The sequence below is a fragment of the Bacillus cereus group sp. N8 genome (genome assembly GCF_016483685.1).
Classification (GTDB): domain Bacteria; phylum Bacillota; class Bacilli; order Bacillales; family Bacillaceae_G; genus Bacillus_A; species Bacillus_A proteolyticus.
Window position 1 is genome coordinate 173,014 of record NZ_JAEHBK010000001.1, and the last position, 114,081, is coordinate 287,094.

Here is a 114,081-nt window from a genome sequence, read left to right on the forward strand (position 1 = left end):
TGTAAATGATATCGCTCCATCAAAAGATGTAACAAAGATTGATAATGCAATTGAAGATATCTTCAATAAGCGTTCGGTTACAGGCTGGACAACGGGTGGACATACAGGTGAAGATGTAAACGTATATGCATTCGGACCAGGTAAATACTTATTCTCTGGGGTTCAAGAGAATACAAACATAGCGAAACGTGTCTTTGACATCGTTGGCGGCGGCGATCCAAATAAAGGAAGACGCTAATTAAAAAGAAAAGTGAGGCGAAATGCCTCACTTTTCTTTTTAGGAGGAAATAACAGTAAGTGAAAACATAGATAAACGTTGGCATGTGTAGTGGAATATAAACCAAAAGAGTTTTCAGAGATGATCAATGTGTCTATTAATACATTGCAAATATGGGATAAGCAAGGTGTTTTAATTACTTATCGAAACCCAAAGGAGAGAAGATACTATACAGAAAGACAATATAGAGAATATATGGGTATTCAAGAAGAAAATAAAGTAGGTAAAACAGTTATTTACACAAGAGTATCAAACCAAGGACAAAAAGATGATTTAGAGAGTCAGATTGAGTTTTTGAAAACATTTGTAAATGCACGAGGGATGATTGTAGATGAAGTTATCATTGTAAATAATGAAAAGTTGTCTCCACAAGAAGAACTTCTTCAGGATTTGATATCTATCGTTCATGTATGCAGTTGTAGAATTTACGGGTTAAGGAAATACAAAAAGAAAATAACGGAGGATGAAGATTTATGAAAAGAGCATATCTAATAGAAATCCATCCGATAAAAGAACAAGTAACCCAAATAAATCAGACGATTGGTGTGTGTAGGTATGTTTACAACCTGTATATCTCTAAAAACAAAGAGTTGTATGAAGCAGAAGGAAAGTTTCTAAGTGGGTATGACTTTTCAAAATGGTTGAACAATGTCTATACAAAAGAATGTGATCAGTGGATAAAAGAAGTATCAAGTAAAGCTGTAAAACAAGCGATTATGAACGGGGATAAAGCTTTTAAGCGATTTTTTAAGGGTTTATCTAAATTTCCGCGATATAAGAAAAAGAAGAAGCAAGATGTGAAGTGTTATTTTCCTAAAAACAACAAAACAGATTGGACAGTAGAAAGGCATAGAATAAAAATCCCCACAATTGGTTGGATAAGATTAAAAGAATATGGATATATCCTTACAAATGCAACTGTAAAAAGTGGCACAGTATATCAAAGAGCAGGAAGATACTTTGTATCTGTGCTTTGCGAATTGGAAGAAACAAAAGCGAAGCCAACACTCCATTCAACAGGTTTAGGGATTGATTTAGGGGTGAAGGATTTCGCTGTACGTAGCGATGGAAAAATTCACGAAAATATAAATAAAACAGTACAAGTAAAAAAGATAGAAAAACGGTTAAAACGTGAACAACGCTCTTTAGCGCGTAAATTTGAAAATCTAAAAAAGAGAGGTGAAAAATCTGTTACTAATAAAAGAGCGAATATAGATAAAACTGTTCTTAGGGTGCAAAAGTTGCACGCTCGATTAGCGAATATTCGACTAGAGTATGTAAAGTCTATAGTAACGAATGTGGTGAAAACCAAGTCAACGTTTATTACAGTGGAAGATTTGAATGTGAAAGATATGCTGAAGAATAAACATCTATCTAAAACGATTGTCAAGCAGTCTTTTTATGCTTTTAAAACGTGGCTTTTGACGAAGTGTGAGGAATATGGAATTGAATTACGTCAAGTAGACCGGTTTTATCCATCGTCAAAGTTGTGCTCATGTTGCGGTCAAAAGAAAGCGGATTTAAAGCTGTCTGACCGGGTATATACATGTGAATGTGGCAATGTAATGGATAGAGATTTGAACGCAGCGATCAATCTTTTACAAGCAAAAGAATATACAATACTAACGTAAATAGATTGTATATATGTACGGTGGGCTACATCGGAATTTACGCCTGTGGAGTGTTACAGCAAACTGTAGTAGCGAGTGATTGGCGAGACAGGACACGTAGAAGCAGGAATACTCTAAGAATATACATTTGTCTATATTTTTAGTAGCAGATGGAAAGATGAGGATTTTTTTAGGGAAAGTAAGATTCCTTTTAGTATTTGTATTATTGCTAGTTGGATGTCAATCTCAAGAGAATAATATAGAACAAAAATCTGCTAAAAAAACTGAGGAAAAGGTACAGATAACGAAAGAAGAAGAGAAATCCATTCAAGATGTTATTGAGGCATTTGTACGGACGACGAATGAAAAAAATCTTGCTGAACATATGGAGTTGTTTTCAAAGAAGATGCCTAGTGCTGAAGACTTAAAAACACAAAAGGAAGCGGCATTTCAAAAGGGAAATAAGAAAATTGAATTAGAGCATATGAATATGAAAGCTCTTAAAGAGGGACTTGTTATCGTTGAAACGGCGGAAAAAGAAGTAGATGGAGGAGTTACTCTTCAGAAGAAAATGCAGTATGCACTTGGAAAAGAAGACGAAGGGTGGAAGATTGAAGAGGTTCGTACGGTAGGGAAGAAATAAAGTGAAACTTTAATCAGTGGGGGGTGTCCATCCCCCACTGATTATTAGCCTTCACCAATCGGGCTTTTACGGCATAAAAAAAGGTTCTCATAGGAGAGAACCTTTTTATAGTGGTAATAAAATTTGATTTGAACATGCTTCAATGTCATCAATATCTTGACGGATTGTTGCCATCTTATTATCAAGATCTTCAGCTTTCATAGCAGCGTCATGTAGTTCATCTTTCAAATAGTCAGGTATATTTCCTTCATATTTGTAGTAAAGTTTATGTTCTAAACTTGCCCAAAAGTCCATGGCAAGTGTACGTAATTGAATTTCTGCAAAGACATCTTTCGTACCAGAATTTAGTGACAATGGATACTTTATTATCATGTGTAAACTTTTATAGCCATTTCCTTTTGGATTAGCAATATAATCTTTTACTTCTACAATTTCCATGTCTCCACGATTTTCAATAACCTCTTTTAAATGGTAAATATCTTCTACAAAGCAACATGTAATACGGATGCCAATAATATCTTGTAATTGTGTTTGAGCATTTTCAACTGTTGGTGATAAGTTTTTACGCTCAAGCTTCCTAATGATACTTTCGGGTTGTTTAAGTCTTGTTTTTATATGTTCAAACGGGTTGTAGTCTTCTAAAAATTGAGCTTCCCGGTTCATAATTTCAAATTTAGTTTTTAACTCTTCTAAAGCGAATGTATAAGGTAATACAAAAGCTTTCCAGTAGTTAACTGTTGATTGGTTATATTCCATTTATATACACACCTTTTCTTATTTACAAGTGAAGTTGTTATTATACTAAACACCAAATCATGTAGGCGCAAGCAGCAAATGATGAAATCATAAAGCGATATTTAGTTTTCATATTTTCAACTCCTTTCAAATGAAATTTTATATATTAATAAACGCAGTTGTTAGTAAGTTCACTATGTACAATTCCAATAGTAATAGATTCATGTGAAATTCGTATGAACTAATTGTTTCAGTTTTTTGTCTTTTTGTTAATGAGTTTTGGTTTTGTTTGTTATAATTACCTTAAATTGTAATAAGGAGAAGGTATAATGAATCAAAAAGATAAAGAAAGAAAAGAGCAAGTGGCTCATATTATTAACATTCCAGATGATTATAGGCTTGTTGTAGATGATCAAGAAGGAGTGGATGATCCTCATCATTTATTATGGTGGGGGCATAAAGAGGATGAGGAGAAACAGATACAAATTTCATTAAATAGGCATACTGGTAATCTATTTGAATTCAGGATAGATGATGAAAATTATTTTTCGAGTGATAAAGAAGTGATGGAGGAGAATAAGGCAAGAGAGGTTGCAAATGTATTTATAAAAAAATATGTGGAAGACGGATTAGAATTTTATACATATGTGTCAATTAAGGACGACAGGCGTGGCTGGAAAGAAATAAATTATATGCAAGAAGTGAATGGGTATCCATTGCCGAATACGGGGTGTGTTGTGCGTGTTCATCCTTCAGGTAATGTTGTGAATTTCCATTATAATGGACAAAAAGCGATAGAGAAAAAAACGTTATGGCCAAGTGAAATTGTTGAGGAGAATATCGTTTTAGAAACTTTGAAAGCTAGACAAGATATGAGACTTGTATTTGTAGATTTAACATACTCCTCATGTAAATATGAAAATGGGGAAGAAGTAAAAGGGTACCATCTTGTATATGAACCAGAGCCTAGTCATGCGTTTATTGATGCAAGTACAGGTAAAGATTTGTTTGGCCCAGATCATTATAAATTGCCTCCAACTGTAGCTGTTGAAAAATCGAAAAAAGGTAGTCAACAAGATGATATATTCGATTTATTTGACTGGGATAAAGAAAGTTTTACAAAAGTAGCTGAGACAGAAAATGAAGATGGAATAAGGATGAAATTTGTTCCGAAAGAGGAATTACAAAAACAGAAAGAAGAAAAGAATCCATATTTAATGAATGAATTCTTTAAAAAGCATTTACCGATGTTAAAATATAATAATTTAATTGGCATTACGGTTGATAAATTAACCAATGAATTAATTGGCTTTATAAAACTGACAGAAGATAAAGAAGCAAAACAAATACTGTCTAGAGAGGAATGTTTACAAAAAGCAATTCAATTTTTAGAGCGAGTTATTCCGGATATCACACAATATCTTCGTCTTTGGGAGGAACGTGAAGAAGCAGAAGATGGGATTGAAAGGTTTATCTTTTCCGTATATGTGAATGGGATTCCAATAGACTATATGCAATTTATGATCAACATCAATACAGAAAATGGTGCTGTGATGCACTACTCCGGAGAGTCTAGCAAATTTATAAAAGAATTACTTACATATGAAACAACACCAAAAGTAACAAAAGAAGAAGCGTTAGAAATATACAGAGAGGCTATCCGAGTAAAATTAGAATGGTCTATAGATCATGACGTAGAGGAAACGGTATATCAATTGCTGTATAAACAAACAACGGATGAAAATTATAAAGAATTCTTCGACGGTAGTCGAGAAATTCGTTATATTAATGCGCATACTGGAGAAAAAATTTGGAGCAAATAAGTCTTTAAATAGGGAAAAAGGTCTTCGAGAGAAGACCTTTTTTAGAAAGAACGATTATTCTTCGCATGTATCAATTTTGTATAACCATTTCTGTACACTAGCAGGTGGTCCTTCTGTTCTCCACTTTGTTGTACACATTCCACAGGAGCAGTGAATTTTTCCTTTTGCAAAAATACCAGCTGTTTCAGGTGTATGTCCCCATGCGTGTTTTGCGATAATCATCTTTCGGCGCATCGTACGCTGACGTTGGTGTCTTGTATAAGCACGTGTTCTTTCAAATTTCATATTTGTTATCCCTCCTTGTAGTATAAGTAGCTTGCAAGAGCGTACAAGGAGTTCATCTCTTACAAGCTACTTATGAACAAGAGGGTGATGAAATGTTTCATATTCCACTCCCCAATCTTTTGTTTAAGTATACGTAGCAAAGCTTTTTGAGACAAATATTATGCGTAAAAACATATTGGAATGATATCGTACAGACACAAACAACCTCATGCCCACATACACATAATAAAGACCACTATTTTGGCGGAGGTGAAAGGTTTGAGTCTATTCGCCGCAATTGGATATATGGTTCGAGAGGTGTTTGTCTTTGTTTCTTATGTGAAGAATAATGCGTTCCCGCAGCCGTTATCATCAGATGATGAGAGAAAGTACTTAGAGTTAATGGAGCAAGGTGATGCTCAAGCGAGAAATCTTTTAATTGAACATAATTTACGGCTTGTAGCTCATATCGTTAAGAAATTTGAAAACACCGGTGAAGATGCAGAAGATTTAATTTCAATTGGTACAATTGGGCTCATTAAAGCGATCGAGAGTTATTCTGCAGGGAAAGGAACTAAGCTTGCGACGTATGCAGCACGCTGTATCGAAAATGAAATTTTGATGCATTTACGTGTGCTAAAGAAGACGAAAAAAGATGTTTCACTTCATGATCCAATCGGGCAAGATAAAGAAGGGAATGAAATATCGCTTATTGATATATTAAAATCAGAGTCTGAAGATGTAATTGATATGATTCAGCTTAGTATGGAGTTAGAAAAGATTAAAGAGTATATAGATATTTTAGACGAACGAGAAAAGGAAGTTATCGTGAAGCGTTTTGGACTTGGGCTTGATAAGGAAAAAACGCAGCGGGAGATTGCTAAGGCACTTGGTATTTCCAGAAGCTACGTATCAAGAATTGAAAAGCGCGCTTTAATGAAAATGTTCCATGAATTTGTAAGGGCAGAGAAAGAGAAGAAAGCGAAAGAATAGAGTATAGGAAAGGCAACCGTATTTCAAAAGCGGCTGCCTTTTCTTCTGTAAAAAGGAAAGAAAACGAGCTGCTCTAAGAAGAAATACATGTTCACTGTTGAAAATGGCGGGTTCTATCTGTAATATTAGAAGGTGCTAAACAATTTAAGAATAAAAATTATACTTAGCTTTCTTCATGTATAACGAGACGGCTCCATGCTATATGTGGGAATAAGAACCAATTCTACATATGATATAGAGAGAAAAGAAGGAGAAACTAAAGTTATAGACTGGTTAGGAGGTTTCGTAATTTGCGACGTACATTATATCGACTTATGATCGAACTTACAAATGGTCGTTTTACTTCTTATATATTACGTAAATTTGCACAATCGCGTTTGAGCTCTATCATTATTCCATCGTATGCGAAAGTTTTTCAAATTAATCAAGATGAGATGGAAAAGGGTTTGAAGGAATATCAAACATTGCATGATTTATTTACGCGTAGGCTAAAAGAAGGAAAGCGTAGTATTGATGCAGATGCATCGAGTATCGTTAGTCCTGTTGATGGTGTTTTTGCTGATCAAGGTCCTATTGAGGATACAAAAACATTCGATATAAAAGGAAAGCGTTATTCAATTGTGGATATGCTAGGTAATGAAGAGCGTGCAAAGCGATATGCAGGCGGTACATACATGGTAATTTATTTGAGTCCAAGTCATTATCATCGTATTCATAGTCCGCTCTCTGGATCTGTCACTGAAAGATTTGTACTTGGCAGAAAATCATATCCGGTAAATGCAGCGGGTATGGAGTATGGAAAAGAACCATTGTCAAAAAATTATCGCTCTGTTACAGAAGTAAATAGTGAAGGTGAACATATGGCGCTTGTAAAAGTAGGTGCCATGTTTGTTAATAGTATTGAGCTCCTTCATGAAAGAAGTACTGTTCAAAAAGGTGAAGAGATGGCATACTTTACATTTGGTTCAACAGTTGTTTTATTATTTGAAAAAGATATGATTGAAGCAGTGCAGGAATTGACAAGTGGACAAGAGCTGCGTCTGGGTGAAAAAATTGCAACACGATTATCTCATAAGTAAAGAAAAGATTTTATAATATACTTATGAAGCTCTAATTAAGAAATATGGACAAAGATGCTTAATGAAGAAATCCCCTAGATGGGAGTACTTGTTTATTCGAGAGCCATCGCAGGATGGCTCTTTTTACAGGTCAACCAGCAATCTATATGTACTCAAGAAGATTTGACGAGCTTGTCCTCTAACGAGCGTCGAATAATTTCTTGTTTTATAAGTAAAATGAAGTCGGGATTTAATTTTAGTTCTTTTGCTTTATAATAAGACTCAGTGAGTAACTCAGTAGATAACTGTTCCATATGTTTTGTTTTCAAGGTGAGTCACCTCCTAATAATATAAGGATTGATTCGTTGTTGCATTTAATGTACCAAAAAAATATGACAGTCACAAACAAGAGGTTATCCACATACCTCAGTGGATAAAATGTGTATAGATTGTTAGTAAATTCCAAATTAACTGAAAAATTAATGTGGAAAGTGTGTACAAGTTTATCCACAGGTTATCTATCGAAAAATGTTGTCGAAAAATTTTATGAAAAATCCTCAAAGAGGTGAAAGAAATTGAAGTTATTTTTACCAAATGAATATGTGAAAAATGTATATCATGTTCAACCAGAAGATTTGAAAAAGCGTGGAATTAAAGGAGTTATCACTGATTTAGATAACACTTTAATTGAATGGGATCGTCCAAACGCAACACCGCAGCTTGAAGAGTGGTTTTTGAAAATGAAAGAAAATGATATTCAAGTAACGGTCGTTTCAAATAATAACGAGCAACGCGTTAAAGACTTCGCTGACCCATTAGGTATTCCGTTTATTCATAGCGCGCGTAAACCGTTTGTTCGTGCCTTTAAGCGCGCAATAAACGAGATGCACCTGCAACCAGATGAAGTTGTAGTAATTGGAGATCAGTTACTAACGGATGTGCTCGGTGGGAATCGTGTGGGACTTCATACAATTTTAGTTGTACCAGTAGCGCAAACAGACGGATTGGTAACACGCTTTAATCGAAAAATTGAACGAAGAATTATGAGAAACATGAAGAAAAAAGGCTTAATTAATTGGGAGGAATAAAGTTTGACTGAAACAATTAAATGTATTGGTTGCGGTGTAGAAATTCAAACAGAAAATAAAAATGAAGTAGGATATGCTCCTGCATCATCTTTAGAAAAAGAACAAGTAATTTGCCAACGCTGTTTTCGTTTGAAACATTATAACGAAATTCAAGACGTATCTTTAACAGATGATGATTTCCTTCGTATTTTGAACGGAATTGGACAATCAGACGCACTAGTGGTTAAAATCGTAGATATTTTCGATTTCAATGGTAGCTGGTTACCGGGTTTACATCGTTTTGTAGGGAATAATAAAGTGTTACTTGTTGGGAATAAGGCTGACTTAATTCCAAAGTCAGTTAAGCATGATAAAGTAAAACATTGGATGCGCTATAGTGCAAAGCAACTTGGTTTAAAACCAGAAGATGTCTTTTTAATCAGTGCAGCTAAAGGGCAAGGAATCACTGAACTTGCGGATGCAATTGAGTATTACCGCGAAGGTAAAGATGTTTATGTTGTTGGATGTACGAATGTTGGTAAATCAACATTTATTAATCGTATGATTAAAGAGTTTAGTGATGAGACTGAGAATGTAATTACAACATCACATTTCCCAGGAACAACACTTGATTTAATTGATATTCCATTAGACGAAGAATCTTCTTTATTTGATACGCCAGGGATTATTAACCATCATCAAATGGCACATTATGTTGGGAAACAAAGCTTAAAGCTTATTACACCGACTACAGAAGTTAAGCCAATGGTATTCCAATTAAATGAAGAACAAACATTATTCTTTGGTGGATTAGCACGATTTGATTATGTAAGTGGAGGCCGCCGTGCATTCACTTGTCATTTCTCAAACCGTTTAACAATCCATCGTACAAAGCTTGAAAAGGCTGATGAATTGTACGAAAGACACGCTGGAGAATTATTGAATCCACCGACACCAGAAGAATTAGAAAATATGCCTGAGTTTGTGAAATATGAATTTAATATTCGTGAGCCAAAAACAGACGTTGTATTCTCTGGATTAGGATGGGTTACTGTGAATGAATCAGGAGCAAAAATTGTTGCTCATGTACCAAAAGGAGTAAGTGTTTCATTGCGTAAATCTTTAATTTAATATGGAGAGGGATTTATGAAACAATTATATGGTGTAATCGGAAATCCAATTGGACATTCATTATCACCCATTATGCATAACGATGCATTTGAACACTTGAATATGGATGCCCATTATCATGCGTTTCTTGTAGAAGAAGAAGCGCTAGGGGAAGCAGTAAAAGGTTTGAAAGCATTAGGTATTTCCGGATTTAATGTCACGACTCCGCATAAAGTTGCGATTATGGAGTACTTGGATGAGATTGCCCCGCTTGCAAGGCAAATCGGTGCGGTAAATACAGTAGTTCATCGAGATGGAAAATTGATTGGGTATAATACGGATGGAATTGGTTTTGTTCGTGCCTTACAGTCAATTAGTAAAGAGCCGCTTCAAGAGAAACGTATTTTATTGCTCGGTGCAGGCGGTGCTAGTCGAGCTATTTATTTCTCACTTGCAGATGTAGGTGTGACAGCAATTGATATTGCTAATCGTACGAGAGATAAGGCGGAGAATCTTGTCGCTGGATGTTTGGAAAATGTTAATTCACATGCCCTATCGCTAGAACACGCAGCAAAAGCTCAAGGGGAATATGATATTATCATTCAAACAACAACGATAGGTATGCATCCGCATGTTGAGCATACGCCGTTCGAAATTCGTTCATTGAAAAAAGGAGCGATTGTTTCTGATATTATTTATAATCCATTTGAAACGAAAATTTTAGGCGATGCGAAAGAACAAGGTGCAATAATTCAAAATGGAATCGATATGTTCGTTTATCAAGGTGCACTTGCATTTGAAATGTGGACAGGTTGTGTGCCGAATATTGATAGAATGAAACAATTAGTAATGAGAGAGCTTGGAGGCTAATTATATGTTAACAGGAAAACAAAAAAGATTTTTACGTGCAAAGGCACATCATTTAACACCGATTTTTCAAGTTGGAAAAGGTGGCGTAAATGAAAATATGGTGAAACAAATTGGAGAAGCATTAGAAGTTCGTGAACTATTTAAAGTGAGTGTACTACAAAACTGTGAATTTGATCGTCGTGAAGTTGCAGAAGAACTTGCACAAGGTGCGCGAGCTGAAATCGTTCAAGTAATCGGAAGCACAATTGTTTTATACAAAGAATCTAGAGAAAATAAGCAAATTAAGCTTCCACGATAAAAGGTATACGTGAGTTATTTCGTAATAGGCGCTTGATATGTAGAAAGTGAAACCAATTGAACTTTTATTAACAGTAGACTCTCTTCGAATATTTATGAGGAGAGTTGCTGTATGTAAAAGGAAGGAGCGTTTCTTTTGAGAAAAATTGGTATTATTGGTGGCACGTTTGATCCACCTCATAATGGGCATTTGTTAATTGCAAATGAAGTGTATCATGCTTTAGGGTTGGAAGAGGTATGGTTTTTACCGAATCAAATTCCACCGCACAAGCAAGGACGTAACATTACGAGTGTGAAAAGTCGATTAAACATGTTGCAAATAGCGACTGAGGAAGAAGCATACTTTTCAATTTGTTTAGAAGAGCTAGACAGAGAAGGCCCATCTTATACGTACGATACTATGGTACAATTAACGGAGAAGTATCCGGATGTGCAGTTTCACTTTATTATTGGCGGAGACATGGTTGAGTATTTGCCGAAGTGGTATAACATTGAAAAGTTACTTAAACTTGTGACTTTCGTTGGAGTTGCAAGACCAGGTTATACATTACATACGCCTTATGATATCGTAAAAGTGGAAATTCCGGAGTTTGCAGTTTCTTCTTCTTTGTTACGTGAGAGATATATGACGAAGAAAACGTGCAAATATTTACTCCCCGAAAAAGTACAGGTATATATCGAGAGGAATGGGTTGTATGAATCGTGAGGAAGCACTTAGCATTGTCAAACAACAAATGCATGAAAAACGTTATATACACACGGTTGGTGTAATGGAAACAGCGATTGAACTTGCTCGGTCATATGGTGTAGATGAGAAGAAGGCAGAGACGGCTGCTATATTTCACGATTATGCAAAATGTAGAGCGATTCCAGAAATGGAAGAGATTATTAAGAGAGAAGCTTTGCCGAAGGATCTACTGCACTATAACAAAGAGTTATGGCATGCACCTGTTGGGGCATACTTAGTAGAAAAAGAAGTAGGTATTACTGATCCTGAAATTCTACAAGCCATTACATATCATACAAGTGGTCATGAAAAAATGACAATGTTAGATAAAGTTATTTATGTAGCGGATTACATTGAACCAGGACGTAAGTTTCCTGGTGTGGAAGAAGCGAGGGAACTCGCATATAAAGATATAAATCAAGCTTTACTGTTTGCTTTAAAGCGAACAATTCAATTTTTAATGGAAAAAGATCAAACGATTTATCCATTAACATTCCAAACATACAATGCAGTTATCAAGGAGGAAATTAATAAATGAAAGATAAAGAGTTATTAGTATTAGCGGCAAAAGCAGCTGATGATAAGAGAGCAGAAGATATGGTTGTACTAAATATGCAAGGTATTTCACCGATTGCAGACTATTTTATTATTTGTCACGGAAATTCAGACAAGCAAGTGCAAGCAATTGCACGTGAAATTAAAGCGAAGGCACATGAGTTCGAAATTAACGTGCAACGTATGGAAGGCTTTGATGAAGCGCGTTGGGTTTTAGTAGATCTTGGTGATGTGGTTGCTCATGTATTCCATAAAGACGAGCGTAATCACTATAATTTAGAGCGTCTATGGGGCGATGTGCCGCGTGAAGATATTGCAGATGAGCTAGATCAATGAAATACGAACAATTTGCTTTGCTGTATGACGAACTGATGAATGATGTCCCTTATGATAAATGGGTGGAATTCACAGAGGAAAGTTTGCAACAGGCATCTATGAAAGAGGCAAAAATTCTTGACGTAGCATGTGGAACGGGTAACGTAACACTTCCGCTTGTGCGAAAAGGTTATGATTTAATTGGTGTAGATCTATCTGAAGAAATGTTAACTGTTGCACAGCAGAAACTAGGAGGGGAAGGTTACTTTATTCCTTTTTACCAACAGGACATGAGAGAGCTTGATGTTCCCGGTGAATTTGATTGTGTGACAATCTTTTGTGACTCATTAAATTATGTATTGCAAGAAGATGGAGTACAAGAAACATTTAGAAGAGTTTTCCACCATTTACGTCAAGATGGCTTGTTTTTATTCGATGTACACTCTTTATATAAAATACATCATGTATTTCAAAATGAAACGTACACAGTGAATGGCGAAGAAATATCACTTATTTGGAACTGCTTCCCTGGAGAAGAATCAGATAGTGTGGAACATGATTTAACATTCTTTGTTCAAGATCCAGAAGAAGATGTGTATCATCGTTTTGACGAATGTCACGTGCAACGTGCATATCAGGTTGAAGAGCTAACGAAATGGCTTGAAGAAGCTGGTTTTACGGTGCTTCGCGTGACTGGTGACTTTGAGCGACTTGAAGTTACAGAACAAACAGAGCGTATTTTCTTCATGGCGAAGAAAAATAGATAAAACAAAAGCAACCGCTAAGGTTGCTTTTGTTTTATAGAAAAGATGTAGTTTTAGTTCTAGAAAAATAAAGAGATGATATGTGTAAAGTGTAAAAATACTAGTTTTAGTGAAAATGTAGCATGAAAAAGATAAGTATTAATTAAAGGATTTGGAATTACGATGGAGTATTTATTATGTGTGTTTATTGAATTGCTGCTCAACGCATTTTAAATCTTCATCAAATTTCTCATGTGTCCGTTCGATTAATTTATGAAACATATCCCCAACATGTTCTTCTAAAACACGAATACCTTCTCCTGTAACGCCGCCTTTGACACATACCTTTTCTTGTAAAGTAGGTAATGTGAAAATTTCTTTTTCAAGTAATTTCCCCATTCCAATGACCATTTCACTTACTAAAGTAGTGGCTTCTTCATGTGTAATGTTTGTTTTATCTACAGCAGCGTTAATAAAACATTGTAATAAATAACTAAAAAAAGCAGGGCCACAGCTTGCTATATCAGATGAAACGCGCGTTATATCTTCTTCTATAACAAGGGGAGTAGAAATGTTTTTGAATAGATGAAGTAGTTTTTGTTTCCATTCTTCAGAGCAGTTATTTCCAAATGTAAATAGTGATGCGCCAGATAAAGCACGGTTTGTAATACTTGGAATGATTCGTGCGATATGGCAAGGTATAAGCGTTTCTAATTGTGATGGAGATATTGGGCTTGTAATAGAAACTAAGCACTTTTCATCTGAAAAATGTTCAGCGTATTTTTGTAGGATAGGGTATATATCTATCGGTTTTACGCAAATGAAAATAAGCTGGGAGTGTTCGATTACCTCTTGGATTGTTTTGGCTATATGAACAGAAGGGTATTTTTCCTTTATATGATATGCTTTGGCAGGCGTCCGATTAATAATAGTAAGGCACGAAGGTTTGACAGCACGGGTTTCTAAAAATGCATCGATTAGTATATTCCCCATGTTCCCTGTCCCTATAATTCCTATGTTCAATGTTTCATCCCTCCTTCGTAACGGCTTTCTCCTAAACAATATGAATGATGTTATGAATTTATGATTAGAGGTGTAAAATGATGTGGGATTTTCCAAAGAAATGGTTGGGGTTAGTGGTTATTATTGGAACTGTAATTTTTCTTCTTTTCTGGAAAACGAACCAGCATGCAGAGCAAACAATTATGACAACAGATGTCAAAATGAAAGAGGTGGAGAAAAAAGGGAAGCCGAAAGAGTTGGGCACAAAGGAGCAGAAAAAAACCATTGTAATTGATGTAAAAGGAGCTGTTTTTAAAGAGGGTGTGTATGAAATGAAGGAAGGAGAGCGGGTGAAGGATGCGGTTGAAAAAGCAGGTGGTTTTTTACCGGATGCAGAGGTAAAGAAAGTGAATTTGGCACAAGTTATACAAGATCAAATGCTTCTTTATATTCCGAGCAAAAATGAACCAGTGCAAGAGGGAGCTGCTTCTTCAAAAAAAGAGGGGAAAGTACAAATAAATACAGCTTCTAAAGAACAACTTGAAAAAATAACAGGTATTGGTTCCCGGAAAGCGGAAAGTATTTTGAAATATCGAGAAGAACACGGACCGTTTCAGAAAATAGAAGATTTATTGGAGATTGACGGGATTGGAACGAAGTCACTTGAGAAAATAAAAGATCAAATAATTATTCCGTAAAAGATTGACGAAGTTTTTCTTTTTTCGCTACACTACAAGTAGACAAAAAAGTAGGTGAAGATATGGAACGAATTTCATGGGATCAATATTTTATGACGCAAAGCCATTTATTATCTTTGCGTAGTACATGCACAAGGCTTGCGGTAGGAGCGACAATCGTTCGTGATAAACGAATTATTGCTGGCGGATATAACGGTTCAATTAAAGGTGGTGTGCATTGTATAGACGATGGTTGCTATGTCATTGATAATCATTGTGTTCGTACAATTCATGCTGAAATGAATGCTTTATTGCAATGTGCGAAGTTTGGTGTGAAAACAGAGGAATCGGAAATATATGTTACGCATTTCCCTTGTTTGCAATGTTGCAAAGCGATTATTCAAAGTGGTATTACAGCAGTTTATTATGCACAGGATTATAAAAACCATCCGTATGCCATAGAGTTGTTTGAACAAGCAAATGTGACAGTGAAACACGTTCCGCTAGAATATGATATTGCTTCGCTAGAGGAGCAAGAGCGTCATTTGCAGTTAAAAGAACTATTCTCATCTTTCGAAAAAGATAGTTTGTCAATGGAAGAATTACAGCATGTATTCACTAAAGTAAAAATGATGCTATAAGGAGTGGATATGAGTTGCAGGGACAATGGGGCTATGTTGCAATCTCGTTTATAATGGGGATTGCAATTGCCTTTTCCTCGTCGTATTTGTTGACTGCTTGTTGTTTCGTTGGTTATGTTTTATTTTATTTGTATCGTACTTCTCATATAACCTTCACCATTTGTATGTTAGCGTGTTTTAGTGGCGCTATGTATACCGCATATGTTCAAAGTCAAAATAAGCCTCTAGGAGAGTCCTACGAAGTTACACGAGGTGTTATACAAAATACACCTTTTATTAATGGGAATCGCCTTTCTTTTCAAATTAAAGATCAAAATGAGAATATAGTGCAGTTGAACTATAAAATTCAATCTGCATCAGAAAAGGAGCAATTGCGCCAATTATTTGCAGGAATAGCATGTACATTTAAAGGGGAGAAGCAAGAACCGCAAACTGCCAGAAATTTTCATGCTTTTGATTATCGTGATTATTTATACCAGCAAAAAATACATTTTATATTCAATGTGATAGATATTTCTGAATGTCATAAAACATCGTTGTCTCTCGTGCAGTGGATTTTCTTTTTTAGGCAACAAGTAATCTCGAAAGTTACAGAAATATTTCCGGAACAGTCAGGTGCTTTTATGAACGCATTATTATTTGGAGATCGACAACAAATGTCGTTTGAAGTAGAAGAACAATATCAACAATTTGGTCTTATACATCTGTTGGCAATTTCAGGTTCGCATATCGTACTGCTGATAGTTATAATGTATTTTGTTTTACTAAGAAGTGGTGTAACGAAGGAGAGAGCAACAGTATGTCTTATAGTTTGTATTCCTCTGTATATGATTATAGCAGGTGCATCACCGTCTGTCGTAAGGGCTTCTATAACAGGAGTATTGTTACTAGTAGCTTTCATATGTTCTGTTCGCTTATCTAGCTTAGATGCATTAAGTATAACTGCTATATGTATGCTTATATACGATCCGTATCTTATTTTCAATATTGGATTCCAGTTTTCATTTGTAGGTAGCTTTGCCTTACTGTTATCTGCCCCGATATTACTAGCACGTAGTAACGGAGCAATCCGAAATGCGATTTATATTTCTGTTGTTTCACAGCTCGTTAGCACCCCGATTTTGCTATATCATTTTGGTTATTTTTCTCCTTATAGTATTTTCCTCAATCTTTTGTATGTTCCGTTTCTATCTATTCTTGTATTACCCTGTAGCATTGTTATCCTTCTATGTATGCCAATCATTCCATTTCTTGCGAAAGGAATTGCATATGTATTATCGATATGTTTAACCGTTTCTAATAATTTTTTAAGCTACTGTGAAAATTTCCCGTTTATCCGCCTTACTTTCGGCCAAACCCCCTTAATTCTTGTGATTATATATTGTTTTAGCATTATTAGCATATTGGTGTTTTGGGAAAAGAGAATATCCCAAAGGATTTTTTTCATGGTTGTAGGCGTATTTCTTTTTATTTGTACGTGTCATTATGTATCACCATATTTTCGCGAAAGTGGAAGTGTTACATTTCTTGATGTTGGACAGGGAGATGCGATATTAATTCGTCTCCCGTACGATAAAGGGGTTTATCTTATTGATACAGGTGGAGCGCTTCATATCAAGAAGGAGGCGTGGCAAGAAAAAAAGCATGAATTTTCTGTTGGACATGATATTCTTATTCCTTTTTTACAAAAGGAAGGTATTAAAACAATTGATAAATTAATTGTAACGCATGGAGATGCGGATCATATAGGTGCTGCACAGGATTTATTATCATCTATTACTATAAAAGAAGTTGTATTTGGGAGAAAGGACCAAGATGCTGTATTAGAAAAAGCGTTAAAGAAACAAGCTTTAGCAAAGAGAGTGAAGGTAAGTGTAGTAGGAGAGGGTGAGAGCTGGAGAGTAAATGAAGCAGAATTTTTTGTGTTAGCTCCAAAAGGAAAAGAAAAAGGAGAAAATGATTCTTCGGTTGTAATATGGGCGAAATTAGGAGGGTTAACATGGTTATTCACGGGTGACTTAGAAGAAGAAGGTGAACGGCTTGTAGTATCAACATATCCGGAGTTGCGGGCTGACATTTTGAAGGTTGCGCATCATGGGAGTAAAACGTCATCTACCGAACCTTTTTTGAGCCTTGTGCAGCCGAGTGTAGCGATTATTTCAGCTGGAGAGCGCAATAGGTATGGGCACCCGCATAAGGAAGTTATAGAGGGTTTTAAGAAGGATGGTATTGAAATATGGCGCACAGATAAGCAAGGTGCCATTTCTTATGTTTTTAAAGGGGGAAAAGGAACCTTTCGCAGTAAAATCACATATGATGAAACACATAATAGATAAAAAAGAAGACTGCCATTAAGCGGCAGCCTTTAAGAACCGATAAATTTAATAACAGTTGCAATGATGAAAAGTGTTGCGAAAAAACCAAATGAGACGATAAATCCTACCCCTGAATCAATAGCGTCATTGCGTTTACTTTGAACGTTTTGTTCAAAATTATTCATTTAGAATCCCTCCCCAACATTCCACTTTAGTATAAAATATTGTCAGAAAAAAATCTACAATTTATAAATGGAGAAAAAAAGAGCATATATACTCTTTTTTGTTAGCTAAGTAACAAGAGTTTTTTGTTTCCAAGCATGTTAACAGTTGGCACTTATACTTGGATTACTATTGTAAATAATAAAGGGAAGGTGATTACCGCACACCAATAAGAAATCCGGGGCTTATTGCGTGGCGTTTTATATAAATAAAGGGACGGGTTATAAAGCCTGTTCCTTTGTACTTGTAAAACAAAAGCTAGGGCATTAGTATAAATATATATTGCCAAGTTAGGGAGTAGGAAAAAGTATGAGTGATATACATAAGAAAATTAAAAAGAAACAGTTTGCTCCGTTGTATTTACTGTATGGAACGGAAGCGTATTTTATAAATGAAACGATAAAACTGATTACAACGGAAGCACTCGAAGAGGAAGATCGAGAGTTTAATGTTGTGACATATGATTTGGAAGAAGCGTATTTAGAAGACGTGGTTGAGGATGCACGTACCCTTCCATTCTTTGGAGATCGTAAAGTTATATTAATAAAATCACCATTATTTTTAACGGCACAAAAAGAAAAATTAGAACAAAATATAAAAATTTTAGAAGAATATATCGGAGAACCTTCTCCTTTTTCTATTCTTGTTTTCGTTGCGCCTTATGAAAAATTAGATGAACGAAAAAAAATTACGAAACTATTAAAGAAAACAGCGGATATAGTAGAAGCGAATGCGATGCAAGTGCAAGATGTCCAGAAGTGGGTTGTTTCTCGTGCGGAAGAGGCGCATGTATATATTGATAACACGGCTGTTAGTTTGTTATTAGAGCTTGTGGGAAGTAATGTCACAATGTTAGCGAAGGAAATGGACAAGCTAACGTTATATGTCGGTATGGGCGGGGAAATTACATCGAAACTTGTGGCGGAACTTGTACCAAAATCCGTTGAGCAAAATGTGTTTGCTTTGACAGAAAAAGTAGTAAAAAAAGATATCGCAGGTGCGATGCAAATTTTGGATGGATTATTCACACAACAGGAAGAACCAATTAAGTTACTCGCATTGTTAGTAAGTCAATTCCGTTTGCTGAATCAAGTAAAGGAGTTACAACAGCGCGGTTATGGACAAAATCAAATTGCTTCCCATATTGGTGTACATCCGTATCGTGTAAAGTTGGCGATGAATCAAACGAAATTTTTCTCTTTTGAAGAATTAAAAAGAGTTATTTTAGAATTAGCGGAAGCTGATTACAGTATGAAGACTGGAAAAATGGATAAGAAACTTGTGCTCGAGTTTTTCTTAATGCGGTTAAATCATCTGTAATGATACAAAAAAGTTCATGTACTTGTTACATGAACTTTTTTGTATATAAAAAAACGATCCGAATGGATCGTTTTTTAAACGCCTTACGCGTTTACTTGTTTCGCTAAGCGAGATTTTTGACGAGCTGCAGCGTTTTGGTGGATAAGACCTTTACGAGCTGCTTTGTCAAGTTTTTTAGAAGCAGTTTTGAAAGCTTCTTTAGCATTTTCAAGATCGTTATTAGTAACTAAAGCTTCTACAGTTTTAACAGCAGAACGCATGTCAGACTTGATAGAAGCGTTATGTGCACGACGCTCTTCGCTAAGTTTAGCGCGTTTGATAGCAGATTTGATGTTTGCCATACTTTTCACCTCCCTGGTGCAATCGAATGACTCGATTCTTACATAGAACAAGTGATATTCTATCAAACGGTGAAGAGAATTGCAATAGTATATCAATGAAATTTCACGTAAAGGAAAGAATGACCTTATATAACTTTGGGAAATCTAACGATATTTACTATGAATTACGGAGGAGATACGATGAAAGAACCATTAGATTTAAGTAAATATAATGTTAGAACTGACCTTGCTGTAGAGGCACACCAAATGCTGCAAGAGCGCCAAGAAGAACAAAAAGGGATACAAGGAGTTATTGTAAAAGAGAGGGAAGAAGAGGGAGTTACAATTACAAAAGTAACTATTGATGAAATTGCATCTGAATCGATGGGGAAAAAACCTGGAAATTATTTAACTCTTGAAGTGCAAGGTATACGTCAACAAGATACAGAACTTCAACAAAAAGTAGAGCGTATTTTTGCGAAGGAATTTTCTTATTTCCTAGAGGATGTTGGAGTTTCAAAAGAAGCAAGTTGTTTAATTGTTGGTCTTGGGAATTGGAATGTAACGCCAGATGCGCTCGGACCGATAGTTGTAGAAAACGTACTGGTAACGAGACATTTATTTCAATTACAGCCTGAAAGTGTAGAAGAAGGATTTAGACCTGTTAGTGCAATCCGTCCAGGAGTAATGGGAATTACAGGAATTGAAACGAGCGATGTGATTTATGGAATCATTGAGAAAACAAAGCCAGACTTTGTAATTGCAATTGATGCATTAGCTGCCCGTTCTATTGAACGAGTAAATAGCACGATACAAATTTCTGATACGGGGATTCATCCTGGATCAGGTGTTGGGAATAAACGTAAGGAACTAAGTAAAGAAACATTAGGAATTCCTGTTATTGCGATTGGTGTTCCAACTGTAGTAGACGCAGTTTCTATTACGAGTGATACAATCGATTTTATTTTGAAGCACTTTGGAAGAGAGATGAAAGAGGGACATAAGCCGTCACGATCTTTATTACCAGCGGGATTTTCATTTGGAGAAAAGAAAAAGTTAACAGAAGAAGATATGCCGGATGAAAAGAGCCGAAATATGTTTTTAGGTGCTGTCGGTACGTTGGAGGATGAAGAGAAGCGGAAATTAATTTATGAAGTGTTATCTCCTCTTGGTCATAATTTAATGGTGACCCCAAAAGAAGTAGATGCTTTTATAGAGGATATGGCAAATGTAATAGCAAGTGGTTTAAATGCAGCGCTGCATCATCAAATTGATCAGGATAATACAGGGGCATATACACATTGATGGGAAGAGATGACAATAGTTGGAGTCGATTTGCGCTCTTGTGTATGTGTGGTACAGTCGTATGCTTACTTATGATGATAGCTGGAGTAGGGCTCGCTAATCATGGCTTGAAAAGCATGAAGGGCTATCGTCAGCTGTCATATGAACAAATTGCTCATATGACAGGAACAGAAGGTGCAGGAGCTGAATCGGAAATTTTGAGCGAGGCATTTTCAGCTGCTGAAAAACAAAAACAGTTAGAAAATTTAAGGAGTTTCAATGTCGTAGAAGGTATTGGTATGGCGATAGCAAGTGTTGCTTATGAAATAATAAAGTTTGGAACGGATATAGTTGTTGGGAAAGTCAAAGAGATTTTTAGCTAAGAGTAGCGAGAAGCACGGTTGTCTTATCGTTTTGTACGACAGCCGTTTTTTTATTTGAAAAAGGTTTGTCTCTTATGGTTTGTTCGCATAAGATATAGATAGAATGATTTGTCTTGTAAGCAGCACGAGTTTTCATTGAATCTTTGCTGCTCTATTGATATAATCAGTGCTAGTGTATATTGGCGAGACTATTAGGAGTTGAGAACATAGATGAATAAAGAAGAAAGAGCAAAAAGACAGTCCAAAATTCGTAACTTCTCCATCATTGCTCACATTGACCACGGGAAATCAACGTTGGCAGACCGTATTTTGGAGAAAACAAACGCGTTAACACAGCGCGAAATGAAGGCGCAATTACTTGACTCTATGGAGTTAGAGCGTGAGCGCGGTATTACAATTAAATTAAATGCAGTACAATTAACGTATAAAGCGAAAGACGGTGAAGAGTATATTCTTCACTTGATCGATACACCAGGACATGTCGACTTTACGTACGAAGTATCTCGTAGTTTAGCGGCTTGTGAAGGTGCAATTCTTGTTGTGGATGCAGCGCAAGGGATTGAGGCACAAACATTAGCGAATGTATATTTAGCTCTTGATAATAATTTAGAAATTTTACCAGTTATTAATAAAATCGACTTACCAAGTGCGGACCCAGAACGCGTACGTCAAGAGGTAGAAGATGTAATTGGTTTAGATGCATCGGAAGCTGTACTTGCTTCGGCGAAAGCTGGCATTGGTATTGAGGACATTTTAGAACAAATAGTTGAAAAAGTACCAGCTCCAACAGGTGATTCAGAAGAGCCGTTACAATGTATGATTTTCGACTCTTTATATGATCCGTATCGTGGTGTAATTGCATATATCCGTGTTGTAAATGGAACGGTAAAAGTTGGCGATAAAGTACGTATGATGGCAACTGGAAAAGAATTTGAAGTAACAGAAGTAGGTGTGTTTACACCGAAAACAACGCAACGTGACGAGTTAACAGTAGGTGATGTAGGTTTCTTAGCAGCGTCTATTAAAAATGTTGGTGATACACGCGTTGGTGATACGATTACACATGCGAAACGTCCAGCTGCAGAGGCGTTAGCAGGATATCGTAAGTTAAACCCAATGGTATTCTGTGGTTTATATCCGATTGATTCTGCTCGTTATAACGACTTACGTGATGCATTAGAAAAACTAGAATTGAATGATTCTGCTCTTGAATTTGAGCCTGAAACATCTCAAGCGCTAGGGTTTGGTTTCCGTTGTGGTTTCTTAGGACTTCTTCACATGGAAATTATTCAAGAACGTATTGAACGTGAATTTAAGATTGACTTAATTACAACAGCGCCAAGCGTTATTTATAAAGTTTATTTAACAAACGGTGAAGATGTTATTGTTGATAATCCATCTAATATGCCAGATCCACAGTCTATCGATCGTGTAGAAGAGCCGTTTGTGAAAGCAGCAATTATGGTTCCGAATGACTATGTTGGAGCTGTAATGGAAATTTGCCAAGGTAAACGTGGAACGTTTATTGATATGCAATATTTAGATGAAACACGTGTTACATTGACATATGACATCCCGTTATCAGAAATCGTATATGATTTCTTCGATCAATTGAAATCAAATACGAAAGGATATGCATCATTTGACTACGAGTTAATTGGTTATAAACCATCTAAACTTGTGAAAATGGATATTCTTTTAAATAATGAACAAGTGGATGCTTTATCATTTATTGTGCACCGTGATTCAGCGTATGACCGTGGTAAAGTAATCGTAGAGAAATTAAAAGAATTGATTCCAAGACAACAGTTCGAAGTGCCAATTCAGGCTACTATCGGAAACAAGGTTGTAGCGCGTTCTACAATTAAGGCGATGCGTAAAAACGTACTTGCAAAATGTTACGGTGGTGACATTTCTCGTAAGCGTAAACTTCTTGATAAGCAAAAAGAAGGTAAAAAACGTATGAAGTCTGTTGGTTCTGTAGAAGTACCACAAGAGGCATTCATGGCTGTACTGAAAATGGATGACAACTAATAATTAAAATAAAAAAGGAGTCGTTTATGCGGCTTCTTTTTTTCTGTATAATTACTTTTTAGACATCTTAGCCTCTCTCATTTACAATGATGAGAGAGCTTTTTAGTGATTGATCTAGAGTTAGGAGACTATTAATGTCCGAAAATATTCGTAAAGATATTCAAGATAAAATAGAAAAAGGGAATTTTAATTGTGAAAAGGAATTGACGCTTTCTATTATTAGTGGGAAGTGGAAAGTTGTGATATTGTGGCACTTAGGTGTGGAAGGTCCGCATCGTTTTAGTGAATTGCAACGACTGTTCCCGAGTATTTCTCATAAAGTGTTGTCGAATCAATTAAAAGAATTAACAGAGGACGGGATTGTTAATCGAACAGTATATCCGGAAATTCCTCCTCGTGTTGAGTATTATATGACGGAGCTAGGCATGTCGCTTTTACCGATTGTTGAAATGATGTATGATTGGGGAAAAATGCGAATGGAACAAATCCGTAATACGTTAGAGAAGTAGAGAATCCTCCGGAGTGCGGAGGTTTTCTTTTTAGAAAGGTAGGAGTTATATTTGGTACAAGCTGCATATATTCATATTCCATTTTGTCAGCATATTTGTCACTATTGTGATTTTAATAAAGTGTTTATTGAACGCCAACCGGTAGATCAATATTTAGAGTATTTAGAGAAAGAAATAATAAACACGGTTCAAAAAGTACCGTTTGATAGTATGAAAACGATTTTTGTTGGTGGAGGAACGCCGACAGCATTAAATATGGAACAGACAAAAAAACTACTCGATATCATTAACCGCCGTTTGCGTCCGTTTGCGCCGAATTGTGAATTAACGTTTGAAGCGAATCCAGGCGACTTACCGAAAGAGAAGTTAAACTTATTGTTAGAAGGTGGAGTAAACCGGATTAGTTTTGGTGTACAAACGTTTCGTGATGAATTGCTTGAGAAGATTGGGCGTAAGCATACGAGGGAAGATGCCTTTTTAGCAATTAGAGAAGCGCAGGAAGTGGGCTTTAAAAATATAAATATAGATATTATCTATGCTTTGCCGGGACAGACGATAGAAGATGTAAAAGAAACATTAGATATTGCCTTCACGCTTGGGGTACAACATTTCTCAGCATATTCATTAATTGTGGAACCGAAGACTGTATTTTATAACTTAATGAATAAAGGGAAGTTGAGACTTCCGGGTGAAGACCATGAAGCGAAAATGTATGAAATGGTAATGGATGAAATGGAGAAACATGGTTATAGTCAGTATGAAATTAGCAACTTCTCAAAAGGTGATAATGAAAGTAGACATAACCTCACATACTGGAATAATGAAGAGTATTATGGATTTGGAGCTGGCGCGCATAGTTATGTAAATGGGGAACGTATTCAAAATGTAGGGCCGCTCAAGCAATATTTCACGAAAATTGATGAAACAGGCTTTCCTTATTTAGATGTTCATGAAGTGACTGAGAAAGAAAAAATGGAAGAAGAGTTGTTTTTAGGACTTCGAAAAACAAAAGGTGTTTCCAAGGTAGAGTTCCAAAAGAAATTCAATATGGAGATGGATCAAGTTTTCGCGAAGCAGTTACAAAGCAATCAAGAACAAGGATTGCTTGAAGAGAGAGATGGATATGTGCGTTTAACGCGAAAAGGAAAATTATTGGGGAATGAAGTGTTCCAGTCATTTTTGATTGACTAATTAAATGTTCCATAAACGTGAAAAAGTTTCATTATTTCGTGACGTTTCCGTTGACAATTGAATGTCAATTTTGGTAAGTTATTAATAGATTTAGCACTCGAAGACAAAGAGTGCTAACAGAGGTGATGATGAGATGCTTACGGAACGTCAGCTCTTAATTTTACAAACAATTATTGATGACTTTATTGGATCAGCACAGCCCGTTGGGTCTAGAACTTTGGCTAAAAAAGAGGAAATTACATTTAGTTCAGCTACTATTCGAAATGAAATGGCGGACTTAGAAGAATTAGGTTTTATTGAAAAAACGCACAGTTCTTCTGGACGTGTTCCTTCTGAGAAAGGATACCGATTTTATGTAGACCATCTTTTAGCCCCGCAAAACTTACCGAACGCTGAGATTGTACAAATTAAAGATTTGTTTGCTGAAAGAATTTTTGAAGCAGAAAAGGTTGCACAGCAATCTGCTCAAATTTTATCAGAGCTTACGAACTATACGGCCATTGTTCTTGGGCCTAAGTTAAGCACAAATAAACTTAAAAACGTACAAATTGTACCGCTTGATCGTCAAACAGCAGTCGCTATTATTGTAACGGATACAGGGCATGTACAAAGTAAAACGATTACCGTTCCGGAATCTGTTGATTTATCAGATTTAGAAAAAATGGTTAATATTTTAAATGAAAAGCTATCGGGTGTACCTATGTCGGAACTTCATAATAAGATCTTTAAAGAGATTGTTACGGTCTTGCGTGGGTATGTTCATAATTACGATAGTGCAATAAAAATGTTAGATGGTACATTTCAAGTTCCTTTATCGGAAAAGATATACTTTGGAGGAAAAGCAAATATGCTTTCGCAACCAGAGTTCCATGACATTCAAAAAGTAAGGTCCTTGCTGACGATGATTGATAACGAAGCTGAGTTTTATGATATTTTGCGTCATAAACAAGTTGGTATTCAAGTGAAAATTGGTAGGGAAAATTCTTCAATAGCTATGGAAGATTGTAGTTTGATTTCTGCAACATATTCGATTGGAGAAGAGCAACTAGGAACAATTGCGATTTTAGGTCCGACGAGAATGCAATACTCTCGTGTAATTAGTTTGTTGCAGTTATTTACAAGACAATTTACAGACGGACTTAAAAAGTAAATGAGAGTAATACATTCGCTCAAGTGATGAGATTCTCATTGCTGTGTGTAATATATAATGCTTAGGTAATCATGCTATACATGATACCTAATACCTTTTAAGGAGGTGAAAATTGTGGAAGAGCGTAACGAACAAGTGGTAGAAGAAGTGAAAGAAGCGCAAGTTGAAGAAGCTGTCACGCCAGAAAACAGTGAAAAAGCTGTAGAAGAAAAAAGTGAGGCTGCTCTTTTACAAGAAAAAGTAGATGAGTTACAAGCGAAACTAACGGAAACGGAAGGTCGCACATTACGTCTACAAGCTGATTTTGAAAATCATAAGCGCCGTGTCCAAATGGATAAACAGGCTGCTGAAAAATATAGAGCACAAAGTTTAGTTTCAGATATTTTGCCAGCTCTTGATAATTTTGAAAGAGCGATGCAAGTGGAAACAACTGATGAGCAAACGAAATCCTTGTTACAAGGTATGGAAATGGTGCATCGTCAATTGCTAGAAGCGTTGACTAAAGAAGGTGTTGAAGTGATTGAATCTGTTGGTAAACAGTTTGATCCTAATGAGCACCAAGCTATTATGCAAGTGGAAGACAGTGAATTTGAATCAAACGCGGTTGTGGAGGAATTCCAAAAAGGTTATAAACTAAAAGACCGTGTGATTCGCCCATCAATGGTAAAAGTAAATCAATAATTTACATAAAAATAGGAGGAATCGCCATGAGTAAAATTATCGGTATTGACTTAGGTACAACAAACTCTTGTGTAGCTGTTATGGAAGGTGGAGAACCAAAGGTTATCCCAAATCCAGAAGGAAACCGTACAACACCTTCTGTTGTAGCTTTCAAAAATGAAGAGCGTCAAGTTGGGGAAGTTGCAAAGCGTCAAGCAATTACAAACCCAAATACAATCATGTCTGTTAAACGTCACATGGGTACAGACTACAAAGTAGAAGTTGAAGGTAAAGATTATACACCTCAAGAAATTTCTGCAATCATTTTACAAAACCTAAAAGCTTCTGCTGAAGCATACTTAGGTGAAACAGTAACGAAAGCTGTTATTACAGTACCTGCATACTTCAACGATGCAGAGCGCCAAGCAACGAAAGATGCTGGTCGTATCGCTGGTTTAGAAGTTGAGCGTATTATTAACGAACCAACAGCAGCAGCACTTGCTTACGGTCTAGAAAAACAAGATGAAGAGCAAAAAATCTTAGTATATGATTTAGGTGGCGGTACATTTGACGTATCTATCCTTGAGTTAGCAGACGGAACATTCGAAGTTATTTCAACTGCTGGTGATAACCGTCTTGGTGGAGATGACTTTGACCAAGTTGTTATTGATCACTTAGTAGCTGAGTTCAAAAAAGAAAACAACATTGACTTAAGCCAAGATAAAATGGCACTTCAACGTTTGAAAGATGCAGCTGAAAAAGCGAAAAAAGATCTTTCAGGTGTAACACAAACACAAATTTCATTACCATTCATTAGTGCTGGAGCTGCTGGTCCATTACACTTAGAATTAACATTAACAAGAGCGAAATTCGAAGAGCTTTCAGCAGGTCTTGTTGAAAGAACGTTAGAGCCAACTCGTCGTGCATTAAAAGACGCTGGTTTTGCTCCAAGCGAATTAGATAAAGTTATCCTTGTTGGTGGATCTACTCGTATCCCAGCTGTACAAGAAGCAATTAAACGTGAAACTGGTAAAGAACCATATAAAGGTGTAAACCCTGATGAAGTTGTAGCATTAGGTGCTGCAGTTCAAGGTGGCGTACTTACTGGTGATGTAGAAGGCGTACTATTATTAGACGTAACTCCACTTTCTTTAGGTATTGAAACTATGGGTGGCGTGTTCACGAAATTAATCGAGCGTAACACTACAATTCCAACAAGTAAGTCACAAGTATTCTCAACAGCTGCTGATAACCAACCAGCAGTAGACATTCACGTATTACAAGGTGAGCGTCCAATGTCAGCTGACAACAAAACATTAGGTCGTTTCCAATTAACAGACCTTCCACCCGCACCACGTGGTATTCCACAAATCGAAGTAACATTCGATATTGATGCGAACGGTATCGTTAACGTACGTGCAAAAGACTTAGGAACAAGCAAAGAGCAAGCTATTACAATCCAATCTTCTTCAGGTCTTTCTGATGAAGAAGTAGATCGTATGGTACAAGAAGCGGAAGCAAATGCTGACGCTGACCAAAAACGTAAGGAAGAAGTTGAACTTCGTAACGAAGCTGACCAACTTGTATTCCAAACGGATAAAGTTGTAAAAGATTTAGAAGGTAAAGTGGATGCGGCTGAAGTTGCAAAAGCAACAGAAGCGAAAGAAGCATTACAAGCTGCGATTGAGAAGAACGAGCTTGAGGAAATCCGTGCGAAAAAAGACGCTTTACAAGAAATCGTACAACAATTAACTGTTAAATTATACGAGCAAGCTCAAGCTGCTGCAGGGCAAGCGGAAGGTGCACAAGGAGCACAAGATGCTGGCGCGAAGAAAGACAATGTAGTAGACGCTGAGTTTGAAGAAGTAAAAGAAGATAAGTAATATAAATAAGTAAGATGACAAAAAGTCAAAGTCAAGCGTGCCTTGGCTTTGGCTTTTTTCATGAATGAGAAGAAATGTGTGAGGATCTTAAGTTTTTTATTTTGCATACTGTAAGTGAGGAAACTTTGTTGCAAAGCACTTTCTTTCGGTGTTAAAATTACGTTTATGTGAAAGATTCGGGGGTTGCAAATTTATGAGTAAACGAGATTATTATGAAGTCCTTGGCCTTAGCAAAGGTGCTTCTAAAGATGAAATAAAAAAAGCGTATCGTCGTTTGGCTAAAAAATACCATCCAGACGTAAGTAAAGAAGAAAATGCAATTGAAAAGTTTAAAGAAGTACAAGAAGCATACGAAGTATTAAGCGATGATCAAAAGCGTGCGCAGTACGATCAATTTGGTCATGCTGGTGCAAATCAAGGGTTTGGCGGCGCAGGAGACTTCGGTGGTGGCTTCGGCTTTGAAGATATCTTTAGTTCATTCTTTGGCGGCGGTGGCAGACGTCGTGATCCGAATGCTCCGCGCCAAGGTGCTGACTTGCAATACCAAGTTACTTTAGAGTTTGAAGAAGCTATTTTTGGTAAAGAGTTAAATGTTGAGATTCCAGTAGAAGATCCATGTGATACTTGTAAAGGTAGCGGAGCAAAACCAGGAACTTCAAAAGAAACATGTAAACATTGTTCAGGATCAGGGCAAGTAAGTGTAGAACAAAATACACCATTTGGTCGTATTGTTAACCGTCAAGCTTGTGGTCATTGTTCAGGAACTGGTCAAATGATTAAAGAGAAATGTACGACATGTCACGGTTCTGGTAAAGTTCGTAAACGTAAAAAGATTAATGTTAAAATTCCAGCGGGTATCGATAATGGTCAACAAATTCGTGTATCTGGAAAAGGTGAAGCAGGCGTAAATGGTGGACCGGCAGGAGATTTATATGTTGTTGTTCATGTAAGAAACCATGAATTCTTTGAGCGCGAAGGAGATCACATTATTTGCGAAATGCCATTAACATTTGCGCAAATGGCACTTGGTGCGGAAGTAGAAGTTCCTACTGTTCATGGCAAAGTGAAGCTAAAAATTCCAGCAGGAACACAAACAGGAACAGAATTCCGCTTAAAAGGAAAAGGTGCTCCGAACGTACGTGGATATGGTCAAGGAGATCAATACGTAGTCGTTCGTGTTGTTGTGCCGACGAAATTAACTTCACACCAAAAAGATTTATTGCGTGAATTTGCAGGGCAAGAAGAGCAAGATGATAGTTTGTTTGGAAAGCTTAAACGTGCTTTCAAAGGGGAATAATGGAAATAAAAAATGGAGTTGGTAAATTGTGAAATGGTCAGAAATTAGTATTCATACAACAGAAGAAGCAGTAGAAGCTGTCTCTCATATTTTACATGAAGCTGGTGCTAGTGGAGTTGCGATTGAGGACCCAGCGGAATTGACGAAAGAGCGCGAGCAACAATATGGTGAAATTTATGCATTGAATCCAGATGAATACCCGGCAGAGGGTGTATTAATTAAAGCGTATTTCCCGCAAACGGATTCTTTACAGGAAACAATTGCAGGTGTAAAATCATCTATTGATGTGCTTCCATCTTATGACATCGAAATCGGTACTGGAAATATTACCATTAACGAAGTCGATGAAGAAGATTGGGCTACTGCTTGGAAAAAATATTACCATCCAGTACAAATTTCTGATACATTCACAATCGTACCGACGTGGGAAGAATATACACCATCTTCTCCAGATGAAAAAATCATTGAATTAGATCCGGGTATGGCATTTGGGACAGGAACTCACCCAACAACAACGATGTGTATTCGTGCATTAGAAAAAACAGTTCAGCAAGGTGATACTGTTATTGATGTAGGAACAGGTTCTGGTGTACTTAGTATTGCAGCGGCAAAATTAGGTGCGTCTTCAGTTCAAGCATATGATTTAGATCCAGTTGCAGTTGAAAGTGCAGAAATGAATGTACGTTTAAATAAAACTGATAACATCGTCAATGTTGGACAAAATAGCCTTTTAGAAGGTATCGAAGGTCCTGTTGATTTAATTGTAGCTAATTTATTAGCAGAAATTATTCTTTTATTCCCTGAAGACGCAGCAAGAGTTGTGAAGTCAGGCGGATTATTTATTACATCGGGCATTATTGCCGCGAAAGAAAAAGTGATTTCTGAGGCGTTAGAAACAGCTGGATTTACAATTGAAGAAGTGTTACGAATTGAAGACTGGGTGGCAATTATTGCACGAAATGCGTAATATAGATTTTAGTCTATAATGAAAAAGGGGAGTCTCTCACTATAAGGTGAGGGGCTTGCCGTTTGTTATATGAAAAAATGATAACGTTTCGTTCTTTTCGTAAGTTTTGACTTACGAAAGGAACGAAACTCTACTAAGGTGATTATATGCAACGTTATTTTGTAGAAGAGAAATATGTAAATGAGACAAATATTCGCATTGTAGGTGACGATGTACATCATATCGTGAGAGTGATGCGTATGTCAGCTGGTGATCACATTTATTGCTGTATAAACGGAAAAACAGCAGTATGTTCAATTGATGAAATTACCAGTGAATTTGTTAATACAGCTATTGTAGAATGGGTAGAGGCGTCAAGTGAACTTCCTGTTTTCGTGACGATTGCAAGTGGACTGCCAAAAGGAGACAAGCTAGAGTTGATTTTTCAAAAAGGAACTGAGCTTGGGGCAGCCGCATTTTTACCATTCCAAGCATCCCGCTCGATTGTAAAATGGGATGCAAAAAAAGCTGATAAAAAAGTTGAGCGTTTGAAAAAAATTGTGAAAGAAGCTGCGGAACAATCGCATAGAAGCGAAATTCCAGAAGTGCATACTCCGGCATCGTTTAAGCAATTGCTTTCAATGAGTAATGAATATGATGTATGTCTTGTTGCGTACGAAGAGGAAGCAAAACAAGGTGAGAAATCTAATTTTGCAAAAGCTTTAGCGACAATGACACCAGGTCAAAAGCTATTAATTGTTTTTGGCCCAGAAGGCGGTTTAGCAGAGGAAGAGATTGCTGCGCTTTGTGAACATAAATTTGTACCATGTAGTTTAGGACCAAGAATTTTAAGAACAGAAACGGCTCCGCTTTATGCGTTAAGTGCCGCTTCTTATCATTTTGAATTGATGGGGTGATAATCAATGGCAACTGTTGCGTTCCACACGTTAGGTTGTAAAGTAAACCACTATGAAACAGAAGCGATTTGGCAATTGTTTAAACAAGGTGGTTATGAAAGAACTGAATATGAAAAGAAATCTGATGTATATGTTATTAACACATGTACAGTAACGAATACAGGAGATAAAAAAAGCCGTCAAGTCATTAGACGTGCTGTGCGTCAAAATCCAGATGCGGTTATTTGTGTAACTGGATGTTATGCGCAAACATCTCCAGCTGAAATTATGGCGATCCCCGGTGTAGATATTGTTGTTGGTACACAGGATCGTGAAAAGATGTTAGGATACATCGAAGAATTCCGTAAAGAGCGTCAACCAATTAATGCTGTCCGAAACATTATGAAAACGCGTGTATACGAAGAACTTGATGTACCTTATTTCACGGATCGTACACGTGCATCTTTAAAAATACAAGAGGGTTGCAATAACTTCTGTACATTCTGTATTATTCCTTGGGCACGTGGTTTAATGCGTTCTCGTGATGGGAAAGAAGTTATTAAACAAGCGCAGCAATTAGTAGATGCAGGCTATAAAGAAATCGTATTAACAGGTATTCATACAGGTGGATACGGTGAAGATATTAAAGATTATAACTTAGCTGGATTACTTCGTGATATGGAAGCGGAAGTAGGCGGATTAAAACGTCTTCGTATTTCTTCTATTGAAGCGAGTCAAATTTCAGATGAAGTAATTGAAGTGTTAGATAAATCTGAAGTAGTTGTACGCCACTTGCATATTCCATTGCAGTCAGGATCTAATACTGTACTAAAACGTATGCGCCGTAAGTATACGATGGAATTTTTCCAAGAGCGTTTAGATCGTTTGAAAGAAGCGTTACCAGGTCTTGCGATTACATCAGACGTAATTGTTGGATTCCCAGGTGAAACAGAAGAAGAATTTATGGAAACATACAATTTCATTAAAGAGAATCGTTTCTCTGAATTACACGTGTTCCCTTATTCAAAACGTACAGGTACACCAGCGGCGCGTATGGAAGATCAAGTTCCTGAAGATGTGAAGAATGATCGTGTTCATCGTCTAATTGAGTTGTCTAACCAATTGGCGAAAGAGTATGCTTCTGCGTTCGAAGGTGAAGTGCTTGAAATTATTCCGGAAGAGCAATTTAAAGAGGGTGACCGTGAAGGGTTATATGTAGGTTATACAGATAACTACTTAAAAATTGTATTTGAAGGATCTGAAGAATTAATCGGTAAGTTAGTAAAAGTGAAAATTACAAAAGCTGGCTATCCATATAACGAAGCGCAGTTTGTTCGTGTTCTTGAAGATGATATAAAAAAAGAGTCAGCAAGCGCATAATAAAGTGAAACTATAATTAGTGGGAGTTTTACTACCCACAAATAGCGGGATAAAAAGCATGCAACCGGAAATGGTTTGCATGCTTTTTTCTTTCGTGGAGAATTTAAGTATTGAAATGGATGTAATGGAGTACCCGTTAAATAAGTGGTTATTTAGCAAATTTTGTATGGGAAAGTTTTCGTGATAAAAATATATTTGTTTTGAGGTGGGAGCGATAACGGCTGTTTACATAGATTTTTGGAAAAGGAAGAGCATCTATTCTTCTTTTATTCTGCCAAATAGTTGACCTGAAGTGATAAAATGTATTATAATCGTAAAAGACATGCTGAAGAAGTGTTTCTTTTTGCATGCTGAAGTTAGTATGTAAGTGTGATGTTTCGGAGGGAGGGAAAGAGAATGTCAAAAACAGTCGTTCGTAAAAACGAGTCTTTGGAGGATGCACTTCGCCGTTTTAAAAGATCGGTTTCTAAAACTGGTACACTTGCTGAAGCAAGAAAGCGCGAGTTTTATGAAAAGCCAAGTGTAAAACGTAAGAAGAAATCTGAAGCGGCAAGAAAGCGTAAGTTCTAAGAGAGGGTGTAAGTGATGAGTCTTCTCGGTCGTTTAAACGATGATATGAAACAAGCGATGAAGAATAAACAAAAAGAAAAATTAACCGTTATTCGTATGGTTAAGGCTGCTTTACAAAATGAAGGTATTAAACTGCAACATACTCTTACTGAAGAAGAGGAATTAACAGTTTTAGCTCGTGAAGTAAAACAGTATAAGGACTCCCTCCTTGAATTTAAAAAAGCTGGTCGTGAAGACCTTGTTGATAAACTGCAAAGTGAAATTCAGATTTTAAGCGCATATTTGCCGGAGCAATTAACAGAAGAAGAACTAGCGGATATAATTAAGCAAGTTATTTCTGAAGTTGGTGCTACATCTAAAGCGGATATGGGTAAGGTGATGACTGCTGTTATGCCGAAAGTAAAAGGTAAAACAGACGGATCACTTGTGAATAAGCTGGTTATCCAGCTATTAGCATAAAAAAGCGTCTCATTTCGTATGAGACGTTTTTTTATGCTTTTTTCAGTTTGGACGTGATATTACAAGCTCTTTTTTCATACATATGGGATGAGAGGGGGTCTTTTGAGATGAAAAAATTAGAACAAATGAAGAATTGGTTAACGAAGCAAATAGACCTGCCAGTGGATGTGCTAATGGATCTACCTCGGATTACGCTTGTTGGGCAAGTGCATATCTATATAGAAAATCATCGAGGCTTATTAGTATTTTCAGATAAAGAAGTAAGGTTGTTATTAAAACAAGGTCAACTATTAATTAAGGGGCAATCCTTTGTTATTAAAACAATCCTCCCGGAAGAACTTTTGCTTGAAGGGATTATCGAACAAGTGATGTTTTTAGAAAATGAAAAGAAAGAGGAGTGAGGGAAACTTCCGTTTGTGAAGTTTTTCTTCTTTATTTTAGTGATCTGACCTTAATATTCACTTTATCCCTCATTCACTGCCCGTAAAAGCTCGATGGGTGTGCGTTAATAATCAGTGGGTATGGACAAAACCTCCACCTATTAAACTTTCATCTTATGCATATGCCCGATTAGTGAGGAGAAAAACCTCACCGATTAAAGTTTCGATTAGTACGAGCTATTTGATGCTTAAAGTGAAAAGTGTTGTATCTACTTTTAGAAAGGTAGTGAAGGTAGTCGATGAAAAATAAATGGTTTATAAAATGGCTTGGGTATGTAAAAGTGCGAATTGAAGGTAGAGGAGCAGAACGCTTCGTTAACGAATGTGTACGTAGGAAATTATTAGTTTGGGATGTAAAGAAAATAGCGGATGAAACGTTAGTTTTTTGCATGTTATTACGAGATGTGAAAAAGGTAAAACCAATTTATAGAAAGAATGAATGTAAATTATATTTTATTGGACGTTACGGTTTTCCATTTTGGAATAAGCGTTTAATTAAGAATAGTGGATTTTTAATTGGGTTTTTAATATTTTTTTTCGGAATGATTGCATTATCAAATATGGTTTGGAAAATTGAAATTACAGGAGCGAAACCTGAAACGGAATATATATTGATGAAAGAATTGGACAAAATGGGTATTAAAAAGGGGAAATTACAGTTTCAAATGCCTAGTGTAGAAGATGTTCAGCGGCATTTAACGGACAATATTAATGCAATTACTTGGGCAGGATTGGAAATAAGAGGAACAACATATCATTTTAAAATTGTTGAAAAAAACGAGCCGAAAAAAGAAAAGGAACAAAGGCCGCAAAATTTAGTTGCGAAAAAAGAAGCAACTATTACGAAAACGTTTGTGGAGGTAGGAAAACCGGTCGTTATGAAAAATGACCATGTAGAAAAGGGACAGCTTCTCGTATCAGGGATGTATGGTAATGAGGAGAATCCGACAGTTGTTTCGGCTAAAGGTATTGTATACGGGGAAACTTGGTACAAATCTGAGGTTGATGTTCCGTTAAAGACACAATTTCAAGTGTATACTGGTAATTCTTATAATGAATATTTTCTGAAATTTGGTAGTGTTAAAATAAAAATATGGGGATTTCAACATGATAAGTATAAGCACTCTCGTACTGAAAGTGTAAAACATGATGTGAAATTATTTGGCTTCACATTACCGATTGCATACAAAAAAGGTATTGTACGAGAAGAAGAAGAAGCAAACCGAGAATATACTGAAAAACAAGCAATGAAAGTAGCAAAAGAGATGGCTGAAAAAGAACTAAAGAAAAAATTGGATGAACATGCTATGATTGTAAGTGATAAGGTTTTGAGTAAAGAGATTGAGGCGGATCACTTAAAGGTCACGTTACATTACACAGTGATTGAAAATATTGCAGAGCCGCAACCAATATCTGAATCCGATATTCAAGGAGACTGAGTGATGGCAGAACAATTAGTAGAAATGAACCAACAATTGGAAAGTCCTAACGAGGCAATCGCTCTATTTGGGGTAAATGATGCTCATTTAAAAGTAATTGAACGAGAACTTAGTGTATCGATTATAACTAGAGGAGAGTCTGTTCGTGTATCTGGGGCAGATGAAGCTGTAGTGCTCGTAGAAAAAATCTTACAACAGCTACTTGTTGTTATCCGTAAAGGTGTATCAATTTCGGAAAGAGATGTTACGTATGCAATTCAGCTTGGGAAACAAGGGAAAATTGCTCAATTCGAAGAGTTATATGAAGAGGAAATTTTTAAAACAGCAAAAGGTAAATCCATTCGTGTGAAAACGATGGGACAAAGAAGATATATTCATGCAATGAAAAAGAATGATGTTGTATTTGGGATAGGACCTGCTGGGACAGGGAAGACATACTTAGCTGTAGTAATGGCTGTGAGAGCTTTAAAGCAAGGGTATGTAAAGAAAATTATTCTAACAAGACCTGCTGTAGAGGCTGGAGAGAGTTTAGGCTTTTTACCAGGTGATTTGAAAGAAAAAGTAGATCCGTATTTACGCCCATTGTATGATGCGTTGCACGATATTCTTGGGCAAGAATACACACAGCGTATGATGGAACGTGGTGTAATTGAAATTGCACCTCTTGCTTATATGAGAGGACGTACTCTTGATGATTCATTTGTTATATTAGATGAGGCGCAGAATACAACTGGTGCTCAAATAAAAATGTTTTTAACACGATTAGGTTTTAGTTCTAAAATGGTTATTACGGGAGACCCCTCACAGGTAGATTTGCCAAAAGGGGTAAAATCAGGTCTTTCTATTGCTGCTAATATTTTATCTGGTGTATCAGGTCTTTCGTTCATAACACTGGAACAAACAGACGTTGTGAGACACCCATTAGTGCAACGTATTATTGAGGCATATGATAAAATGGAATGATCCTATTTGTCAGGGTCATTTCTTTTTGTATGATAAGGTTGGCGAATGGCATATTTTTTACTATCATTAAAGACGAGGGAAATGAACTATAGGTGATAGTGGATAAAAATGTTGTCCAAAAATTATCGTTGCCTAGAAGAAATGAAAGCTATAAATAGTTTCACTTTATTTCTGGAGAGGAGAAGGTATTGAAATCATGTCAAGATCTCAAGAAATTTTTAAGTGGTTTCGTAATATACAACATTCGAAAAAACTAAGTTGGGTTTCTTACGTATTATTAGGAGCAGTACTGTTTTTTGCGCTTATGAATAATGTAAAGCCAGAGCAATTAGATGTTAAAGAGCTCGAAATTGCTAAAAAAACAATTCACTCTCCTATTAAAATTGAAGATAAAGCCGCAACGGCGAAAAAGAAAAACGAAGCCGCTCAAAAGGTTGAGGATAAATATACATATAAAAGCGAATATAAGCAAAATAAAGTGGATATTGTAACTTCCGTCTTTGATGCGGTAAGTGAAGTAGAGGCAGAGGCTAAATCAACTGGCCCAGACGAGTATAAAAAAATTTCTGATGTGGACAAATTGGACAAGTTAAAGAAGAAATTACCAACAGATTTAGCAAAAAGTTTAACCGATCCGATTTTGTTGAAATTTATTAATGCTGATTCAAGTCAATTGTCATTGGCAAAGGATGCGGCTGTAACAGCGGTTAATAAAATTATGAGGGAACACATCAAGATGGATCAAGAAGAAGCTGCAAGAGAACAATTCGTTACTGAAATGAGTAGCGTAAGTATAAGTAGTGATTTAAAAGATGCGGTGAATACACTAGGGAAGTATGCGGTTACAGCGAACTATTTTTATGATTCAGCTGCGACGAAAGATAGTAAAAAAATAGCGGAAGATTCAGTTGCATCAGTTTTTATCCTTCAAGGGCAAGTTCTTGTGAAAGAAGGCGATACGATTTCACGAGAAGCATATGAGCAGTTGAAGTTAGCAGGATTGTTAGAGAAGGGCAATACCTTCCAACCTTATGTTGGTCTAGCGGTACTCATTTGTGTGTTATTGTACTTTATGCATAAGCAGTTTGAAGTATTTTTACAGCGAAAAAGAGAAGATAGGCCGTATGTTTTAGCATACATCACAATTCTGTCTATCACGATTGTTTTAATGAAAATCATTAGTTTATTCCAAAAGCTTGAATATGCAGGAATCGCGTATGTTGTTCCAGTTGCCATGGGAACAATACTTGTAAAATTAATGATTGGTGATCGATTTGTATTTTTAACGAGTATGATCTTTTCTGTATGCGGAAGTATTATGTTTAATGAAGGTGTAACGAGTACACTGAATTATAGTGTGGGGATTTATGTTTTATTAAGTTCATTATCAGTTAGTATTTTCTTGAGAGAAAAAAATCGTCGTACGATGATTTTACAAGCTGGTATACTTGTTTCTGTATTAAATGTAGTCGTATTAGCGGCTTTGCTATTATTACGTAACGGGAATTTTTCACCTCTTGAAATTGGGGTGCAATTATTAATGGCTGCTGTTTCGGGTATTATCTCTTCTGTTCTAGCTATGGGGATTTTACCGTATTTAGAAAGTGGCCTTGGGATTGTATCGAGTATGAAATTGATGGAACTTTCAAGTCCGAATCACCCACTTTTGCGCAAAATTTTATTGGAAGCACCAGGTACATATCACCATAGTGTAATGGTAGCTAATCTCTCAGAAGCTGCTTGTGAAGCAGTTGGAGCAAATGGAGTATTAGCGCGTGTAGGGGCGTATTATCATGATGTAGGGAAAACGGTACAGCCACAGTTTTTTATTGAAAACCAAATGGGTATTGAAAACCCGCACGATAGATTAGACCCTGTAACGAGCAAAGATATTATAATTGCTCATGTAACCGATGGGGTAAGAATGTTAGAAGAACACCATATACCTCAAGAAATTATCGATATTGCTGGACAGCATCATGGTACAACGTTACTTAAATATTTTTACTATAAGGCGATTAAAGAAGATAAAGAGAAATATACGGAGGGAATGTTCCGCTATCCAGGATCAAAAGCAACTTCTAAAGAGTCGGCAATCGTTGGTATTGCTGATAGTGTAGAAGCGGCGGTACGTTCGATGAACCATCCAACACCAGATCAGATTAATAATTTAGTGCAAAGTATTATTAGAGATCGTTTGCAAGATGGTCAATTTAGCGAATGTGATTTGACATTTAAGGAACTACAAATCGTTGGAAAAACGTTATGTGAAACGTTAAATGGTATTTTCCATTCCCGTATTACATATCCGGAACTGCCGGAAGAAAAGGAGAAAGAATGAGTTTATTAATTGATTTTATTGATGAAACAGAAGAAGTGAAAGACGAATATATAAGTTTGATTAGAGGTTTAGTAGAGAAAGCGGCCCAAATGGAGAACATAGAAGAAGGCGCAGAATTATCGGTTACATTTGTAGATAATGAACGTATTCGTGAAATAAACCGTGATTACCGAGATAAGGATCAGCCTACGGATGTTATTTCTTTTGCTATGGAAGAAATGGGAGAAGGAGAAATGGAAATTATCGGTGCGGAGATGCCACGTATGTTAGGGGATCTTATTATTTCTATTCCAAGAGCGAAAGAGCAAGCTGAGGAATATGGACACTCTTTTGATCGTGAACTTGGGTTTTTAGCGTTACATGGCTTTTTACATTTGCTTGGTTATGATCACATGGCAGAAGAAGATGAAAAAGAAATGTTTGGAAGACAAAAAGAAATTTTAGAGGCCTTTGGATTAGGGCGATGAAAAAAGGAAAACTTATAAATAGTTTTGGATATGCTATAGCTGGTATATGCTTTTGTCTTCGTCATGAACGAAATATGAAAATTCATTATTTAGCCGCAGTCATTGTCATATGCTGCGGCTTTTATTTCCATATTACAAAAATAGAATGGATTGTATTACTTATTGTGATTGGAATTGTAATGAGTTTGGAGATGGTGAATACGGCTATTGAAAAAACAGTAGATTTAGCAACCACCGATATTCATCCGTTTGCGAAAAACGCAAAGGATGTTGCAGCGGGATCGGTTTTATTATTTACGATTATAGCTGTTGCAATTGGTGCTATTATCTTCTTACCGTATATGGTATAGTTGCATTCCAAAGCTTTTATTAAGCTTTGGGAGCGCCGTGAGGGCCTTTAATAGAAGAATGTATCTATTCACAGCTGTGAACAGGAAGGATGCGGGATATGAATAGTAAACAATTAATTCAAGAAGCAATCGAAGCGCGTAAACAAGCGTACGTACCATATTCAAAATTTCAAGTAGGTGCAGCATTATTAACGCACGATGGAAAAGTATATCGTGGCTGTAATGTTGAGAATGCATCATATGGCTTATGTAACTGTGCAGAAAGAACGGCTTTATTTAAGGCAGTTTCTGAAGGAGATAAAGAGTTTGTAGCTATTGCGGTTGTAGCAGATACAAAACGTCCAGTGCCTCCTTGTGGAGCATGTCGACAAGTTATGGTAGAATTATGTAAACAGGATACGAAAGTATACCTATCAAATATACATGGTGACGTTCAAGAGACGACAGTCGGAGAATTGTTACCAGGAGCATTTTTAGCGGAGGATTTACATGAATAGAAAAGGTTATAAATCAGGTTTTGTCTCTATTATTGGCAGACCGAATGTTGGGAAATCTACATTTTTAAATCGTATTATCGGCCAAAAAATTGCTATTATGAGTGATAAGCCACAAACGACTCGTAATAAAATTCAAGGCGTATATACAGAAAATGATTCACAAGTAATTTTCATTGATACACCAGGAATACATAAACCTAAACATAAGCTAGGTGATTTCATGGTGAAGATGGCTCAAACGACATTGAAAGAAGTTGATATTGTTCTATTTATGGTCAATGCAACTGAAGGATTTGGTCGTGGTGAGGAATTCATTATTGAAAAATTACAAGAAACGAAACAACCGGTATTTTTGGTAATTAATAAAATTGACCAAGTTCATCCAGAGCAATTGCTGGAGTTGATTGATCAATATCGTAAATTATATGAGTTCGCGGAGATTGTGCCAATTTCTGCATTGGACGGTAATAACGTTGAAGCGTTAATCGGAGCAATTAAAAAGTATTTACCAGAAGGACCGCAATATTACCCGGATAATCAAGTAACGGATCATCCAGAGCGATTTATTATTTCAGAGCTTATTCGTGAAAAAGTATTACATTTAACACGTGAAGAAGTGCCGCACTCTGTAGCGGTTGTTATTGATGCAATTCAGAAGCGTGAGGGCGGTGCAGTTTATATAAACGCAACGATTGTTGTTGAACGTGCATCACAAAAAGGAATTATTATAGGTAAGCAAGGGAAGATGTTAAAAGAAGTCGGGAAACGAGCTCGTTTTGATATTGAAGCACTTCTTGGTTCTAAAGTATTTTTAGAGGTATGGGTAAAAGTACAAAAAGATTGGCGCAATAAGATGTCTCAGCTTCGTGATCTTGGTTTCCGCGAAGACGAGTACTAAAATAAAGTAAGGCTGTAATCAGTGGATGTTTGCTCATCCGCTGATTATTGGTTTTTATAAGCTTTAATAAATTAGGAAAAATTTTTCTCACATGAAAATGGACAAAATGGGTCAATTTAATAACAAAGGAAATTGGTTTATAGGCTACGCTTATTGAGAAAGGTGGATTCTTATGCTAGATTTTACCTGGAAGTTTTTCTCCAAAACAGGAAGCATTGAAACGTATTTGCTTTTAAAAGAAATGGAAAAAGACGTAAACGATGAGATGGATCAACATGAAGAGGAGCTAGCGCATCTAGACTCTCCAATTTCTTGACCCGTTTTGTTCAAACCTTGGATGGTGACGAACATGTTTCAAAAAGTTGAGGGCATCGTTATCCGTACGACAGATTACGGAGAAACGAATAAGATTGTTACAATATTCTCAAGAGAATTTGGTAAGATAAGTGCAATGGCAAGAGGGGCGAAAAAACCGAAAAGTCGGTTAGCGTCTGTTTCGCAACTTATGACTCATGGGCATTTTCTTATCCAAGTGGGATCTGGGCTTGGAACTTTGCAACAAGGCGAGATTATTTCAACTATGAAAGAAATTCGCGAGGATATATTTTTAACTGCTTATGCATCATTTGTTGTTGAGTTAACTGATAAAGCAACAGAAGATAAAAAACATAATCCGTACTTATTTGAAATGTTATATCAAACGTTGCATTATATGTGTGAGGGTGTTGATCCAGAAGTATTATCATTAATTTATCAAACGAAAATGCTTCCGGTATTAGGGATGCGCCCGTATTTTGATACATGTGCGATTTGTCATCAAGAAACAGATTTTGTCGCCTTCTCTGTTAGGGAAGGCGGTTTTCTGTGCTCACGTCATGCGGAGCAAGATCCGTATCGTATACCGGTGGGAGAAGCTGTGCATAAATTGTTACGTCTTTTCTTCCATTTCGATTTACATAGGCTCGGCAATGTATCAGTGAAGGATGGCACAAAAAAACAAATGCGTTTAGTATTGAATACATATTATGATGAATATTGCGGAATTTATTTGAAATCAAGACGTTTCCTAGAACAACTTGATAAGTTTCAAATATAATTGAGGGCCGTATACGGTCCTTTTTACATACTTTCTTTTTCGAATAGCATATTTAGTATATAATATTTAAGAGATAGTATAACTTTTTTCGTTGTGCATTAAAGGTGGTGATTATCATAGAGCTGAATAAACGGCAAGAACATATCATTCAGATTGTAAAAGATCACGGTCCTATTACAGGGGAGTCAATTGCTGCGCAATTGGGTTTAACACGTGCAACGCTAAGACCAGACTTAGCAATTTTAACGATGGCTGGTTATTTAGAAGCGCGTCCACGCGTAGGTTATTTTTATACGGGTAAAACTGGGGGACAGCTATTATCTGAAGCTGTTAAAAAAATTAAAGTGCAAGATTATCAATCTAGACCTGCTGTAATTGATAAAAATGTATCAGTATACGATGCAATCTGTACTATGTTTCTAGAGGATGTTGGTACATTGTTTGTTGTAGATCAAGCTACTTTATTGGTGGGCGTTGTATCTCGTAAAGATTTATTACGAGCTAGCTTAGGAAAGCAGGATTTAACCTCTCTTCCGGTTAATATTATCATGACAAGGATGCCAAACATTGCGATGTGTCGCAGGGAGGATTCTTTATATGATATTGCGATGGAATTAATAGAAAGACAGATTGATGCAATGCCAGTTGTAAAGGACACGAAACAAGGTCTAGAAGTGATTGGGCGAATTACAAAAACAAATATTACACGTGCGTTTGTAAATTTAGTAAATAACGAATAAGTGTAATTTGTTTAAAGTGAGGTAATGTAATGGATAATAAAATCGTATATGTCGTATCTGACTCTGTAGGAGAAACGGCTGATTTGGTTGTTAGAGCGGCAATGGGACAGTTCCCGTTCGCTCCTGATATTAGACGTGTACCTTATGTAGAAGATACAGGGACATTAAAAGAAGTGATCTCGATTGCCAAGAGCAATCAGGCGCTTATTTGTTTTACGTTAGTAAAGCCTGATATGCGTCAATATTTATTGACAGAGGCGGCAAAAGAAGGGGTAGAGGCATACGATATTATCGGACCTCTTATCGATCAAATTGAAGAAATTACAGGGCAAGTACCAAGGTATGAGCCAGGTGTCGTTCGAAGATTAGATGAAGAGTACTTTAAAAAGATTGAAGCGATTGAATTTGCGGTTAAGTATGATGATGGTAGAGATGCACGTGGTATTTTGAAAGCCGATATCGTATTGATTGGAATTTCACGTACATCAAAAACACCACTTTCACAATATTTAGCGCATAACAAACGCTTGAAGGTTGCCAATGTACCACTTGTACCAGAAGTAGATCCGCCTGAGGAATTATATAAAGTGGCAAAAGAGAAATGTTTCGGTTTGAAAATTACACCGGATAAGTTAAATCATATTCGAAAAGAACGATTAAAATCACTTGGATTAAGTGACGGAGCAACATATGCGAATATTAATCGTATTAAAGAAGAAATCGTTCATTTTGAGAATGTAGTGAGTAAAATAAATTGTCAAGTGATCGATGTATCAAATAAGGCGATTGAAGAAACAGCTAATATTATTGTGAATGCAGTGCAAAACCAAAAAATGTTTTAGCACATTTACCACAGGTGAATGTGCTTTTTTCGCTCATGAGAAGTAGGACAATAACTGTCGATTTAGTAATAGAATACAGTGTAATGGTTATACTTATATTCTTCTGTTTTTTTATTATGTTGAAGGAACGATTTCGTTATCTTTAAATGTAAAATGAAAATTAAAGGGATATGTAGCGTAGTTGAAGAAAATATATTATAATAAAAAATTGTGATAAAAACCTATATTTTACGTTTAGACTTTAATTTTTCAGAATAAACTAGGGATAGGATTTGCGAAAAAGACATGTATTTACGTTAAATCGACAAAATCTAAACAAGAAAACGCACATTATGGAAGGATTCGCAGAAGGGATGTAGAATACAGAAATATGCAAAACATCAGTGAGATATTAGTTGATGCAGATGCATGTCCCGTGAAGGATGAAATTGTGCGCGTTAGAACAAGAATTTATGTCGAAATTTTGTTTGTCGTATCGTAGGCTCATCGTTTAAGAAAACAGCAAGATAATTGGGTCTATGTAGATTTTAAGCAAGATGAAGTCAGTTTTTATATTTATCAACATGCAAAAGCTACAGATTTCGTGATCACATATGATATGTGGCTTGCTAGTCTTCTTTTAAAAAAAGGAGTACATGTATTGTCTCCACGAAGTACATTTGTAAAAGATGAGCAAATGGATACAATTTTACATAGAAGGTATGTATTTGTGAAGTTACGCAGGCAAGGTGCTTATACAAAAGGACCAAAATAGTTTACACAACGTGATCGACAGCACTTTCTAATAAATTTAGAAAAAATATTGTCGAATTATAAAGGAATCTTGTAATTAATATCGAATACAAAATACGACACGGAGATGGAGTTATGGGGAACAGAATTCCCGAAGAAGTTGTTGAACAGATTCGGACGTCATCCGATATTGTAGAAGTGATAGGTGAGTATGTTCAACTTAGAAAGCAGGGGCGTAACTATTTCGGCCTTTGTCCATTTCATGGTGAGAATTCCCCTTCATTCTCTGTTTCATCTGATAAGCAAATTTTTCATTGCTTCGGATGTGGAGAAGGTGGAAATGTATTTTCTTTTCTTATGAAAATGGAAGGACTTGCTTTCACAGAGGCTGTTCAAAAGCTAGGTGAAAGCAATGGAATTGCAGTTGCAGAATATACATCAGGGCAAGGACAACAAGAAAACATATCTGATGACACTGTCATCATGCAACAGGCTCATGAACTTTTGAAGAAGTATTATCACCATTTATTAGTAAATACAGAAGAAGGAAATGAAGCACTTTCTTATTTATTAAAACGTGGTATTACAAAAGAAATGATTGAGAAGTTTGAAATTGGTTATGCATCACCAGCTTGGGATGCAGCGACAAAAATTTTGCAAAAAAGAGGTTTTTCGCTATCTAGTATGGAACAAGCCGGCCTTCTTATAAGAAGCGAGAAGGATGGTAGTCATTATGACCGCTTCCGTGGAAGGGTTATGTTTCCAATTTATACTTTACAAGGTAAGGTGATAGCGTTTAGTGGAAGGGCGCTAGGAGATGATACTCCGAAATATTTAAATAGCCCTGAAACACCAATTTTTCATAAAAGTAAGTTGTTGTATAACTTCCACCAAGCAAGGCCGTTTATTAGAAAACGTGGGCAGGTTGTCCTTTTTGAAGGATATGCCGATGTACTAGCCGCGGTAAAAAGTGGTGTGGAAGAAGCGGTTGCGACAATGGGAACAGCTTTAACTGAAGAACAAGTGAAACTTCTGCGACGTAACGTTGAAACTGTTGTTCTTTGCTATGATGGTGATAAAGCAGGGCGAGAAGCGACGATGAAAGCAGGGCAGTTGTTATTGCAAGTTGGTTGCCAAGTGAAGGTCACACCCTTGCCAGATAAGCTTGATCCTGATGAATATGTGCAACAATATGGGACAACGGCTTTTGAAAATCTTGTGAAATCAAGTATAAGTTTTGTTGGTTTCAAAATAAATTATTTGCGTTTAGGGAAAAATTTGCAAGATGAGTCTGGCAAAGAAGAATATGTAAAAAGTGTTTTAAAAGAGTTATCATTGCTACAGGATGCGATGCAGGCTGAATCATATTTAAAGTCATTATCGCAAGAATTTTCGTATTCAATGGAAACACTTTTGAATCAATTGCACCAATATCGCAAAGAACAAAAGGTACAGCAAAAACAAATAAAGCAGGTTTCTAAGCCATCTCAAATTGTTCAAACGAAACCGAAGTTAACAGGTTTTGAAAGGGCAGAAAGAGAAATTATTTACCATATGTTGCAAAGTGCAGAAGTGGCCGTTCGTATGGAACCCCATATAGAAGATTTTCATACAGAAGAACATAAAGGGATTTTATATGAACTATACGCATATTATGAAAAGGGAAATGAACCTTCAGTCGGAACATTTTTAAGTTGGCTCTCTGATGAAAAGTTGAAAAATATTATCACTGATATTTCGACGGATGAATTTATTAATCCAGAATACACAGAAGAAGTGTTGCAAGGTCATTTGGAGACGCTCAAACGTCATCAAGAAAAACTTGAAAAGATGGAAATCATCTTTAAAGTAAAACAAATGGAAAAAACAGATCCTGTAGAGGCTGCTAAATATTATGTGGCATATTTACAAAATCAAAAAGCAAGAAAATAGCTTTTTTGATAAAATTTTAGTATAATGAATGTTTGTATCTCGCGTAAGGAGGGGAACAGATGGCTGACAAACCAGCTCGTTCTAAACAAATTGAAACTGAAATGACCCTTGAGCAAGTGAAAGAACAACTCACTGAGCTCGGAAAAAAACGTGGCGTTCTTACATATGAAGAGATTGCAGAACGCATGAATGGATTTGAAATTGAATCCGATCAAATGGATGAATACTATGAATATTTAGGTGAACAAGGGATTGACTTAGTTGGTGACAATGACAACGAAGAAGGTCCTAATAATCGCCAAATTACAAAAACGGAAGAAGAATTTGACCTTAATGATTTAAGTGTGCCGCCAGGTGTGAAAATCAATGACCCTGTTCGTATGTACTTAAAAGAAATTGGTCGTGTAGACTTACTATCTGCTGAAGAAGAAATTCGACTTGCGACACGTATTGAAGAAGGCGATGAAGAAGCAAAACGCCGTCTTGCGGAAGCAAACTTACGTCTTGTAGTAAGTATTGCAAAGCGCTACGTGGGCCGTGGTATGCTTTTCTTAGACTTAATCCAAGAAGGAAATATGGGTCTAATTAAGGCAGTTGAAAAGTTCGACTACCGTAAAGGTTTTAAATTTAGTACGTATGCAACTTGGTGGATTCGCCAAGCTATTACACGTGCGATTGCAGACCAAGCGCGAACAATTCGTATTCCAGTTCATATGGTTGAAACAATTAATAAGTTAATCCGTGTACAACGTCAATTACTACAAGATTTAGGACGTGAACCATCTCCTGAAGAGATTGGTGAAGAAATGGATCTTGCTCCAGAAAAAGTACGCGAAATTTTAAAAATTGCACAGGAGCCAGTTTCTCTTGAAACACCAATTGGTGAAGAAGATGACTCCCATTTAGGTGACTTTATTGAAGACCAAGAAGCAACATCGCCTGCGGACCATGCAGCGTATGAGTTGCTAAAAGAACAATTAGAAGATGTGTTAGATACACTAACAGATCGTGAAGAAAATGTTCTGCGTCTTCGTTTTGGTTTAGATGATGGACGAACTCGTACGCTTGAAGAAGTTGGGAAAGTATTCGGCGTAACGAGAGAACGTATTCGTCAAATTGAAGCGAAAGCACTTCGCAAATTAAGACATCCAAGCCGTAGTAAGCGCCTTAAGGATTTCTTAGAATAGGCTACCTTTAAGTTTACTTCACTTTTGTGAAGTAAACTTTTTTATTTTGTTAATTTTTGTTAAATTTTAGCTATCGGCAACGATTACAATTTCTTGTAATTTATTTTACAGAATTGTCTTTTGATTTGCAAATGCTCATTTTTCGATTTTTCGATTTATTTTGTTTATTATATACAAAATAATATGTAGAAAAGTAAAAAATATGATGAGAAACGTTAGTAATTATCGAAATAATATGCGATATAATAGTGAAAATCAATAAACTGAATTTATGGAATATTTTTAACGAATGGTAGTTTGCTCTTTTCTGATAGAACGTTTTCAAGTACAATAAAAATGACTGAATCATCTAACTATTTAGGGGTATAGAGGGGGGAGAAGAGATATGAAACGTAATCCGTTGATTCCGTTCGCTCTTATTGCAGCATTAGGTATTATCGTTATGTTTGTATTTTCATTTCAGGGGCTAAATAAATCTAAAGAGTTAGCTGATGCAAAAAATGGTGGGAAACCAGCGCAAACAGCATCAAAGCCAGAGGATATTGTAAAGCAAAGCTGTACGAGCTGTCACGGTGATCAGTTACAAGGAGCAGTAGGACCTAATTTACAAAAAATTGGTGGGAAACTTTCAAAGGATGAAATTAAAGAAATTCTTTCGAAAGGAAAAGGAAACATGCCGCCAAATATAGTTCCGGCTGATCAAGCGGCTAAAGTAGCTGATTGGTTATCAAAGAAAAAATAAAGTATAGAAAAACAAGCCTTTTGCTTTTGTGCAAAAGGCTTGTTTTTCTATACTTTCTAAAATACGATGAGTAATAGAGAATGGAATTGTTGTTATGGGCTTGCAACAACTACTATAAATTCATTATCATGGAGACAGACTGACAAGAGAAGGAGTAATGGAAATACATGAATGAAGTAAAGCTTTCAAAACGATTAGAAGAAGTTGTGCGCGAGATTCCAGTAGGATCTACAGTAGCTGATATTGGATCGGATCATGCGTATTTACCGTGTTATACAATTATAAATAATATTGCTACAAAAGCAGTTGCAGGAGAAGTTGTGGATGGGCCGTTTCGTTCTGCGCAAGCAACTGTAGCTGAAAGTGGCTTACAAGATAAAATAGACGTTCGTAAAGGGAATGGATTAGAAGTAATTACACCAGGGGAAGTAGATGTAATTACAGTTGCTGGTATGGGTGGAGCACTAATTCGTGACATTTTAGAAAGTGGTAAAGAAAAATTAGAAGGTGTAACACGTTTGATTTTACAGCCGAACATTGCAGCACATCACATTCGTGAATGGTTTATTGAAAATGGCTGGGAGCTTATCCGTGAAAAAATCGTAAAAGAAGACGGGAAAATTTACGAAATTTTAGTTGGGGAACGAGGAAATATTGCAGCACCTTACTCAGATAATAAACAAGCTGAATTATTTATGGGTCCATTTTTAATAAAAGAAAAAGGTGAGGCCTTTGTTGAAAAGTGGGAAGGAGAATTGAAAAACTTCCAAAATATCTTAAAACAATTAGAACGTGCAGCAGATTCTGAAGAGACAAAAGCGAAACGTGTAGAAGTAGAAGCGAAAATGAAAATGATAGGGGAGATTTTATCATGAGTAAAATTCCAAATGGCCATGAGGTTATTTCTTTATTTGAAAGTATGTATCCGAAGCATTTAGCGATGGAAGGGGATAAAATCGGCCTGCAGATTGGGGCACTTAATAAACCTGTGCAGCACGTACTAATCGCGTTAGATGTAACGGAGGGAGTTGTGGACGAGGCGATCCAATTAGGGGCGAATGTCATTATAGCGCACCATCCTTTAATCTTTAGTCCATTAAAAGCGATTCATACAGATAAGGCGTACGGAAGAATTATTGAAACGTGTATTAAAAATGATATTGCGATTTATGCAGCACATACAAATGTAGATATTGCTAAGGGCGGGGTAAATGATTTACTTGCCGATGCGTTAGGGTTACAAAATACAGAAGTATTAGCTCCGACATACGCAGAAGAAATGAAAAAAATTGTTGTGTTTGTGCCAGTAACTCACGCAGAAGAAGTACGTAAAGCGCTAGGAGATGCAGGTGCTGGTCATATCGGCAATTATAGCCACTGTACGTTCAATAGTGAGGGGACAGGCACGTTTGTACCTCAAGAGGGAACAAAGCCTTATATCGGGGAAACTGGACAGTTAGAACGGGTGGAAGAGGTACGTATCGAAACGATTATTCCAGCTTCATTACAAAGAAAAATTATTAAAGCGATGTTGGTATCCCATCCATACGAAGAAGTGGCGTATGATGTATATCCGCTTGATAATAAAGGTGAAACTTTAGGTCTTGGTAAAATAGGATATTTAGAAGAAGAAATGACACTTGGTCAATTTGCAGAACATGTGAAACAATCTTTACATGTAAAGGGTGCAAGAGTTGTCGGCAAGTTAGATGACAAGGTGCGTAAAGTCGCTGTACTCGGTGGAGATGGCAATAAATATATAAATCAAGCGAAATTTAAAGGGGCAGATGTATATGTAACAGGTGACATGTATTATCATGTTGCTCATGACGCGATGATGCTCGGTTTAAATATAGTTGATCCAGGACATAACGTTGAAAAAGTAATGAAGCAAGGTGTGCAAAAGCAATTGCAAGAACAAGTAGATGCGAAAAAACTCAATGTACACATTCATGCTTCTCAGTTACATACAGACCCATTTACATTTGTATAAGAAAAATAAAAACCGTTGCTCATATAGGCAACGGTTTTTATTATTGTTCTTTTTTTACCTTTACACGAGGTAATATCTTTTGAAGTGGTACTTTTCGAATTCTCTCCCATGTAGCTGGGTTCATTGGATCATATTGATCTAAGAAAGCGATAACTTCTTTTGTAATTGGTGTTGGAGTAGAAGCGCCTGCTGTAACAGCTACGTTTTCTACACCTTGTAGCCACTCTAATTGAATTTCACTTACATCCGCAACACGATAAGCTTTCGTACCAGCAATTTCTTGTGATACTTGCGCTAAGCGATTCGAATTGTTACTTTTTGGATCACCAACAACGATTGTTAAATCTGCAACATCTGCTTGTTTAGCTACAGCTTCTTGGCGAACTTGAGTTGCTAAACAAATTTCTTTATGGAATTCTGCCGTTGGGAATTTCTTTTGGATGTCTTCCATTAAATGTTGAACATCCCATTGGCTCATCGTTGTTTGATTCGTAACTAAAATTTTATCCGTTGGGATTTCTAATGTTTCTAAATCAGCGGCTCTTTCGATAAGATGAACGATGTCAGGTGCAATACCAACCGCACCTTCTGGTTCAGGGTGATTTTTTTTACCGATATAAATGACATGGTAACCTTCAGCTTTCTTTGCTTCAATAAGGTCATGCGTTTTTGTAACATCTGGACAAGTGGCATCGATTGTTGTTAAACCTTTTTCTTTTGCACGTTGTTTAACTTCAGGAGAAACACCGTGAGCAGTAAAGATAACAGTACCAGAATCAATTTGATCTAAAATATCTAAGCGACTTGGTCCGTCTAACGTAATGATTCCATCTTCTTCAAAAGCGTCTGTAACATGTTTATTGTGAACAATCATACCTAAAATATAAATAGGTCTCGGTAATGATTTATCTAATGCAGCGTTACGTGCAATTACCATTGCGTCGACAACACCGTAGCAATAACCACGAGGGGAAATTTTAACAATTTTCATATGAGTAATCCTCTCCTTCTAAACAAGGGATACTTTTGTGCATAGTCTTTTACATTATAAAGGAGGAGGGGATAGAAAACAAAGGATTGTTACACATATAGTTTTGGTTTTGTTGCTGATTGTTGAACGGGTTCTTTCGGAACCTCTTTTTCTATTACTGGTTCCAGCACTATTTTTTTTCTTTTTCGTTTCCTTTTTGGAGGCGGAGGAGGTGGAGTTGCTACCTCAACCTGTTCTGTTGCATCTTCAGTTTGATTTTCTTCCGTACTTTTTCCGGAGGTGAGGATTTTAACAATGCTTGGTAGACTACGCATAATGGGACCGTACTGTTCGACAACAGGACCGACAGATTGCACGACTTGAGATACTTTTTCGATATTATTTATCATATTAGTTGGGTTCGAAATTAAATTTGAAAAAAAACTACCGATGCCGCTGCTAGATGCCGCTGCGGTTGTAGCTGACGCGGCGCCGCGTGTATCATTTGATTCATACATTTGAGGTGGTATCATCTGTTGAGGATATTGCTGCATGTATGGTTGATATTGTTGTGTATATTGTTGGTGGTGGGGCTGTTGCTGTTGATATTGGGGCGACGGTTGTTGGTACATCATCGGTGGCCCTTCCATTTGTCGATAAGGAGGGACCATTTGCATGAAAGGTTCGGTTGGATCGTGTTTTTTAAAGAGTTTAGCAAGGAAACCTTTCTTTTTTTGAGCCATCGGTGGTAGTTGGGGAATCGGATATGGTGTGTAAGATTGTTGTCCTCGATTCGGATACATTTGTCTTGCAGGGGATTTCGGAAACATGTGGGAAATCCTCCTTTCTTCAGTTAGGTATATACACATACAATATGCAATAAGAGGGAAGAAGGTTAGTTTTTGAAGTGAAAACCTAAACTAAAGATGGATTTTACTTGTAGATTTCGATATAATGTAGACTTGACTGATTTGTGCGCGCAGTAGAAATTTAGAAAGAAGGTGTAACTTATGACACAACAAACTTTTACACAGTATGATTTTAAACCATTTTTAATAGATGCAGTTCGTGAACTACGCTTTTCAGAGCCGACAGGAATTCAACAGAAAATTTTCCCGGTTGTGAAAAAAGGTGTAAGTGTAATTGGACAATCCCAAACAGGTTCTGGGAAAACACATGCATACTTACTTCCTACATTAAACAGAATTGATGCAAGTCGTGAAGAAGTTCAACTTGTTATTACAGCGCCTACTCGTGAGTTAGCACAACAAATTTACGAAGAAATCGTGAAATTAACAAAGTTCTGTGCAGAAGATCAAATGATTACAGCACGTTGCTTAATTGGTGGAACTGATAAACAACGATCAATTGAAAAGTTGAAAAAACAACCTCATATTGTAGTTGGAACACCAGGACGTATTAAAGACTTAGTAGAAGAAAAAGCGCTATTTGTTTATAAAGCAAATACTATTATTGTCGATGAAGCAGATTTAATGCTTGATATGGGATTCATTCAAGATGTAGATAAAATTGCAGGACGTATGCCTAAAAACTTGCAAATGCTAGTTTTCTCTGCAACAATTCCTCAAAAATTAAAACCATTTTTGAAGAAATATATGGAGAATCCAGAGCATATTCATATTAATCCGAAACAAGTTGCGGCTGGAAATATTGAGCATTATTTAGTGCCCTCTAGACATCGTAACAAAATTGATTTAGTGAACAAGATGTTGCTTCAATTTAAGCCGTATTTAGCAATTGTTTTCACTAACACGAAGAAAATGGCAGACCAAGTTGCTGATGGATTAACAGAGCGTGGCTTAAAAGTTGGACGAATTCACGGGGATTTATCACCACGTGATCGTAAAAGAATGATGAAACAAATTCGTGATCTTGAATTCCAATATATTGTTGCGACTGATTTAGCAGCACGCGGTATTGATATTGAAGGAATTAGTCATGTTATTAACTATGAACTTCCATCAGATTTAGATTTCTTCGTTCACCGTGTTGGAAGAACTGCACGTGCGGGTCATTCAGGTATTGCAGTGACAATTTATGATCCAGCAAATGAAGAAGCTTTAGATAGTTTGGAAAAACAACGTCATATCGAGTTTAAGCATGTAGATTTACGTGGAGATGAGTGGGCGGATTTAGGTGACCGTCGTCGTCGTAAGAGCCGTAAAAAACCAAATGATGGGCTAGATGTTATGGCAACAAAGGTTGTTAAAAAGCCGAAGAAAGTAAAACCAAACTATAAACGAAAACTTGCAACAGAACGTGATAAAGTTAAGAGAAAATATAGTAATAAAAAAAGATAAGGGATTTTCCCTTATCTTTTTTTATCCCGCTATTTGTGAGAGTATATAATCAATAAGGATAGAAAAATATTGATTAAAGTTTCGCCTAATCCAGTTAAGTTAAATATAGAGTATAGCTTGTTTAAATAGTCATATAAATTTGTGTAGTGCCTTTTTTGCGAACAAACAATTCACTACATGTTTCTACAAATTATGCTATCATTATATCTATTGTATATTGAAGAGGTGATTGTATGTTAAAGATTGGATCTCATGTTTCAATGAGTGGTAAGAAGATGTTATTAGCAGCAAGTGAAGAAGCTGTTTCATACGGTGCAACGACGTTTATGATTTATACAGGTGCACCGCAAAATACACGAAGAAAACCAATTGAGGAATTAAACATAGAAGCAGGAAGAAAACATATGGAACTAAACGGTATTGAGGAAATTATCGTACATGCGCCATATATTATTAATGTTGGGAATACGACGAAGCCAGAAACATTCCAATTAGGTGTAGACTTCCTTCGCATGGAAATTGAAAGAACCTCGGCATTAGGTGTGGCGAAACAAATCGTTCTTCACCCAGGTGCGCACGTTGGTGCAGGAGCGGATGCTGGTATTCAACAAATTATTAAAGGGCTTAATGAAGTATTAACGCCAGAACAGACGGTTAACATTGCGTTAGAAACGATGGCGGGAAAAGGAACAGAATGCGGTCGTAGCTTTGAAGAAATTGCAAAGATTATTGATGGTGTAAAATATAATGAGAAGCTATCAGTATGCTTTGATACGTGTCATACGCACGATGCAGGATATGATATTGTAAATGACTTTGACGGTGTATTAAACGAATTTGATAAGATTGTTGGTATTGATCGTTTGCAAGTACTTCATATTAATGATAGTAAAAATGTACGCGGCGCAGGAAAGGACCGTCATGAAAATATCGGTTTCGGTCATATCGGTTATAAAGCGTTGCATCATATCGTGCATCACCCGCAGTTAATGCACGTACCAAAAATTCTTGAAACGCCATATGTAGGTGAAGATAAAAAAGATAAGAAGCCGCCATATAAATTAGAAATCGAAATGCTGAAAAATGGTACTTTTGATGAAGGAATTCTTGAGAAAATTAAAGCGCAATAAGAAATAAGGAGGGGATTTCCCCTCCTTATTTTAATAGTTGCTGAAATAAAGTATTAACTTGTTGGGCAGTGGCAGGAGAAGTTACCTTTGCGATTTGTTTTAAGAGATCTAGTCGCTCATTATTATCGTAAATGTTAATGTTTTTTCCTTTCATAAGTAAAACAATTTGATCAGCTTGTGCGGGTGTAATTGGAACTTCATATTCTTTGCTATATTTTAATAGCTCTTTTGTAGAAATATGGTTTAATTTTTTATTAACAATTTGTTTGATGAGGTTCATCGTGTTGTCCTCCTTCACACGTTCTACTATCGAAATATATGTGCACATAGCTTGTATATATTCTTATAGAGTTTCGTTTTTTCCATGAGAAAAAGAAGCTTATGCTATAATATAAGAACAAAACTATAGATAAAGAGTATAAGGAGGACTTATGGAGAAAAAGCAACATCGAAAAGAAAGTGTTATTCATCTTGTATATCGTTTAGTTATGATTGTCTTTGGGGCAGCGTGTGCAGCGGTAGCGATTGAACTGTTTTTAATGCCAAATAAAATTATCGATGGTGGAATTATTGGTATTTCTCTTATATTAGATTATCTTACTCCTAATATTTGGTGGTTAAGTTTTTCTACTTTAGTTGTTATCCTCAACATTCCTTTTATGTACTCCGGGTATAAGCAAATTGGAAAAACATTCATGTTATCTTCAGCATTTGGAATTGTAGCTTTAGCATTTATTGAATCAACGTTGCATGCTATCCCACCATTTACAACAGAGCCGATTTTAGCAACAGTTTTTGGTGGTCTTATTTTAGGGCTTGGTGTAGGACTTGTTATTCGTCATGGTGGATCAATGGACGGAACAGAAATTATGGGGATTTTATTAACGAAGAAATTACCTTTCTCTGTTGGTGAATTTGTAATGTTTGTGAATTTATTCATTTTTGCATGGGCAGCATTTGTATTTGGTGTTGAACAGGCGATGTATTCTGTTATGACGTACTATATCGCATTTAAAACAATTGATACAGTAATTCAAGGATTAGACGAAACGAAAGCGGTTTTAATAGTGTCAGATCAATATGAAGAAGTATCAAATGCAATTTTACACCGCCTTGGCCGTGGAACAACAAAACTTGTTGCTAAAGGTGGCTATACAGATAAAGAAAAAGAAGTTATTTATGCAGTTGTAACGCGTCTTGAAGTGACGAAGTTAAAGTCGATTGTGCATGAAATTGATGAAAATGCCTTTGTTACGATTATGAGTACGCAAGAGACGAATGGCGGTAAGTTTAAATCAGCGATTCACTAAAAAATTAATTACAATATCTTTCGAAAGCAGAGAAATTTTCTCTGCTTTTTGTTATAATAGTAAGGTTTCTGGAAATAAGGAATATATTTTGGGCAGATTGGTTTACAACTATAATAAGCTGTACTATAATTCAAATAGAGATAAATCGGAATCATTCTGAATTAAAATAGGTGATGTATAATGAATAATATATTAGAAATAGAAGGACTTACGTTTCGGTATGAAGATCGAAATGTGTTAGAAGATATTAATTTGCAAGTTCCGAAGGGAGCTTTTTTAGGTTTAGTTGGACCAAATGGTTCAGGGAAATCGACTTTACTTAAATGTTTATTGGGTGTTTTAAAGCCGAAGCAAGGAAGTATTAGATTGTTTGGCATTGATAGTAAAAAATTTAAAGAGTGGAATAAAGTTGGTTATGTATCTCAAAAGGCAAATAGCTTTAACTCAGGTTTCCCGGCGACTGTCTTTGAAGTTGTTTCAATGGGACTTGTTTCCAAAAAAGGTCTTTTTCGCTTCTTTACGAAAGACGATAAGGCGAAAGTAGAAAAAGCGATTGCTGATGTAGGGATGAGCGAGTTTCAAGGTCGCAACATTGGAGAGCTTTCTGGTGGACAGCAACAACGTGTATTTATTGCTCGTGCACTTGTAAGTGATCCGGAATTACTTATTTTGGACGAGCCTACTGTTGGGATTGATGTGAAAAATGTGGAAAGCTTCTATGAGATACTAGAGGATTTAAACAAAAGGCTAGGGATCACGTTAATTCTTGTTACGCACGATATGGGTGCTGTAACAGAGAAGGTGACGCATGTTGCATGTTTAAATCAGCATCTACATTTCCATGGGAATGTAGAGAAATTCCTAGAGTTAGAAGATGCCGAAATGTCGATTTTATATGGACATCATGTTCATCGCTTAGAACATGAACATGGGCATCACGGGAGGATATAATGATACAGGATTTTTTACAATATGATTTTTTACGTAATTCTTTATACGCTGGTGTTTTAATAGGGCTTGTCGCACCACTTATCGGCGTGTTCGTTGTAATTCGTCGTATGTCGCTTATTGCGGATGCATTAAGTCATGTGACGTTATCGGGAATTGCAGCAAGTTTATTACTTGAAAAGACAATCTTTACCGGTGGGTTTTTAAACCCCTTATATATGGGAATGCTTTTTTCAATCGGTGGAGCATTGCTAATTGAAAAATTACGTACTGTATATAAACATTATCAAGAATTAGCAATTCCGATTATACTTTCAGCAGGGATGGGGATTGGAGTTATCTTCATTTCACTTGCTAATGGATTCAATACGGATTTATTTAGTTATTTATTTGGTAGTGTAAGTGCTGTGACAAGTGCGGATTTAATTATTATTGGTATAGTAGCAATTGTAGTTATTATAACGATTGTTTTATTATACAAAGAGTTGTTTTTACTATCATTTGATGAGGAATACGCTGTATCAACCGGTTTGAGTGCAAAGTGGATTCACTTTATTTTCATTATATTAGTTGCTCTTGTAATTGCGGTATCAATGCGGGTTGTAGGTGTTCTTCTTGTATCATCTTTAATGACGTTACCAGTTGCAGCAAGTATTCGTATTGCAAAAGGATTTAAACAAACAATTTTCTTTTCCATTTTATTTGGTGAAATTGCAGTAATTGGTGGAATGTTTGCTTCGTATCAACTTGATCTAGCACCAGGTGGTACAATCGTTATGATAGCGGTTCTTATTTTAATCGGTGCGATTTTATGGAAGAAGAAAAAAACTGCATAAAGTAGGGATAGGTATGAATCTAACAGAAGCTTTACGCCTAATGAAGGAAAAAGGATATAAACATACGGGGAAAAGGGAAGAGATGCTAAGATTATTCGCGGCACATAATCGTTATTTAACTGCGAAAGACGTTTTAGAGCATATGAAGGATGATTATCCAGGACTTAGTTTCGATACGATTTATCGTAACTTAACGGTATTCGCTGAAATTGGAGTTTTAGAGCAAACGGAATTAAATGGTGAAAAACATTTTCGTTTTACGTGCTCTATTATGGAACATCATCATCATTTTATTTGTTTAGATTGTGGTGGTACGAAAGAAATCACTTCTTGCCCAATGGATTTTATGAATAAAGATTTTAAAGGTTATGAGGTAACGGGACATAAGTTCGAAATATATGGTCGTTGTCCAAAATGTGCAAAATGAGAGAACTCGTCGGTTATTAACTGACGAGTTTTTAATTTAAATGTAAAAAGGTTGCTCACAAAAATTGTGGGCAACCGTCTTTTTTATTGTTCTTGTTTTTCTTTTTCTCGTTCGGCAGCCATTTCAGCAGCGATTACATCAATTTCTTTTTTCAGTTCTTCTACCATAGTTTCTTCTGGTACTTTACGAACAACTTGCCCTTTACGGAATAATAAACCTTCTCCGCGTGCACCAGCAATACCGATGTCAGCTTCACGAGCTTCCCCAGGACCGTTTACAGCGCAGCCAAGTACCGCAACTTTAATTGGAACTTGAAGTGTAGAGATATATTCTTCTACTTCATTAGCGATGCTAATTAGGTCAATTTCAATACGACCACAAGTTGGACAAGAAATAAGTGTTGCGGCATTAGATGCAAGACCGAATGACTTTAATAGTTCACGTGCAACCTTTACTTCTTCCACTGGATCAGCACTTAAAGAAATACGTAGTGTATTTCCGATACCTTTATTTAAAATTGCTCCAAGACCAGCAGCGCTTTTTACAGTTCCAGCAAACAAAGTTCCTGATTCTGTGATACCTAAATGTAATGGATAATCAAAAGCGCGAGCGGCTTTTTCATATGCTTCAATTGCTAAGTTAACATCAGAGGCTTTCATTGATACGATAATATCGTGGAAATCTAAGTCCTCTAAAATTTTAATATGGTGCAGTGCGCTCTCGACCATACCATCAGCAGTTGGGTATCCATATTTTTCTAAAATGTGACGTTCTAATGAACCTGCGTTTACACCGATACGGATTGGAATACCGCGTTCTTTTGCTGCATTTACAACAGCTTCTACTTTATGGCGACGACCAATGTTACCTGGATTGATACGTACTTTATCAATGCCACCTTCAATTGCTTTTAAAGCAAGGCGATAATCAAAATGAATATCAGCAACAAGTGGAATGTTGATTTGTTTTTTAATATCAGCAATAGCATTTGCTGCGCGTTCGTCTGGAACAGCAACACGCACGACTTGACAGCCTGCTTCTTCTAAACGTTTAATTTCAGCAACTGTAGCCTCAACATCATGTGTTTTTGTTGTCGTCATACTTTGTATAATTAATTCATTGTTACCGCCAATTGTTAAATTACCGACTTTAACTGGACGTGTTTTTGTACGATGAGTCATTTCATTCACGAATAGATCGCTCTCCTTATAAAAGAAGTTTCTTATTTTAGTCCCTTACATCAATGATAGTATGTGTGAGAAAGGGCTATAGAAACCAAAGTACTCGGTTTCACTTTTACTATTGTATCAGCGCCTTTATGTAATTGACAAGGATTAAGTGATGGCTTATTGATATAACGGGAATTTATAAGACTTTCCAACTTGGATTTTTGTAGCAGATGTATTTTTATTTAATTGTTTAAAATCATCAATTACTTTTTCAATAGAAGGAATTTTTTTCTTATTGATCGCTTCTGTAATAGAAAGGACTGTATCACCAGTTTTTACTTCAATTGCTTTATAAGCTGTATCCGTTTCTTTTTCTGTTTCTTTCTCTTTATTCTGCTTTGTATCTGTATTTTCTTTTTTTATCGTTTCGGCAGCTGTTGTTTTCTTGTATGAACTTAACATCGGTAAAGTACCGATTTTAATGTCGTAATAAAATATATAACCGAGGACAAGCACGAATAAGAGTACACCTAATCTCTTCATATCCTTCACTCCTTTGCTAGGAATATATGCTTGTCCAAAAAAAAAATGCCTATTTAGGCATTTTTTTATAGTTCTTGTTTATCTTTTGGTTTTGGAACTTCTTTAATTGTTAAGTATAGAACGATTAAAACAACTGCAATGTAAATGAATGTTGCTCCAGGTACGTTTATTTTGAATAAATCCATAACCATAAAGAAGATTGTTGGAATTGTGTAGCTGTAAGCAGTTAACGTCCAAACTTGTTTATAAGATAATTTGCGTTGACCGCTCATTGCAGAACCGATGAAGGCAAGTAATGTAACTCCTACAAAGGTAATAAATAATTGGAACAAGTACAGTAAGAACCCAATAACGAATAGTAAGATTGGATAAATACTGTCAAATAACGAAATGAAATCTTGTAAATCTTTCTTCTCAAGAGATGCACCTAATAAGTCATTATAAGAGTATGTTTGTGGTTGGCCATTTCCCATGGAGACTACTTTATCTTTTAAAACAAATAAACCTGTTTTATTTTGATATTTTTCTAAGTCTGTTGAATTTGGATCAAATACGAAAAGGGCATTTCCATCTTCTTTTTCGATAGGTTGGTCAATATCAGCTGTTAGTTCGCCATTTTCAATTTTGAAATCAGGTAAATCTTTTTCAATCACTTTATTTACCATGTTAACACCATCTTGAATAACGCTACCGTACAAGAAAGTTCTTGGAATAGTAGTGATTAGGCAAAGAAGCATAATATACAAAATGGTTTTACCGATTTTTTGAAAACGGAAAAGCGCCATATCTTTAGGCGAATATACGCTTTTTGCTAGCTGTGTAAAAATGGACATAGATTCACTTCCTTTATGTATGTATAAAATCATTGTAACGTACGAATCTAGAGAAGCTCAAGATATATTATCTTTACATATAGTAGAAAGGACTAAAGTTCTTCTTACTTAATTTTCTTCTTTTAGGAGAGAAAAATACAATTGACACTTTTCTTTTGTATATGGTAAATTTATCTTACATTTCTCAAACGATATAGCCAATGGGAATTTAGTTATTTTTAATGTTACATACATAATTGTGGACCCTTAGCTCAGCTGGTTAGAGCAGACGGCTCATAACCGTCCGGTCGTAGGTTCGAGTCCTACAGGGTCCATATCCATTTCGCATGTTTATTATGTCAGCAGGAAGCTTCCTTGTAGAAGGAAGCTTTTTTTACGGATATATGAGCATTTTAATTGAAAAGAAGTGGGAATTTTGCTACTTTAATGATAGCAAGACAATGTGATTTATTTGTTTGCACCCTATGGCAATTAGGGTAGAATGAAGTTGTATGTCACATATATAGTGACAATACATAAACCGGGAGGAATATAACAATGGCAAAACACGAATTACCAAATTTACCTTATGCGTATGATGCTTTAGAACCTCACTTTGATAAAGAAACAATGAACATCCATCATACAAAACATCACAACACGTATATTACAAACTTAAACGCTGCTTTAGAAGGTCATGCAGAATTAGCTGATAAAAGCGTTGAAGAATTAGTAACAAACTTAAACGAAGTACCTGAAGCAATCCGTACAGCAGTACGTAACAATGGTGGCGGACATGCTAACCATACATTCTTCTGGACAATCCTATCTCCAAACGGCGGAGGACAACCAGTAGGCGAACTTGCAACTGCGATTGAAGCGAAATTCGGTAGCTTCGATACATTCAAAGAAGAATTCGCAAAAGCTGGCGCAACTCGCTTCGGTTCTGGTTGGGCTTGGTTAGTAGTAAACAATGGTGAGTTAGAAGTAACAAGCACTCCAAACCAAGATTCTCCTCTAACTGAAGGTAAAACTCCAGTTATCGGTTTAGATGTTTGGGAGCATGCTTACTACTTAAATTACCAAAACCGTCGTCCTGACTACATCGGTGCATTCTGGAACGTTGTAGATTGGAACGTTGCTGAAAAACTTTACCAAGAAGCAAAATAATTAAAGTTAATACAGCTAAAAAAGCTAGGAGTTTTCTCCTAGCTTTTTTCTATGCTCTCCTTTTACATAATTGAGCTTGTCTTTGGAAGACTAGAACATGAAGTAAAGGAGAGTTGTGTATGAAGTGGAAACATGTAATTGGTGATGTTGAAGTGAATCGGGATTTAGTATTATTGCTCGTTATAGGCGGTTTATACACGCTCGCAATTTCTTTATCAAATACGTTTGTAAACATTTATTTATGGAAGCAAACACAAAATTATGTAAATCTGGGCTTGTATAATTTGGCCAGCGTTGTATTACAGCCTCTAACATTTCTTGTGGGGGGGAAATTAGCGAAACGTATTGATCGTTCGATTTTATTGCGAATAGGTGTAGGCACGTTAGCTGTTTTTTTTATCGTCGTTTTAGTAGCGGGAAAAAGTGCATCTCACTATATTTTACTAATGGGAGCTCTTTTGGGAGTTGGTTATGGATTTTATTGGCTTGCATTTAACTTGTTGACTTTTGAGATTACAGAACCAGAAACAAGAGACTTTTTTAACGGTTTTCTCGGACTTCTTACATCGTTCTCTGGAATGATTGGGCCAATTGCAGCCGGATATACAATTTCACGTATGGAAAAATGGAGTGGTTATACGGTCGTTTTTTTCCTCTCGTTAATGCTATTTGCGATTGCGGTTGTTTTAAGCTTTTTTTTATCAAAGAGAGAATGTGAAGGGCGCTATGAAATTGTACAAGTATTGAAAGAGCGGCAAGTTGATGAAAACTGGGGAAGAATTACACGCGCTCATTTCTTCCAGGGTTTGAGAGAAGGAACGTTTATTTTCGTTATTTCGGTATACGTCTATTTAGCATCTGGTAGCGAGTTAGCGCTAGGGAAATATAGTTTAGTGAACTCTGCAGTATCATTTGTATGCTATTATTTAGTTGCCCGCATGTTAAAGAAGGAATGGCGAAAAAAAGCCATTTTACTCGGTGGTATTATTTTATATGCGGTCGTATTTTTAGTTATTTTCAATGTTACATATACGAAATTACTTATTTATGCAGCATGTATTGCGGTTGCATATCCTATTTTACTCGTTCCGTACGGATCCATGACATACGATGTAATTGGTAGAGCAAAACAGGCGAGAGAATGGCGTGTAGAATATGTAGTAGTCAGGGAATTATGGTTAAATGCTGGAAGAATGTGTTCCATCTTAAGTTTTTTATGTGCTGTCATATTCTTTCCTCCTGAAAAAAGTTTACCTTTTTTACTATGTATTTTAGGAGCTGGACATTTTCTTATTTATTTTGCAGTTAAAAATGTCAAATATGATGAGGGAAATGTGAACAAAACCAGCGTTGGAGCACAAGGAACAGCGCAGAATCAAACTGAACCAGAAGGTTAACTTATCGTGTGTTTTATGCTAGAATAGAAAAAGATGTAAGACAGCAGTGAGGACACCTGTATGAAGGTGTCCCTTTCACATTACATAGCTGTTGGTAGAGGGGGTTTGTATGAGCAAGAAGCAGAAAAAGAACCAGACAAAGACAAAGACCCACGTTCCCTTTCGGTTAAACGTGTTGTTTTTTTGCGTGTTTTTAATGTTCTCCGCGGTTATTGTAAGGCTTGGATACGTACAAATTGTTCGTGGTGAGGAATATAAAAATGAAGTTGAGAAGAAAGAAAATTCAACGATAAGTAATCCTGTACCGCGTGGGAAAATATTTGATCGTAATGGAGAAGCGGTCGTAGATAATGAGCCTATTCGTACAATTACATTTACAAAAATGAAGGGATCAACTGCAGATGCTCGCTTAGAAACGGCGAAAAAGTTAGCAGATTTAATTGAGGTCCCAACAGATAAGTTAACAGATCGCGATAAAAAAGATTATTGGCTTGCTTTACATAAAGAAGAAGCAAAAACAAAAATCACAAAAAAAGATCGTGAAGAGTTGAAAGCGAATAAAATTGAAGAGAAAGAGCTAGATGAGCGTCAACGAAATCGTGTAACAGAAGAAGAAATCAGTCAATTGTCAGCAAAAGATTTAGAAATATTGGCGATCAAAAGTAAGATGGAAAGCGGATATGCAATGACGCCGCAAATCGTTAAAAAAGGTGCAACAGAAGAAGAATATGCGATTATTAGTGAAAATTTAGCGAAATTACCAGGTGTAGATACAAATGTCGACTGGGAACGAAAATATAAGTATGAGGATACGTTCCGAAGTGTACTTGGTGGTGTGACGACTTCTGATGAAGGGTTACCGAGAGAGCGATTAGATTACTACCTTGTTCGCGATTATAATCGTAATGATCGCGTAGGGAAAAGTTACATTGAGCAACAGTACGAGGATAGTTTACACGGTACAAAATCCGAAGTGAGAAATGTTACAGATAAAGACGGTAATATTTTAGAAACTATTAATGTATCACAAGGACAACGAGGTAATGACCTGAATTTAACAATTGATATGGAATTACAAAAGCGTGTAGAAGAGATTCTTGAGAAAAACTTAATTAAATTTAAAGGGTCAGAACCGCTTTTAGATCGCGCTTTCGTTGTAATGATGAATCCGAAAAATGGTGAAGTTTTATCCATGGCAGGGAAACAATTAGTTAACGAAGATGGTCAAACGAAAGTAAATGATTTTGCATTAGGAACGATGACGAGTTCTTATCCGATGGGTTCAACTGTAAAAGGTGCGACAGTACTTACGGGATATCAAACTGGTGCGATTCAACCTGGATCAGTACAGTTAGATGAACCGATTAAATTAAAAGGGACACCTACGAAGTCATCTTGGAAAACGATGGGGTATATTAATGACCTTACAGCGTTAAAAATGTCTTCTAACGTGTATATGTTTAAAACAGCGATGAATATTGCAGGGGTTCCATACGTACGAGGCGGTACGTTAGATATCCCGCAAAAAGCATTTGATACGATGCGTTACTATTTTGGGCAGTTTGGGCTTGGTGTAAAAACAGGAATTGATTTGCCAAATGAAAGTGCTGGTCAAATGGGTAGAGGAAGTCAACCAGGTTTCTTATTAGATTTATCAATTGGACAGTATGATACGTATACACCGCTTCAATTAGCACAATACATTTCGACGATTGCAAATGGTGGATATCGTATGCAACCCCAAGTTGTAAAGGAAATCCGCGAGCCATCGGCGAAGCCAGAGGAAGTTGGAAAAGTTGTTCAATCTATGGAACCAAAAGTATTAAATCGTGTTGATATGCCTGAATCACAAATTAAACGTGTTCAAGAAGGATTTAGACAAGTGTTTAACGATACAGGTGGTACAGCTACAAAATACTTTGCAGGTGCACCATATAAAGCAGCTGGGAAAACAGGTACAGCTCAAACTGTATATGGCGGAGATAAAGAGATTGGTAGAAATGCAAAAGGTGAGCGTGTTGAAACATATAACTTAACATTAGTAGGTTATGCACCACTTGAAGAGCCAGAAGTAGCATTTTCTGTTGTTGTGCCGTGGGTACATGATGATAAAACAGGGATTAATGGATATATTGGTCGTGAAATAATGGACGCTTACTTTGATTTGAAAAAACAAGCATTAACTGGTGAAGCTCCAAAAGATGAAAAAGAGAAAAAAAGTAATACACAAGATGATGAATAAAAAAGTTGTAAAAAAAGCACACTATCTGAAAAGATAGTGTGCTTTTTTTTATGCTTTATGCATATGGTTTAGTAAATGTGGACAAGCGTAAAATGTTGAAAAAAACATGTAGTTTCAAAAACGATGACCATAACAAGATGAGTGCATACGCTCTAAGTTTGTCTTGTGTGATAGGAGATAGCAGTTTTATGGATGATTAGAAAATTTCCTGCATCTAAAGTACAAAAGTGAAAATGAAGTTTGTGTATACAGTTGTTTTTGTGGAACTTTACAAAACTTTTACAAACAATTAAAACCGAATTAATAGTTTAGCAGTATTCTTATACCTGTAATCCTGTTATTTCCGGTTACTTCTAGGAGGAAGAACACGTGAAATGGATGAGCGCATCGATTAAAGTTTTGACATTATCGACATGTTTCCTTTGTTTTAATATGTCTACTGTATTCGCTACAAATGAAATGGGAGAAGTGAGAGTTGATGGATCCTCAACGGTTTTTCCTATTATAGAGGCAGTAGCAGAGGAATATACAAAGGCCTATCCAAACGTGAAAATTTCTATTAGTATTTCTGGGACAGGAGGAGGATTTAATCGTTTCAGTAAAGGAGAAGTAGATATAAACAATGCTTCGAGATTGATGAGACCGGTAGAAGAAAATGCTATGCAGAAAAATTCCATTCAATTTACACCATTTGAGGTTGCTTATGATGGTCTAACAATTGTTGTGAATCGTCAAAATACGTGGGTAAACAATATGACGATAGACGAGTTACGTCTATTATGGAGTGAAAATGGTAGATTGAAACGATGGTCACAAATTCATTCATCATGGCCACGTGAACAAGTTAAATTTTATGCGCCAGGCGTAGACTCTGGTACTTATGATTATTTCCAAAATGTTGTCTTACAAAATAATCGCCTTGTAAAAACGGTTTCTTTGTCTGAAGACGATCAAGTTATTATGCAAGGGGTAATGAATGATAAAAATGCCATTGCTTTTGTAGGATATGCTTATTATATGGCCAATCGAGATAAGGTGAAAGCAATACAGGTGGATGGTGTATTTCCAACGAAAGAGACCATTCAGTCGGGGGCGTATAAGCCTTTAGCTAGATCGCTATTTACTTATGTAAATGATGCATCTATCCGAAATAAAATGAATGTAGCAAATTATGTTGAGTTTATGATTAAACATGTTGGCAACCTCGCTGAAGAGGTCGGATATGTAAAATTGCCAAAAGAAAAATACAATGAACAGCTGCGAATGTTAACAGAAATAAAAAGGTAATGTCAGGGTGGAAAGGGGTTTTCATCTTTGGCTCATAATGACAAAAGTCAAATTACATTTTCTGTACAACATTTGATTGAGAGAAATACAAAGAGAAGAAAAAAAGCGCAGCGAATCAATCGAATTGTTCCGTTATTACTAAAAATAATTGCTAGCGTGTCTATAGTGACGACACTTGGGATTATTATTACGTTGGCTAGTGAAACAATCATGTTTTTTCAAAAAATATCATTATACTCCTTTTTGACGGAGCAAGAATGGTTACCTTTTTTTGAAGATCCGAAATTCGGTATATTACCACTTATATGTGGAACAATCCTTGTAACAGCAATTGCCATGTTCGTAGCAATTCCTATTGGTTTAGGTTGTGCCGTGTTTTTAAGCGAATACGCTTCGAATGGCGCTCAGAAAATATTAAAACCGTTGTTAGAGCTACTAGCAGGCATCCCGACAATTGTATATGGTTTTTTCGCGTTAACAGTTGTCACACCACTGTTACAACGGGTTATACCAGATTTGCAGTTTTTTAATGCTATTAGTCCGGGTATTGTTATAGGATTTATGATGATACCGACGATTGCGTCACTCTCTGAAGATGCGATGAGAGCTGTAGCAAAAGGAATTAAAGAAGCCTCATTAGCGCTAGGAGCAACTCGGTTTGAGATGGTAAAACAAGTCGTGTTTCCTTCGGCTTTTACGGGGATTATGGCAGCGATTATATTAGCTGCTTCCAGGGCAATTGGTGAAACGATGATTGTTGTTATTGCAGCTGGATCAACACCTAATGTATCGATAGATCCGACTCATTCTATTCAAACATTAACAGCCTATATTGTACAAGTGAGTTTAGGTGATGCTCCGCACGGAACAATTACTTATTACAGCATGTATGCTGTAGGTGCGACTTTATTCGTGTTTACTTTTATTATGAACATCATTTCGCAGTATATTATGCGCCGTTTTAGGAGGGTGACATAATATGCGAATGTTAGACCATAAAAAAATACAAGAAAATATGGTATCACGTTTTTTAAAAGATAGAATTTACAAATCATTATTTTATATAGCAATTTTGTTTGCAATCGTAATTCTGTTTATTTTATTGTTTCAAATTTTTGAAAAAGGTATGAGTTATCTTTCAATAGATTTTTTTACAAACTTCGCTTCACGTAATCCGAAAGAAGCTGGGATTGCTGCTGCTTTGTCAGGAACAATATTATTTATGAGTATTGTTATACCGGTCTCTTTTATATTTGGAGTCGGAACAGCTTTTTATTTAGAGCATTATGCGAAAGAGTCCGTTTTTAAAAAGTTAATAGAATTGAATAATCAAACATTAGCAGGGGTACCTTCCGTTGTGTTTGGTTTACTCGGGTTAACTATTTTCGTGTACGCTCTCCATTTGGGAGAGAGCATAATCGCAGCGGCACTGACGATGAGTTTACTCGTCTTACCAACAGTTGTTGTAGCTAGCCAAGAAGCGATTCGATCTGTACCAAGTTCCTTATTAGAAGCTTCTTACGGATTAGGTGCTACGAAATGGCAAACGATGTATCAAATTGTACTGCCAGTAGCTTTGCCAGGGATTTTAACGGGATGTACGTTAGCGGTATCGAGAGCGATCGGAGAAGCGGCACCGTTGTTAGTTATTGGGGCACTTGCATTTGCAAATTATGTTCCGTTTAGTATGTTCGATAGATTTACGGTTTTACCAATTCAAATTTTTAATTGGATGAGTAGACCGCAAGAGGAATTTCAGTATGTAGCAGCAGCTGGGATGATTGTTTTGCTAGGATTACTGCTCTTTATAAATATATTTGTCTTATGGTTACGAAATCGAAAATAAGTTGGAAGTGGATGAAAGGGGAATTCAAATGGTAGCAACAGTAGTAAATGTACAGGTGAAAAATGAGAAGAAGATTGAGACAGCACCAAAAAAAGTAGTATTTGATACGAAAAATTTAAATTTATGGTACGGAGAAGACCATGCTTTAAAAGATATCAACTTAAGTATTTATGAGAATGAAGTAACAGCGATTATCGGTCCAAGTGGTTGCGGGAAATCAACATACTTAAAAACGCTAAATCGTATGGTAGAGTTAGTACCTATCGTTCGAACTACGGGAGTTATCGAATATAGAGAACGAAATATATTCGATAAATCATATCCGGTTGAAGAATTACGTACGCATGTGGGCATGGTGTTCCAAAAGCCAAATCCATTCCCGAAATCTATTTATGAAAATGTAGCATATGGACCGAAAATTCATGGTGTTCGTGACAAAAAAACACTTGATGAAATCGTTGAAAAAAGCTTGCGCGGAGCAGCCATTTGGGATGAGTTAAAAGATCGTTTGCACGATAATGCATATGGTTTATCTGGTGGGCAGCAACAACGTCTATGTATTGCACGCTGCTTAGCGATTGAGCCAGACGTAATTTTAATGGATGAACCAACATCAGCGTTAGATCCAATTTCAACATTAAAAGTAGAAGAACTAATTCAGGAATTAAAGAAAGATTTTAGTATTGTTATTGTAACGCACAACATGCAACAAGCAGCACGTATTTCAGATAAAACTGCCTTCTTCTTAAGTGGAGAAGTTGTGGAATATACAGATACAAATAAATTATTTACAACACCTACAGATAAGCGAACAGAAGACTATATTACAGGACGATTTGGTTGATATCGTTGTAAGGCTAAGAGTAAATGCCCTCTTAATAGAGGGCATTTCTCACTTTAAATAGGGGGAGTAATATTTCTCTTTCCTCAAGGCTTAATAAACGTACAAGAGGCTGGGGAGGGGATTTATCCCGCTATTTGCGGGCTAATAATCAGTGGGGATGAAAAACCCCCACACTGATTAAAGTTTCACTTTATATATAATGCACATAATATTGAGGGGGGAAGAAGCAATGGTAAGAGAACAGTTTCAATATGATTTAAAGACGTTACAGCAAAAGGTAGTTGAACTTGGTGAATTAGCAAGGGAAGCTTTATTAATTGCTATGGAAGGGCTTCACAAAAGAGATGTAGAGAAAGCATTAGAGGTCATTGATGGTGATTATCGCATGGATAATTTAGAAGAAGAAATAAATGACCTTGCACTTATGCTTATTACAAAGCAGCAGCCTGTAGCAAGTGATTTACGAAGAATTTTCATTTCAATTAAAACAGCGACAGATTTAGAACGTATTGCAGATCACGCTGTTAATATTGCGAAATCAACAATTCGTCTTGGAGAAAAAGAAGTAGTTGTTAGCTTGCAGAATCTTGATGAAATGTTTGAGATTGCTCATAAAATGTTAAATTTAGCGTTAGAATCATACGAGCAAGAAAATTTAACTTTTGCTAGACAAATTGCTGAAATGGATGATTCAGTTGATGAAATTTATGGGAAGGCGATTCGTGAATTTATTTCCTCTATCCCTGGACAACCAGAAGCGATTACACAAATTACACAACTATCCTTTGTTGCAAGATACATTGAGCGTGTAGCAGATCATGTTACCAATATTGCTGAGAATGTATTTTATTTAGTAAAAGGAAAGCATTATTTATTGAATGAGTAGGAAAAGAGTAGGTGATGAGACATCACCTGCTTTTTTTAGTCAAAACATGACAAAAAAAGCTCGTTGTTTCCTTTAGTTTATGATGATAAGATGTATCATAATTAATGGAAAAATAAGTACATATGTGTTAATTACGTCTTATAAATATTTTGCTAATTTAATAGTAAGCGCTTTCTTTTTTTACTAGAGTTAAAAGGTACTTTTGTTTATCCCGCTATTTGTGGGCAGTTAATGCGGGATAAATAATATATATGTGGTATACGGAGTTCTTGAACATTATATAAGTGGAGGCTGAAGTATATGAAGGGGGTTATTTTAGCTGGAGGAAAGGGAAGACGTCTTAGACCATTAACATGTAATACTCCAAAACCGATGTTACCATTGTTAGAAAAGCCGGTTCTTGAATATAATATTGAATTATTACGTCAGCATGGCATTCGTGAAATTGCAATTACCGTTCAATATATGAGTACAGCTATTAAGCAGTACTTTGGTGATGGTAGTAAATGGGGAGTTAACTTGTATTATTTTGAAGACTCTCCCCCACTTGGAACCGCAGGGAGTATTAAGCAAGCGGAAAGTTTTTTAGATGAAACATTTGTTGTTATTAGTGGGGATGCATTAACTGATTTTCAATTATCAGAAGGAATTGCATTTCATGAACAGAAGAAGAGAATGGTAACGATGTTTGTGAAAGAAGTAGAAAATCCACTCTCATTTGGGCTAGTTGTAACGAATAAAGAACAAGAAATTATACGATATATAGAAAAACCGAGTTGGAATGAGGTAGTTTCTAATGTTGTGAATACAGGTATTTATATAATGGAGCCGGAAATTTTTTCTTACATACCATCCATGGAATTTTTTGATTTCAGTCATGATGTATTTCCACTATTGGCAAATAAAAATGCGTTATTTGCATATTTATCAGAAGACTATTGGCTAGATATTGGTACATTTGATCAATATCGGCAAGCTCAATTCGATTTGTTGACGAAAAAATTGAAGGTGCCTATTCCATATACAGAAGTATTACCAATGGTGTGGATGGGAGAAGGTGTAACGATAGGAAAAGGGACGAAAATTCATGGTCCTTCTTTTATTGGAGAAGGGGTAATAATTGGTGCGGGGGCTGTAATTGAACCGTACTCTATTATAGGGAAAAATAGTATCGTTTCAAGTTATTCTCAGCTGCAAAAAAGCATCGTTTTTGCAAACGCCCATATCGGAAAATATTGTGAGTTGCTAGAAACAACAATTGGAGAGCATACAATGGTTGAAGATGATGTTACACTTTTTCAAAAAAGTATCGTAGCGGACCATTGCCATATAGGGAAAAGTACAGTAATTAAGCAAAAAGGAAAACTATGGCCATATAAGGTGATAGATAGTCATTCAATAGTAGGCTCTGCTGGTGTTCAAGAGAGTGAAAAGGGGGCAGGATGGTTACAAAAAAGCCGGATTGTCGGAAGAGGAAATGTTGAGATTACCCCTCAATTTATTGTGAAAGCCGCAATGGCTTATGGTTCTCTTTTTGTAAAAGGAGAGAGCATATTAATCGGAAGTCAAGAAAATATAGAAACAACGTCCTATAAAAACTTATTCCTCCATGCTATTCATGGTATTGGGATTCATACGATGGAATGTAAAGAAATGAACGAGTCACTTTTTCAGTATGCCATTCATAATTTGAACTGTGCAGGTGGGGTTTTTATTCAAGTGGAAAGTGATAGAGGGATTGTTATAAAGATGTATGGCAGGGATGGAATGTTATCGTATAAGCAGCAAAAAATGATCGAACAACTATATATGTCTGAGTCGTTTCGTTACGTATGTGAGAAAGAAATGGGGCGAAGTAAGCAGGTTCATGTTTCTTTAAATAATTATATAGAAGCAGTATTAGAACACATTGATATAGAGAAAATACAAAAACAGAAGTTTCATCTTCTTATTAATAAGAGAAATGATATGTTACAACAGTTACTTATTCTCTTTCTGCAAAGGCTTGGGTGCACAGTTACATGGATTTATGCGGGGGAACAAAAAGATCATGTGAAAGCTTTGATGAAATCGAGTAAAGCAAATATGGCGCTTATGTTTTCTGAACAAGGAAATCAATTCGATTTATATGATAATCATAGTAATATTTACCAAGGAACTGACTTTGAAGAAGTAGATATTCCTGATTTATTATTTGAATCAGCAGATAAAATTTATCCAATGTCTTTGAAATTGGGCGGTTGTTACCTTCTATTTTATATGTATGATGAAAAAAAGTCTTTTCAAATAAGATGGAAGCGAGATATTTTATATCGAATAGGAAAATTGTTTGAGTTAATAGCACTGCAGGGAAAAACATTTTTCAGCATAATAGAGCAATCACCTCCGCTCTATTTACTTTGTGATGAAGTTGTGTGTTCGTGGAAGGAAAAAGGGAAAGTAATGCGGAAATTATTGGCTGATATGGAAAGAAAAGAAGACGGGATATTAGAAGGAGTACAGTTCAAATATACAGAAAAAGAGTGGTCTTATATCGTTTCTGACGCAAAACAACCAAAATTTTTAGTGTATTCACATGCTAGAAACCCAGTGATAGCAAGGGAAAACATGAAAAATCTTATAGAAAAAATTAGACAATATCAAAAGGTGTAGAATTTTTATTTTAAAAGTGGTATTATGGTATAGTCTGATTTAAGTTATTAGTACTGGAGGGAAATAAGAATGCGTGTAAATATTACTCTAGCATGTACAGAATGCGGAGATCGTAACTATATCTCAAAGAAAAATAAACGTAACAACGCTGAGCGTATCGAGCTTAAAAAGTATTGCAAGCGTGACAAGAAGTCTACGTTACACCGTGAAACAAAGTAAGCAGTAGGAATATTTTCCTACTGTTTCTTTTTTTTATGCGATTCCTACGTAAAAGTGATACACTATCCTCGTAGAGTAAAGTGTCACTGTAAGGGGGAAAAGTGTGTGAAAGAAGAGAAAATACGTTTACGTAAACAAATAATAGAACGCATGAATTCTTTATCTGAAGAACAGTATACAACTTTATCGGAACAAATTGCAGTTTCGTTGTATGGACAAAAAGAGTGGATTGAAGCTAAAACAATTGGAATCACTCTCTCGATGGAACATGAAGTGAATACATATCCTATTATCGAAAAAGCTTGGGAAGAAGGAAAGAAAATTGTTGTTCCAAAGTGTAATAAAGGGACAAGAACGATGTCTTTCCGGAAAATTAGTAATTTTGATCAATTAGAAACAGTATATATGAATTTACGTGAACCGATTCCAGCGTTTACGGAAGAAGTGGATGCGTGTGAAATTGATCTTCTTATCGTGCCAGGAGTAGCGTATACGCGGCGAGGAGAACGGATTGGATATGGTGGTGGCTACTATGATCGTTATCTCGTGCATTATAAAGGGGAAACGCTATCATTAGCTTATGATTTTCAAATGGTAAAACATATTCCTGTTGAACCATTTGATAAAAATGTAGAAAAAATTATTACAGAAAAAGGAACAATGGTTATAAATGGGCTTGTATAGACAAATAAAAATTGACGAGACTTTTTCTTCTTGATTATAATAAAATATGGGAACGTTTTCTTATTATAGTTTTTTATAGTAAGTAAGCATAGAGGGTGATGAAATGATATCTATTTATGATATTCAGCAATTGCTAAAGAAATTTGGTACGATTATTTATACGGGTGATCGAATTGCAGATTTACAATTAATGCAAGATGAATTGCGTGAATTAAATCAGTCACAGCTAATCGATCCACAAGACTATCAAACAGCTTTATTTTTATTGAAGCAAGAAATTCAAAAAGAGCTAAATAAGAATTAGATAAAGGTAGGTAAGCAACATGGAAGAGAAATGGTTAGTTGGTGTTGACCTTGGTGGTACAACGATTAAATTAGCATTTATTAATGTGTACGGTGAAATTTTACATAAGTGGGAAATCCCTACGAATACAAATGAGCAAGGAAAACATATTACACTTGATGTAGCGAAAGCTATTGATAAAAAGTTAGAAGAGTTAGGTGAATTAAAAAGTAAGTTGATCGGTATTGGTATGGGGGCTCCTGGTCCTGTACATGTGGCATCTGGAATGATTTATGAAGCGGTTAATTTAGGGTGGAAAAACTATCCGTTAAAAGATTTATTAGAAGTAGAAACAGGATTACCTGTTGTTATTGATAATGATGCAAACTTAGCAGCTCTTGGTGAAATGTGGAAAGGTGCTGGCGAAGGAGCAAAAGATTTAATCTGTATGACACTTGGTACTGGTGTTGGTGGCGGTGTAATCGCTAATGGTGAGATTGTACACGGTATTAGTGGTGCTGCTGGTGAGATTGGACATATTACAGTAGTTACAGAGAATCCTTTCCCTTGTAATTGCGGAAAGTCTGGTTGCTTAGAAACAGTAGCCTCTGCAACAGGTATTGTGCGTGTTGCTATGCAAAAAATACAAGAGACAGATAAAGAGAGTATGTTACGTTCCATGTTAGCAGAAGAAGGGCGTATTACATCAAAAGATGTGTTTGAAGCGCTTGGACAAGGTGACGAGCTAGCGAGCGAAGTAGTAGAAAAAGTAGCTTCTTATTTAGGATTAGCTGTAGCGAACCTTGCTAGTACGTTGAATCCAGAGAAAATTGTTATTGGTGGTGGTGTATCTAAAGCTGGAGATGCACTATTAGAGCCAATTCAACGTTATTTCGAGCAATATGCTTTCTCACGTGCTGTAAAGAGCACAAAGTTAGCAATTGCAATACTTGGTAATGATGCAGGTGTTATCGGAGGAGCTTGGCTTGTAAAAAAGCACAAATACGAAGCGAAGATGATATAAGTTGTGAAATATGAAAAGAGGAAGGGGAAACCCTTCCTCTTTTTGTGCAAAATCTTGATGAAGAATAGCATGAAAATGAATTAAGCTGCCGGTGGGTACCCGTTATATAGAACAGTCATGATCGTAAACCATCCGAAAACGAGTACAGTTGCAATTGCAAAGCCGCCCGCGAAAAAATTCTTTTCGCGAAGTGTTCTAAGCGTAGCAAATACAGCTAACAGAGTGACTAGCGCAAAAATAATAACAAGGCCCATACAATATCCTCCTCTGTCTTCTCATTTCTTACGATGAGTTTTTGGAATATTTACTCTTTTATATTGTACATGTTTTAAAAATGAATGTCGAGATAGCATCCTTTCTTTTCATAAGAGAAAGAAATGTTGTATCATTGAAAGTAAGTTCAATAACTGGAGGAGATTTTTATATGAAATGGACACAAATGCCTTTAGGCCCATTACAAACAAATGCTTATATTTTAACGAATGATCAAAATGAGTGTATTATTTTTGATCCTGGTCATGAAGGAGAGAAACTTGTTACATATTTACAAGAAGCGCAGTTAAAGCCCCTTGCGGTTTTATTAACGCATGCTCACTTTGATCATATTGGTGCTGTTGATGCCGTGAGAGATGCTTTTCGTATTCCGGTATACGTACATAAAGAAGAAGCGGATTGGTTAGGAGATGCAACTGTGAATGGATCGCAAATTTTTATGATGAACCGCAGTATTACAGCGAAACCGGCAGATCAAATTATTGATGCAGAAGGTACATTAACGATCGGTTCTTTTAACTTTGAAATTTTTGAGACACCAGGACATTCTCCAGGAAGTATTTCTTATTATTGTAAAGAGGCGAATGCCGTATTTTCTGGTGATGTATTATTCCAAATGAGTATTGGGAGAACAGATTTGCCTGGCGGAAGCTTTGCTGAATTAATTGGAAGTATTGAGGAGAAATTATTTGTATTACCAGATGAAACAGCGGTGCTATGTGGGCATGGTCCAGAGACGAGCATTGGATTTGAAAAAGAAAATAATCCATTTTTACAATAAGGAGTTATTATGGGGATGGAGCTCATTTTAAGAGAATGGATGGGGAAAGAAAAGGATTATTCAATTTCATACAGTACGTATATGAACCTCGTATTATATGCAGAGGGACATGGATATTATATGAGAGAACGTGAAAAAATTGGAAGACAAGGAGATTTTTTTACGAGTAGTAATATATCTTCTGTCTTTGCGAAAACTTTTGCTAAGTTTTTCGTTCGGCTTGTTGAAAATGGGGAAGTTTCTTCAAATATTTGTGAGGTTGGTGGGGGAACGGGAAAGTTTGCCTATGATGTTTTACAAGAATGGAAACAATTATCTCCGGAAACCTTTAGTAGTTTAAACTATTCAATTGTTGAAGTGAGCCCTTTTCATAGAAGATTACAGCAGGAGAGTCTTTGCTCATTTGATAATGTATCGTACTATACATCGTATATTGAAATGGGAGAGTCTTTCGAAGGAATTATTTTTTCGAATGAGCTATTTGATGCGTTTCCTGTTGAAGTAGTTGAGAAAAGAAATGGAATTTTGTATGAAGTACGTATCACGTATACAGAGGAAGGGGACCTTGCAGAAGTATTTAGGCCAGTAGAGAAAAGAATTGGTCGATACTTATTGAAGTATAATATTCATATTGCAGAGGGGCAGCGATTTGAGGTACCTATTGCAATGGAAGAGTATATAGAAGAAATTGCGGAATGGTTCCAGCGAGGTATATGTATTACAGTTGATTATGGTTATACAAAAGAAGAATGGATGCATCCTGCACATCATGAAGGAAGTTTAAGAGGATATTATAAGCATAAGCTAATTCGTAACCCTCTTGCATATCCAGGAGAAATGGATTTAACTACCCATGTTCATTGGGATGAGTTGAAGATGATTTTCGAGTTACAAGGGATTCATACGATATGGCACAGGAAGCAATCAGAGTTTTTGTTAGCGGCAGGAATATTAGAACATCTTACGAGTCATCAAGATACGAATCCTTTTTCTGAAACTCAAAAACGAAACCGAGCAGTTCGTTCTATGATTTTGAACGGAGGCTTAGGCAGTGCTTTTGATGTTGTTATACATACAAAAGATATGCAGAATTTACATTTGAATCAATATTTAACAGTATGAAAAAACAAGACACAGTATATTGCTGTGTCTTGTTTTTTCATACGACTTATGTAGTATTGTATATTTTCTCTCATGATATATATTTATATTAAAGATATGAGATGAAAAATATAGAATACGTTCTATTTCTCTGTCTATTAGTCCCTAACCTAATAATACGCGAACGAGTTGAATAATTGTTTCGTTTTCTACTTTGTAGTAAATTTCTAATCCTTTTCTTTCACTAGAAACGATTTTAGCACTTTTTAACTTTGCTAAATGCTGTGAAATTGTAGATTGTGGCATGTTTAAGCCAGTGTACATTGTAGAAACATTGCTTGGGCCACGTTCAATTAATCCTTTTACAATACATAAGCGAACAGGATGAGCAAGCACTTTCAATAATTCTGCATTGCTTTCATATAGTTCTATTTCTTTTTGAAAGGTTTCTAACATGTTCTTTTCCACCTCCGTGTGAGCTGTTATACCATACCATACTATACATACCAAAAAATTAAAGAAAAGAAAACAGTTGTTGCAGAAAAAAAGTCCTAAAGTAAAGAAATTGTAAGAAAAGAGACCCTGATGTAAATAAAATAGATCAATTTGTACGGTTTTGTAAAATGACACTTTTGGGTGAAAATTTTGATGCGTTTTAAAAATTGAAAGATATAGATATATTTGTAACACAATTTTATCATGATTTTCTTATTCTTTCAAATGAATATACGAAATTTTTAAAATAATATGAAAAAGGAATTATAATGATATATATAGAATATAAAACAGGTTAAAAGAAGCTGATTATAATCAGCTTTCTTATGGTGATGATTAAATATTTGAGTCCTTTATTCTAGAGTTCATCCTTTATCAACTTTAAAAATCTGTGGTTCCATATATTCTCATAAAAATCAATTGTCTCTTTTGCGGACATAAATGGATTATTTAACGTAGAGGTTGTTTTCTGTACCATGAAGTTTTCGTATCTCAGTCCGTGGGCAAATTTAATTGTAGCATCCATACAGTACTCTGTTTGGGCACCACAAAATTCAATACGATGTACAGATAATTGATCTAAAATCTCTTTTAAGTTTGTTTTATAAAATGAATTGGCATGTGTTTTTCTTACAAAAAAATCTTGTTCTTGAACATCTAGATCGGTATGAATAGCCCAAATTTCTTTTTCGGGTACTAAATCATCATCGCAATGTTGAACAAAAATGATTGGTTTATTTGATTTTCTATATGAAGAAATTCTTTTATTTACTTTTGTAAGTAAATTTTGTAAATCAAATAAATGCTCTCCGCTATAACATACTCCATTTTGTAAATCGATAACGATTAAAACATCTGCACAAGTATCCATTATTTTTTGCCCCTTTTATTTCTTAATATATCAATTAATCCATTACTTGGAAATAGATAATGCACTTTTATTTTTTAATGAACTATACAGACAGAAAAGAATTAAAACGAATATGTTAGACAGCATAAAAAGAAGATATGAAAACTTAATTTCATATCTTCTTTTCTCTCTATACATTTACAGGTTCTTCTACATAAGAAAGGGCATTTTCAAAATCAGATATTAAATCATCAACATTTTCAAGGCCGACAGATAAACGAAGTAATGAATTAGAAATACCTCTTTCATCTCGAGCTTCTTGCGATAGTGCTGCATGTGACATTTTAGCTGGGTAGGAAAGAATCGATTCGACAGCTCCTAAACTAACCGCAAAGACAGGTAATTTTACTTTTGATAAAAATTGGCGGAGTGCATCTTCTGACTGTAAAGTAAAAGATAGGACAGCTCCGGCTGATGTAGCTTGAGATTGTTGTATATCAAATCCAAGATGTGTTTGTAATCCTGGATAATAGACGTTTTTAACTTTAGCGTGCTCTTGTAAATAATGTACAATTTTATTGGCATTTGCAGCTGAATGCTCAAGGCGTACATGCAATGTTTTTAGACCGCGAAGTACGAGAGAACAATCTTGAGGCCCTAAAATAGCGCCGAATGCATTTTGTAAAAATCCAAGTTTTTGAGCGAGTTCGGCATCTTTTACGACCGCTAATCCGGCAGTAACATCGCTATGGCCAGCAATAAATTTTGTGGCACTATGAAGAACAACATCGGCTCCAAGATCAAGTGGCTTCTGGAATAGTGGTGTCAAAAATGTATTATCAACAAAAGTAAGAGCACCAATAGATTTTGCAAGCTTAGAAACAGCACGAATATCTGTCACTTTTAAAAGTGGATTAGAAGGTGTTTCTACATAAAATAGCTTCGTATTTGGTTTAATGTTTTCTTTTACTTCTTCCATATTTGTCATATCTACAAATGTATGTGAAACACCGTAACGAGAGAGTACTTCAGTTATAATTCGGTAAGTGCCTCCGTATACGTCTTCTGAAATGAGTACGTGATCACCTTGTGAAAGAAGGAGAAATGCAGTGGAAATCGCTGCAATTCCTGATGCAAATGCGAATCCTTTTGTTCCGCCCTCTAATAAAGCAATGATATCTTCAAGAGCTTCACGAGTTGGATTACCCGATCGGCTATAGTCGTATTTCCCGAAAGCATCTACGTCAAACTGGTGAAATGTTGATGTGTTATAAATGGGAACGTTAACAGCTCCTGTTTGAGTATCATGTTTATACTGGTTGTGTAGTAAGAGTGTATCGATAGAATAACTCATATGCTTACACCTTCTTTTACAAGTTTAATGGCTTGCTTTAAGTCTTGAATTAAATCGTTACTATTTTCAATGCCGACGGAGAATCGAAGAAGACGATTACATACACCGTTTGCCGTTCTAATTTCTTCAGGAATATCAGCATGCGTTTGCGTTGCTGGATAAGTCATTAAACTTTCTACACCACCAAGACTTTCAGCAAATGTGATTAAGGATAAAGATTGTAAGAATGGATTAATCCATGTTTCATCTTGAAGACGAAACGAAATCATACCGCCTCTTCCTGGGTAAAATACATCTGTCACACCGTCTTCATCATTTAAATAAGCAACAATTGTTTTCGCATTTTCTTCATGTTGTCTCATGCGAAGCGCTAAAGTTTTCATACCACGAATTAATAGCCATGAGTCAAATGGGCTTAAGACAGCACCGGAGGCATTATGATAATGAGCAATTTCTTCACAAAGTTCTTTTCCTTTTGCCACGACAAGTCCGCTTAGTACATCGTTATGCCCGCCTAAATACTTCGTTGCACTATGAAGTACGATATCGGCACCCTCTGTTAATGGTTGCTGTATATAAGGAGTGTAGAATGTATTGTCTACGATAAGAAGTAGTCCGTGTCTTTTCGCTACAGTTGCGACAGCGGCAATATCAGTAACTTGCATTAATGGATTAGTCGGAGTTTCTATGAAAATAGCCTTCGTTTCAGTTGAGATAGCTTGCTCAATTTGTTTAATAGATTGTGTATTTACGTATCTACATCGAACATTCCACTTTTTTTCGTGTTCGGAAAATAAGCGATACGTTCCCCCGTATAAATCTTCGGATACAATAAGTTCATCTCCAGAACGGAATAATGAAAGGACGAGGAGAACAGCTGCCATACCTGAACTACAGGCATAACCTTGTTCGCCATATTCTAAATCTGCGATTGCCTGTTCTAAAAGACCACGAGTTGGATTTCCAGTTCGTGAATAGTCAAATCCGGTAGATTTACCAAGTCCTTCGTGACGATAAGCGGTTGAGAAATAAACGGGTGGATTAACAGTTCCTGTTGTAGTTTCGCTACGATTTCCGATTTGTGCTAGTTTTGTTTCGATAGTTGACATGTGAAAATTCCTCCTTTTTAAATTGAACGAGTAGTTGAATATAAAATAAAAAAAGCCTTCTAAGAAGAAGGCTTTCGGATTGAATAGAGTCTTCTTCTCATCTGTCAAATCTTTCACAATTTGCTGGAATTAGCACCTTATTAACAAATTGTTAATGGTTGCTGAGGCGTCATAGGGCCAGTCCCTCTACCTCTCTAGATAAGAATGTTCGTATGAAATTTTTATTATGTTTTTAACTTTACAACAAAAGTTAATTGAATTGCAACTTTATTTTAAATAATTTTTATTTTTCCGCAAGTGTCATTGACTTTTATATTTGTGCATGCTAAATTTATAAAAAATTAACAAACATTGTTAAAAAGGGAACGTATTTCCTTTTAGCTACATAAATAAAATAATAAAGACAACTCTTATTGAGAGCGGTGGAGGGAAAGGCCCTGTGAAACCCGGCAACCTGCAAACGAAATGTTTGAAACGGTGCTAATACCTGCAAAACGAATGTTTTGCATAATAAGAGGCGGAACAATTATGTCCCCCTCTTCAAAGTGAAGAGGGGGTTTTTATATTGATAGAAATGAGGGAGATTCGTGAAATTACTAGATTTATTATCAAAAGGAATTGTAATAGGTGATGGTGCGGTTGGAACGTTATTACATTCGCATGGTTTACAAAGTAGTTTTGAAGAATTGAATTTGTCTGATCCAGACTTAATTATATCGATTCATAAACAATATGTAGCTGCTGGAGCGGATGTTATCCAGACGAATACGTATGGAGCAAATGAAGCGAAATTACGTATGTATGGCTTAGAGAATCAAGTTGTTCAAATTAATAAAGCAGCAGTGAAGATTGCGAAAGCATCTGTTACAGAAAGAAATGCAATTTTAGGAACAATTGGTGGTATGAAACATATCGGAGCTGTTACAACAACTGATATGGAAAGGGAGTTTATGTTACTTGAGCAGGCAGGTGCTTTACTAGAAGAACAGGTTGATGGATTGTTATTAGAAACTTTCTATGATGAATTTGAATTACTTCATGCTGTTAAGGTGTTACGAAAACAAACGAATATTCCAATTGTAGCCCAATTAGCGTTACATGAGGCAGGTACGACTCAAAATGGAAATGATGTAAATGAAATATTAAAACAGCTTTTAGATTACGGTGCGAATGTTGTTGGATTGAACTGCCAACTAGGACCACTTCATATGACGGAAGCTTTTAAAATGATATCGATTCCTCAAAATGGCTACTTGTCAGCATATCCAAATGCAGGTCTCCCGAATTATGTGGAGGGACGTTACGTATATGAGGGAAGTCCGGCTTATTTTGAAGCGATGACACCGAAATTTATTGAGCAAGGTATTCGGTTATTGGGTGGTTGTTGTGGTACTACTCCAGAACATATTGAAAGTATGAAGCGCGCTATTGCAAATGCTATACCTGTAATAGAAAAGGACACGATTCAAAGACCAAAAGTAGTTCATACACACGAGAAACGTTCGAAATCTCACGTCACTCTAGCAGAGAAAGCAAAGAAACAAACGACAGTTGTAGTGGAATTAGACCCACCGAAAACATTAGACACGCAGCGTTTTTTTGAAGGGGCAAGAGCACTGAAAAGAGCTGGGGCAGATGCTATTACTCTAGCAGATAATTCATTAGCATCGCCTCGCGTTTCGAATATGGCAATGGGTGCGTTATTAACAAAGCATGATATTCCGGTATTGACTCATTTAACGTGTAGAGATCATAACGTCATTGGCCTACAATCTCATTTATTAGGTTTATCGGCGTTAGGGATGGAGGAAGTGCTAGCTTTAACTGGTGATCCAGCGCGTGTTGGCGATTTCCCAGGTGCAACTTCTGTATATGATTTGTCCTCTATTGAGCTCATAAAAATGATTAAAGAAATGAACGATGGGCGTTCCATTTTAGGGAAATCAATTGGTCCGGCAACAAGATTTTCTGTCGGCGGTGCGTTTAATCCGCATGTAAGACATTTAAAAGCAGCGGTTAAGCGAATGGAACGGAAAATAGATGCTGGAGCGGAATATTTCTTAACTCAGCCAATTTACGATATAGCGTTAGTTGAGGAAGTGTATGAAGCGACAAAGCATTTGGAACAACCTATCTTTATTGGGATTATGCCGTTAGTAAGTAAGCGGAATGCAGATTTTCTTCATTTTGAAGTGCCTGGTATTACTCTTCCAGAAGAGATAAGACAAAGAATGGATGGACATGAAACGAAAGAGGCGGCTATTGAGGAAGGGATTCGTATTTCACAAGAGTTAATCGATACGGCGATGAAATACTTTAACGGTGTTTATCTTATTACACCATTTTTAAAATATGAAATTACAGAACATCTCGTGAAATATGTAAGAGCAAAGCAAGAAGTGAAAGAGGGTATTAATTGATGAAGTGTATAGAAGAAAGATTACAAAATAGCATTCTAATATTAGATGGTGCAATGGGGACGATGATACAGCAAGAGGACTTAACTGCGGAAGATTTCGGAGGAGAAGAGTACGAAGGGTGTAATGAATATTTAGTAGAAACAAGGCCAGATGTTATTTTAAAGATTCATAAAGCTTATATTGAAGCTGGAGCTGACATCATTGAAACAAATACATTTGGTGCGACGAATATCGTATTAAGTGATTATGAGTTGTCTCATTTAGATGAAGAACTAAATGAAAAGGCAGCACTATTGGCGAAGCAAGCTGTTAAAGAAAGCGGGAAGGAAGTATATGTTGCAGGTGCGATGGGGCCGACAACGAAAGCGATTAGTGTTACAGGAGGAGTTACATTTGAGGAACTGATTGAAGCCTATACAAGGCAGGCGAGAGGGTTATTGAAGGGCGAAATTGATGTACTACTTGTGGAGACGAGTCAAGATATGCGTAATGTGAAAGCTGCGTATATTGGAATTCAAGTAGCTTTTGATGAACTAAATAAAACGGTTCCTATTATGATTTCTGGAACGATTGAACCGATGGGGACGACTTTAGCGGGGCAAACGATAGAAGCCTTTTATTTATCGATAGAGCATATGAAGCCATTATCGGTTGGATTAAACTGTGCGACTGGTCCGGAATTTATGAGGGAACATATTCGTTCCTTATCTGATTTATCGGAGTGTTATATTTCTTGTTATCCAAATGCAGGTCTTCCTGATGAAGATGGACACTATCATGAATCTCCATCTTCTCTCGCGGAAAAAGTAAAGCGATTTGCCGAAGAAGGTTGGGTTAATATTATTGGTGGTTGTTGTGGTACAACACCAGAACATATAAGTGCAATGAAATCCGCGTTAGCATCTCTTAAGCCACGTGAACAACATGAACGAGAAGGGCATGGAGTTAGTGGATTAGAGGCGTTGCAATATGATGATTCTATGAGACCGTTATTTGTTGGAGAAAGGACGAACGTAATTGGATCACGCAAGTTTAAAAGATTAGTAGCAGAAGGGAAATTTGAAGAGGCAGCTGAAGTGGCAAGAGCGCAAGTGAAGAAGAATGCTCATATTATTGATATTTGTATGGCAGACCCTGACCGTGATGAAATAGAAGATATGGAAAGATTCTTGGCAGAAGTTACGAAAGTATTAAAAGTACCGATTATGATTGATTCAACAGATGAAAATGTTATGGCAAGAGCTCTAACTTATATTCAAGGAAAAGGTGTTATCAATTCTATTAATTTAGAAGATGGAGAAGAACGGTTTGAAAAAGTGACACCTCTTCTTCGGAAATACGGTGCTGCTATAGTTGTAGGGACAATTGATGAAGATGGTATGGCAGTTAGTGCAGAACGAAAGATAGAAATTGCGAAAAGAAGCTATGAGTTACTAACGAAGAAGTATGGTATACGTCCATCTGATATTATTTTTGATGCGCTTGTGTTTCCTGTAGGGACAGGTGATGAAGAATATATAGGCTCAGCGGCAGCGACTATAGAAGGAATTCGTCTTATTAAAGAGGCGTTACCAGAATGTTTAACAATTTTAGGGGTGAGTAATATATCATTTGGTTTACCGCCGGCGGGCCGTGAAGTATTAAATTCGGTCTTTCTATATCATGCAACGAAAGCGGGATTAGACTATGCGATTGTCAATACGGAAAAATTGGAGCGCTATGCGTCAATTCCAGAGGAAGAAAAACGTCTTGCAGATGCATTATTATTTGAAACGACGAAAGAGACATTAGAAGAATTTACAAACTTTTATCGTGTTGCTAAAAAGAAAGATGTCGTTATACAAGAAACACTAACGCTTGATGAACGATTAGCAAATTATATTGTAGAAGGTACGAAGCAAGGATTACATGAAGATTTAAGTCTCGCGCTTACAGAAGGACGAAAACCTCTTGATATTATTAATGGTCCACTTATGACAGGAATGGACGAGGTGGGGCGATTATTTAATGGTAATGAACTTATCGTTGCTGAAGTATTGCAAAGTGCTGAAAGTATGAAAGCTGCCGTAAGTTATTTAGAGCCACATATGGAGTCTAGTGATAGCGCGAAAAAAGGGAAAGTATTATTAGCGACTGTAAAAGGTGACGTACATGATATTGGGAAAAATCTCGTTGAAATTATTTTATCAAATAACGGATATGAAATTATTAATTTAGGGATTAATGTTCGTTCGGATCGAATTGTTCAAGAAGTACAAGAGAAGAAGCCTGATATTATTGGTCTTTCTGGTTTGTTAGTAAAATCAGCCCAACAAATGGTAACAACAGCTGAAGATTTAAAAGCGGCAAATATTGATATTCCAATCGTTGTCGGTGGTGCAGCGCTAACGAGAAAATTTACAGATAATCGTATTTCTCCATCATATAAAGGGCTCGTATGCTATGCGAGTGATGCGATGACGGGGCTTGATATTATTAATAAGCTTCAAAAAGAAGAAGAACGTGAGAAGATGAAACAGGATAAAAAAGAACGTCATCTTCATATCGTTAAAAAAGAAGAGAAACAAGTGGAAATTCCAGCAGTAATTGAGCCATTACCGAAGGCGGAGGTTATCGTGCCTGATTCAACAAAACGAATTGTATTACGCGATATTCCAGTTGCACATCTCGCGCCGTTTTTAAATAGACAAATGCTACTTGGACATCATCTTGGATTAAAAGGAAATGTAAAAAAACTCCTGAAAGAAGGAGATAGAAGAGCGCACGAATTAAATGATTTAATCGATGAATTATTACAAGAAGGACAATCTTGGTTACGCCCGAAAGCAGTGTATCAATTTTTCCCAGCACAAAGCGACGGACAAAACATTGTAATATATGATTCAGAAGATCATACGCGTATTATAGAGCGTTTCACATTCCCTAGACAAGGAAAGGCCCCATACCGTACTTTAGGTGATTATTTACGGCCGATTGGAGATGAAATGGATTATGTTGCTTTCTTATCTGTTACTGTTGGGGAAGGAGTTCGGGACATCGCTGAAGAGTGGAAGGCGAAGGGTGATTATTTACGCAGTCATGCCATTCAATCGTTAGCGCTTGAATTAGCAGAAGGACTTGCTGAAAAAACACATATGCTCATTCGTGATCGTTGGGGCATTCCAGACTCACCTGAACTGACGATGGAAGAACGTTTCCGTACAAAATATAGAGGCATTCGCGTGTCATTTGGTTATCCAGCATGTCCAGAACTTGCTGACCAGGAAAAATTGTTTCGCTTAATTCATCCAGAAGAAATAGGTATTTCATTAACAGAAGGATTTATGATGGAGCCAGAAGCGTCTGTAACGGCTATGGTATTTTCTCACCCTGAGGCAAGGTATTTTAGTGTACTATAGTGTAGAAGGGGGAGACGTATGAAAAAAATAGTCTTTACAGGTGGCGGTTCGGCAGGGCATGTAACACCTAATTTAGCCATTATTCCACATTTACAAAAGCAGAACTGGGATATCTCTTATATTGGTTCTCATCAAGGGATTGAGAAAACGATTATAGAAAAAGAAGGAATACCTTACTATAGTATTGCAAGCGGAAAGCTACGTCGTTATTTTGATTTGAAAAATATAAAAGATCCTTTTCTCGTAATGAAGGGTGTTATGGATGCGTATGTAACAATTCGTAAACTAAAACCGGATGTTATTTTTTCAAAAGGTGGTTTCGTATCTGTACCAGTCGTAATTGGGGGATGGTTAAATAGGGTGCCAGTTTTACTACATGAATCTGATATGACACCTGGACTAGCAAATAAAATTGCGCTCCGTTTTGCCTCGAAAATATTTGTTACATTTGAAGAAGCTGCGAAGCACTTACCAAAAGAGAAAGTAGTATATACAGGATCGCCTGTACGTGAAGACGTAGTAAGCGGAAATCGTGAAAGAGGTTTAGAGTTTCTAGGGTTTTCACGTAAAAAGCCGGTTATTACGATCATGGGAGGAAGTTTAGGCGCGAAGAAAATTAATGAAACAGTTCGAGAGGCGTTGTCAGAACTTCTTAAAAAGTATCAAATTGTTCATCTCTGCGGAAAAGGTAATCTTGATGAAAGCTTACAAAATAAAGAAGGATATAAACAATTTGAATATATCCATGAGGAGTTACCGGACATATTAGCGGCAACAGATTTTGTTATTTCACGTGCGGGTTCCAATGCGATTTTTGAGTTTTTAACATTGCAAAAGCCAATGGTTTTAATTCCGTTATCGAAATTTGCAAGCCGTGGAGACCAAATTTTAAATGCGGAATCCTTCGAAAAACAAGGTTATGCCTCAGTATTGTACGAAGAAGATGTTACTATGAATTCTCTTATAAAGCATGTCGAAGAGCTGGATCAAAATAATGAGGTGTATAAAAGGGCATTAAAGAAATACAATGGAGAAGAAGCGATTAAAACTATTATTAAACATATTTCAGAGGCATGATTATATAATCATGCCTTTTTTAATAGGATGAAAGATTCCAAGAATTGATATATTTATGTTACAATAACAAATGGTTAGTAGGGAAATTCCAATTGATTAAGCGTGAAAATACGAATGGATTAGGAGTGACTGTGTTGGAGCTAAGTCTCTATGAAAATACTGCACTTATTATATGCTTTGTGTTGTACGTTGGTAGTGTTATTGTTTATATTTCACGGAAATTTTCACAAGAACGAGAGCTTGAAAAATCAGAGATAACAGCTGAATTAGAAATGTTAGCTGATGAAAGTTATAAAAAACAAAAAATAAAAGAAGACCATGAAGCACCCCATCATTTAAACGCAAATAAGTTCTAAAGATGGGGATTTTTTTTGCGGTCTTCCTTAATTATTTCTACAACCATTAACGCTAAAAAGGAGTTTCCCCATACGTATTTAAAGGGTGGACATAAATAAAATTTTATATTGCCTCGGGATTTCAAAATAAGCATCTTGTACGTTTCGTATCAAGCCAGTTGAAAGAAGAAGGATGGCATCATACATATGATTGGACGAAAAATGAAAGAGCAACTAATAGAGAACAATTGCAAAAAATTGGTGAAGAAGAACAAAAAGCGATCCGAGAAGCAGATGTCTTTTTACTTATATTAGATGGCGGAAATGGAAGTCATACAGAGTTTGGAATGGCGATTGCGTTAGAGAAAAAGATATATGTATATCATGAAGGAAACCCGCTGCAAACAACGTTTTATCATTTACCGGAGATAAATATTTTTGAAGGAGATGCAGCCGAGTTTGCATCTTATGTTATGAAGTATATGGAATAATAGTAATTACCTAAAGGTTATAAAAGTGATCTTTTGGGTACAGTGATGATAAGTAAAGTATATAAAGGAGTTATACATATGAAATTAGAAAATGGATGGGAAACAAGTTTTTTAGAAGTTGTACAAAACAGTGAATTTAAGAAAGGTGCGCTTCTTAGCCAATTGCTTTTTGCAGATAGTGAAGAAGTGGAAGAGCTTACTGATGATTACGGATATGAAGAGATTATTGAACGCGAACATGATGATGAATTAGCAGAAGTTTTAGGCGAAGAATTGTTCAGTGAGATGGAGCGATACGTATTCTTAGCTTCACAGCCAGAAGAAAAGCTGATTTCATTCGTAAATGGATTAGGTTTTCATGTGTTAGATTGGATCGTACTTCTTGAAACAGAATTTGGTGTTGATAGTGCAAACTTTACATCAGATGCTGTGAAGATGTTAGAAAAGCGTTTCAGACAGTTTCCATACATAGAGGATAAGACGATTTTTGATATGACGTTTGGAGAAGCGATGGATGTATTAGAATCCATTACAGGATTACAACTGAAGGAAAAGATGAACGTATAATGAAAAAAGAACGTGAGGATATCACGTTCTTTTTTTTACATAATAATAATTTTATCATCTAGCTTTGTTTGTCCAGTAAGAAGTGCATTTAAATACTCTACTTTTCGTATGCAAGCTTGTATATGTCTTTCAACCTCTTGTAACTCTGCTTGGTGATGTGTTTCAATTGGATGAATTTGCACGTTAAATTTTTCGAATTGACTACTATATGTTATTTTTGCATAGCCGCTCATAATATCGGTTTCGTTATGAAATAAGAATTGCTTCGTTTCTTCACAGAATGATACATCCTGAAAGCCATATACTTTTAATGCTTCAATTACTTTTTTAATCATGTTTGTATTCATTTTTTAACCCTCTTTACGAAGTTCTACTTTTATATTATAACATAAAAAATTACACAGAAAGCGCTTCCAAGTGTATTTTATTATAAACTTTACGTTTCAATCATAAAAATGAAACAAAGAAAAAATAATTGTAAAGAAGGAAGGACTCTTTTATTGTTTCGTCATATATATAGAGAAATAGTGCAATGAAAGGAAATTTTTCGAGGTGGAGATTGTATTTCCAATTTGAGCGCAGTAAAAGAGGTGAGAATCTTGAACTTTGATATTGTAGGACAAAAAGCATATATAAAAGACGGACCGTATCGGAACCGAATTGGAACTGTAAAGAAAAACGAAAAACAATTAGAATCCCACTTTGCTATTGTAATTGGAGAACAAAGTATTGATGTAGAGCTAAAGGATATCGTGTTAGTTGGAGTAGACGTAGGACAATTTCATACATGGTGCGAGCAAAATGGTTATTTGTGAAAGGGACGGGCTGTGAGATAATGAAATATATTTGAGAAAAAGAGAATATGTTATTGTATTCTCTTTTTCTACGTTTAAGGAGGCGGAAATGAAATATAAAGCACAGGAGCTTACATTGGAGTTGAAAGAGAAGATTCAATGTATGGAGAATGAAATAGAGCGAATATCACTTGAACTTTTTAAAGAGTATTCATATTTATACATAGAGAAAAACATGGAACTATCTATGGAACTTGTTAAAGATAAAGAGCATCCTTTTGAGGTGGGTTATTATTCATCAGTTGCCATAGCTATATTAGATGAAAAAAAGAGATGATTGGATTTTATAATATTCCAATTTGGAAATGCGAAAATATTTTTTTAGGAATGCCAATTCAATCGAGGATTTTGGAGAGTAAGAAAATAGGGGAACTTGTTGATGAATCTTATTATGAGATTGAGGAAGAGTTAAAAGAGCAACTAGAAGAATACTTGGAGTGATAATTTTCAAGATAAGATGTATAAAGATGGAACATAATAAAAAAGACGCTAACAGTATAAATTGTTGGCGTCCTTTTTTATTATGAAGCAATCTCACCAGTTTTTACCTCGTCTTGATTGTACGTATCGTGATCTAATTCTCCAAGCCATTTACTAGAAATAAGACCTGCTGTCATAGAACCACTTACGTTAAGAGCTGTACGCCCCATATCGATTAATGGCTCAACTGAGATAACTAGAGCGACAATACCGATTGGTAAGTTCATTGTAGATAATACGATTAATGCTGCGAATGTTGCACCGCCACCAACGCCGGCAACACCGAATGAGCTAATAGCAACGACAGCGATTAAAGTTAAAATAAATTGTGGTTGTAATGGATCAATTCCTACAGTTGGAGCGACCATCATAGCAAGCATTGCTGGGTAAATACCTGCGCAACCGTTTTGACCGATAGATACCCCGAATGAAGCTGCGAAGTTTGCAATTCCTTCAGAAATACCAAGCTTTTCTTTTTGTGCTTCAATATTTAATGGCATTGCACCAGCACTAGAGCGAGATGTGAATGCAAATGTTAATACAGGGAACACCTTTTTCAAATATTGAATTGGATTTAAACCAGATAGAGCAATTAATAATAAGTGAATAACGAACATTACGATAAGTGCTACGTAAGACGCTAACACGAAGTTACCAAGCTTTAAAATAGCATTTATATCGCTACCAGCAACTGTTTTTGCCATAAGAGCTAATACGCCGTATGGAGTAAGGCGTAAAATTAACGTTACCATACGCATTACGATTGCGTATACAGCATCAAGCATCTTCTTAAATAGCTCTGCTTGTTCTGGATATTTTCGTTTTATACCTATAAAGGCAATACCGATAAAGGCTGCAAATATTACGACAGAAATTGTTGATGTTGGACGAGCACCTGTTAAATCAAGAAACGGATTTGTAGGTAACAATTCTAATAATTTGTCTGGAATTGTTGTCTTTTCAATAGAAGTAAATCTTTCTTCTACTAATTTCAGACGAGCAGATTCTGCATCACCTTGTTGTAAACCTGTTGCTGATACATCAAATCCTGCGCTTGCAGCTATACCGACAGCTGCGGCAATTCCTGTAGTAAGAATTAAAATTCCGATAATAAGACCACTGATTTTACCAAGGTTTTTCGTTAATTGTAATTTTGTAAATGCTGAAATAATAGATACTAAAATAAGTGGCATAACAATCATTTGAAGCAATTTTACATAACCGTTACCAATTAAACCAAACCAGTTATTTGAGTCGATAATTACTTTAGAAGTAGGCTCATAAATAAATTGTAATATAAGACCGAAGATAATTCCGACTCCTAAAGCAGTAAATACACGTTTATTAAAAGATACATGCTTACGTTGCATATAATACAATACGCCAACTAAAATGAGCATGACTGCAACGTTAATTCCGACAAGCAGTGTATTCATGTTGATTCCCCCTAATTCCAATCTGTTATATAGAATATAAGGTAATAAAACCTATAAGTCAACTAGGAAATTACGGAATTAAAAAAAGATGGCAATTTGCCATCTCTTAATGCCCAGCTCCAGGGACAAGTAAAAATGTTGTGTACCATGTAAATCCGATGAAGAAAACGGTTAAATATGCCCCGAATACGTATATATACATACGCTCTGTTAATTTTAAATAACTTAAAAGTACGAAGAATCCTGTTTGTCCTAAAAATAGTAGTGCGGTCGAATGCATATCCCCTACGTAAAACATAACCGAGAAAATTCCAGTCCAAAAGCCGAGAACGCGAAACATGCGCTCCATGCCATCTCCCTCCTTTTCTAAAAAAAGTAAAACCTCTTTTCATTATAGTTTATTTTTCTAACTATTGTAAATATTCATTCATATAAAAGAAAGAAGCCAATTATAATATTGACTTCTTCTTAGTTGAAAAACTAAATTTGAACCTTATAGTTACAAGATTTGCATCCATCTAGTAGACTGTCGTTTCGAGTTAATTCCACGTTCGGGAATAAGATTTCAAAAATCCCCTTCATCATATCTCCGTGCATATTACAAATTTCAGTCGGATGATGCGCAGCAACTTCTTTAAATGGGCAATTGTGTACATCATAGAAAATTTTTGTACCATCCGTACTTATTTCAAAAGCAGGAGATAAACCAGCTGTTGAGAATGCTTCTTTTGCGATTTGCATTTTTTGTTCTATCGTCAATGCTTCTGCACTTACATTTAAGCGATGCATATGTTGTTGCATTAATTCTTTGCCGAATTGTTTCCCTGTTTCATATAGCGCTTTTTCACCAGCGCTACCTAAGCTTAGTAGTGAATTAAATGCTATCTGTGCTAATAATTGATAATCGCGAAATGGGAATTGTAACTGGATGACATCTTGAGACAAGACGTATAGTCTGCTTGGTCTTCCGCCTTTCCCAGTTTTTTTTGTTTCTGATTTGAGCATATTAACATCTTCTAATTTAGATAAATGTAAACGAGCTACGTTTGGATGAATGTCAAACTCATCTGCGATTTCTTGTACAGTTACGTAATTATGTTTTTGAGAAATATATTTATAAATGTAATAACGAGTAGGGTCAGATAATACACCTGTAATTTTTAAAGCTTGTTCCATTAGGATCTCCACCTTTATCACTTTATCCAAGATATTAACATTATAATACAGATAAACTTCCATATAGGTAATTTCAGACAATAATTCGGAAATTGTTCATAATTTCACAAACATATTTTCCCTTTTTATCCTAGTGAAAATACAAAAGTCCTAATTTTTCTTTTCCAGTTCTTCATGATATATACATGGTGAGGAGGGAAATTTGATGAATGGTATCGAGCTTTTTGCGAATACGATTATGAAAGAAGCTTGTAGGGTGCAAGCATCGGACTTACATATTGTGCCCAGGCAGAAGGATGTGGCAATTCAATTACGTATAGGAAAAGATTTAATTACGAAACGGTGTATTGAAAAGGAATTTGGCAAAAAGCTTGTTTCGCACTTTAAGTTTTTAGCATCAATGGATATAGGAGAGAGGAGAAAACCTCAAAATGGTTCGTTGGACTTACAAATTGATGGACAAGAAGTGTATTTACGCCTTTCAACACTTCCAACAGTATATCAAGAAAGTCTCGTTATTCGCCTCCATTTACAAGCCTCTGTTCAGCCATTGTCTCATCTTTCGTTATTTCCAAGTTCAGCGGAAAAATTACTCTCTTTTTTAAAGCATTCTCATGGATTACTCGTATTTACTGGGCCGACTGGTTCTGGAAAAACAACAACAATGTATGCGTTATTAGAAGTAGCTAGAAAATGGCAAACACGTCGCATCATTACACTGGAAGATCCAGTTGAGCAAAGAAAAGACGGTTTATTACAAATTCAAATAAATGAAAAAGCTGGTATCACATATAAAACGGGATTAAAGGCTATTTTGCGTCATGATCCAGATATTATTTTAGTTGGCGAAATTCGTGATGAAGAAACAGCAAAAGTAGCTGTAAGGGCCAGTTTGACGGGACATTTAGTAATGACAACCTTGCATACAAATGATGCGAAAGGAGCGATACTACGATTTATGGATTATGGTATTACAAGGGAAGAAATTGAACAATTATTATTAGCAGTAGCTGCTCAGCGGCTCGTCGAATTAAAATGTCCATTTTGCAGAGGGAAGTGTTCAACTTTATGTAAATCAATGAGGCAAGTGAGACAGGCAAGTATTTATGAACTGTTATATGGATATGAATTAAAACAAGCGATTAAAGAAGCAAGTGGAGAACATGTTACGTATCACTATGAAACGTTGGAATCGTCGGTTCGAAAAGGGTATGCTTTAGGCTTTTTAGAAGAAGATGTATATGTTTAGGAGAAAATGGAGTTTAAGTGATCAAGCATTATTATGGAAAAGATTAAGTGATTTATTAGAGAAAGGTTACTCACTTTTGCAGGCGTTAGAATTTTTGCAGTTGCAACTACCATTAGAGAAGAAATTACAGTTACAGCGTATGATCGAGGGATTGAAAAACGGACAAAGTTTGCACGCTTCTTTTCACAAATTAATGTTTCACCCTGAGGTGTTAAGTTATTTGTTTTATGCAGAGCGACATGGTGACATTTCTTTTGCTTTGCAACAAGGTAGTGTACTTCTTTACAAGAAGGATAAATATAGGAAAGATATGATGAAAGTAATGAGATATCCTATGTTTTTATCGTTCTTTTTAATGATTATGCTTTCTGTTTTTAACCTCATTTTATTGCCTCAGTTTGAAATGATGTACAGTTCTTTACATTCGACGGCACCACCACTTACGGAGCAAATTTTAGTTGTAATTAAATTATTACCCTACTTCATTTATAGTATTTTTCTTATCGTTATAACGGGCTTTAGTTTATATATATTTTATTTCCGAAAACTTCCGCCTATTCAAAAGGTAAAGATTATGATCCGTATTCCCCTTATGAAAACATTTCTTATTTTAAATCATTCGCATTATTTTTCCGCCCAATTAAGTGGTTTATTACACGGTGGATTGTCAGTACACGAAGCATTAACAATAATGATGAAGCAAAAGTATAATCCGTTCTTTCAGTATGAGGCAGCCCGAATTGAGCGGCAATTAATTGCAGGAGAACCGTTACAATCTATTATTGATAAAAGCGGTTATTACGAGAAAGAACTTTCTTATATCATTACGCATGGACAAGCAAACGGTAATTTAGCAAATGAGCTGGGTGATTACAGTGAGCTCATTATTGAAAAGGTAGAACAAAAAATTAAACGTATGTTATTTGTGATTCAACCTATTTTATTTACATGTCTTGGGGTTATAGTCATTCTGATGTATTTAGCGATGATTATGCCGATGTTTCAAATGATGAATTCTATTTAGGGGGCATTTACATGCAGAATGAAGAAGGTTTTACTCTTTTAGAAATGTTGTTAGTTATGGTTGTCATAACTGTATTATTACTATTAATTATTCCAAATGTAGTTAAGCAGCGATCCTCGGTGCAGGAAAAAGGGTGTGAAGCCTACGTGAAATCTGTAGAAGCACAAATACAGGCATATCAACTCGAAAATAATAAAATACCTACAATCGAGGAATTAAAAACTAAAAAATATATTGCTGTTGATGAATGTCCGAAAGGTAAACCAATCCATATTTCTGATGATGGCACGGTATCAGCAGGGAAATCGTGAAGCAAAAGGGTTTTACTCTTTTAGAGATGCTACTTGTTTTATTTGCTGTTTCTGTACTGAGTATTGTTACGCATTTTAACGTTACTTCATTACATGAAAAACAAAGAGTTGAGCAGTTTTTGAAACAGTTTTCAAATGATATTTTGTATATGCAGCAGTTGGCAATTAAGCGTCAAAAAAAATATACGTTACGCTGGTTTAAAGGGAAAAAGATGTATTATATTTCGGAATCAGAGACGGATTTTTTAATTGTTAAGAGAGAATACAATAAAGATATCCAATTGGATTTGCATACCTTTCCAAATCCAATGACATATAATCCGAGCGGAAATATTAATAGAGGTGGTACGATTTTACTTTCCTATCAAGGGTATAAATATGAGATTGTATTTCAGCTTGGAAGAGGGAGATTTACGTATCGTGAAGTGTCAAAAAGGATCAGTAATGGTTGAAATGGTTGTAGCGTTAAGTTTAATAATGGTGGCGGTATTGTTATTACTCCCGCAAACATTATTAATTATGCAGGAAAGAAAAAATATAAACATGAGCTATAAAGCATTAATATTATTAAAAAAAGAAGCGGCCTTGTTTAAGTATGAGGATGAGGAAAGGCGAGAAAAAGAGCAAGTCATAAAAGGGATTGTATATTACACATATTGGAGAGGAGATGAAGTTTGTGCGGTGTGGAAAGATATGAGAGGAAAAGCGATGGAGCAATGTCTTTATGCAGAGAAAAGATAAAAAGGAAGCGGGATTTACCTTAATAGAAATGATCGCATGTTTGTTGCTTTTATCGATGTTCTTTTTACTTTTACCGCGTCTTCATATTATGGGGATAGAAAATGCACATTCAAAAGGATTAAATGACTGGGAGTGGGATGTGTTTTTAGGACAAATGCAATTAGAGTTTCGTGAAGTAATGAGTGGGAGGAAGATAGAACGAGAAAATGATGGGAATATTTTGCGTTTCCAACTTCGTAATGAGGATGAGGTGACGTATGAAAAAGTGAATAGTAATTTAATAAGAAAAGTAAATATGCGCGGAAGGGAAGTTATATTACAAAGGATTGAAGCGATTTCATATAGATTAACACCTCAGTTGCTATATATACGTGTGAAAGATATAGGTGGTGAAATATATGAAGGCGTGGTTGTACGCTATAGTGAAATTGAGATAGAAACATGAGAAACCAAGATGGATTTGCAATGCCAGGAACAATTATTTTTCTTATTTTATTAATTTCTTTTTTGATGTGCGAAACGAATATATTACTTTTGGATAAAAAGTTTTATGCTGAAATAGAACAAAATTTTTTCATGGAGGAACTTATTGATCGAGCTATTTCAGATATAAAAAGAGACTTACAGCAAAAAGAAAAAGAGGATATTTTTTTGTTTCAGTATGAAAGAGGAGAAGCGAGTGGAAAGTACATCTTTGAAAATGATGTTATTATCATTTCGTTGCAATGTGTTACAAAGCAGAGAGTTTTCTATACAGTGAGCTTTCGCTATAGGAAAAGAGATAATAAAATATTTGATTGGGTAGAAGGATAGTGTGTAAAATACGCGGGAGAGAACCACTAATTCCTATTGTGGAGTGAGTTAATTTCTTTGAGGGAAGGGATAAAATCACAGTCAAAAGTTTAAATTTTCTCAAAAAAGAGAAAGGTAGAAAGAATATGATATATTCATGCTATCCAATCATTTTTTCTAGGGAGATAAGGAAATGACAAATAACAATCAAATAGGTGAAAATAAGGAACAAACTATTTTTGATCATAAAGGAAATACGATTATGACAGAGGATAGGGAAATACAAATTATTTCAAAATTCGAAGAACCTCTTATTGTCGTATTAGGAAATGTACTAAGTGATGAAGAGTGTGATGAATTAATCGAATTATCTAAAAGTAAGATGGAACGTTCTAAAGTTGGTTCATCCCGTGATGTAAATGATATTCGAACAAGTAGCGGTGCATTTTTGGAAGACAATGAACTTACTTCGACGATTGAAAAACGAATTTCATCTATCATGAATGTTCCTGTGGCGCATGGAGAAGGATTGCACATTTTAAATTATGAAGTGGATCAACAATATAAAGCGCACTATGATTATTTTGCGGAACATAGTAGATCAGCTGCTAATAATCGTATCAGTACGCTTATAATGTACTTAAATGATGTAGAAGAAGGCGGAGAAACATTCTTTCCGAAATTAAATCTTTCTGTACACCCTAGAAAGGGAATGGCAGTATACTTTGAGTATTTTTATCAAGATCAATCACTAAATGAGCTTACGTTACATGGAGGGGCACCTGTTACGAAGGGCGAGAAATGGATTGCAACGCAGTGGGTGAGAAGAGGTACTTATAAGTAAAAATAAGCTAGCTAGCTTATTTGACTGCACGATAATAGCGAGTATGTTACGTTTTGTTCTTCATAGCATAAGAAGAACAAAACGTTTTTTTATTAAATAAAGCAACAACTTTCGTTATAATAACAAATAATAACGGAGGATTGAGAGGAACGAAAATGAAATCTATATACATAACTGGCTATATGGGAGCCGGGAAAACAACAATTGGAAAAGCGTTAAGTAAAGAACTTTATATGGAAGTTGTAGATACAGATCAAAAAATCGAAGAGCAGAAAGAGAAAGCGATTCGGCATATTTTTGCAGAAGAAGGCGAAATGGTTTTTCGGGAATATGAAAGTGAAATGTTACGGTCACTACCGGTTCAGAATGTAATTATTACAACTGGTGGAGGGATTATTGAACGAGAGGAAAATCGAAAGTGGATGAAGGAAAATGGAACTGTCGTGTATTTATATTGTGATCCACATGTAATTGCAGAAAGGCTTCGCGAAGATACGACACGTCCACTATTTCAGAAGAAAGATATAGATGCATTTATAACGAAATTCGAATCGCGCCGAGCTTATTATGAAGAGGCACATATTCATATTGATACGACTAGTAAGTCGGTAAAGCAAATCATGAATGAATTAAAGGAAAAGATTAATGAATAAAAAAGTGGACATACTAATCAAGTAGAGGTGATGATAATATGTCTACTAATGATTATGTACGCTTTGTGACACAGCAATTTGTGTCGTATATGGATGCTCCAAAAGAGGATCGAAAACAAAAGAAAGAACAACGTCGTGCGGAGAAAGAGCCATTCTTAAACAAATGGTTTGGTGTTATGCCATTGAGCGCTGCTTTGTTTTATCGAAATGTAAAAAATAAGAGAAAAAAATCAAGTTAATCATTCTTCGTTCACTTGTGAGGCGTATAGCCAATAAAAATCCCCTAGTATAACAAGATGCTAGGGGATTTTTTGTTTATCCCGCATTAACGGGCAGTAAGGGATGAACAAAACCCCCACTGATTAAAGTTTCACTTTATTGCACAGATTCTTTTTCTTCAGTAACTGCATGTATTTTATTGTTTACCCATACAAATCCAATTCCAATACAAATAGAAATGCCCCACCCAACAGCGGTCATAATAGCTCTCATTTCACCATATCCATCTACACCGAAAACAGAGATGAAATAGATTTTCAAGAAACTCTTTAATATAAATTGAAGACCGAAAAATAGTGTTAAATATTGCAGTGCTGGATATATACGGCTATCTCGGTAAAGCTCACGACTTTTATCGCGGTCATGACCTTGCAATGCAGCAATGTCTGCAGCGAAATATAACATCAGTGGTTTTTTTATAAAGATTGTACATATAACGATGCAGCCAAGTACGATATGATAATATGCATCATTCCATAGCATTCGTTCGGCTGATCCAGATAATAAATCTACCGTCGTATTAGAAATGAGTGTAATTAAAATAAAGAACCCTGTCACGTTAAACTGTTTTTCTTTTTTAAAGGTATACAGTGTATAAATAATCCCTGGAACAGAGGAAATTAACATCGCGTAATAAGGATCGATATAAGGTTTTGCAAATTTCCAAATGAGGAATGGGAATACGAGATAAAAGACAAGATCTAATATAGCTTTTTTATTTTGATTCATATAAATCCTCCTTAAGTCATACATATATTTTATAATATAATTTCTGAAAATTGTATAAGCTTTAATAAAAAAAAGAAAAGTAGATGATTAGTAGATTAAAAAAATTGTCCCTAGCGTAGTAAGTTTTTTTAGTATATAATAAAGGAAACGCTTTCATTTTTGTTTTGTTCACAAAATGGACGGAAAATCACATATTTACTATTGATATGTTGCTTTATAATGAAACTAATTAAATATACATGCATACAATATTGTGAAATAAATAACATAAATAATCTATATAAATGTAAACGTTACCAAAGAGAGAGGTGGAGACAATGAGTAAATTTTTCTTCAATCATAATCCAGCAACACTAGAGGATGGTAGGCTTGTTAAGTACGCTGAAATTATTTATGGAGAAGGTGGCCGTTCTGTATTAGAAAATTTAATGGTGAAGGCATCTATCAGATTGCGTGATCGTTATCCGAATAAATCTGACGAGCAGATCTCGAACCTCGTAAATAAAGGCATCCATGATATGTTTCAAAAATATGTGAGTGAGTAAGAGTAGCCAATGGCTGCTCTTATTTTTTTTGTATAAGGATTGTGCCTCTAGCTGAAAATAAGGGTGTATTTTGAAAGACTTAAAAAGGAGTGGAAAAGATGAGCAATGGAATTGGACGTTCAAAAGAAAATCTGCCGACTGATGCTAATCATGTGAGTGCAAAGAATCGTGCATATCAAAAACGTATGACAGAGAAAAAACAACGAGAGCGTAATGACGATAGAGAATAGGATGGAAAAACATCTAAAAAAAGCTCCTTCTACAGTTGAAGGAGCTTTTTTTAAGATAGAAAATGATTTGCGGTAATATAAAAGAGGCCGCCGTTTATAATTTGCATTGTAATACGTGGTTCGTATTGTTCTTGTAATGCTTGCTTTTCAATTTCATAGCTTTCTGGAAGTTCATCGCTATCTTCGTAAAATCGATTTAAAAGGTCTAAATCGTGATTCCAACGCACTCTTGCTTCTTTTGCCCACGTATGGTCATCTTCTGCGATTATATGTTTTAAAGCGTCCTCTATACGTTGTAAACCACTTTGTGGCTTAATGATAGGGGAAAGCGTAAAACAAAAATCAGGTATTTTCGGGGTGACTCTTATCTCTGTTAAAGTGTCATGGAAGTTCGCGATCATTGTTCCAGAAATAAGGTGAATACCGATGGAATGAAGGATGTCTTTTTTTCGGTCGCATTGATAAGATACTTTTATATTTACACCAAGCCAAGGGTGGAGTGGGGTATGTGTTGCCCCGTTATGTTTCACGTCCTCGTATAACCGTATGTATGAGCCTAGTTCTTTTGTCGTTTCAAAGATTTGATGCAAACGTGGTGAACCGTAATGAATAAGTTCACCATCGTTTTCTTCGTTTTCCGGATTTGTAATAAGAGTAAGGCGCATCGGATTCGGAACGCCTCCTGTTTTTTCAAGATAGTGCCAATAGAAAGGACGGTTCATTAATAGCTTATCCATTTCAATTGTTAACTGCACGTCTAATAGGTGAGGGGAATGTTCTAAAATTTCGCAGTTATTCGCCTCAAAAAAGTTATATAAGTAATTATGAATTTCATTTTGCTGCATAGTCCTGCACCTCAGCTTCATTGCGCTTCGCAAAGTCGATAATAGATGTCAAGTTTTCCATTTTGATTCGGATTTCTCCTTCGCTTTTTGACTGTGCGAAAATTTCTTGAATATGAGCATCGATATTTTTCATGTTGATTCTCGTTAAAATTTCATCGAGTTCACCGATTACTCGTTCAAATAAATTAATTTTTTCATACAGTAGTTTTAAAATATGTTCTTCAACAGTATGCTTTGTTGCTAAGTTATAAATATGAACATCATTTTTTTGTCCAAGACGATGAATACGTCCAATTCTTTGTTCGAGTCTCATTGGATTCCACGGTAAGTCATAATTGATCATATGGCTACAAAACTGTAAGTTAATTCCTTCACCGCCGGCTTCGGTCGCGATTAACACTTGAGCATGATTTTGGAAAAGTTCCTTCATCCAGTCTTTCTTTCCGCGTTTAAATCCACCACGAAATGGAACAGAGGAAATTCCATGTTGTTGTAAGAACCATTGTAAATACATTTGTGACGCTCTATATTCAGTGAAAATGATGACTTTATCGTCAATTTCCTTTATAAGCTCTAGAGCTTTATTTGCTTTTGAGTTGAAAGGAATATGATTAATTTTGTCCATTAACACATCAATATGTGGTTCCTTTATGTAGTGTTCATTTTCTTTCTGTCTTTTTTCTACATGCTTTTTTAATGAATAGTAAACAGCTTCGCGACTACTACATGCTTCCCGTTTTAAAGTTAAAGATGAGAAAGCAGACGTGAAGGCATCTTGTCCTCGCCAATTTTCAATCGCGTTATATAGCGCTTGTTCTTCTTCATTAAACTCAACAAAAATTGTACGTACATGCCTTTTTGGCCAATCAATTCCAGTATTATGACGTCGATTTCGGACCATTACTTTGTTGATGAGAGCTTTTAAATCTTCATCAGATTCAGCCGAGCGATTTTTTGAAGCATAATATTCTTCAAAATTAGATTGGTTGCCTAAATGACCTGGTTTTAATAAAGAAACGAGGTTGAAGATTTCATCGATTTTATTTTGAACAGGAGTAGCGGTTAGTAATAAACAAAACTTCTTTTTTAATCGTTGTGCAAATTCATAGTTTTTTGTTTTATTATTTTTTAGTTTATGTGCTTCATCAATAATAATAAGGTCATATTCTAAGTTTAAAACGATATCGCGATGCGGCGACCGTTTCGCAGTATCAATTGATGAGACGATGACATCAGCTTGTTCCCAAGAATAACTTTTCTTTTGAGCGACCGCAGGAATAAAAAATTTTGTGTTTAGTTCATATGCCCACTGAGATACGAGAGAAGCTGGAACTAGAATGAGTACCTTTTTTACAAGTCCCCGCACCATATATTCTTTTAAAATAAGTCCAGCTTCGATTGTTTTTCCAAGTCCAACTTCATCTGCCAAAATCGCTTTACCATTCATTTGTTCAATAACATTTTGAGCAACTTCTAATTGATGCGGAAGTGGCGTGAACTGTGATAAGTGTTTTGGTGCTTGTAATCCATCAAAAGTAGGGACGAGTAATGATTTTTCAGTTTTATAAGCTAATTGATATAAATCCCAATTTGTCCAAGGGCCATCTTCATCAATTCTTTTTAAAAAATTATTTTGCCACGTTCGATCTACGGAAATATCGACATTCATTCAGACGCTCCCACCTTTTATAAACTAAAGTTATTATTAAAAAATATTTATTATAAGACTTGTTATAAGGCATTATCACAATTACTAAAAGTTAAAGAATAAGCAGTGATAAAGGGATAAATCTCAAAAGTTCTATTTAATAAGAATAAGAATAAAAAATTCTAAATTATTTTTTATGCTAGAATATTGATGAAATATAGCGAATGATGTTAGGATAATGGTGTGAAATGTGTGGAATCTTTCGTATTTTATCCAAGAAAGCAACTTTTTATTTACGCTTTCATAAAAAAACATGATCAGATTCCGTATATCCTATCTTTTCAGAATGAAAATGTTTAGATATGGAAAGCAACTTTTATTGATTTGTCAGAGCATAAGGGGGAAAGAGCATGATTACATTACAACGTACACCGTTATTTGATGTATACGCGAAGTATGGTGGGAAAACAATCGACTTTGGTGGCTGGGAATTACCAGTTCAATTTTCAAGCATTAAAGAAGAACACGAAGCTGTACGTACAGCGGCAGGTTTGTTCGATGTGTCTCATATGGGAGAAGTTGAGGTAAAGGGTGTAGATAGTTTAGCATTTTTACAACGTGTTGTTACAAATGACGTTTCTACCTTAAAGGTAGGAGGCGCACAATATACAGCTATGTGCTACGAAAATGGTGGTACAGTAGATGATTTATTAATCTACAAACGTGGTGAAGAAGACTATTTATTAGTAATCAATGCATCAAATATCGAGAAAGATTACGAATGGTTAGCTAGCCATGTAATTGGCGATGCGACAGTAGTCAATGTTTCTAGTGAAGTTGCACAGCTTGCAATTCAAGGACCAAAAGCAGAAGGCATTTTACAAAAAGTTGTGTCAGAAGATTTGAAAGAAATTAAGTTCTTTAAATTTAAAAACGATATTCTTGTAGATGGAATTCCAGCACTTGTATCTCGTACAGGTTACACAGGTGAAGATGGATTTGAAATTTACTGTAAGAGTGAAGATGCTGCAAAGCTTTGGGAGAAACTTCTTGAAGTTGGAGCAGAAGAAGGCTTAAAAGCATGTGGTTTAGGTGCTCGTGATACACTTCGCTTCGAAGCAACATTACCACTTTATGGTCAAGAATTATCAAAAGATATTACACCGATTGAAGCTGGAATTGGCTTTGCGGTAAAACCAAATAAAGAAGCAGACTTCTTTGGAAAAGAAACGTTAAAAGAGCAAAAAGAAAACGGTGCGCCTCGTAAGTTAGTCGGCATCGAAGTAATCGAACGTGGAATTCCTCGTACGCATTACCCTGTATTTATTGGAGAAGAAAAAATCGGGGAAGTAACGAGTGGTACACAATCTCCAACGTTAAAGAAAAGCATTGGTTTAGCACTAATTGATGTAAAATACGCAGCAGTTGATACAGAAGTAGAAATTGAAATTCGTAATAAACGCGTCAAAGCAGTAGTTGTTCCAACACCATTTTATAAACGTTCAAAGTAACGGGGAGAGGGGTAGATTTCATGTTGCATCGTTATCTTCCAATGACAGAAGAAGACAAAAAAGAAATGTTACAAACGATCGGCGTTCAAACGATCGATGAGTTATTCTCTGATATTCCAGAGAGTGTTCGTTTTAAAGGGGATTTAAAAATTAAAGAAGCAAAATCAGAGCCAGAGCTTTTAAAAGAGTTAACTCAAATGGCTAGTAAAAATGCTAACTTAAAAGAGTACGCTTCTTTCTTAGGAGCAGGCGTATATGATCATTACGCTCCAGTAATTGTAGATCACGTTATCTCTCGCTCAGAATTTTATACAGCTTACACACCATACCAACCAGAAATTTCACAAGGGGAATTACAAGCAATCTTTGAATTCCAAACAATGATTTGTGAATTAACAGGAATGGATGTAGCAAACTCTTCTATGTACGACGGAGGTACAGCTTTAGCTGAAGCGGCAATGCTAGCAGCTGGCCATACTCGTAAAAAGAAAATTCTTGTATCTAGCGCAGTTCATCCAGAATCAAGAGCAGTACTTGAAACGTATGCAAAAGGTCAACATCTTGAAGTTGTTGAAATTAATCATAAAGATGGTGTAACTGATTTAGACGTATTACAAAGTGAAGTAGATGATACAGTTGCTTGTGTAATCGTTCAATATCCAAACTTCTTCGGACAAGTTGAAAAATTAGCTGATATTGAAAAAATCGTTCATCAACAAAAATCATTATTTATCGTTTCTTCAAATCCATTATCATTAGGCGCATTAACACCACCAGGAAAATTTGGTGCTGATATTGTAATCGGTGATGCACAACCATTTGGTATTCCAACGCAGTTTGGTGGACCACACTGTGGTTACTTTGCAACAACGAAAGCATTTATGCGTAAAATTCCAGGACGTCTTGTTGGACAAACTGTAGATTCAGATGGTAAACGTGGGTTTGTATTAACGTTACAAGCACGTGAACAGCATATTCGCCGTGATAAAGCGACGTCTAACATTTGTTCAAACCAAGCGTTAAATGCATTAGCAGCATCAGTTGCAATGACTGCGCTTGGAAAACAAGGTGTGAAAGAAATGGCACGTCAAAACATTTCTAAAGCACAATATGCAAAACGTCAATTCGAAGCGAAAGGCTTCTCTGTAACGTTCGCTGGTCCATTCTTCAATGAGTTCGTTGTAGATTGCAAACGTCCAGTTAAAGAAGTAAATGATGCATTATTACAAAAGAATATTATCGGTGGTTACGATCTAGGCCGTGATTATAAAGAGCATGAAAATCATATGCTTGTAGCAGTAACAGAGCTTCGTACAAAAGAGGAAATTGACACACTTGTAAATGAAATGGGGGCTATCCAATGAAGAACCAAGACCAAGCACTTATTTTTGAAGTGACTAAAGAAGGACGCGTAGGATATAGCTTACCCAAATTAGATGTAGAAGAAGTTAAATTAGAAGATGTATTTGAGAGCGATTATATTCGCGTTGAAGATGCAGAGCTTCCAGAAGTATCTGAACTTGATATTATGCGCCATTACACAGCGCTTTCAAACCGTAACCACGGTGTTGATTCTGGATTCTACCCACTTGGATCTTGTACGATGAAATATAATCCGAAAATCAATGAAAATGTAGCTCGTTTCGCAGGCTTTGCAAATATTCATCCACTTCAAGATGAAAAAACAGTGCAAGGTGCAATGGAATTAATGTACGATTTACAAGAACATTTAATTGAAATTACAGGTATGGATACTGTTACATTACAACCAGCAGCTGGTGCACATGGTGAATGGACGGGTTTAATGTTAATCCGTGCATATCATGAAGCAAATGGTGACTTTAACCGTACGAAAGTAATTGTTCCTGACTCTGCTCATGGAACAAATCCAGCATCTGCAACTGTAGCTGGTTTTGAAACAATTACAGTAAAATCAAATGAACATGGTCTTGTTGACTTAGATGATTTAAAACGTGTTGTAAATGAAGAAACAGCAGCACTTATGTTAACAAATCCAAATACATTAGGCCTATTCGAAGAAAATATTTTAGAAATGGCAGAAATCGTCCATAACGCAGGCGGTAAATTATACTATGATGGTGCAAACTTAAATGCGGTATTAAGTCAAGCACGCCCAGGAGATATGGGATTTGACGTTGTGCATTTAAACCTTCATAAAACATTTACAGGTCCGCATGGTGGCGGTGGCCCAGGTTCTGGTCCAGTAGGTGTGAAAGCTGATTTAATTCCGTACTTACCAAAACCAATTTTAGAAAAAACGGAAAATGGTTACCACTTCAACTATGATCGTCCAGAAGCAATTGGACGTGTGAAACCATTCTATGGTAACTTCGGAATTAACGTTCGTGCATACACATACATTCGTTCTATGGGTCCAGATGGCTTGCGTGCAGTAACGGAATATGCTGTATTAAATGCGAACTATATGATGAGAAGATTAGCTCCATTCTATGATCTTCCGTTCGATAGACATTGTAAGCATGAATTTGTATTATCAGGTCGTCGTCAAAAGAAACTTGGTGTACGTACATTAGATATTGCAAAACGTCTGCTTGATTTCGGTTACCATCCACCAACAATTTACTTCCCATTAAATGTGGAAGAATGTATTATGATTGAGCCGACAGAAACAGAATCAAAAGAAACATTAGACGGTTTCATTGATAAGATGATTCAAATCGCTAAAGAAGTAGAAGAAAATCCAGAAGTTGTACAAGAAGCGCCACATACAACGGTAATTAAACGTTTGGATGAAACATTGGCTGCACGTAAACCTGTTTTACGTTATGAAAAGCTAGCTCCTGTACAAGTTTGATTCGAATAAAAAAGAACTCGCTATATGCGGGTTCTTTTTTTGTGCAGGTAGGATGAAAAAAGTGTTAAAAATTATTATTTTTTGTTTCATATTGCTGTAAAGAAGCAGTTTTATAGATGATTTTGTTGAAAAAGTCGGTTTGATAAAAGTATTTATTTTTGTTAGAATTTTATTGAAATTAAGAAGATGTGATGAGGCAAAAATTACTCATTTTTATGTATATGTGAAAAAACGAGCAATACGGGGGTGAAAGTGTGGGATATCGATGTTATAGAATGGTATACCATTTAGAAAATGGAGAAACAATTAAAGATATAAAAGAATTTTGTTACCGAGACCAAGGGAAAGTGCTAGAAAGAGTAGCTCATCGTGTAATGGACAATAGAGAAGTAACAGCGATTGATAAACAGGGAACGATCATTTCAATAGCATGTGAGGACATTGTAAAGGTGGAACTTGATTACATAACAGAAAGTTAACCTTGAGTCATATCGAATTATTCGATAAAATATACTGTTGAATGGTGAAGAGAGCAGAGAGGAGTTTATCATGGGTAGTACAAGACACTTTTATATGTTTATTTTAGCTTTTGTTCTTGTTGTGGCGTTAACAATTTATTTAATTGTTGATAGCAGCTGGTACAATACAGTTCATCCGGCATTCCTTCTATTTATGTATGTAGGAATTGCGGTTGTTAGTTTCGGAATGAGAGACGAAATGTTAGATCGCTTTGAAAAGTGATACATATACGAAAGACCAACAGGAAAATGTTGGTCTTTTTTTCTTGCCAAAAATAGGATGGTGTGTATATACTGTATATATAAGGTATATACAGTATATACACACTGGAGGAAAACATGAATATTATTATTTCGAATTCTTCCCAAGACCCTATTTATGTGCAAATAAGGAAACAATTAAGCCAGCTTATTTTAAATGGTGGTTTAAAGGGTGGAGATCAGTTACCGTCTATTCGTAGCTTAGCGAAAGAATTACAAATTAGTGTAATTACAACGAAGCGTGCGTACGAGGAGCTTGAAAAAGAAGGATATATAGAAACTGTTGCTGGCAAGGGGACTTATGTTTCACGTAAAAATAATGAACTATTAAAAGAACAGCGGCTACATCTATTGGAAAGTAAAGCGGAAGAGATTGTGAATGAAAGTAAAGTGTTGCAGCTTTCACTTGAAGATTTACAACAGATGATTGCGTGTTTATACAAGGGGGAATAAGAGATGTTAGAGCTGAAAGATGTTTGTAAAACTTATCAAGATTTCTCAGTGAAAAATATAAGTTTTACATTGCCACGTGGATATATTATGGGATTTGTTGGACCGAATGGAGCGGGGAAAAGTACGACGATCAAAATGATTATGAATTTAATTAGAAAAGATAGTGGCGATATAAAAATTTTTGGCAAAGACAATAAGAAAGCCGAAAAGGAAATAAAACAAAATATCGGTTTTGTATATGATGAAAATCATTATTACGAAGATTTAACGTGTGAACAAATGAAGCGTATTATTGCACCGTTATATAAAAAGTGGGACGAAAATCAATATCAATCATATATGCAGAGATTACAAGTTCCAAAGTATAAAAAAATTAAAGAACTATCAAAAGGGATGAAAATGAAATTTGCGATTGCTATCGCACTTTCGCACCACGCAGAGTTTATCATTATGGATGAACCGACAGCAGGATTAGATCCAGTTGTCCGAAGTGAATTACTTGATATGTTGCAAGAAATTGTCATGGAAGATGAAGTATCTGTATTATTCTCAACGCATATTACAACAGATTTAGAGCGCATCGCAGATTATATTACGTTCATCAACGATGGAGAAATTATATTTACTGGTGAAAAAGATGAATTAATGGAGAACTACGTAATCGTAAAGGGAAGTAATGATTTATTAGATCGAGAAGGAAAAGAGCTGTTTGTTGGATTACGAAAAAATAAGTTTGGTTTCGAAGGTTTAGCGAAGGATAAACAAGCAATCATCGATTGGTTTGGAAATGAGGTTGTAATAGAAAAGCCTACATTAGACGATATCATCGTTTACACTGCGAAAGGGAGAGGTGCTTATGCGTCAGCTCATCTATAAAGATTTGTTCTTTTTTCGGGTAACTTGGTTAGTGAATCTTGTTCTCCCCCTTGTGTTATTTATGTTAGATCCAGGTGGTGAATTGTTATTTTCGATGAGTTGTTTATTTATAACACTTTCTTCTGTTATGGCGCTAATCTTTATGGATGAAAGAAATAAAAGTGACATTGTTATAAATAGTTTACCGGTAAGTCGAAAGGATATCATTATTGCTAGATATATTTCCTGTGCAATATTCATAGTAGGCGGCATACTCTCTACGATGTTAGTTGTTTTTCTTATAAGAGGCATTGTGGTTATTGGTGATATCGGTGCATACCATCCTAATCTATACATTGAAATTCCATGGTATGAAGTAATAAATGGAGCTGTTTACGCCGTATTTTTTGTTGTGATACTTTTCCCTAGTTATTACGGTACAAAATCGAAGGTAGTAAGAAGTATAGTATCAGCAGCATCAATGGGAGTGGGTGTAATTCTTTGGATGTTTATTAGTGAGGGGCTGAATGAAACAGCACCCTCATTCATTGAGTGGATAATGAATCCTATGCATACTGGTGTATTTATAGTTGGATTCATTACATTAGTTAGTATTTACATTGCTTCTATGCTTCTTACAATTAAAATTTATGAAACGCGTGATTTGTAGAGAGGAGAATTCAGATGCAACAGTTGATTTTGAAGGAGTTTTTCGTACAGAAGAAGATGTTTCTTTTATATTTTTTAATACCTATTTTCTCTGTTTTTAGGAATCCCGTCCAACCAATGGGGATAGCAATAGGATTATTTATAACATGTAGTACGATTATATATATTTCTTTTTATTATGACGAGAAAAGTAAAACAGAAAAAGTATTAGTGAGTTTGCCTATAACGAGAACAGAGATAGTTATAGCTAAATATATTTCAAGCTCATTATTTATTATGGCTGGTTTGAGTGCAACTTTTATAGTCGTAATATTAGGAAATATTCTATTGAACAGAGATATAATTATGCCTGGATATGCAATCTTTTCAGCAATAGTAGCAACTTTGATTTATTGTGTAGTAACGATACCTACTAATTACATTGGAGGATATAAAGCTATTACTGTCTTGAATGTGATTATGATTTTTCCTTTAATGGGTACGATTGGTCTTATGTGCAATATTTTTGGTGATAAAATAATCATGCTAAAAGTACTTCAATCTGAAGATGCTACACTAGCAATGGGTGCTCTTAGTATCGGAGTGTTAGTAAGTATAGTCATATCAATGTTACTCTCAATGAAAATGTTTCAGGAGGCAGAGTTATAGAAGGGACGCTTTCATATTAGGAGGTTTAATACATGATCAAGCAACTAGTCTTAAAAGATATGATGTTGTAAAGAAAGTTAGGGGTTGTGGGATTCATATGCTTGCTGTTCCTTGTAATTGTTGATTTTGGTAGCGACAACTTCCTTATGACGCTTAGTATATCTATACCCATCCTTGGAACGATATGGTCGACGAATTATGAGGCTAGAAATAAAAGTGAAATGATAGTAAATAGTTTACCATTTGAGCGTAAAGAAATTGTCATAGCAAAATATATATTTGTCAGCATTTTAGTTGCTTTAGGTGGCATCTTCTCACTTGTAGTTGGTTTAATCCAGTTACAAAATGAACATATAACTGGATTTATGCTGTGGGGAGCGATTCTGGGAGGAATAACAGGTGGTGTTGTTTATAGCGTGATTGTACTTCCGATTGAAATTTCGGTGGGATATAGCAGTACGAAACAGGTCGCTTATCTTATTGGAATCATAATTGGGGGATTAAGTGGAGTGAGTGTAAGTAGCATATGGTTAGATATAGAGAATGCTTGGAGCACAAGTCTAGTCGTAAATGTTTGTTTTATAGCAGGGCTGCTTCTTTTATATATCATGTCTATGTTACTCTCAATTAATTTGTATAGTGAGCGTGATTTGTAAGGGGAGGATAGCTTTGAAACAGCTAATTTTAAAAGATTTCATCGTTCAATGGAAATTTTTAATTTGGTACCTACTGTATCCGGTTTTCTTTTATATGGCCTTAACAGATACGGAAAATTTGTTCATAATTATGTCAGTAATCATTACAGTTGGGACAACCGTAAAAACATTTGAAGCGGATAGTAAAGATGAGAGTGAAGTAATAGTTAATAGTTTGCCAATATTTCGAAAACAAATTGTGTTTGCGAAATATATAGTAGCAATTATCATTCTTTTCATAAGCGTAGCGATTGGTTGTTTCACGATTGGAATGAAGAATGGGGCGAATGTATTTGAATTTATTGAAACGACATTGATTGCTAGTATTAGTTTTATTTTATTATATTTAAGCTTTGTTTTACCGATATCGTTTTGGCTAGGGTATAAAAAAACTGTTTTTATTACAATATTCATATGCATAGCGCCGATTGTTATTTTGGAGACATTCTTTCAAATCAACATGGAACAGATTCAACTGTATAACAGCTTGTTGTTTGTTAGTTCAATTTTCATGTTAATAGTATCTGTCTTTGTTTCGATGAAGCTATATGAAAGAAAAGAATTTTAAAAGGTGCCTCATAAAAGGCACCTTCTTCAATAACGGCAATACGAGAGCAATAGTTTATAAACGGAAACGTTACTTGGCACATCTTTCGGAGTATGTAATATAAAGCTGAAAACGATAACGAGAGTGAGAAAGAGGAAAAATAAAAATAGGATTTGCTTATGTATAGAATTTTGCATATGATTCACTCCTTTTTTCGGTAGTATGTCCAAAAGAAAGGAGTGTATGAAAAAAATTGGAGGGGGAACAATGGGGAAACGAAAATTGTTATTTGGAATAGGGGTATTGTTTTTTTCACTGGGTCTTTTGTTATCAAATTTTTATTCAGATATACCATCACCATTTCCTAATTTGCATAAAGGGGTTGGTATAAGTATTGTCATAGTTGGTCTGCTTTGTCTTATCGCATCAAACTTCTACAGAAAATCTGAATGAATATAAAAAAGGACAGTTACTCTTTTTCAGAAGAACTGTCCCTTTTAAATAACTTATTCCATAGCTTGACGATACTCCATATAATCACGATTGCAATGGAAGCAATAATTGACCAAGCGATAGATGCAAATTCAAGTGCCATGTTAGGAAGGAATGTAAGAATGGATAATACTTTATGAAACAACCATTCTATTATATGAAAACTTATTTGCAATAGAATGATAATCCCGAGTGTGATCCATGCTAACATCTGTTTTCCTTTTTCTTTCCACATGACAGTCACCTCACGTTAGCTTAATAGTTTTAAGCCAACAGCACCGCATAGAATGCAGCTTAAGAAGGCAAGACGACGCCAATCCGCTGATTCGCGGAAAATAAGAATGCCTAGAAGTGCACTTCCGGCAGTTCCGATTCCAGTCCAAATTGCGTAAGCAGTTCCCATCGGTAATGTGTCCATCGCAAGGGATAAGAAGAAGAAGCTTACGCCGAAGTTAGCGATTAAAATAACTTTTGGTGCCCAGCCTTTCTTTTCAGTGGCTACTTTCATAAAGAGTACACCAATAATTTCACAAATACCAGCTAGAATTAAAAATACCCAAGCCATTTTATGCGGCCTCCTTCGCTTCTTTTTCTTCTGTTACTCGTTTTAAGCCAATTACTCCG

At 35.9% G+C, this 114,081-nt stretch carries 130 protein-coding genes, 1 tRNA gene, 2 pseudogenes and 2 riboswitches (2 of these 135 cut by a window edge); of the genes and pseudogenes, 105 read left to right on the forward strand and 28 right to left on the reverse strand.

Features of this window, described 5'->3' with window-relative positions; translation table 11 throughout:
* The 4 genes from JDS80_RS00870 to JDS80_RS00885 form a co-directional block, all read left to right on the forward strand.
* Positions 1 to 238: the 3' portion of an alkaline phosphatase gene (locus tag JDS80_RS00870; protein ID WP_199636810.1), read on the forward strand. It extends 1,148 nt beyond the left edge of the window; the window shows 238 of its 1,386 coding nt (coding positions 1,149-1,386); the start codon falls outside the window, past its left edge; it ends in the stop codon at positions 236 to 238.
* 120 nt (positions 239 to 358) lie between these two features.
* Complete coding sequence (locus tag JDS80_RS00875; RefSeq protein ID WP_414645715.1) at positions 359 to 754, forward strand: MerR family transcriptional regulator; 396 nt, start codon at positions 359 to 361, stop codon at positions 752 to 754.
* Entirely contained in the window at positions 751 to 1,908 is a 1,158-nt protein-coding gene (locus JDS80_RS00880) for an RNA-guided endonuclease InsQ/TnpB family protein (protein ID WP_414645716.1), read from the forward strand. Before JDS80_RS00875 ends, JDS80_RS00880 begins: the two co-directional genes overlap by 4 nt.
* A gap of 157 nt (positions 1,909 to 2,065) precedes the next feature.
* Entirely contained in the window at positions 2,066 to 2,530 is a 465-nt protein-coding gene (locus JDS80_RS00885) for a hypothetical protein (protein ID WP_199636812.1), read from the forward strand.
* A gap of 105 nt (positions 2,531 to 2,635) precedes the next feature.
* Here JDS80_RS00885 and JDS80_RS00890 read toward each other — a convergent pair whose 3' ends face one another.
* A complete protein-coding gene (locus tag JDS80_RS00890; RefSeq protein ID WP_002015229.1) occupies positions 2,636 to 3,286 on the reverse strand; it encodes a GTP pyrophosphokinase in 651 nt (216 codons plus the stop codon).
* A 308-nt stretch (positions 3,287 to 3,594) separates the two neighbouring features.
* Between JDS80_RS00890 and JDS80_RS00895 the strand changes: the two genes are divergently transcribed.
* Positions 3,595 to 5,088, forward strand: coding sequence for a YcdB/YcdC domain-containing protein (locus JDS80_RS00895; protein ID WP_199636814.1), 1,494 nt, complete (start codon positions 3,595 to 3,597; stop codon positions 5,086 to 5,088).
* Between the two features lie 54 nt (positions 5,089 to 5,142).
* On the opposite strand, the gene JDS80_RS00900 is transcribed toward JDS80_RS00895, so the two are convergent.
* Entirely contained in the window at positions 5,143 to 5,373 is a 231-nt protein-coding gene (locus tag JDS80_RS00900; protein WP_199636815.1) for a hypothetical protein, read from the reverse strand.
* 258 nt (positions 5,374 to 5,631) lie between these two features.
* On the opposite strand from JDS80_RS00900, the gene sigK reads away from it, so the two are divergent.
* Complete coding sequence (gene sigK / locus JDS80_RS00905; protein ID WP_000051382.1) at positions 5,632 to 6,345, forward strand: RNA polymerase sporulation sigma factor SigK; 714 nt, start codon at positions 5,632 to 5,634, stop codon at positions 6,343 to 6,345.
* A gap of 290 nt (positions 6,346 to 6,635) precedes the next feature.
* Positions 6,636 to 7,424 (forward strand): phosphatidylserine decarboxylase, encoded by a 789-nt coding sequence (locus JDS80_RS00910; RefSeq protein WP_071747392.1) that lies wholly within the window; start codon positions 6,636 to 6,638, stop codon positions 7,422 to 7,424.
* Between the two features lie 152 nt (positions 7,425 to 7,576).
* On the opposite strand, the gene sda is transcribed toward JDS80_RS00910, so the two are convergent.
* Complete coding sequence (gene sda / locus JDS80_RS00915; RefSeq protein WP_000850094.1) at positions 7,577 to 7,732, reverse strand: sporulation histidine kinase inhibitor Sda; 156 nt, start codon at positions 7,730 to 7,732, stop codon at positions 7,577 to 7,579.
* Positions 7,733 to 7,978: 246 nt separating this feature from the next.
* On the opposite strand from sda, the gene JDS80_RS00920 reads away from it, so the two are divergent.
* From JDS80_RS00920 to JDS80_RS00955, 8 genes are all read left to right on the forward strand, one after another.
* The gene (locus tag JDS80_RS00920) at positions 7,979 to 8,491 is read left to right on the forward strand and encodes a YqeG family HAD IIIA-type phosphatase (protein ID WP_000765303.1); all 513 of its coding nucleotides are present in this window, start codon (positions 7,979 to 7,981) and stop codon (positions 8,489 to 8,491) included.
* A gap of 3 nt (positions 8,492 to 8,494) precedes the next feature.
* Positions 8,495 to 9,601 carry a ribosome biogenesis GTPase YqeH gene (gene yqeH, locus JDS80_RS00925; protein ID WP_071771691.1) on the forward strand — a complete coding sequence of 369 codons (1,107 nt, stop codon included), beginning with the start codon at positions 8,495 to 8,497 and terminating at the stop codon, positions 9,599 to 9,601.
* A gap of 15 nt (positions 9,602 to 9,616) precedes the next feature.
* Positions 9,617 to 10,450 carry a shikimate dehydrogenase gene (gene aroE, locus JDS80_RS00930; RefSeq protein ID WP_199636816.1) on the forward strand — a complete coding sequence of 278 codons (834 nt, stop codon included), beginning with the start codon at positions 9,617 to 9,619 and terminating at the stop codon, positions 10,448 to 10,450.
* A 4-nt stretch (positions 10,451 to 10,454) separates the two neighbouring features.
* Positions 10,455 to 10,748 carry a ribosome assembly RNA-binding protein YhbY gene (gene yhbY / locus JDS80_RS00935; RefSeq protein WP_000955223.1) on the forward strand — a complete coding sequence of 98 codons (294 nt, stop codon included), beginning with the start codon at positions 10,455 to 10,457 and terminating at the stop codon, positions 10,746 to 10,748.
* A gap of 135 nt (positions 10,749 to 10,883) precedes the next feature.
* Complete coding sequence (locus tag JDS80_RS00940; RefSeq protein ID WP_001226028.1) at positions 10,884 to 11,453, forward strand: nicotinate-nucleotide adenylyltransferase; 570 nt, start codon at positions 10,884 to 10,886, stop codon at positions 11,451 to 11,453.
* Positions 11,443 to 12,012: a bis(5'-nucleosyl)-tetraphosphatase (symmetrical) YqeK gene (gene yqeK, locus JDS80_RS00945; RefSeq protein WP_071747388.1), complete on the forward strand. Its 570-nt coding sequence runs from the start codon at positions 11,443 to 11,445 to the stop codon at positions 12,010 to 12,012. Before JDS80_RS00940 ends, yqeK begins: the two co-directional genes overlap by 11 nt.
* Positions 12,009 to 12,365, forward strand: a complete 357-nt coding sequence (rsfS, locus tag JDS80_RS00950; protein ID WP_000653209.1) for a ribosome silencing factor — start codon at positions 12,009 to 12,011, stop codon at positions 12,363 to 12,365. Before yqeK ends, rsfS begins: the two co-directional genes overlap by 4 nt.
* Positions 12,362 to 13,111: a class I SAM-dependent methyltransferase gene (locus JDS80_RS00955; RefSeq protein WP_071747387.1), complete on the forward strand. Its 750-nt coding sequence runs from the start codon at positions 12,362 to 12,364 to the stop codon at positions 13,109 to 13,111. The genes rsfS and JDS80_RS00955 overlap by 4 nt, the downstream gene beginning before the upstream one ends.
* Before the next feature lie 171 nt (positions 13,112 to 13,282).
* Here JDS80_RS00955 and comER read toward each other — a convergent pair whose 3' ends face one another.
* The gene (gene comER, locus JDS80_RS00960) at positions 13,283 to 14,110 is read right to left on the reverse strand and encodes a late competence protein ComER (protein WP_071747386.1); all 828 of its coding nucleotides are present in this window, start codon (positions 14,108 to 14,110) and stop codon (positions 13,283 to 13,285) included.
* A gap of 77 nt (positions 14,111 to 14,187) precedes the next feature.
* On the opposite strand from comER, the gene JDS80_RS00965 reads away from it, so the two are divergent.
* The 3 genes from JDS80_RS00965 to JDS80_RS00975 all read left to right on the forward strand — a co-directional run bounded on the left by JDS80_RS00965 (position 14,188) and on the right by JDS80_RS00975 (position 17,743).
* The gene (locus JDS80_RS00965; protein ID WP_199636817.1) at positions 14,188 to 14,787 is read left to right on the forward strand and encodes a helix-hairpin-helix domain-containing protein; all 600 of its coding nucleotides are present in this window, start codon (positions 14,188 to 14,190) and stop codon (positions 14,785 to 14,787) included.
* 62 nt (positions 14,788 to 14,849) lie between these two features.
* Complete coding sequence (locus JDS80_RS00970) at positions 14,850 to 15,407, forward strand: ComE operon protein 2 (RefSeq protein WP_071747384.1); 558 nt, start codon at positions 14,850 to 14,852, stop codon at positions 15,405 to 15,407.
* A 14-nt stretch (positions 15,408 to 15,421) separates the two neighbouring features.
* Positions 15,422 to 17,743, forward strand: coding sequence for a DNA internalization-related competence protein ComEC/Rec2 (locus tag JDS80_RS00975; protein ID WP_199636819.1), 2,322 nt, complete (start codon positions 15,422 to 15,424; stop codon positions 17,741 to 17,743).
* Positions 17,744 to 17,772: 29 nt separating this feature from the next.
* Here the strand turns inward: JDS80_RS00975 and JDS80_RS00980 are convergent, their stop codons facing one another.
* Complete coding sequence (locus tag JDS80_RS00980; RefSeq protein ID WP_001058627.1) at positions 17,773 to 17,907, reverse strand: YqzM family protein; 135 nt, start codon at positions 17,905 to 17,907, stop codon at positions 17,773 to 17,775.
* 346 nt (positions 17,908 to 18,253) lie between these two features.
* Between JDS80_RS00980 and holA the strand changes: the two genes are divergently transcribed.
* Positions 18,254 to 19,264 (forward strand): DNA polymerase III subunit delta, encoded by a 1,011-nt coding sequence (gene holA / locus JDS80_RS00985; RefSeq protein WP_071771689.1) that lies wholly within the window; start codon positions 18,254 to 18,256, stop codon positions 19,262 to 19,264.
* Positions 19,265 to 19,347: 83 nt separating this feature from the next.
* Here the strand turns inward: holA and rpsT are convergent, their stop codons facing one another.
* Positions 19,348 to 19,605: a 30S ribosomal protein S20 gene (rpsT, locus tag JDS80_RS00990; protein WP_001274011.1), complete on the reverse strand. Its 258-nt coding sequence runs from the start codon at positions 19,603 to 19,605 to the stop codon at positions 19,348 to 19,350.
* A gap of 180 nt (positions 19,606 to 19,785) precedes the next feature.
* On the opposite strand from rpsT, the gene gpr reads away from it, so the two are divergent.
* From gpr to JDS80_RS01150, 32 genes and pseudogenes are all read left to right on the forward strand, one after another.
* Positions 19,786 to 20,889, forward strand: coding sequence for a GPR endopeptidase (gpr, locus tag JDS80_RS00995; RefSeq protein WP_071747381.1), 1,104 nt, complete (start codon positions 19,786 to 19,788; stop codon positions 20,887 to 20,889).
* Positions 20,886 to 21,251: a DUF3679 domain-containing protein gene (locus tag JDS80_RS01000; protein ID WP_199636820.1), complete on the forward strand. Its 366-nt coding sequence runs from the start codon at positions 20,886 to 20,888 to the stop codon at positions 21,249 to 21,251. The genes gpr and JDS80_RS01000 overlap by 4 nt, the downstream gene beginning before the upstream one ends.
* Positions 21,252 to 21,461: 210 nt before the next feature.
* Complete coding sequence (gene lepA, locus JDS80_RS01005) at positions 21,462 to 23,285, forward strand: elongation factor 4 (RefSeq protein WP_071747380.1); 1,824 nt, start codon at positions 21,462 to 21,464, stop codon at positions 23,283 to 23,285.
* A gap of 134 nt (positions 23,286 to 23,419) precedes the next feature.
* A complete protein-coding gene (locus JDS80_RS01010) occupies positions 23,420 to 23,794 on the forward strand; it encodes a winged helix-turn-helix transcriptional regulator (protein WP_071771688.1) in 375 nt (124 codons plus the stop codon).
* 51 nt (positions 23,795 to 23,845) lie between these two features.
* Positions 23,846 to 24,985, forward strand: a complete 1,140-nt coding sequence (gene hemW, locus JDS80_RS01015) for a radical SAM family heme chaperone HemW (protein ID WP_071771687.1) — start codon at positions 23,846 to 23,848, stop codon at positions 24,983 to 24,985.
* 133 nt (positions 24,986 to 25,118) lie between these two features.
* Entirely contained in the window at positions 25,119 to 26,135 is a 1,017-nt protein-coding gene (gene hrcA / locus JDS80_RS01020) for a heat-inducible transcriptional repressor HrcA (RefSeq protein ID WP_071747377.1), read from the forward strand.
* A gap of 114 nt (positions 26,136 to 26,249) precedes the next feature.
* Positions 26,250 to 26,816, forward strand: coding sequence for a nucleotide exchange factor GrpE (gene grpE, locus JDS80_RS01025; RefSeq protein ID WP_071747376.1), 567 nt, complete (start codon positions 26,250 to 26,252; stop codon positions 26,814 to 26,816).
* 26 nt (positions 26,817 to 26,842) lie between these two features.
* Entirely contained in the window at positions 26,843 to 28,678 is a 1,836-nt protein-coding gene (dnaK, locus tag JDS80_RS01030; RefSeq protein WP_071747375.1) for a chaperone protein DnaK, read from the forward strand.
* Positions 28,679 to 28,871: 193 nt separating this feature from the next.
* The gene (gene dnaJ, locus JDS80_RS01035) at positions 28,872 to 29,975 is read left to right on the forward strand and encodes a chaperone protein DnaJ (RefSeq protein ID WP_071747374.1); all 1,104 of its coding nucleotides are present in this window, start codon (positions 28,872 to 28,874) and stop codon (positions 29,973 to 29,975) included.
* Between the two features lie 28 nt (positions 29,976 to 30,003).
* Positions 30,004 to 30,942, forward strand: a complete 939-nt coding sequence (gene prmA, locus JDS80_RS01040; protein WP_071771686.1) for a 50S ribosomal protein L11 methyltransferase — start codon at positions 30,004 to 30,006, stop codon at positions 30,940 to 30,942.
* Positions 30,943 to 31,088: 146 nt separating this feature from the next.
* On the forward strand, positions 31,089 to 31,838 hold the full coding sequence (locus JDS80_RS01045) for a 16S rRNA (uracil(1498)-N(3))-methyltransferase (protein WP_199636821.1): 750 nt from the start codon (positions 31,089 to 31,091) through the stop codon (positions 31,836 to 31,838).
* Positions 31,839 to 31,844: 6 nt separating this feature from the next.
* Positions 31,845 to 33,197, forward strand: coding sequence for a tRNA (N(6)-L-threonylcarbamoyladenosine(37)-C(2))-methylthiotransferase MtaB (gene mtaB, locus JDS80_RS01050; RefSeq protein WP_071747371.1), 1,353 nt, complete (start codon positions 31,845 to 31,847; stop codon positions 33,195 to 33,197).
* A 396-nt stretch (positions 33,198 to 33,593) separates the two neighbouring features.
* Positions 33,594 to 33,767 (forward strand): 30S ribosomal protein S21, encoded by a 174-nt coding sequence (rpsU, locus tag JDS80_RS01055; RefSeq protein WP_000048061.1) that lies wholly within the window; start codon positions 33,594 to 33,596, stop codon positions 33,765 to 33,767.
* 15 nt (positions 33,768 to 33,782) lie between these two features.
* Positions 33,783 to 34,226, forward strand: a complete 444-nt coding sequence (locus tag JDS80_RS01060; protein WP_000054578.1) for a GatB/YqeY domain-containing protein — start codon at positions 33,783 to 33,785, stop codon at positions 34,224 to 34,226.
* A 107-nt stretch (positions 34,227 to 34,333) separates the two neighbouring features.
* Entirely contained in the window at positions 34,334 to 34,627 is a 294-nt protein-coding gene (yqfC, locus tag JDS80_RS01065) for a sporulation protein YqfC (protein WP_000732268.1), read from the forward strand.
* Positions 34,628 to 34,905: 278 nt separating this feature from the next.
* Positions 34,906 to 36,105, forward strand: a complete 1,200-nt coding sequence (yqfD, locus tag JDS80_RS01070) for a sporulation protein YqfD (protein WP_199636822.1) — start codon at positions 34,906 to 34,908, stop codon at positions 36,103 to 36,105.
* A 3-nt stretch (positions 36,106 to 36,108) separates the two neighbouring features.
* A complete protein-coding gene (locus JDS80_RS01075) occupies positions 36,109 to 37,068 on the forward strand; it encodes a PhoH family protein (RefSeq protein ID WP_071771680.1) in 960 nt (319 codons plus the stop codon).
* Between the two features lie 196 nt (positions 37,069 to 37,264).
* Positions 37,265 to 39,409 carry an HD family phosphohydrolase gene (locus JDS80_RS01080; protein WP_199636824.1) on the forward strand — a complete coding sequence of 715 codons (2,145 nt, stop codon included), beginning with the start codon at positions 37,265 to 37,267 and terminating at the stop codon, positions 39,407 to 39,409.
* Entirely contained in the window at positions 39,406 to 39,876 is a 471-nt protein-coding gene (gene ybeY / locus JDS80_RS01085) for an rRNA maturation RNase YbeY (protein ID WP_199636825.1), read from the forward strand. The genes JDS80_RS01080 and ybeY overlap by 4 nt, the downstream gene beginning before the upstream one ends.
* On the forward strand, positions 39,873 to 40,226 hold the full coding sequence (locus JDS80_RS01090) for a diacylglycerol kinase family protein (RefSeq protein ID WP_071747366.1): 354 nt from the start codon (positions 39,873 to 39,875) through the stop codon (positions 40,224 to 40,226). The genes ybeY and JDS80_RS01090 overlap by 4 nt, the downstream gene beginning before the upstream one ends.
* A 98-nt stretch (positions 40,227 to 40,324) precedes the next feature.
* Positions 40,325 to 40,723, forward strand: a complete 399-nt coding sequence (locus JDS80_RS01095) for a cytidine deaminase (RefSeq protein WP_071747365.1) — start codon at positions 40,325 to 40,327, stop codon at positions 40,721 to 40,723.
* Complete coding sequence (gene era, locus JDS80_RS01100; protein ID WP_071747364.1) at positions 40,716 to 41,621, forward strand: GTPase Era; 906 nt, start codon at positions 40,716 to 40,718, stop codon at positions 41,619 to 41,621. The genes JDS80_RS01095 and era overlap by 8 nt, the downstream gene beginning before the upstream one ends.
* A 172-nt stretch (positions 41,622 to 41,793) precedes the next feature.
* Entirely contained in the window at positions 41,794 to 41,937 is a 144-nt protein-coding gene (locus JDS80_RS01105) for a YqzL family protein (RefSeq protein WP_000883924.1), read from the forward strand.
* Positions 41,938 to 41,970: 33 nt separating this feature from the next.
* Positions 41,971 to 42,717 (forward strand): DNA repair protein RecO, encoded by a 747-nt coding sequence (gene recO, locus JDS80_RS01110; protein ID WP_071771679.1) that lies wholly within the window; start codon positions 41,971 to 41,973, stop codon positions 42,715 to 42,717.
* A gap of 107 nt (positions 42,718 to 42,824) precedes the next feature.
* Complete coding sequence (locus JDS80_RS01115) at positions 42,825 to 43,457, forward strand: transcriptional regulator CcpN (RefSeq protein ID WP_083596090.1); 633 nt, start codon at positions 42,825 to 42,827, stop codon at positions 43,455 to 43,457.
* A gap of 29 nt (positions 43,458 to 43,486) precedes the next feature.
* Entirely contained in the window at positions 43,487 to 44,299 is an 813-nt protein-coding gene (locus tag JDS80_RS01120; RefSeq protein ID WP_071747361.1) for a pyruvate, water dikinase regulatory protein, read from the forward strand.
* 547 nt (positions 44,300 to 44,846) lie between these two features.
* A pseudogene (locus JDS80_RS31330) lies at positions 44,847 to 45,053 on the forward strand (DUF188 domain-containing protein); the annotation flags it as partial.
* A 113-nt stretch (positions 45,054 to 45,166) separates the two neighbouring features.
* Complete coding sequence (dnaG, locus tag JDS80_RS01130) at positions 45,167 to 46,963, forward strand: DNA primase (RefSeq protein WP_199636826.1); 1,797 nt, start codon at positions 45,167 to 45,169, stop codon at positions 46,961 to 46,963.
* Positions 46,964 to 47,022: 59 nt separating this feature from the next.
* Positions 47,023 to 48,150, forward strand: coding sequence for an RNA polymerase sigma factor RpoD (gene rpoD, locus JDS80_RS01135; RefSeq protein WP_000764066.1), 1,128 nt, complete (start codon positions 47,023 to 47,025; stop codon positions 48,148 to 48,150).
* 385 nt (positions 48,151 to 48,535) lie between these two features.
* Complete coding sequence (gene cccA / locus JDS80_RS01140; protein WP_000828145.1) at positions 48,536 to 48,892, forward strand: cytochrome c550; 357 nt, start codon at positions 48,536 to 48,538, stop codon at positions 48,890 to 48,892.
* 167 nt (positions 48,893 to 49,059) lie between these two features.
* Positions 49,060 to 49,767, forward strand: coding sequence for a tRNA (adenine(22)-N(1))-methyltransferase (locus tag JDS80_RS01145; protein ID WP_199636827.1), 708 nt, complete (start codon positions 49,060 to 49,062; stop codon positions 49,765 to 49,767).
* Positions 49,764 to 50,885 carry a Nif3-like dinuclear metal center hexameric protein gene (locus tag JDS80_RS01150; RefSeq protein WP_071771676.1) on the forward strand — a complete coding sequence of 374 codons (1,122 nt, stop codon included), beginning with the start codon at positions 49,764 to 49,766 and terminating at the stop codon, positions 50,883 to 50,885. The genes JDS80_RS01145 and JDS80_RS01150 overlap by 4 nt, the downstream gene beginning before the upstream one ends.
* A gap of 40 nt (positions 50,886 to 50,925) precedes the next feature.
* Here the strand turns inward: JDS80_RS01150 and JDS80_RS01155 are convergent, their stop codons facing one another.
* Both JDS80_RS01155 and vrrA read right to left on the reverse strand, forming a co-directional pair.
* Positions 50,926 to 51,876: a 4-hydroxy-3-methylbut-2-enyl diphosphate reductase gene (locus tag JDS80_RS01155; RefSeq protein ID WP_071747357.1), complete on the reverse strand. Its 951-nt coding sequence runs from the start codon at positions 51,874 to 51,876 to the stop codon at positions 50,926 to 50,928.
* An 89-nt stretch (positions 51,877 to 51,965) separates the two neighbouring features.
* Positions 51,966 to 52,685 (reverse strand): VrrA/YqfQ family protein, encoded by a 720-nt coding sequence (gene vrrA / locus JDS80_RS01160; RefSeq protein ID WP_199636829.1) that lies wholly within the window; start codon positions 52,683 to 52,685, stop codon positions 51,966 to 51,968.
* Positions 52,686 to 52,865: 180 nt separating this feature from the next.
* On the opposite strand from vrrA, the gene JDS80_RS01165 reads away from it, so the two are divergent.
* Both JDS80_RS01165 and JDS80_RS01170 read left to right on the forward strand, forming a co-directional pair.
* Positions 52,866 to 54,176, forward strand: a complete 1,311-nt coding sequence (locus JDS80_RS01165) for a DEAD/DEAH box helicase (RefSeq protein ID WP_071747167.1) — start codon at positions 52,866 to 52,868, stop codon at positions 54,174 to 54,176.
* A gap of 233 nt (positions 54,177 to 54,409) precedes the next feature.
* Entirely contained in the window at positions 54,410 to 55,306 is an 897-nt protein-coding gene (locus tag JDS80_RS01170) for a deoxyribonuclease IV (protein WP_000912459.1), read from the forward strand.
* A gap of 25 nt (positions 55,307 to 55,331) precedes the next feature.
* Here the strand turns inward: JDS80_RS01170 and JDS80_RS01175 are convergent, their stop codons facing one another.
* Positions 55,332 to 55,586 (reverse strand): DUF2624 domain-containing protein, encoded by a 255-nt coding sequence (locus JDS80_RS01175; RefSeq protein ID WP_071747165.1) that lies wholly within the window; start codon positions 55,584 to 55,586, stop codon positions 55,332 to 55,334.
* A gap of 151 nt (positions 55,587 to 55,737) precedes the next feature.
* Here JDS80_RS01175 and JDS80_RS01180 point away from each other — a divergent pair, with 151 nt between their 5' ends.
* From JDS80_RS01180 to JDS80_RS01195, 4 genes are all read left to right on the forward strand, one after another.
* Entirely contained in the window at positions 55,738 to 56,616 is an 879-nt protein-coding gene (locus JDS80_RS01180; protein WP_071747164.1) for a YitT family protein, read from the forward strand.
* A 180-nt stretch (positions 56,617 to 56,796) separates the two neighbouring features.
* Complete coding sequence (locus tag JDS80_RS01185; protein ID WP_199636830.1) at positions 56,797 to 57,567, forward strand: metal ABC transporter ATP-binding protein; 771 nt, start codon at positions 56,797 to 56,799, stop codon at positions 57,565 to 57,567.
* Entirely contained in the window at positions 57,567 to 58,400 is an 834-nt protein-coding gene (locus tag JDS80_RS01190; RefSeq protein ID WP_071747163.1) for a metal ABC transporter permease, read from the forward strand. Before JDS80_RS01185 ends, JDS80_RS01190 begins: the two co-directional genes overlap by 1 nt.
* Before the next feature lie 13 nt (positions 58,401 to 58,413).
* Entirely contained in the window at positions 58,414 to 58,827 is a 414-nt protein-coding gene (locus JDS80_RS01195) for a Fur family transcriptional regulator (protein ID WP_071747162.1), read from the forward strand.
* An 83-nt stretch (positions 58,828 to 58,910) separates the two neighbouring features.
* On the opposite strand, the gene ispG is transcribed toward JDS80_RS01195, so the two are convergent.
* The 3 genes from ispG to JDS80_RS01210 all read right to left on the reverse strand — a co-directional run bounded on the left by ispG (position 58,911) and on the right by JDS80_RS01210 (position 61,372).
* Positions 58,911 to 60,008, reverse strand: a complete 1,098-nt coding sequence (gene ispG / locus JDS80_RS01200; RefSeq protein ID WP_180230854.1) for a flavodoxin-dependent (E)-4-hydroxy-3-methylbut-2-enyl-diphosphate synthase — start codon at positions 60,006 to 60,008, stop codon at positions 58,911 to 58,913.
* A gap of 165 nt (positions 60,009 to 60,173) precedes the next feature.
* Positions 60,174 to 60,539 (reverse strand): hypothetical protein, encoded by a 366-nt coding sequence (locus JDS80_RS01205; protein ID WP_071747160.1) that lies wholly within the window; start codon positions 60,537 to 60,539, stop codon positions 60,174 to 60,176.
* 65 nt (positions 60,540 to 60,604) lie between these two features.
* The gene (locus tag JDS80_RS01210; RefSeq protein ID WP_071747159.1) at positions 60,605 to 61,372 is read right to left on the reverse strand and encodes a DUF1189 domain-containing protein; all 768 of its coding nucleotides are present in this window, start codon (positions 61,370 to 61,372) and stop codon (positions 60,605 to 60,607) included.
* Between the two features lie 240 nt (positions 61,373 to 61,612).
* On the opposite strand from JDS80_RS01210, the gene JDS80_RS01215 reads away from it, so the two are divergent.
* The 14 genes from JDS80_RS01215 (at position 61,613) to glcK (ending at position 75,885) form a co-directional block, all read left to right on the forward strand.
* Positions 61,613 to 61,686: transfer RNA gene (locus JDS80_RS01215), tRNA-Ile, on the forward strand.
* A 223-nt stretch (positions 61,687 to 61,909) separates the two neighbouring features.
* The gene (sodA, locus tag JDS80_RS01220) at positions 61,910 to 62,521 is read left to right on the forward strand and encodes a superoxide dismutase [Mn] (protein ID WP_071771673.1); all 612 of its coding nucleotides are present in this window, start codon (positions 61,910 to 61,912) and stop codon (positions 62,519 to 62,521) included.
* Between the two features lie 119 nt (positions 62,522 to 62,640).
* Positions 62,641 to 63,918 (forward strand): MFS transporter, encoded by a 1,278-nt coding sequence (locus tag JDS80_RS01225; protein ID WP_199636831.1) that lies wholly within the window; start codon positions 62,641 to 62,643, stop codon positions 63,916 to 63,918.
* 109 nt (positions 63,919 to 64,027) lie between these two features.
* Positions 64,028 to 66,160, forward strand: a complete 2,133-nt coding sequence (locus tag JDS80_RS01230) for a peptidoglycan D,D-transpeptidase FtsI family protein (RefSeq protein WP_199636832.1) — start codon at positions 64,028 to 64,030, stop codon at positions 66,158 to 66,160.
* Between the two features lie 369 nt (positions 66,161 to 66,529).
* Positions 66,530 to 67,447 carry a phosphate ABC transporter substrate-binding protein PstS family protein gene (locus JDS80_RS01235; RefSeq protein WP_199636833.1) on the forward strand — a complete coding sequence of 306 codons (918 nt, stop codon included), beginning with the start codon at positions 66,530 to 66,532 and terminating at the stop codon, positions 67,445 to 67,447.
* Between the two features lie 27 nt (positions 67,448 to 67,474).
* Entirely contained in the window at positions 67,475 to 68,425 is a 951-nt protein-coding gene (gene pstC / locus JDS80_RS01240) for a phosphate ABC transporter permease subunit PstC (RefSeq protein ID WP_071747154.1), read from the forward strand.
* Position 68,426: 1 nt separating this feature from the next.
* Positions 68,427 to 69,293 carry a phosphate ABC transporter permease PstA gene (gene pstA, locus JDS80_RS01245; protein WP_199636835.1) on the forward strand — a complete coding sequence of 289 codons (867 nt, stop codon included), beginning with the start codon at positions 68,427 to 68,429 and terminating at the stop codon, positions 69,291 to 69,293.
* Positions 69,294 to 69,321: 28 nt separating this feature from the next.
* Complete coding sequence (gene pstB, locus JDS80_RS01250) at positions 69,322 to 70,137, forward strand: phosphate ABC transporter ATP-binding protein (protein WP_199636836.1); 816 nt, start codon at positions 69,322 to 69,324, stop codon at positions 70,135 to 70,137.
* Positions 70,138 to 70,366: 229 nt separating this feature from the next.
* Positions 70,367 to 71,023 (forward strand): phosphate signaling complex protein PhoU, encoded by a 657-nt coding sequence (gene phoU, locus JDS80_RS01255; RefSeq protein ID WP_071747152.1) that lies wholly within the window; start codon positions 70,367 to 70,369, stop codon positions 71,021 to 71,023.
* Positions 71,024 to 71,323: 300 nt separating this feature from the next.
* Positions 71,324 to 73,675, forward strand: coding sequence for a sugar phosphate nucleotidyltransferase (locus tag JDS80_RS01260; protein WP_071747151.1), 2,352 nt, complete (start codon positions 71,324 to 71,326; stop codon positions 73,673 to 73,675).
* Between the two features lie 69 nt (positions 73,676 to 73,744).
* Positions 73,745 to 73,894: a 50S ribosomal protein L33 gene (gene rpmG / locus JDS80_RS01265; protein WP_001265616.1), complete on the forward strand. Its 150-nt coding sequence runs from the start codon at positions 73,745 to 73,747 to the stop codon at positions 73,892 to 73,894.
* A 105-nt stretch (positions 73,895 to 73,999) separates the two neighbouring features.
* The gene (locus JDS80_RS01270) at positions 74,000 to 74,578 is read left to right on the forward strand and encodes a 5-formyltetrahydrofolate cyclo-ligase (protein WP_199636837.1); all 579 of its coding nucleotides are present in this window, start codon (positions 74,000 to 74,002) and stop codon (positions 74,576 to 74,578) included.
* A gap of 103 nt (positions 74,579 to 74,681) precedes the next feature.
* Positions 74,682 to 74,882 (forward strand): YqgQ family protein, encoded by a 201-nt coding sequence (locus JDS80_RS01275; RefSeq protein ID WP_000623706.1) that lies wholly within the window; start codon positions 74,682 to 74,684, stop codon positions 74,880 to 74,882.
* 19 nt (positions 74,883 to 74,901) lie between these two features.
* A complete protein-coding gene (gene glcK / locus JDS80_RS01280) occupies positions 74,902 to 75,885 on the forward strand; it encodes a glucokinase (protein ID WP_071747149.1) in 984 nt (327 codons plus the stop codon).
* An 80-nt stretch (positions 75,886 to 75,965) separates the two neighbouring features.
* Here the strand turns inward: glcK and JDS80_RS01285 are convergent, their stop codons facing one another.
* Positions 75,966 to 76,139, reverse strand: coding sequence for a DUF2759 domain-containing protein (locus JDS80_RS01285; RefSeq protein WP_000524846.1), 174 nt, complete (start codon positions 76,137 to 76,139; stop codon positions 75,966 to 75,968).
* A gap of 170 nt (positions 76,140 to 76,309) precedes the next feature.
* On the opposite strand from JDS80_RS01285, the gene JDS80_RS01290 reads away from it, so the two are divergent.
* A complete protein-coding gene (locus JDS80_RS01290) occupies positions 76,310 to 76,939 on the forward strand; it encodes an MBL fold metallo-hydrolase (protein WP_044737737.1) in 630 nt (209 codons plus the stop codon).
* 9 nt (positions 76,940 to 76,948) lie between these two features.
* Positions 76,949 to 78,061 (forward strand): class I SAM-dependent methyltransferase, encoded by a 1,113-nt coding sequence (locus JDS80_RS01295; protein WP_199636838.1) that lies wholly within the window; start codon positions 76,949 to 76,951, stop codon positions 78,059 to 78,061.
* A gap of 144 nt (positions 78,062 to 78,205) precedes the next feature.
* Here the strand turns inward: JDS80_RS01295 and JDS80_RS01300 are convergent, their stop codons facing one another.
* The 4 genes from JDS80_RS01300 to metI form a co-directional block, all read right to left on the reverse strand.
* The gene (locus JDS80_RS01300) at positions 78,206 to 78,496 is read right to left on the reverse strand and encodes an ArsR/SmtB family transcription factor (protein WP_000894375.1); all 291 of its coding nucleotides are present in this window, start codon (positions 78,494 to 78,496) and stop codon (positions 78,206 to 78,208) included.
* A 397-nt stretch (positions 78,497 to 78,893) separates the two neighbouring features.
* Positions 78,894 to 79,406 (reverse strand): cysteine hydrolase family protein, encoded by a 513-nt coding sequence (locus JDS80_RS01305; RefSeq protein ID WP_071747147.1) that lies wholly within the window; start codon positions 79,404 to 79,406, stop codon positions 78,894 to 78,896.
* Between the two features lie 169 nt (positions 79,407 to 79,575).
* On the reverse strand, positions 79,576 to 80,739 hold the full coding sequence (gene metC, locus JDS80_RS01310) for a cystathionine beta-lyase (protein ID WP_199636840.1): 1,164 nt from the start codon (positions 80,737 to 80,739) through the stop codon (positions 79,576 to 79,578).
* Positions 80,736 to 81,848, reverse strand: coding sequence for a cystathionine gamma-synthase/O-acetylhomoserine thiolyase (metI, locus tag JDS80_RS01315; RefSeq protein WP_199636841.1), 1,113 nt, complete (start codon positions 81,846 to 81,848; stop codon positions 80,736 to 80,738). Before metI ends, metC begins: the two co-directional genes overlap by 4 nt.
* A gap of 94 nt (positions 81,849 to 81,942) precedes the next feature.
* Positions 81,943 to 82,053, reverse strand: a riboswitch (SAM riboswitch).
* A 202-nt stretch (positions 82,054 to 82,255) separates the two neighbouring features.
* Positions 82,256 to 82,365: riboswitch (SAM riboswitch) on the forward strand.
* 70 nt (positions 82,366 to 82,435) lie between these two features.
* Between metI and JDS80_RS01320 the strand changes: the two genes are divergently transcribed.
* The 6 genes from JDS80_RS01320 (at position 82,436) to JDS80_RS01345 (ending at position 90,136) form a co-directional block, all read left to right on the forward strand.
* Entirely contained in the window at positions 82,436 to 84,268 is a 1,833-nt protein-coding gene (locus tag JDS80_RS01320; protein WP_071747144.1) for a bifunctional homocysteine S-methyltransferase/methylenetetrahydrofolate reductase, read from the forward strand.
* Positions 84,268 to 87,666 (forward strand): methionine synthase, encoded by a 3,399-nt coding sequence (gene metH, locus JDS80_RS01325; protein WP_199637145.1) that lies wholly within the window; start codon positions 84,268 to 84,270, stop codon positions 87,664 to 87,666. The genes JDS80_RS01320 and metH overlap by 1 nt, the downstream gene beginning before the upstream one ends.
* A gap of 18 nt (positions 87,667 to 87,684) precedes the next feature.
* A complete protein-coding gene (locus JDS80_RS01330; RefSeq protein ID WP_199636842.1) occupies positions 87,685 to 88,743 on the forward strand; it encodes an undecaprenyldiphospho-muramoylpentapeptide beta-N-acetylglucosaminyltransferase in 1,059 nt (352 codons plus the stop codon).
* 95 nt (positions 88,744 to 88,838) lie between these two features.
* Positions 88,839 to 89,099, forward strand: a complete 261-nt coding sequence (locus JDS80_RS01335) for a DUF3966 domain-containing protein (RefSeq protein WP_083596079.1) — start codon at positions 88,839 to 88,841, stop codon at positions 89,097 to 89,099.
* Between the two features lie 95 nt (positions 89,100 to 89,194).
* Complete coding sequence (locus JDS80_RS01340) at positions 89,195 to 89,569, forward strand: nucleoside 2-deoxyribosyltransferase (RefSeq protein ID WP_071747141.1); 375 nt, start codon at positions 89,195 to 89,197, stop codon at positions 89,567 to 89,569.
* 78 nt (positions 89,570 to 89,647) lie between these two features.
* A complete protein-coding gene (locus JDS80_RS01345; protein WP_071747140.1) occupies positions 89,648 to 90,136 on the forward strand; it encodes a hypothetical protein in 489 nt (162 codons plus the stop codon).
* A 35-nt stretch (positions 90,137 to 90,171) separates the two neighbouring features.
* On the opposite strand, the gene JDS80_RS01350 is transcribed toward JDS80_RS01345, so the two are convergent.
* Complete coding sequence (locus tag JDS80_RS01350; RefSeq protein WP_001095549.1) at positions 90,172 to 90,483, reverse strand: hypothetical protein; 312 nt, start codon at positions 90,481 to 90,483, stop codon at positions 90,172 to 90,174.
* 252 nt (positions 90,484 to 90,735) lie between these two features.
* On the opposite strand from JDS80_RS01350, the gene JDS80_RS01355 reads away from it, so the two are divergent.
* Positions 90,736 to 90,951 (forward strand): DUF3912 family protein, encoded by a 216-nt coding sequence (locus JDS80_RS01355; protein WP_141533532.1) that lies wholly within the window; start codon positions 90,736 to 90,738, stop codon positions 90,949 to 90,951.
* A gap of 88 nt (positions 90,952 to 91,039) precedes the next feature.
* Positions 91,040 to 91,431: pseudogene (locus JDS80_RS01360) on the forward strand (hypothetical protein).
* 80 nt (positions 91,432 to 91,511) lie between these two features.
* Here the strand turns inward: JDS80_RS01360 and JDS80_RS01365 are convergent.
* The 3 genes from JDS80_RS01365 to JDS80_RS01375 all read right to left on the reverse strand — a co-directional run bounded on the left by JDS80_RS01365 (position 91,512) and on the right by JDS80_RS01375 (position 94,082).
* Positions 91,512 to 92,906 (reverse strand): L-cystine transporter, encoded by a 1,395-nt coding sequence (locus JDS80_RS01365; protein WP_199636843.1) that lies wholly within the window; start codon positions 92,904 to 92,906, stop codon positions 91,512 to 91,514.
* A 106-nt stretch (positions 92,907 to 93,012) separates the two neighbouring features.
* On the reverse strand, positions 93,013 to 93,255 hold the full coding sequence (locus JDS80_RS01370; protein ID WP_002015110.1) for a DUF2626 domain-containing protein: 243 nt from the start codon (positions 93,253 to 93,255) through the stop codon (positions 93,013 to 93,015).
* A 131-nt stretch (positions 93,256 to 93,386) separates the two neighbouring features.
* On the reverse strand, positions 93,387 to 94,082 hold the full coding sequence (locus JDS80_RS01375; protein WP_199636845.1) for a helix-turn-helix transcriptional regulator: 696 nt from the start codon (positions 94,080 to 94,082) through the stop codon (positions 93,387 to 93,389).
* Positions 94,083 to 94,287: 205 nt separating this feature from the next.
* Between JDS80_RS01375 and comGA the strand changes: the two genes are divergently transcribed.
* The 10 genes from comGA (at position 94,288) to JDS80_RS01425 (ending at position 99,935) form a co-directional block, all read left to right on the forward strand.
* Entirely contained in the window at positions 94,288 to 95,331 is a 1,044-nt protein-coding gene (gene comGA / locus JDS80_RS01380) for a competence type IV pilus ATPase ComGA (RefSeq protein ID WP_199636846.1), read from the forward strand.
* A complete protein-coding gene (gene comGB, locus JDS80_RS01385) occupies positions 95,318 to 96,355 on the forward strand; it encodes a competence type IV pilus assembly protein ComGB (protein WP_274605826.1) in 1,038 nt (345 codons plus the stop codon). Before comGA ends, comGB begins: the two co-directional genes overlap by 14 nt.
* 11 nt (positions 96,356 to 96,366) lie before the next feature.
* Entirely contained in the window at positions 96,367 to 96,666 is a 300-nt protein-coding gene (gene comGC, locus JDS80_RS01390; RefSeq protein ID WP_002145747.1) for a competence type IV pilus major pilin ComGC, read from the forward strand.
* Positions 96,663 to 97,118, forward strand: coding sequence for a competence type IV pilus minor pilin ComGD (gene comGD, locus JDS80_RS01395; protein ID WP_071771659.1), 456 nt, complete (start codon positions 96,663 to 96,665; stop codon positions 97,116 to 97,118). The genes comGC and comGD overlap by 4 nt, the downstream gene beginning before the upstream one ends.
* Positions 97,111 to 97,407: a type II secretion system protein gene (locus JDS80_RS01400; RefSeq protein ID WP_199637146.1), complete on the forward strand. Its 297-nt coding sequence runs from the start codon at positions 97,111 to 97,113 to the stop codon at positions 97,405 to 97,407. Before comGD ends, JDS80_RS01400 begins: the two co-directional genes overlap by 8 nt.
* A complete protein-coding gene (comGF, locus tag JDS80_RS01405; RefSeq protein ID WP_199636848.1) occupies positions 97,391 to 97,852 on the forward strand; it encodes a competence type IV pilus minor pilin ComGF in 462 nt (153 codons plus the stop codon). Before JDS80_RS01400 ends, comGF begins: the two co-directional genes overlap by 17 nt.
* Entirely contained in the window at positions 97,849 to 98,220 is a 372-nt protein-coding gene (gene comGG, locus JDS80_RS01410) for a competence type IV pilus minor pilin ComGG (RefSeq protein ID WP_071747119.1), read from the forward strand. The genes comGF and comGG overlap by 4 nt, the downstream gene beginning before the upstream one ends.
* Positions 98,221 to 98,392: 172 nt before the next feature.
* Complete coding sequence (locus JDS80_RS01415) at positions 98,393 to 99,043, forward strand: 2OG-Fe(II) oxygenase (protein WP_098888845.1); 651 nt, start codon at positions 98,393 to 98,395, stop codon at positions 99,041 to 99,043.
* A 155-nt stretch (positions 99,044 to 99,198) separates the two neighbouring features.
* The gene (locus JDS80_RS01420; protein ID WP_071747117.1) at positions 99,199 to 99,696 is read left to right on the forward strand and encodes a shikimate kinase; all 498 of its coding nucleotides are present in this window, start codon (positions 99,199 to 99,201) and stop codon (positions 99,694 to 99,696) included.
* A gap of 38 nt (positions 99,697 to 99,734) precedes the next feature.
* Complete coding sequence (locus JDS80_RS01425) at positions 99,735 to 99,935, forward strand: YqzE family protein (RefSeq protein WP_071747116.1); 201 nt, start codon at positions 99,735 to 99,737, stop codon at positions 99,933 to 99,935.
* A 136-nt stretch (positions 99,936 to 100,071) separates the two neighbouring features.
* Here JDS80_RS01425 and JDS80_RS01430 read toward each other — a convergent pair whose 3' ends face one another.
* A complete protein-coding gene (locus JDS80_RS01430) occupies positions 100,072 to 100,704 on the reverse strand; it encodes a VC0807 family protein (RefSeq protein WP_071747115.1) in 633 nt (210 codons plus the stop codon).
* Between the two features lie 128 nt (positions 100,705 to 100,832).
* Positions 100,833 to 100,949, reverse strand: coding sequence for a GTP pyrophosphokinase (locus JDS80_RS01435; RefSeq protein ID WP_071747169.1), 117 nt, complete (start codon positions 100,947 to 100,949; stop codon positions 100,833 to 100,835).
* 72 nt (positions 100,950 to 101,021) lie between these two features.
* On the opposite strand from JDS80_RS01435, the gene JDS80_RS01440 reads away from it, so the two are divergent.
* Positions 101,022 to 101,249, forward strand: coding sequence for a hypothetical protein (locus tag JDS80_RS01440; protein ID WP_071747114.1), 228 nt, complete (start codon positions 101,022 to 101,024; stop codon positions 101,247 to 101,249).
* Positions 101,250 to 101,347: 98 nt separating this feature from the next.
* Positions 101,348 to 101,479 carry a hypothetical protein gene (locus JDS80_RS31920; protein ID WP_274605827.1) on the forward strand — a complete coding sequence of 44 codons (132 nt, stop codon included), beginning with the start codon at positions 101,348 to 101,350 and terminating at the stop codon, positions 101,477 to 101,479.
* A gap of 50 nt (positions 101,480 to 101,529) precedes the next feature.
* Here JDS80_RS31920 and JDS80_RS01445 read toward each other — a convergent pair whose 3' ends face one another.
* Both JDS80_RS01445 and JDS80_RS01450 read right to left on the reverse strand, forming a co-directional pair.
* Positions 101,530 to 102,324 (reverse strand): YqhG family protein, encoded by a 795-nt coding sequence (locus JDS80_RS01445; protein WP_001186888.1) that lies wholly within the window; start codon positions 102,322 to 102,324, stop codon positions 101,530 to 101,532.
* Positions 102,311 to 103,993, reverse strand: a complete 1,683-nt coding sequence (locus JDS80_RS01450) for a DEAD/DEAH box helicase (RefSeq protein ID WP_199636849.1) — start codon at positions 103,991 to 103,993, stop codon at positions 102,311 to 102,313. The genes JDS80_RS01445 and JDS80_RS01450 overlap by 14 nt, the downstream gene beginning before the upstream one ends.
* A gap of 389 nt (positions 103,994 to 104,382) precedes the next feature.
* On the opposite strand from JDS80_RS01450, the gene gcvT reads away from it, so the two are divergent.
* The 12 genes from gcvT (at position 104,383) to JDS80_RS01510 (ending at position 113,418) form a co-directional block, all read left to right on the forward strand.
* The gene (gcvT, locus tag JDS80_RS01455) at positions 104,383 to 105,483 is read left to right on the forward strand and encodes a glycine cleavage system aminomethyltransferase GcvT (RefSeq protein WP_000631766.1); all 1,101 of its coding nucleotides are present in this window, start codon (positions 104,383 to 104,385) and stop codon (positions 105,481 to 105,483) included.
* Between the two features lie 20 nt (positions 105,484 to 105,503).
* A complete protein-coding gene (gcvPA, locus tag JDS80_RS01460; protein WP_071771652.1) occupies positions 105,504 to 106,847 on the forward strand; it encodes an aminomethyl-transferring glycine dehydrogenase subunit 1 in 1,344 nt (447 codons plus the stop codon).
* Positions 106,844 to 108,319, forward strand: a complete 1,476-nt coding sequence (gene gcvPB, locus JDS80_RS01465; RefSeq protein WP_002122485.1) for an aminomethyl-transferring glycine dehydrogenase subunit 2 — start codon at positions 106,844 to 106,846, stop codon at positions 108,317 to 108,319. The genes gcvPA and gcvPB overlap by 4 nt, the downstream gene beginning before the upstream one ends.
* Before the next feature lie 275 nt (positions 108,320 to 108,594).
* Complete coding sequence (locus tag JDS80_RS01470) at positions 108,595 to 108,798, forward strand: DUF3929 family protein (RefSeq protein ID WP_000262494.1); 204 nt, start codon at positions 108,595 to 108,597, stop codon at positions 108,796 to 108,798.
* A gap of 70 nt (positions 108,799 to 108,868) precedes the next feature.
* The gene (locus JDS80_RS01475) at positions 108,869 to 109,060 is read left to right on the forward strand and encodes a hypothetical protein (protein WP_000535934.1); all 192 of its coding nucleotides are present in this window, start codon (positions 108,869 to 108,871) and stop codon (positions 109,058 to 109,060) included.
* Between the two features lie 116 nt (positions 109,061 to 109,176).
* On the forward strand, positions 109,177 to 109,551 hold the full coding sequence (locus JDS80_RS01480; protein ID WP_199636851.1) for a GntR family transcriptional regulator: 375 nt from the start codon (positions 109,177 to 109,179) through the stop codon (positions 109,549 to 109,551).
* A gap of 3 nt (positions 109,552 to 109,554) precedes the next feature.
* Positions 109,555 to 110,427, forward strand: a complete 873-nt coding sequence (locus JDS80_RS01485; protein WP_199636852.1) for an ABC transporter ATP-binding protein — start codon at positions 109,555 to 109,557, stop codon at positions 110,425 to 110,427.
* Positions 110,408 to 111,076, forward strand: a complete 669-nt coding sequence (locus JDS80_RS01490) for an ABC-2 transporter permease (protein WP_199636853.1) — start codon at positions 110,408 to 110,410, stop codon at positions 111,074 to 111,076. The genes JDS80_RS01485 and JDS80_RS01490 overlap by 20 nt, the downstream gene beginning before the upstream one ends.
* A 14-nt stretch (positions 111,077 to 111,090) precedes the next feature.
* Complete coding sequence (locus JDS80_RS01495) at positions 111,091 to 111,723, forward strand: ABC-2 transporter permease (RefSeq protein WP_199636854.1); 633 nt, start codon at positions 111,091 to 111,093, stop codon at positions 111,721 to 111,723.
* Between the two features lie 86 nt (positions 111,724 to 111,809).
* Positions 111,810 to 112,379 (forward strand): ABC-2 transporter permease, encoded by a 570-nt coding sequence (locus JDS80_RS01500; protein ID WP_346011336.1) that lies wholly within the window; start codon positions 111,810 to 111,812, stop codon positions 112,377 to 112,379.
* Positions 112,380 to 112,392: 13 nt separating this feature from the next.
* Positions 112,393 to 112,986, forward strand: coding sequence for an ABC-2 transporter permease (locus JDS80_RS01505; protein ID WP_199636855.1), 594 nt, complete (start codon positions 112,393 to 112,395; stop codon positions 112,984 to 112,986).
* A gap of 246 nt (positions 112,987 to 113,232) precedes the next feature.
* Complete coding sequence (locus tag JDS80_RS01510; protein ID WP_071747105.1) at positions 113,233 to 113,418, forward strand: hypothetical protein; 186 nt, start codon at positions 113,233 to 113,235, stop codon at positions 113,416 to 113,418.
* Between the two features lie 16 nt (positions 113,419 to 113,434).
* Here JDS80_RS01510 and JDS80_RS01515 read toward each other — a convergent pair whose 3' ends face one another.
* The 3 genes in view from JDS80_RS01515 to JDS80_RS01525 are tightly spaced (at most 15 nt apart) and all read right to left on the reverse strand, a layout consistent with a single transcriptional unit that may run on beyond the window.
* Positions 113,435 to 113,692, reverse strand: a complete 258-nt coding sequence (locus tag JDS80_RS01515; RefSeq protein ID WP_199636856.1) for a DUF3975 family protein — start codon at positions 113,690 to 113,692, stop codon at positions 113,435 to 113,437.
* 15 nt (positions 113,693 to 113,707) lie between these two features.
* Positions 113,708 to 114,022 (reverse strand): DMT family transporter, encoded by a 315-nt coding sequence (locus JDS80_RS01520; protein ID WP_000312621.1) that lies wholly within the window; start codon positions 114,020 to 114,022, stop codon positions 113,708 to 113,710.
* A 1-nt stretch (position 114,023) separates the two neighbouring features.
* Positions 114,024 to 114,081: the final stretch of a DMT family transporter gene (locus JDS80_RS01525; RefSeq protein WP_071728414.1), read on the reverse strand. 275 nt of this gene lie beyond the right edge of the window; the window shows 58 of its 333 coding nt (coding positions 276-333); its start codon lies beyond the right edge, outside the window; it ends in the stop codon at positions 114,024 to 114,026.

Excerpts from the sequence above, each read along its gene's own strand:
- JDS80_RS00875 (WP_414645715.1), top strand. The coding sequence starts at position 359 with ATGATCAATGTGTCTATTAATACATTGCAAATATGGGATAAGCAAGGT.
- JDS80_RS00880 (WP_414645716.1), top strand. The coding sequence starts at position 751 with ATGAAAAGAGCATATCTAATAGAAATCCATCCGATAAAAGAACAAGTA.
- JDS80_RS00885 (WP_199636812.1), top strand. The coding sequence starts at position 2,066 with ATGAGGATTTTTTTAGGGAAAGTAAGATTCCTTTTAGTATTTGTATTA.
- JDS80_RS00890 (WP_002015229.1), bottom strand. The coding sequence starts at position 3,286 with ATGGAATATAACCAATCAACAGTTAACTACTGGAAAGCTTTTGTATTA.
- JDS80_RS00895 (WP_199636814.1), top strand. The coding sequence starts at position 3,595 with ATGAATCAAAAAGATAAAGAAAGAAAAGAGCAAGTGGCTCATATTATT.
- JDS80_RS00900 (WP_199636815.1), bottom strand. The coding sequence starts at position 5,373 with ATGAAATTTGAAAGAACACGTGCTTATACAAGACACCAACGTCAGCGT.
- aroE (WP_199636816.1), top strand. The coding sequence starts at position 9,617 with ATGAAACAATTATATGGTGTAATCGGAAATCCAATTGGACATTCATTA.
- yhbY (WP_000955223.1), top strand. The coding sequence starts at position 10,455 with ATGTTAACAGGAAAACAAAAAAGATTTTTACGTGCAAAGGCACATCAT.
- yqeK (WP_071747388.1), top strand. The coding sequence starts at position 11,443 with ATGAATCGTGAGGAAGCACTTAGCATTGTCAAACAACAAATGCATGAA.
- rsfS (WP_000653209.1), top strand. The coding sequence starts at position 12,009 with ATGAAAGATAAAGAGTTATTAGTATTAGCGGCAAAAGCAGCTGATGAT.
- JDS80_RS00955 (WP_071747387.1), top strand. The coding sequence starts at position 12,362 with ATGAAATACGAACAATTTGCTTTGCTGTATGACGAACTGATGAATGAT.
- JDS80_RS00965 (WP_199636817.1), top strand. The coding sequence starts at position 14,188 with ATGATGTGGGATTTTCCAAAGAAATGGTTGGGGTTAGTGGTTATTATT.
- JDS80_RS00970 (WP_071747384.1), top strand. The coding sequence starts at position 14,850 with ATGGAACGAATTTCATGGGATCAATATTTTATGACGCAAAGCCATTTA.
- JDS80_RS00980 (WP_001058627.1), bottom strand. The coding sequence starts at position 17,907 with ATGAATAATTTTGAACAAAACGTTCAAAGTAAACGCAATGACGCTATT.
- holA (WP_071771689.1), top strand. The coding sequence starts at position 18,254 with ATGAGTGATATACATAAGAAAATTAAAAAGAAACAGTTTGCTCCGTTG.
- rpsT (WP_001274011.1), bottom strand. The coding sequence starts at position 19,605 with ATGGCAAACATCAAATCTGCTATCAAACGCGCTAAACTTAGCGAAGAG.
- gpr (WP_071747381.1), top strand. The coding sequence starts at position 19,786 with ATGAAAGAACCATTAGATTTAAGTAAATATAATGTTAGAACTGACCTT.
- lepA (WP_071747380.1), top strand. The coding sequence starts at position 21,462 with ATGAATAAAGAAGAAAGAGCAAAAAGACAGTCCAAAATTCGTAACTTC.
- JDS80_RS01010 (WP_071771688.1), top strand. The coding sequence starts at position 23,420 with ATGTCCGAAAATATTCGTAAAGATATTCAAGATAAAATAGAAAAAGGG.
- hrcA (WP_071747377.1), top strand. The coding sequence starts at position 25,119 with ATGCTTACGGAACGTCAGCTCTTAATTTTACAAACAATTATTGATGAC.
- dnaK (WP_071747375.1), top strand. The coding sequence starts at position 26,843 with ATGAGTAAAATTATCGGTATTGACTTAGGTACAACAAACTCTTGTGTA.
- dnaJ (WP_071747374.1), top strand. The coding sequence starts at position 28,872 with ATGAGTAAACGAGATTATTATGAAGTCCTTGGCCTTAGCAAAGGTGCT.
- JDS80_RS01045 (WP_199636821.1), top strand. The coding sequence starts at position 31,089 with ATGCAACGTTATTTTGTAGAAGAGAAATATGTAAATGAGACAAATATT.
- mtaB (WP_071747371.1), top strand. The coding sequence starts at position 31,845 with ATGGCAACTGTTGCGTTCCACACGTTAGGTTGTAAAGTAAACCACTAT.
- rpsU (WP_000048061.1), top strand. The coding sequence starts at position 33,594 with ATGTCAAAAACAGTCGTTCGTAAAAACGAGTCTTTGGAGGATGCACTT.
- JDS80_RS01060 (WP_000054578.1), top strand. The coding sequence starts at position 33,783 with ATGAGTCTTCTCGGTCGTTTAAACGATGATATGAAACAAGCGATGAAG.
- yqfC (WP_000732268.1), top strand. The coding sequence starts at position 34,334 with ATGAAAAAATTAGAACAAATGAAGAATTGGTTAACGAAGCAAATAGAC.
- yqfD (WP_199636822.1), top strand. The coding sequence starts at position 34,906 with ATGAAAAATAAATGGTTTATAAAATGGCTTGGGTATGTAAAAGTGCGA.
- JDS80_RS01075 (WP_071771680.1), top strand. The coding sequence starts at position 36,109 with ATGGCAGAACAATTAGTAGAAATGAACCAACAATTGGAAAGTCCTAAC.
- JDS80_RS01080 (WP_199636824.1), top strand. The coding sequence starts at position 37,265 with ATGTCAAGATCTCAAGAAATTTTTAAGTGGTTTCGTAATATACAACAT.
- ybeY (WP_199636825.1), top strand. The coding sequence starts at position 39,406 with ATGAGTTTATTAATTGATTTTATTGATGAAACAGAAGAAGTGAAAGAC.
- JDS80_RS01090 (WP_071747366.1), top strand. The coding sequence starts at position 39,873 with ATGAAAAAAGGAAAACTTATAAATAGTTTTGGATATGCTATAGCTGGT.
- JDS80_RS01095 (WP_071747365.1), top strand. The coding sequence starts at position 40,325 with ATGAATAGTAAACAATTAATTCAAGAAGCAATCGAAGCGCGTAAACAA.
- era (WP_071747364.1), top strand. The coding sequence starts at position 40,716 with ATGAATAGAAAAGGTTATAAATCAGGTTTTGTCTCTATTATTGGCAGA.
- JDS80_RS01105 (WP_000883924.1), top strand. The coding sequence starts at position 41,794 with ATGCTAGATTTTACCTGGAAGTTTTTCTCCAAAACAGGAAGCATTGAA.
- recO (WP_071771679.1), top strand. The coding sequence starts at position 41,971 with ATGTTTCAAAAAGTTGAGGGCATCGTTATCCGTACGACAGATTACGGA.
- JDS80_RS01120 (WP_071747361.1), top strand. The coding sequence starts at position 43,487 with ATGGATAATAAAATCGTATATGTCGTATCTGACTCTGTAGGAGAAACG.
- dnaG (WP_199636826.1), top strand. The coding sequence starts at position 45,167 with ATGGGGAACAGAATTCCCGAAGAAGTTGTTGAACAGATTCGGACGTCA.
- rpoD (WP_000764066.1), top strand. The coding sequence starts at position 47,023 with ATGGCTGACAAACCAGCTCGTTCTAAACAAATTGAAACTGAAATGACC.
- cccA (WP_000828145.1), top strand. The coding sequence starts at position 48,536 with ATGAAACGTAATCCGTTGATTCCGTTCGCTCTTATTGCAGCATTAGGT.
- JDS80_RS01145 (WP_199636827.1), top strand. The coding sequence starts at position 49,060 with ATGAATGAAGTAAAGCTTTCAAAACGATTAGAAGAAGTTGTGCGCGAG.
- JDS80_RS01150 (WP_071771676.1), top strand. The coding sequence starts at position 49,764 with ATGAGTAAAATTCCAAATGGCCATGAGGTTATTTCTTTATTTGAAAGT.
- JDS80_RS01155 (WP_071747357.1), bottom strand. The coding sequence starts at position 51,876 with ATGAAAATTGTTAAAATTTCCCCTCGTGGTTATTGCTACGGTGTTGTC.
- vrrA (WP_199636829.1), bottom strand. The coding sequence starts at position 52,685 with ATGTTTCCGAAATCCCCTGCAAGACAAATGTATCCGAATCGAGGACAA.
- JDS80_RS01165 (WP_071747167.1), top strand. The coding sequence starts at position 52,866 with ATGACACAACAAACTTTTACACAGTATGATTTTAAACCATTTTTAATA.
- JDS80_RS01170 (WP_000912459.1), top strand. The coding sequence starts at position 54,410 with ATGTTAAAGATTGGATCTCATGTTTCAATGAGTGGTAAGAAGATGTTA.
- JDS80_RS01175 (WP_071747165.1), bottom strand. The coding sequence starts at position 55,586 with ATGAACCTCATCAAACAAATTGTTAATAAAAAATTAAACCATATTTCT.
- JDS80_RS01180 (WP_071747164.1), top strand. The coding sequence starts at position 55,738 with ATGGAGAAAAAGCAACATCGAAAAGAAAGTGTTATTCATCTTGTATAT.
- JDS80_RS01185 (WP_199636830.1), top strand. The coding sequence starts at position 56,797 with ATGAATAATATATTAGAAATAGAAGGACTTACGTTTCGGTATGAAGAT.
- JDS80_RS01190 (WP_071747163.1), top strand. The coding sequence starts at position 57,567 with ATGATACAGGATTTTTTACAATATGATTTTTTACGTAATTCTTTATAC.
- JDS80_RS01195 (WP_071747162.1), top strand. The coding sequence starts at position 58,414 with ATGAATCTAACAGAAGCTTTACGCCTAATGAAGGAAAAAGGATATAAA.
- ispG (WP_180230854.1), bottom strand. The coding sequence starts at position 60,008 with ATGACTCATCGTACAAAAACACGTCCAGTTAAAGTCGGTAATTTAACA.
- JDS80_RS01205 (WP_071747160.1), bottom strand. The coding sequence starts at position 60,539 with ATGAAGAGATTAGGTGTACTCTTATTCGTGCTTGTCCTCGGTTATATA.
- JDS80_RS01210 (WP_071747159.1), bottom strand. The coding sequence starts at position 61,372 with ATGTCCATTTTTACACAGCTAGCAAAAAGCGTATATTCGCCTAAAGAT.
- sodA (WP_071771673.1), top strand. The coding sequence starts at position 61,910 with ATGGCAAAACACGAATTACCAAATTTACCTTATGCGTATGATGCTTTA.
- JDS80_RS01225 (WP_199636831.1), top strand. The coding sequence starts at position 62,641 with ATGAAGTGGAAACATGTAATTGGTGATGTTGAAGTGAATCGGGATTTA.
- JDS80_RS01230 (WP_199636832.1), top strand. The coding sequence starts at position 64,028 with ATGAGCAAGAAGCAGAAAAAGAACCAGACAAAGACAAAGACCCACGTT.
- pstA (WP_199636835.1), top strand. The coding sequence starts at position 68,427 with ATGCGAATGTTAGACCATAAAAAAATACAAGAAAATATGGTATCACGT.
- pstB (WP_199636836.1), top strand. The coding sequence starts at position 69,322 with ATGGTAGCAACAGTAGTAAATGTACAGGTGAAAAATGAGAAGAAGATT.
- phoU (WP_071747152.1), top strand. The coding sequence starts at position 70,367 with ATGGTAAGAGAACAGTTTCAATATGATTTAAAGACGTTACAGCAAAAG.
- JDS80_RS01260 (WP_071747151.1), top strand. The coding sequence starts at position 71,324 with ATGAAGGGGGTTATTTTAGCTGGAGGAAAGGGAAGACGTCTTAGACCA.
- rpmG (WP_001265616.1), top strand. The coding sequence starts at position 73,745 with ATGCGTGTAAATATTACTCTAGCATGTACAGAATGCGGAGATCGTAAC.
- JDS80_RS01275 (WP_000623706.1), top strand. The coding sequence starts at position 74,682 with ATGATATCTATTTATGATATTCAGCAATTGCTAAAGAAATTTGGTACG.
- glcK (WP_071747149.1), top strand. The coding sequence starts at position 74,902 with ATGGAAGAGAAATGGTTAGTTGGTGTTGACCTTGGTGGTACAACGATT.
- JDS80_RS01285 (WP_000524846.1), bottom strand. The coding sequence starts at position 76,139 with ATGGGCCTTGTTATTATTTTTGCGCTAGTCACTCTGTTAGCTGTATTT.
- JDS80_RS01290 (WP_044737737.1), top strand. The coding sequence starts at position 76,310 with ATGAAATGGACACAAATGCCTTTAGGCCCATTACAAACAAATGCTTAT.
- JDS80_RS01295 (WP_199636838.1), top strand. The coding sequence starts at position 76,949 with ATGGGGATGGAGCTCATTTTAAGAGAATGGATGGGGAAAGAAAAGGAT.
- JDS80_RS01300 (WP_000894375.1), bottom strand. The coding sequence starts at position 78,496 with ATGTTAGAAACCTTTCAAAAAGAAATAGAACTATATGAAAGCAATGCA.
- JDS80_RS01305 (WP_071747147.1), bottom strand. The coding sequence starts at position 79,406 with ATGGATACTTGTGCAGATGTTTTAATCGTTATCGATTTACAAAATGGA.
- metC (WP_199636840.1), bottom strand. The coding sequence starts at position 80,739 with ATGAGTTATTCTATCGATACACTCTTACTACACAACCAGTATAAACAT.
- metI (WP_199636841.1), bottom strand. The coding sequence starts at position 81,848 with ATGTCAACTATCGAAACAAAACTAGCACAAATCGGAAATCGTAGCGAA.
- metH (WP_199637145.1), top strand. The coding sequence starts at position 84,268 with ATGAAGTGTATAGAAGAAAGATTACAAAATAGCATTCTAATATTAGAT.
- JDS80_RS01330 (WP_199636842.1), top strand. The coding sequence starts at position 87,685 with ATGAAAAAAATAGTCTTTACAGGTGGCGGTTCGGCAGGGCATGTAACA.
- JDS80_RS01345 (WP_071747140.1), top strand. The coding sequence starts at position 89,648 with ATGAAATTAGAAAATGGATGGGAAACAAGTTTTTTAGAAGTTGTACAA.
- JDS80_RS01350 (WP_001095549.1), bottom strand. The coding sequence starts at position 90,483 with ATGAATACAAACATGATTAAAAAAGTAATTGAAGCATTAAAAGTATAT.
- JDS80_RS01365 (WP_199636843.1), bottom strand. The coding sequence starts at position 92,906 with ATGAATACACTGCTTGTCGGAATTAACGTTGCAGTCATGCTCATTTTA.
- JDS80_RS01370 (WP_002015110.1), bottom strand. The coding sequence starts at position 93,255 with ATGGAGCGCATGTTTCGCGTTCTCGGCTTTTGGACTGGAATTTTCTCG.
- JDS80_RS01375 (WP_199636845.1), bottom strand. The coding sequence starts at position 94,082 with ATGGAACAAGCTTTAAAAATTACAGGTGTATTATCTGACCCTACTCGT.
- comGA (WP_199636846.1), top strand. The coding sequence starts at position 94,288 with ATGAATGGTATCGAGCTTTTTGCGAATACGATTATGAAAGAAGCTTGT.
- comGB (WP_274605826.1), top strand. The coding sequence starts at position 95,318 with ATGTATATGTTTAGGAGAAAATGGAGTTTAAGTGATCAAGCATTATTA.
- comGC (WP_002145747.1), top strand. The coding sequence starts at position 96,367 with ATGCAGAATGAAGAAGGTTTTACTCTTTTAGAAATGTTGTTAGTTATG.
- JDS80_RS01400 (WP_199637146.1), top strand. The coding sequence starts at position 97,111 with ATGGTTGAAATGGTTGTAGCGTTAAGTTTAATAATGGTGGCGGTATTG.
- comGF (WP_199636848.1), top strand. The coding sequence starts at position 97,391 with ATGCAGAGAAAAGATAAAAAGGAAGCGGGATTTACCTTAATAGAAATG.
- comGG (WP_071747119.1), top strand. The coding sequence starts at position 97,849 with ATGAGAAACCAAGATGGATTTGCAATGCCAGGAACAATTATTTTTCTT.
- JDS80_RS01415 (WP_098888845.1), top strand. The coding sequence starts at position 98,393 with ATGACAAATAACAATCAAATAGGTGAAAATAAGGAACAAACTATTTTT.
- JDS80_RS01420 (WP_071747117.1), top strand. The coding sequence starts at position 99,199 with ATGAAATCTATATACATAACTGGCTATATGGGAGCCGGGAAAACAACA.
- JDS80_RS01425 (WP_071747116.1), top strand. The coding sequence starts at position 99,735 with ATGTCTACTAATGATTATGTACGCTTTGTGACACAGCAATTTGTGTCG.
- JDS80_RS01430 (WP_071747115.1), bottom strand. The coding sequence starts at position 100,704 with ATGAATCAAAATAAAAAAGCTATATTAGATCTTGTCTTTTATCTCGTA.
- JDS80_RS01435 (WP_071747169.1), bottom strand. The coding sequence starts at position 100,949 with ATGCATGTATATTTAATTAGTTTCATTATAAAGCAACATATCAATAGT.
- JDS80_RS01440 (WP_071747114.1), top strand. The coding sequence starts at position 101,022 with ATGAGTAAATTTTTCTTCAATCATAATCCAGCAACACTAGAGGATGGT.
- JDS80_RS31920 (WP_274605827.1), top strand. The coding sequence starts at position 101,348 with ATGAGCAATGGAATTGGACGTTCAAAAGAAAATCTGCCGACTGATGCT.
- JDS80_RS01445 (WP_001186888.1), bottom strand. The coding sequence starts at position 102,324 with ATGCAGCAAAATGAAATTCATAATTACTTATATAACTTTTTTGAGGCG.
- JDS80_RS01450 (WP_199636849.1), bottom strand. The coding sequence starts at position 103,993 with ATGAATGTCGATATTTCCGTAGATCGAACGTGGCAAAATAATTTTTTA.
- gcvT (WP_000631766.1), top strand. The coding sequence starts at position 104,383 with ATGATTACATTACAACGTACACCGTTATTTGATGTATACGCGAAGTAT.
- gcvPA (WP_071771652.1), top strand. The coding sequence starts at position 105,504 with ATGTTGCATCGTTATCTTCCAATGACAGAAGAAGACAAAAAAGAAATG.
- gcvPB (WP_002122485.1), top strand. The coding sequence starts at position 106,844 with ATGAAGAACCAAGACCAAGCACTTATTTTTGAAGTGACTAAAGAAGGA.
- JDS80_RS01470 (WP_000262494.1), top strand. The coding sequence starts at position 108,595 with ATGGTATACCATTTAGAAAATGGAGAAACAATTAAAGATATAAAAGAA.
- JDS80_RS01475 (WP_000535934.1), top strand. The coding sequence starts at position 108,869 with ATGGGTAGTACAAGACACTTTTATATGTTTATTTTAGCTTTTGTTCTT.
- JDS80_RS01480 (WP_199636851.1), top strand. The coding sequence starts at position 109,177 with ATGAATATTATTATTTCGAATTCTTCCCAAGACCCTATTTATGTGCAA.
- JDS80_RS01485 (WP_199636852.1), top strand. The coding sequence starts at position 109,555 with ATGTTAGAGCTGAAAGATGTTTGTAAAACTTATCAAGATTTCTCAGTG.
- JDS80_RS01490 (WP_199636853.1), top strand. The coding sequence starts at position 110,408 with ATGCGTCAGCTCATCTATAAAGATTTGTTCTTTTTTCGGGTAACTTGG.
- JDS80_RS01495 (WP_199636854.1), top strand. The coding sequence starts at position 111,091 with ATGCAACAGTTGATTTTGAAGGAGTTTTTCGTACAGAAGAAGATGTTT.
- JDS80_RS01510 (WP_071747105.1), top strand. The coding sequence starts at position 113,233 with ATGGGGAAACGAAAATTGTTATTTGGAATAGGGGTATTGTTTTTTTCA.
- JDS80_RS01515 (WP_199636856.1), bottom strand. The coding sequence starts at position 113,692 with ATGTGGAAAGAAAAAGGAAAACAGATGTTAGCATGGATCACACTCGGG.
- JDS80_RS01520 (WP_000312621.1), bottom strand. The coding sequence starts at position 114,022 with ATGGCTTGGGTATTTTTAATTCTAGCTGGTATTTGTGAAATTATTGGT.